Annotated in this window: 110 protein-coding genes and 3 pseudogenes; 74 read left to right on the forward strand and 39 right to left on the reverse strand. The window is 54.9% G+C overall.

From position 1 onward, the window contains the following. The 3 genes from E0L16_RS12925 to E0L16_RS12935 form a co-directional block, all read left to right on the forward strand. A partial coding sequence (locus E0L16_RS12925; RefSeq protein ID WP_131637072.1) for an Ig-like domain-containing protein occupies nt 1-7,210 on the forward strand: 7,210 nt, incomplete at its 5' end. 176 nt (nt 7,211-7,386) lie between these two features. Continuing rightward, the gene (locus E0L16_RS12930; RefSeq protein WP_131637073.1) at nt 7,387-9,552 is read left to right on the forward strand and encodes a type I secretion system permease/ATPase; all 2,166 of its coding nucleotides are present in this window, start codon (nt 7,387-7,389) and stop codon (nt 9,550-9,552) included. Further along, the gene (locus tag E0L16_RS12935; protein WP_107535320.1) at nt 9,549-10,724 is read left to right on the forward strand and encodes an HlyD family type I secretion periplasmic adaptor subunit; all 1,176 of its coding nucleotides are present in this window, start codon (nt 9,549-9,551) and stop codon (nt 10,722-10,724) included. The genes E0L16_RS12930 and E0L16_RS12935 overlap by 4 nt, the downstream gene beginning before the upstream one ends. A 33-nt stretch (nt 10,725-10,757) precedes the next feature. On the opposite strand, the pseudogene E0L16_RS12940 reads toward E0L16_RS12935, so the two are convergent. Continuing rightward, a pseudogene (locus tag E0L16_RS12940) lies at nt 10,758-11,641 on the reverse strand (MarR family transcriptional regulator). 285 nt (nt 11,642-11,926) lie between these two features. Here E0L16_RS12940 and E0L16_RS12945 point away from each other — a divergent pair. Next, on the forward strand, nt 11,927-13,384 hold the full coding sequence (locus tag E0L16_RS12945) for an EAL domain-containing protein (protein ID WP_131637074.1): 1,458 nt from the start codon (nt 11,927-11,929) through the stop codon (nt 13,382-13,384). Nucleotides 13,385-13,469: 85 nt separating this feature from the next. Here the strand turns inward: E0L16_RS12945 and E0L16_RS12950 are convergent, their stop codons facing one another. From E0L16_RS12950 to E0L16_RS12975, 6 genes are all read right to left on the reverse strand, one after another. Further along, nucleotides 13,470-13,748 carry a biofilm development regulator YmgB/AriR family protein gene (locus tag E0L16_RS12950; protein ID WP_074177737.1) on the reverse strand — a complete coding sequence of 93 codons (279 nt, stop codon included), beginning with the start codon at nt 13,746-13,748 and terminating at the stop codon, nt 13,470-13,472. A 23-nt stretch (nt 13,749-13,771) separates the two neighbouring features. Then, nucleotides 13,772-14,071 (reverse strand): hypothetical protein, encoded by a 300-nt coding sequence (locus E0L16_RS12955; protein ID WP_063866755.1) that lies wholly within the window; start codon nt 14,069-14,071, stop codon nt 13,772-13,774. 118 nt (nt 14,072-14,189) lie between these two features. After that, on the reverse strand, nt 14,190-14,429 hold the full coding sequence (ycgZ, locus tag E0L16_RS12960; protein WP_003857265.1) for a regulatory protein YcgZ: 240 nt from the start codon (nt 14,427-14,429) through the stop codon (nt 14,190-14,192). A 187-nt stretch (nt 14,430-14,616) separates the two neighbouring features. Beyond that, nucleotides 14,617-14,889: an ElaB/YgaM/YqjD family protein gene (locus tag E0L16_RS12965; RefSeq protein ID WP_003857263.1), complete on the reverse strand. Its 273-nt coding sequence runs from the start codon at nt 14,887-14,889 to the stop codon at nt 14,617-14,619. Nucleotides 14,890-15,077: 188 nt separating this feature from the next. Then, entirely contained in the window at nt 15,078-15,683 is a 606-nt protein-coding gene (locus tag E0L16_RS12970; protein ID WP_131637075.1) for a transporter, read from the reverse strand. A gap of 277 nt (nt 15,684-15,960) precedes the next feature. Then, complete coding sequence (locus E0L16_RS12975) at nt 15,961-16,728, reverse strand: site-specific integrase (protein ID WP_131637076.1); 768 nt, start codon at nt 16,726-16,728, stop codon at nt 15,961-15,963. Nucleotides 16,729-16,931: 203 nt separating this feature from the next. On the opposite strand from E0L16_RS12975, the gene E0L16_RS22225 reads away from it, so the two are divergent. The 8 genes from E0L16_RS22225 (at nt 16,932) to E0L16_RS13015 (ending at nt 21,627) form a co-directional block, all read left to right on the forward strand. Beyond that, complete coding sequence (locus E0L16_RS22225) at nt 16,932-17,126, forward strand: hypothetical protein (RefSeq protein ID WP_242672226.1); 195 nt, start codon at nt 16,932-16,934, stop codon at nt 17,124-17,126. A gap of 40 nt (nt 17,127-17,166) precedes the next feature. Next, nucleotides 17,167-17,976, forward strand: coding sequence for a helix-turn-helix domain-containing protein (locus tag E0L16_RS12985; RefSeq protein WP_131637077.1), 810 nt, complete (start codon nt 17,167-17,169; stop codon nt 17,974-17,976). Nucleotides 17,977-17,978: 2 nt separating this feature from the next. After that, entirely contained in the window at nt 17,979-18,698 is a 720-nt protein-coding gene (locus E0L16_RS12990) for an ATP-binding protein (protein ID WP_131637078.1), read from the forward strand. A gap of 218 nt (nt 18,699-18,916) precedes the next feature. Next, nucleotides 18,917-19,249, forward strand: a complete 333-nt coding sequence (locus E0L16_RS12995; protein WP_131637079.1) for a hypothetical protein — start codon at nt 18,917-18,919, stop codon at nt 19,247-19,249. Nucleotides 19,250-19,803: 554 nt separating this feature from the next. Beyond that, a complete protein-coding gene (locus tag E0L16_RS13000; protein WP_041909743.1) occupies nt 19,804-19,995 on the forward strand; it encodes a hypothetical protein in 192 nt (63 codons plus the stop codon). Nucleotides 19,996-20,066: 71 nt separating this feature from the next. After that, the gene (locus E0L16_RS13005) at nt 20,067-20,663 is read left to right on the forward strand and encodes a DUF1367 family protein (RefSeq protein ID WP_131637080.1); all 597 of its coding nucleotides are present in this window, start codon (nt 20,067-20,069) and stop codon (nt 20,661-20,663) included. Then, entirely contained in the window at nt 20,660-20,959 is a 300-nt protein-coding gene (locus E0L16_RS13010; RefSeq protein WP_131637081.1) for a DUF1364 domain-containing protein, read from the forward strand. The genes E0L16_RS13005 and E0L16_RS13010 overlap by 4 nt, the downstream gene beginning before the upstream one ends. Beyond that, nucleotides 20,956-21,627, forward strand: a complete 672-nt coding sequence (locus tag E0L16_RS13015; RefSeq protein WP_131637082.1) for a bacteriophage antitermination protein Q — start codon at nt 20,956-20,958, stop codon at nt 21,625-21,627. The genes E0L16_RS13010 and E0L16_RS13015 overlap by 4 nt, the downstream gene beginning before the upstream one ends. Nucleotides 21,628-22,055: 428 nt before the next feature. Here the strand turns inward: E0L16_RS13015 and E0L16_RS13020 are convergent, their stop codons facing one another. Together E0L16_RS13020 and E0L16_RS13025 are read right to left on the reverse strand one after the other, a co-directional pair. Next, the gene (locus E0L16_RS13020) at nt 22,056-22,913 is read right to left on the reverse strand and encodes a hypothetical protein (RefSeq protein ID WP_131637083.1); all 858 of its coding nucleotides are present in this window, start codon (nt 22,911-22,913) and stop codon (nt 22,056-22,058) included. Further along, a complete protein-coding gene (locus tag E0L16_RS13025) occupies nt 22,910-23,806 on the reverse strand; it encodes an MvdC/MvdD family ATP grasp protein (RefSeq protein ID WP_131637084.1) in 897 nt (298 codons plus the stop codon). The genes E0L16_RS13020 and E0L16_RS13025 overlap by 4 nt, the downstream gene beginning before the upstream one ends. 403 nt (nt 23,807-24,209) lie before the next feature. Between E0L16_RS13025 and E0L16_RS13030 the strand changes: the two genes are divergently transcribed. From E0L16_RS13030 to E0L16_RS13075, 10 genes are all read left to right on the forward strand, one after another. Beyond that, complete coding sequence (locus E0L16_RS13030) at nt 24,210-25,004, forward strand: hypothetical protein (RefSeq protein WP_131637085.1); 795 nt, start codon at nt 24,210-24,212, stop codon at nt 25,002-25,004. Nucleotides 25,005-25,067: 63 nt separating this feature from the next. Then, nucleotides 25,068-25,412 (forward strand): phage holin family protein, encoded by a 345-nt coding sequence (locus E0L16_RS13035; RefSeq protein ID WP_131637086.1) that lies wholly within the window; start codon nt 25,068-25,070, stop codon nt 25,410-25,412. Then, nucleotides 25,399-25,947, forward strand: a complete 549-nt coding sequence (locus tag E0L16_RS13040) for a glycoside hydrolase family 108 protein (protein ID WP_131637087.1) — start codon at nt 25,399-25,401, stop codon at nt 25,945-25,947. Before E0L16_RS13035 ends, E0L16_RS13040 begins: the two co-directional genes overlap by 14 nt. A gap of 221 nt (nt 25,948-26,168) precedes the next feature. Further along, complete coding sequence (locus tag E0L16_RS13045; protein WP_131637088.1) at nt 26,169-26,606, forward strand: hypothetical protein; 438 nt, start codon at nt 26,169-26,171, stop codon at nt 26,604-26,606. Between the two features lie 297 nt (nt 26,607-26,903). Further along, nucleotides 26,904-27,281, forward strand: coding sequence for a major capsid protein (locus tag E0L16_RS13050; RefSeq protein ID WP_345788984.1), 378 nt, complete (start codon nt 26,904-26,906; stop codon nt 27,279-27,281). A 2-nt stretch (nt 27,282-27,283) separates the two neighbouring features. Next, entirely contained in the window at nt 27,284-27,559 is a 276-nt protein-coding gene (locus E0L16_RS13055) for an Ig-like domain-containing protein (RefSeq protein ID WP_242672228.1), read from the forward strand. 39 nt (nt 27,560-27,598) lie between these two features. Further along, on the forward strand, nt 27,599-28,081 hold the full coding sequence (locus E0L16_RS13060) for a DnaT-like ssDNA-binding protein (protein ID WP_131637090.1): 483 nt from the start codon (nt 27,599-27,601) through the stop codon (nt 28,079-28,081). After that, nucleotides 28,081-28,476 carry a hypothetical protein gene (locus tag E0L16_RS13065; protein ID WP_242672227.1) on the forward strand — a complete coding sequence of 132 codons (396 nt, stop codon included), beginning with the start codon at nt 28,081-28,083 and terminating at the stop codon, nt 28,474-28,476. Before E0L16_RS13060 ends, E0L16_RS13065 begins: the two co-directional genes overlap by 1 nt. Nucleotides 28,477-28,981: 505 nt before the next feature. Next, entirely contained in the window at nt 28,982-29,401 is a 420-nt protein-coding gene (locus E0L16_RS13070) for a translesion error-prone DNA polymerase V autoproteolytic subunit (RefSeq protein ID WP_131637091.1), read from the forward strand. A 2-nt stretch (nt 29,402-29,403) separates the two neighbouring features. Then, nucleotides 29,404-30,672: a Y-family DNA polymerase gene (locus E0L16_RS13075; protein ID WP_131637092.1), complete on the forward strand. Its 1,269-nt coding sequence runs from the start codon at nt 29,404-29,406 to the stop codon at nt 30,670-30,672. A gap of 64 nt (nt 30,673-30,736) precedes the next feature. Here the strand turns inward: E0L16_RS13075 and E0L16_RS13080 are convergent, their stop codons facing one another. After that, nucleotides 30,737-31,681, reverse strand: a complete 945-nt coding sequence (locus E0L16_RS13080; RefSeq protein WP_131637093.1) for a hypothetical protein — start codon at nt 31,679-31,681, stop codon at nt 30,737-30,739. Nucleotides 31,682-31,822: 141 nt separating this feature from the next. Continuing rightward, nucleotides 31,823-32,476, reverse strand: coding sequence for an SOS response-associated peptidase (locus E0L16_RS13085; protein WP_131637094.1), 654 nt, complete (start codon nt 32,474-32,476; stop codon nt 31,823-31,825). Between the two features lie 344 nt (nt 32,477-32,820). Between E0L16_RS13085 and E0L16_RS13090 the strand changes: the two genes are divergently transcribed. The 3 genes from E0L16_RS13090 (at nt 32,821) to E0L16_RS13100 (ending at nt 36,098) form a co-directional block, all read left to right on the forward strand. Next, nucleotides 32,821-33,096, forward strand: coding sequence for a metal/formaldehyde-sensitive transcriptional repressor (locus tag E0L16_RS13090; RefSeq protein WP_003857256.1), 276 nt, complete (start codon nt 32,821-32,823; stop codon nt 33,094-33,096). A gap of 32 nt (nt 33,097-33,128) precedes the next feature. Then, nucleotides 33,129-34,247 (forward strand): S-(hydroxymethyl)glutathione dehydrogenase/class III alcohol dehydrogenase, encoded by a 1,119-nt coding sequence (locus tag E0L16_RS13095; RefSeq protein ID WP_063866753.1) that lies wholly within the window; start codon nt 33,129-33,131, stop codon nt 34,245-34,247. A 159-nt stretch (nt 34,248-34,406) separates the two neighbouring features. Further along, a complete protein-coding gene (locus tag E0L16_RS13100; RefSeq protein ID WP_131637095.1) occupies nt 34,407-36,098 on the forward strand; it encodes a methyl-accepting chemotaxis protein in 1,692 nt (563 codons plus the stop codon). Nucleotides 36,099-36,139: 41 nt separating this feature from the next. Here the strand turns inward: E0L16_RS13100 and E0L16_RS13105 are convergent, their stop codons facing one another. After that, nucleotides 36,140-37,063, reverse strand: coding sequence for a LysR substrate-binding domain-containing protein (locus E0L16_RS13105; protein WP_107535324.1), 924 nt, complete (start codon nt 37,061-37,063; stop codon nt 36,140-36,142). 227 nt (nt 37,064-37,290) lie between these two features. Between E0L16_RS13105 and hglS the strand changes: the two genes are divergently transcribed. Together hglS and E0L16_RS13115 are read left to right on the forward strand one after the other, a co-directional pair. Then, complete coding sequence (gene hglS, locus E0L16_RS13110; RefSeq protein ID WP_131637096.1) at nt 37,291-38,634, forward strand: 2-oxoadipate dioxygenase/decarboxylase HglS; 1,344 nt, start codon at nt 37,291-37,293, stop codon at nt 38,632-38,634. A gap of 42 nt (nt 38,635-38,676) precedes the next feature. After that, a complete protein-coding gene (locus tag E0L16_RS13115) occupies nt 38,677-40,182 on the forward strand; it encodes a carboxylesterase/lipase family protein (RefSeq protein ID WP_131637097.1) in 1,506 nt (501 codons plus the stop codon). On the opposite strand, the gene E0L16_RS13120 is transcribed toward E0L16_RS13115, so the two are convergent. Then, nucleotides 40,169-41,011, reverse strand: a complete 843-nt coding sequence (locus tag E0L16_RS13120) for a LysR family transcriptional regulator (RefSeq protein WP_063866749.1) — start codon at nt 41,009-41,011, stop codon at nt 40,169-40,171. The genes E0L16_RS13115 and E0L16_RS13120 overlap by 14 nt on opposite strands. Before the next feature lie 113 nt (nt 41,012-41,124). Between E0L16_RS13120 and E0L16_RS13125 the strand changes: the two genes are divergently transcribed. Both E0L16_RS13125 and E0L16_RS13130 read left to right on the forward strand, forming a co-directional pair. Continuing rightward, complete coding sequence (locus E0L16_RS13125) at nt 41,125-42,303, forward strand: pyridoxal phosphate-dependent aminotransferase (protein ID WP_131637098.1); 1,179 nt, start codon at nt 41,125-41,127, stop codon at nt 42,301-42,303. A gap of 1 nt (nt 42,304) precedes the next feature. After that, nucleotides 42,305-43,078, forward strand: a complete 774-nt coding sequence (locus E0L16_RS13130) for an ABC transporter substrate-binding protein (protein ID WP_107535328.1) — start codon at nt 42,305-42,307, stop codon at nt 43,076-43,078. 81 nt (nt 43,079-43,159) lie between these two features. On the opposite strand, the gene E0L16_RS13135 is transcribed toward E0L16_RS13130, so the two are convergent. Continuing rightward, the gene (locus E0L16_RS13135; protein WP_131637099.1) at nt 43,160-43,405 is read right to left on the reverse strand and encodes a hypothetical protein; all 246 of its coding nucleotides are present in this window, start codon (nt 43,403-43,405) and stop codon (nt 43,160-43,162) included. A 30-nt stretch (nt 43,406-43,435) separates the two neighbouring features. Between E0L16_RS13135 and E0L16_RS13140 the strand changes: the two genes are divergently transcribed. After that, entirely contained in the window at nt 43,436-45,091 is a 1,656-nt protein-coding gene (locus E0L16_RS13140) for a glucan biosynthesis protein D (protein ID WP_131637100.1), read from the forward strand. 59 nt (nt 45,092-45,150) lie between these two features. Beyond that, nucleotides 45,151-45,690 (forward strand): 50S ribosomal protein L7/L12-serine acetyltransferase, encoded by a 540-nt coding sequence (rimL, locus tag E0L16_RS13145; RefSeq protein WP_131637101.1) that lies wholly within the window; start codon nt 45,151-45,153, stop codon nt 45,688-45,690. Here rimL and ydcK read toward each other — a convergent pair. Continuing rightward, nucleotides 45,685-46,665, reverse strand: coding sequence for a YdcK family protein (ydcK, locus tag E0L16_RS13150; protein ID WP_131637102.1), 981 nt, complete (start codon nt 46,663-46,665; stop codon nt 45,685-45,687). The two genes, rimL and ydcK, sit on opposite strands and share 6 nt — an antisense overlap. A gap of 121 nt (nt 46,666-46,786) precedes the next feature. On the opposite strand from ydcK, the gene tehA reads away from it, so the two are divergent. Both tehA and tehB read left to right on the forward strand, forming a co-directional pair. Further along, nucleotides 46,787-47,785, forward strand: coding sequence for a dicarboxylate transporter/tellurite-resistance protein TehA (gene tehA, locus E0L16_RS13155; protein ID WP_131637103.1), 999 nt, complete (start codon nt 46,787-46,789; stop codon nt 47,783-47,785). Beyond that, complete coding sequence (gene tehB / locus E0L16_RS13160) at nt 47,782-48,375, forward strand: tellurite resistance methyltransferase TehB (protein ID WP_063866742.1); 594 nt, start codon at nt 47,782-47,784, stop codon at nt 48,373-48,375. The genes tehA and tehB overlap by 4 nt, the downstream gene beginning before the upstream one ends. Here the strand turns inward: tehB and pepT are convergent. Next, nucleotides 48,372-49,601 carry a peptidase T gene (gene pepT, locus E0L16_RS13165; RefSeq protein WP_131637104.1) on the reverse strand — a complete coding sequence of 410 codons (1,230 nt, stop codon included), beginning with the start codon at nt 49,599-49,601 and terminating at the stop codon, nt 48,372-48,374. The two genes, tehB and pepT, sit on opposite strands and share 4 nt — an antisense overlap. Before the next feature lie 111 nt (nt 49,602-49,712). Here pepT and E0L16_RS13170 point away from each other — a divergent pair. Both E0L16_RS13170 and E0L16_RS13175 read left to right on the forward strand, forming a co-directional pair. Beyond that, nucleotides 49,713-51,307 (forward strand): annotated as a pseudogene (locus tag E0L16_RS13170) (ABC transporter substrate-binding protein). Nucleotides 51,308-51,442: 135 nt separating this feature from the next. Next, nucleotides 51,443-52,117 (forward strand): DUF3313 domain-containing protein, encoded by a 675-nt coding sequence (locus E0L16_RS13175; protein WP_131637105.1) that lies wholly within the window; start codon nt 51,443-51,445, stop codon nt 52,115-52,117. A gap of 33 nt (nt 52,118-52,150) precedes the next feature. Here E0L16_RS13175 and E0L16_RS13180 read toward each other — a convergent pair whose 3' ends face one another. After that, nucleotides 52,151-53,047: a DMT family transporter gene (locus E0L16_RS13180; RefSeq protein ID WP_112792302.1), complete on the reverse strand. Its 897-nt coding sequence runs from the start codon at nt 53,045-53,047 to the stop codon at nt 52,151-52,153. A gap of 174 nt (nt 53,048-53,221) precedes the next feature. Between E0L16_RS13180 and E0L16_RS13185 the strand changes: the two genes are divergently transcribed. Then, a complete protein-coding gene (locus tag E0L16_RS13185) occupies nt 53,222-54,094 on the forward strand; it encodes a helix-turn-helix domain-containing protein (protein ID WP_107535337.1) in 873 nt (290 codons plus the stop codon). Here the strand turns inward: E0L16_RS13185 and E0L16_RS13190 are convergent. Further along, complete coding sequence (locus E0L16_RS13190; protein ID WP_131637106.1) at nt 54,074-55,240, reverse strand: benzoate/H(+) symporter BenE family transporter; 1,167 nt, start codon at nt 55,238-55,240, stop codon at nt 54,074-54,076. The genes E0L16_RS13185 and E0L16_RS13190 overlap by 21 nt on opposite strands. Before the next feature lie 91 nt (nt 55,241-55,331). On the opposite strand from E0L16_RS13190, the gene E0L16_RS13195 reads away from it, so the two are divergent. Together E0L16_RS13195 and E0L16_RS13200 are read left to right on the forward strand one after the other, a co-directional pair. After that, complete coding sequence (locus E0L16_RS13195; RefSeq protein ID WP_063866735.1) at nt 55,332-55,859, forward strand: helix-turn-helix domain-containing protein; 528 nt, start codon at nt 55,332-55,334, stop codon at nt 55,857-55,859. 80 nt (nt 55,860-55,939) lie between these two features. Further along, nucleotides 55,940-57,904: a peptidase U32 family protein gene (locus E0L16_RS13200; protein ID WP_131637107.1), complete on the forward strand. Its 1,965-nt coding sequence runs from the start codon at nt 55,940-55,942 to the stop codon at nt 57,902-57,904. Here E0L16_RS13200 and E0L16_RS13205 read toward each other — a convergent pair. Beyond that, nucleotides 57,901-58,134, reverse strand: coding sequence for a DUF2554 family protein (locus E0L16_RS13205; protein ID WP_131637108.1), 234 nt, complete (start codon nt 58,132-58,134; stop codon nt 57,901-57,903). The genes E0L16_RS13200 and E0L16_RS13205 overlap by 4 nt on opposite strands. 243 nt (nt 58,135-58,377) lie before the next feature. Here E0L16_RS13205 and E0L16_RS13210 point away from each other — a divergent pair, with 243 nt between their 5' ends. After that, complete coding sequence (locus tag E0L16_RS13210) at nt 58,378-58,740, forward strand: hypothetical protein (protein ID WP_015570547.1); 363 nt, start codon at nt 58,378-58,380, stop codon at nt 58,738-58,740. A gap of 147 nt (nt 58,741-58,887) precedes the next feature. Here the strand turns inward: E0L16_RS13210 and ftrA are convergent, their stop codons facing one another. Beyond that, nucleotides 58,888-59,886: a transcriptional regulator FtrA gene (ftrA, locus tag E0L16_RS13215; protein ID WP_131637109.1), complete on the reverse strand. Its 999-nt coding sequence runs from the start codon at nt 59,884-59,886 to the stop codon at nt 58,888-58,890. 73 nt (nt 59,887-59,959) lie between these two features. Here ftrA and E0L16_RS13220 point away from each other — a divergent pair, with 73 nt between their 5' ends. From E0L16_RS13220 to zinT, 8 genes are all read left to right on the forward strand, one after another. Beyond that, nucleotides 59,960-60,376, forward strand: a complete 417-nt coding sequence (locus E0L16_RS13220; RefSeq protein WP_131637110.1) for a rhodanese-like domain-containing protein — start codon at nt 59,960-59,962, stop codon at nt 60,374-60,376. Nucleotides 60,377-60,526: 150 nt separating this feature from the next. Beyond that, the gene (locus tag E0L16_RS13225) at nt 60,527-61,630 is read left to right on the forward strand and encodes a cobalamin-independent methionine synthase II family protein (protein ID WP_131637111.1); all 1,104 of its coding nucleotides are present in this window, start codon (nt 60,527-60,529) and stop codon (nt 61,628-61,630) included. Nucleotides 61,631-61,829: 199 nt separating this feature from the next. Then, nucleotides 61,830-63,101 carry an urea ABC transporter substrate-binding protein gene (gene urtA / locus E0L16_RS13230; RefSeq protein ID WP_063451344.1) on the forward strand — a complete coding sequence of 424 codons (1,272 nt, stop codon included), beginning with the start codon at nt 61,830-61,832 and terminating at the stop codon, nt 63,099-63,101. A gap of 23 nt (nt 63,102-63,124) precedes the next feature. Then, the gene (gene urtB / locus E0L16_RS13235; protein WP_131637112.1) at nt 63,125-64,699 is read left to right on the forward strand and encodes an urea ABC transporter permease subunit UrtB; all 1,575 of its coding nucleotides are present in this window, start codon (nt 63,125-63,127) and stop codon (nt 64,697-64,699) included. Beyond that, entirely contained in the window at nt 64,699-65,772 is a 1,074-nt protein-coding gene (gene urtC / locus E0L16_RS13240) for an urea ABC transporter permease subunit UrtC (RefSeq protein WP_107535347.1), read from the forward strand. Before urtB ends, urtC begins: the two co-directional genes overlap by 1 nt. Beyond that, entirely contained in the window at nt 65,772-66,569 is a 798-nt protein-coding gene (urtD, locus tag E0L16_RS13245) for an urea ABC transporter ATP-binding protein UrtD (protein WP_064910555.1), read from the forward strand. Before urtC ends, urtD begins: the two co-directional genes overlap by 1 nt. 9 nt (nt 66,570-66,578) lie before the next feature. Continuing rightward, nucleotides 66,579-67,277, forward strand: coding sequence for an urea ABC transporter ATP-binding subunit UrtE (gene urtE / locus E0L16_RS13250; protein WP_131637113.1), 699 nt, complete (start codon nt 66,579-66,581; stop codon nt 67,275-67,277). Nucleotides 67,278-67,329: 52 nt separating this feature from the next. Further along, entirely contained in the window at nt 67,330-67,968 is a 639-nt protein-coding gene (gene zinT, locus E0L16_RS13255; RefSeq protein ID WP_063867073.1) for a metal-binding protein ZinT, read from the forward strand. Between the two features lie 46 nt (nt 67,969-68,014). Here the strand turns inward: zinT and ydeE are convergent, their stop codons facing one another. After that, a complete protein-coding gene (gene ydeE / locus E0L16_RS13260; protein ID WP_102751203.1) occupies nt 68,015-69,232 on the reverse strand; it encodes an efflux MFS transporter YdeE in 1,218 nt (405 codons plus the stop codon). 193 nt (nt 69,233-69,425) lie between these two features. Between ydeE and eamA the strand changes: the two genes are divergently transcribed. After that, the gene (gene eamA / locus E0L16_RS13265) at nt 69,426-70,325 is read left to right on the forward strand and encodes an O-acetylserine/cysteine exporter (protein ID WP_063451338.1); all 900 of its coding nucleotides are present in this window, start codon (nt 69,426-69,428) and stop codon (nt 70,323-70,325) included. 38 nt (nt 70,326-70,363) lie between these two features. Here the strand turns inward: eamA and marB are convergent, their stop codons facing one another. Genes marB through marR form a run of 3 tightly spaced genes read right to left on the reverse strand, consistent with a single transcriptional unit; the run spans nt 70,364 to nt 71,447 of the window. Beyond that, nucleotides 70,364-70,579, reverse strand: coding sequence for a multiple antibiotic resistance protein MarB (gene marB / locus E0L16_RS13270; protein ID WP_063866723.1), 216 nt, complete (start codon nt 70,577-70,579; stop codon nt 70,364-70,366). A gap of 32 nt (nt 70,580-70,611) precedes the next feature. Then, nucleotides 70,612-70,992, reverse strand: coding sequence for an MDR efflux pump AcrAB transcriptional activator MarA (gene marA / locus E0L16_RS13275; protein ID WP_001303241.1), 381 nt, complete (start codon nt 70,990-70,992; stop codon nt 70,612-70,614). Nucleotides 70,993-71,012: 20 nt separating this feature from the next. Next, on the reverse strand, nt 71,013-71,447 hold the full coding sequence (marR, locus tag E0L16_RS13280) for a multiple antibiotic resistance transcriptional regulator MarR (RefSeq protein WP_003857182.1): 435 nt from the start codon (nt 71,445-71,447) through the stop codon (nt 71,013-71,015). A gap of 256 nt (nt 71,448-71,703) precedes the next feature. On the opposite strand from marR, the gene E0L16_RS13285 reads away from it, so the two are divergent. Next, complete coding sequence (locus E0L16_RS13285) at nt 71,704-72,369, forward strand: MarC family NAAT transporter (RefSeq protein WP_063866722.1); 666 nt, start codon at nt 71,704-71,706, stop codon at nt 72,367-72,369. A 45-nt stretch (nt 72,370-72,414) separates the two neighbouring features. On the opposite strand, the gene E0L16_RS13290 is transcribed toward E0L16_RS13285, so the two are convergent. Then, nucleotides 72,415-73,611, reverse strand: a complete 1,197-nt coding sequence (locus tag E0L16_RS13290) for a sugar transporter (protein WP_063866721.1) — start codon at nt 73,609-73,611, stop codon at nt 72,415-72,417. 176 nt (nt 73,612-73,787) lie between these two features. On the opposite strand from E0L16_RS13290, the gene E0L16_RS13295 reads away from it, so the two are divergent. Then, entirely contained in the window at nt 73,788-74,576 is a 789-nt protein-coding gene (locus E0L16_RS13295) for a PhzF family phenazine biosynthesis protein (RefSeq protein WP_131637167.1), read from the forward strand. A 24-nt stretch (nt 74,577-74,600) separates the two neighbouring features. Further along, the gene (locus tag E0L16_RS13300; protein WP_063866719.1) at nt 74,601-75,413 is read left to right on the forward strand and encodes a PhzF family phenazine biosynthesis protein; all 813 of its coding nucleotides are present in this window, start codon (nt 74,601-74,603) and stop codon (nt 75,411-75,413) included. Nucleotides 75,414-75,433: 20 nt separating this feature from the next. Here E0L16_RS13300 and ptrR read toward each other — a convergent pair whose 3' ends face one another. Continuing rightward, nucleotides 75,434-76,312 carry a putrescine utilization regulator PtrR gene (gene ptrR / locus E0L16_RS13305; RefSeq protein ID WP_131637115.1) on the reverse strand — a complete coding sequence of 293 codons (879 nt, stop codon included), beginning with the start codon at nt 76,310-76,312 and terminating at the stop codon, nt 75,434-75,436. Between the two features lie 99 nt (nt 76,313-76,411). Here ptrR and sad point away from each other — a divergent pair, with 99 nt between their 5' ends. From sad to E0L16_RS13345, 8 genes are all read left to right on the forward strand, one after another. Next, on the forward strand, nt 76,412-77,794 hold the full coding sequence (gene sad, locus E0L16_RS13310; protein WP_131637116.1) for a succinate-semialdehyde dehydrogenase: 1,383 nt from the start codon (nt 76,412-76,414) through the stop codon (nt 77,792-77,794). Between the two features lie 127 nt (nt 77,795-77,921). Beyond that, nucleotides 77,922-79,511: a methyl-accepting chemotaxis protein gene (locus E0L16_RS13315; RefSeq protein WP_063866716.1), complete on the forward strand. Its 1,590-nt coding sequence runs from the start codon at nt 77,922-77,924 to the stop codon at nt 79,509-79,511. Nucleotides 79,512-79,573: 62 nt separating this feature from the next. Then, a complete protein-coding gene (gene glsB / locus E0L16_RS13320; protein WP_063866715.1) occupies nt 79,574-80,500 on the forward strand; it encodes a glutaminase B in 927 nt (308 codons plus the stop codon). Beyond that, nucleotides 80,500-80,862 carry a DUF4186 domain-containing protein gene (locus tag E0L16_RS13325; RefSeq protein WP_063451328.1) on the forward strand — a complete coding sequence of 121 codons (363 nt, stop codon included), beginning with the start codon at nt 80,500-80,502 and terminating at the stop codon, nt 80,860-80,862. Before glsB ends, E0L16_RS13325 begins: the two co-directional genes overlap by 1 nt. A 58-nt stretch (nt 80,863-80,920) precedes the next feature. Beyond that, nucleotides 80,921-81,886, forward strand: a complete 966-nt coding sequence (locus E0L16_RS13330) for a GGDEF domain-containing protein (RefSeq protein ID WP_112792321.1) — start codon at nt 80,921-80,923, stop codon at nt 81,884-81,886. An 82-nt stretch (nt 81,887-81,968) separates the two neighbouring features. Then, complete coding sequence (locus E0L16_RS13335) at nt 81,969-82,496, forward strand: GNAT family N-acetyltransferase (RefSeq protein ID WP_131637117.1); 528 nt, start codon at nt 81,969-81,971, stop codon at nt 82,494-82,496. Nucleotides 82,497-82,613: 117 nt separating this feature from the next. Next, nucleotides 82,614-84,065, forward strand: a complete 1,452-nt coding sequence (locus tag E0L16_RS13340; RefSeq protein ID WP_131637118.1) for a tagaturonate reductase — start codon at nt 82,614-82,616, stop codon at nt 84,063-84,065. A 200-nt stretch (nt 84,066-84,265) separates the two neighbouring features. Continuing rightward, entirely contained in the window at nt 84,266-85,180 is a 915-nt protein-coding gene (locus E0L16_RS13345) for a bestrophin family protein (protein ID WP_131637119.1), read from the forward strand. Here the strand turns inward: E0L16_RS13345 and E0L16_RS13350 are convergent. Further along, nucleotides 85,168-85,716 carry a GNAT family N-acetyltransferase gene (locus tag E0L16_RS13350; RefSeq protein ID WP_131637120.1) on the reverse strand — a complete coding sequence of 183 codons (549 nt, stop codon included), beginning with the start codon at nt 85,714-85,716 and terminating at the stop codon, nt 85,168-85,170. The genes E0L16_RS13345 and E0L16_RS13350 overlap by 13 nt on opposite strands. A 104-nt stretch (nt 85,717-85,820) precedes the next feature. Here E0L16_RS13350 and E0L16_RS13355 point away from each other — a divergent pair, with 104 nt between their 5' ends. Then, nucleotides 85,821-86,285 (forward strand): hypothetical protein, encoded by a 465-nt coding sequence (locus E0L16_RS13355; protein ID WP_207388507.1) that lies wholly within the window; start codon nt 85,821-85,823, stop codon nt 86,283-86,285. A gap of 45 nt (nt 86,286-86,330) precedes the next feature. Continuing rightward, nucleotides 86,331-87,521 (forward strand): cytochrome c biogenesis protein/redoxin, encoded by a 1,191-nt coding sequence (locus E0L16_RS13360; protein WP_131637121.1) that lies wholly within the window; start codon nt 86,331-86,333, stop codon nt 87,519-87,521. Nucleotides 87,522-87,527: 6 nt separating this feature from the next. Here the strand turns inward: E0L16_RS13360 and tam are convergent, their stop codons facing one another. Continuing rightward, the gene (gene tam, locus E0L16_RS13365; protein ID WP_131637122.1) at nt 87,528-88,286 is read right to left on the reverse strand and encodes a trans-aconitate 2-methyltransferase; all 759 of its coding nucleotides are present in this window, start codon (nt 88,284-88,286) and stop codon (nt 87,528-87,530) included. An 84-nt stretch (nt 88,287-88,370) separates the two neighbouring features. Beyond that, nucleotides 88,371-88,955 (reverse strand): NUDIX hydrolase, encoded by a 585-nt coding sequence (locus tag E0L16_RS13370; RefSeq protein ID WP_131637123.1) that lies wholly within the window; start codon nt 88,953-88,955, stop codon nt 88,371-88,373. Between the two features lie 85 nt (nt 88,956-89,040). Between E0L16_RS13370 and E0L16_RS13375 the strand changes: the two genes are divergently transcribed. The 5 genes from E0L16_RS13375 (at nt 89,041) to E0L16_RS13395 (ending at nt 93,772) form a co-directional block, all read left to right on the forward strand. Continuing rightward, nucleotides 89,041-89,799 (forward strand): DeoR/GlpR family DNA-binding transcription regulator, encoded by a 759-nt coding sequence (locus tag E0L16_RS13375; protein ID WP_107535367.1) that lies wholly within the window; start codon nt 89,041-89,043, stop codon nt 89,797-89,799. A 104-nt stretch (nt 89,800-89,903) separates the two neighbouring features. Continuing rightward, entirely contained in the window at nt 89,904-91,196 is a 1,293-nt protein-coding gene (locus tag E0L16_RS13380; RefSeq protein WP_131637124.1) for a glycoside hydrolase family 28 protein, read from the forward strand. A gap of 91 nt (nt 91,197-91,287) precedes the next feature. Next, a complete protein-coding gene (locus E0L16_RS13385) occupies nt 91,288-91,950 on the forward strand; it encodes an epoxyqueuosine reductase QueH (protein WP_369750619.1) in 663 nt (220 codons plus the stop codon). A 271-nt stretch (nt 91,951-92,221) separates the two neighbouring features. Further along, complete coding sequence (gene ssp4, locus E0L16_RS13390) at nt 92,222-93,187, forward strand: Ssp4 family T6SS effector (RefSeq protein ID WP_112792331.1); 966 nt, start codon at nt 92,222-92,224, stop codon at nt 93,185-93,187. A gap of 15 nt (nt 93,188-93,202) precedes the next feature. Continuing rightward, nucleotides 93,203-93,772, forward strand: a complete 570-nt coding sequence (locus E0L16_RS13395) for a hypothetical protein (RefSeq protein ID WP_112792332.1) — start codon at nt 93,203-93,205, stop codon at nt 93,770-93,772. 81 nt (nt 93,773-93,853) lie between these two features. Here E0L16_RS13395 and E0L16_RS13400 read toward each other — a convergent pair whose 3' ends face one another. The 3 genes and pseudogenes from E0L16_RS13400 to E0L16_RS13410 all read right to left on the reverse strand — a co-directional run bounded on the left by E0L16_RS13400 (nt 93,854) and on the right by E0L16_RS13410 (nt 95,601). Further along, entirely contained in the window at nt 93,854-94,345 is a 492-nt protein-coding gene (locus E0L16_RS13400; protein WP_107535371.1) for a GNAT family N-acetyltransferase, read from the reverse strand. Further along, nucleotides 94,333-94,621: pseudogene (locus E0L16_RS13405) on the reverse strand (type II toxin-antitoxin system TacA family antitoxin). The gene E0L16_RS13400 and the pseudogene E0L16_RS13405 overlap by 13 nt, the downstream one beginning before the upstream one ends. A gap of 71 nt (nt 94,622-94,692) precedes the next feature. After that, nucleotides 94,693-95,601, reverse strand: coding sequence for a LysR family transcriptional regulator (locus E0L16_RS13410; RefSeq protein ID WP_131637125.1), 909 nt, complete (start codon nt 95,599-95,601; stop codon nt 94,693-94,695). Nucleotides 95,602-95,728: 127 nt separating this feature from the next. Here E0L16_RS13410 and E0L16_RS13415 point away from each other — a divergent pair, with 127 nt between their 5' ends. Beyond that, nucleotides 95,729-97,108 (forward strand): DHA2 family efflux MFS transporter permease subunit, encoded by a 1,380-nt coding sequence (locus E0L16_RS13415; RefSeq protein WP_112792364.1) that lies wholly within the window; start codon nt 95,729-95,731, stop codon nt 97,106-97,108. Between the two features lie 12 nt (nt 97,109-97,120). Here the strand turns inward: E0L16_RS13415 and E0L16_RS13420 are convergent, their stop codons facing one another. Genes E0L16_RS13420 through E0L16_RS13430 form a run of 3 tightly spaced genes read right to left on the reverse strand, consistent with a single transcriptional unit; the run spans nt 97,121 to nt 99,831 of the window. After that, nucleotides 97,121-98,116 (reverse strand): DUF2891 domain-containing protein, encoded by a 996-nt coding sequence (locus tag E0L16_RS13420; RefSeq protein WP_112792334.1) that lies wholly within the window; start codon nt 98,114-98,116, stop codon nt 97,121-97,123. Between the two features lie 9 nt (nt 98,117-98,125). Next, nucleotides 98,126-99,112 carry a DUF979 domain-containing protein gene (locus tag E0L16_RS13425; protein ID WP_063866697.1) on the reverse strand — a complete coding sequence of 329 codons (987 nt, stop codon included), beginning with the start codon at nt 99,110-99,112 and terminating at the stop codon, nt 98,126-98,128. Next, complete coding sequence (locus E0L16_RS13430; protein WP_063451294.1) at nt 99,109-99,831, reverse strand: DUF969 domain-containing protein; 723 nt, start codon at nt 99,829-99,831, stop codon at nt 99,109-99,111. The genes E0L16_RS13425 and E0L16_RS13430 overlap by 4 nt, the downstream gene beginning before the upstream one ends. A gap of 224 nt (nt 99,832-100,055) precedes the next feature. Here E0L16_RS13430 and E0L16_RS13435 point away from each other — a divergent pair, with 224 nt between their 5' ends. Continuing rightward, entirely contained in the window at nt 100,056-100,604 is a 549-nt protein-coding gene (locus E0L16_RS13435) for a winged helix DNA-binding protein (RefSeq protein ID WP_063866695.1), read from the forward strand. On the opposite strand, the gene glgX is transcribed toward E0L16_RS13435, so the two are convergent. Genes glgX through treZ form a run of 3 tightly spaced genes read right to left on the reverse strand, consistent with a single transcriptional unit; the run spans nt 100,601 to nt 106,944 of the window. Then, the gene (glgX, locus tag E0L16_RS13440; protein WP_112792335.1) at nt 100,601-102,676 is read right to left on the reverse strand and encodes a glycogen debranching protein GlgX; all 2,076 of its coding nucleotides are present in this window, start codon (nt 102,674-102,676) and stop codon (nt 100,601-100,603) included. The two genes, E0L16_RS13435 and glgX, sit on opposite strands and share 4 nt — an antisense overlap. Nucleotides 102,677-102,691: 15 nt before the next feature. Continuing rightward, nucleotides 102,692-105,160, reverse strand: coding sequence for a malto-oligosyltrehalose synthase (gene treY, locus E0L16_RS13445; RefSeq protein WP_112792336.1), 2,469 nt, complete (start codon nt 105,158-105,160; stop codon nt 102,692-102,694). Continuing rightward, nucleotides 105,157-106,944: a malto-oligosyltrehalose trehalohydrolase gene (gene treZ, locus E0L16_RS13450; protein WP_131637126.1), complete on the reverse strand. Its 1,788-nt coding sequence runs from the start codon at nt 106,942-106,944 to the stop codon at nt 105,157-105,159. Before treZ ends, treY begins: the two co-directional genes overlap by 4 nt. 131 nt (nt 106,945-107,075) lie before the next feature. Here treZ and E0L16_RS13455 point away from each other — a divergent pair, with 131 nt between their 5' ends. The 4 genes from E0L16_RS13455 to E0L16_RS13470 all read left to right on the forward strand — a co-directional run bounded on the left by E0L16_RS13455 (nt 107,076) and on the right by E0L16_RS13470 (nt 110,595). Further along, nucleotides 107,076-107,603 carry a GNAT family N-acetyltransferase gene (locus E0L16_RS13455; RefSeq protein WP_131637127.1) on the forward strand — a complete coding sequence of 176 codons (528 nt, stop codon included), beginning with the start codon at nt 107,076-107,078 and terminating at the stop codon, nt 107,601-107,603. A gap of 112 nt (nt 107,604-107,715) precedes the next feature. After that, nucleotides 107,716-108,600, forward strand: coding sequence for an SDR family oxidoreductase (locus E0L16_RS13460; RefSeq protein ID WP_063866691.1), 885 nt, complete (start codon nt 107,716-107,718; stop codon nt 108,598-108,600). A gap of 107 nt (nt 108,601-108,707) precedes the next feature. Then, entirely contained in the window at nt 108,708-109,685 is a 978-nt protein-coding gene (locus E0L16_RS13465) for an MBL fold metallo-hydrolase (protein ID WP_112792338.1), read from the forward strand. Between the two features lies 1 nt (nt 109,686). Beyond that, on the forward strand, nt 109,687-110,595 hold the full coding sequence (locus tag E0L16_RS13470; protein ID WP_112792339.1) for a LysR family transcriptional regulator: 909 nt from the start codon (nt 109,687-109,689) through the stop codon (nt 110,593-110,595). Here the strand turns inward: E0L16_RS13470 and E0L16_RS13475 are convergent. Beyond that, complete coding sequence (locus tag E0L16_RS13475) at nt 110,586-111,470, reverse strand: LysR substrate-binding domain-containing protein (RefSeq protein ID WP_131637128.1); 885 nt, start codon at nt 111,468-111,470, stop codon at nt 110,586-110,588. The genes E0L16_RS13470 and E0L16_RS13475 overlap by 10 nt on opposite strands. A 110-nt stretch (nt 111,471-111,580) precedes the next feature. Between E0L16_RS13475 and E0L16_RS13480 the strand changes: the two genes are divergently transcribed. Further along, nucleotides 111,581-113,062 carry a UbiD family decarboxylase gene (locus E0L16_RS13480; protein WP_131637129.1) on the forward strand — a complete coding sequence of 494 codons (1,482 nt, stop codon included), beginning with the start codon at nt 111,581-111,583 and terminating at the stop codon, nt 113,060-113,062. Nucleotides 113,063-113,187: 125 nt separating this feature from the next. Beyond that, nucleotides 113,188-113,475 (forward strand): VF530 family protein, encoded by a 288-nt coding sequence (locus tag E0L16_RS13485; RefSeq protein ID WP_063451283.1) that lies wholly within the window; start codon nt 113,188-113,190, stop codon nt 113,473-113,475. Nucleotides 113,476-113,480 lie beyond the last annotated feature (5 nt).

The following is a 113,480-nucleotide window of genomic DNA, read 5'->3' on the forward strand; positions in this document are numbered from 1 at the left end:
GGCGGCGGACGGCACCTGGAGCCTGACGGTTCCGGCTGCTGATCTTACAGGCCTGGGCGAAGCGAATTACATCCTTAACGCGACCGCCACCAACGGCGTGGGCAACAGCGTGAGCAGCGCAGCGAACCTGCTGGTCGACACCGCGCTGCCGACCGTCACCATCAGCACCGTGGCGGGCGATAACGTCATCAACGCGGCGGAAGTTGCCGCAGGCCAGACCATCACCGGTAAGGTGGCGAACGCGGAAGCCGGTAACACGGTGACGGTGAACATCGGCGGCAACAGCTACACCGCGACGGTGCAGAGCGACCTCACCTGGTCCGTCAGCGTGCCGGAGTCCGTCCTGACGGCGCTGGGCAACGGCGATTTGACCGTGTCAGCAACCGTCACCAACGGCCACGGTAATACCGGCACCGGGGAGCGCGATATCACTATCGACGCCAGCCTGCCGGGCTTGCGCGTGAATATCGTGGCGGGCGACGACGTGATTAACAGCATTGAGCATGGTCAAAATCTGATCGTCACCGGCACCAGCGACGGGCTGGCGGCGGGCACGACGCTCACCGTTTCCGTAAACGGCAAGACCTATGCCGCGTCGGTACTGGCAGACGGCTCATGGAGCGCGGCGATCCCGGCGGCGGACGTGGGCGCTCTGGCCGCAGGCACGGTGACAATCACCGTAGCCGGTCAGAGTAGCGCAGGTAACCCGGTCTCCATCAGTCACGACGTCAATGTCGATCTGGCGGCCGTGGCTATCAGCATCGATGCTATCGCCACCGACGACGTGATTAACGCGGCGGAGAAAGGGGCGGATCTGGTGCTGTCCGGCAGCACCTCCAACGTGGAAGAAAACCAGACCGTGACCATCACCTTTGGCGGCAAGTCTTACACCGCGAAAGTCGATGCCAACGGCAACTGGACGGCGACCGTGCCTTCCTCGGATCTTGCGGGCCTGAAGGACGGCGACGCCAGCGTGCAGGTGAGCGTAAGCAACGTACACGGTAACAGCGCGACGGCGGGCCGCGAGTACAGCGTGGACACGACGGCGCCGACCGTGACGATTGATACGGTAGCCGATGACAACGTGATCAACGGCAGCGAAGCGGCTGCGGGCGTGACCGTTTCCGGCACCACGACGGCTGAAGCCGGTCAGACGGTGACCGTATCTCTCGGCGGGAACAGCTACACCGCACAGGTTCAGCAGGGCGGCGTCTGGAGCGTTAACGTACCGGCGTCCGATCTGTCCGCACTGGCCGATAACGGCTACACCGTGCAGGTGAGCGTGAGCGATTCCGCGGGTAACCCGGGCAGCGCGGCGAAAGCGATTACGCTCGATACCACACCGCCGACCGTCAGCTTTAACGTCGTGGCGAACGATAACGTTATCAACAGCGTGGAGCATGGTCAGGCGCAGATCGTCAGCGGCACCGCAACCGGCGCCAGCGTGGGCGATAAGCTGGTCATCACCATCGGCTCGAACCAGTACACCACCACCGTGGACGCCAGCGGCAAATGGAGCGTGGGCGTGCCTGCCAGCGATATTTCTGCGCTCGCTGACGGCACCGTCACCCTCAGCGCGACCATCACCGACAGCGCGGGTAACAGCAGCACCCAGACCCACGACGTGGTGGTAAACACGGCCTCCGTGGCGCTGACCGTCAACACTATCAGCGGTGATGACGTGATCAATGCGGCAGAAGCGGGCGCTTCGCTGGTCATCAACGGCTCCAGCGCGCAGTTCGCCAGCGGCACGCAGGTCAACGTAACCCTGAACGGTAAAAACTACACGGCCACCATTCAGAGCGACGGCTCATGGCAGGCCACCGTACCGGCCGCCGACGTGGGCGCGCTGGCGGATGGCGTGAGCTATCAGGTTTCCGTGTCGGCGCATGACAGCGCGGGCAACAGCGCCTCGGCGACGCACACCCTCAGCGTGGACACCACCGCGCCGGTGATTAGCGTGAACGCGCTGTCAGGCGACGACGTTCTGAACGCGGCGGAAGCTCAGCAGCCGCTGACCGTACACGGCTCCTCCAGCGCTGAGGCGGGTCAGACCGTGACCGTCACGCTGGGCGGCAAAACCTACACCACAACCGTAGCAAACGACGGCACCTGGACGCTGGACGTTCCGGCGACAGACCTGTCCGCGCTGAGCCAGGGCGCGCTGACGGTCACCGCTTCCGTTACCGACAAAGCCGGTAACAGCGGTCAGACGACGCATACCTTAACGGTGGATACCGTCGCGCCGACCGTGACCATCAGCGTCGTGGCGGATGACGATATCGTCAATAACGCCGAGCAGCTGGCGGGCCAGACCATCCGCGGCACTACCACGGCGGAGCAGGGTCAGACGGTAACTGTGACCTTCAACGGTCACAGCTATCAGACGACCGTGGCGGCGGACGGTTCGTGGTCGGTCTTCGTGCCAGGGCGTGATTTCCTCGGCCTGAGCGACGGGCAGTACACCCTCACCGCCACGGTGAGCGATAAGGCGGGCAACCCGGGCAGCGCCACGCACGACGTGACGCTGAACGGTGATGTCCCGACGATCGCCATTAACACCTTTGCGCAGGATGACATTGTTAACGCTGCCGAGCATGGCACGCCGCTGGTCGTCAGCGGCACCACCGACGCGCCTGCGGGCCAGACGGTGACCATCACGCTGAACGGTAAAACCTATGCGGCGACCGTGCAGAATGACGGCACCTGGAGCTACACGGTGGGCAGCGCAGACGTTACCGCGCTGGCAGACGGCGGTTCGTACGTGATTAACGCGCAGGTCAGCAACGCCATCGGCAACAGCGCCAGCGACAATCACACCGTCACCGTCGATCTGACCGCGCCATCGATGGGGATCAGCATTGACTCGCTGCAAAACGATACCGGCCTGAGCGCGAGTGATTTCATCACCAACGACAGCAATATCGTGATCAACGGCTCCCTGACCGCGCAGCTCGGCAACAACGAGAAGGCGCAGATCAGCCTCGACGGCGGCACCACCTGGATTGACCTGACGGTGACCGGCACCACGTGGCGCTACGCCGATGGGCGCACTTTGACCGACGGTACGTATCTGTACCAGGTCCGCGTGATTGATAACGCGGGCAACGTGGGGGCAACGGACAGCCAGAACGTGGCGATCGATCTGACGAAGCCAGCGGCAGCGACCATTACCGTGGATTCCGTCACGCAGGATACCGGCCTGTCCGACAGCGACTTCATCACCAGCGACACGCAGATCAGCCTGAAGGGCACGCTCGGCGCGGCGCTGGGCAGCGGCGACCATGCGCAGATCAGCCTTGACGGCGGCGCGACCTGGACCGACGTGAGCGTCAGCGGCCTGACCTGGACCTATGTCGATGGACGTACGCTGGTCGACGGCGACTACAACTACCAGCTGCGGGTAATTGACGACGCGGGGAATATCAGCGCCACCGCCAGCCAGGTGGTGACCATTGATACCGTCGCGCCGGACGCCAGCAAAACGATCGCTATCGACAGCATCAGCGACGATACCGGCCTGAGCAGCAGCGACTTTATCACTAACGATACGTCCCTGACGCTGCACGGCTCGCTCGGCGCGACGCTGGCCGACGGTGAATATGTCCAGATCAGTATCGACGGCGGGGTCACCTGGCAGAACGTGATTGTCACCGGCAGCAGCTGGTATTACGTGGACGGACGTACGCTGGGTAACCAGACCTATGACTATTACGTTCGCGTAGTGGACGCGGCGGGCAACGTCGGTGCCAGCGCGCATCAGCAGGTGACCGTCGACACGGTTGCACCGGATGCCGCGATTACGGTGACCGTGGATAACATCACTGTCGATACTGGTTTTGATAGCAACGATTTCCTGACCAGTTCGACCTCGTACACGCTCAACGGGACGCTCGGCGCCGAGCTCGGCGCGGGCGAATATGTGCAGGTAAGCATGGACGGCGGCAGCACCTGGGTTTACGCCACGGTAAGCGGTACCCAGTGGCGCTATAACGACACGCGCACCCTGACCGACGGCGATTACAGCTATCAGGTGCGGGTAGTCGATCAGGCGGGCAACATCGGTGCCACCACTACGCAGACCGTGACGGTGGATACCCAGGCGCCGCAGTACGGCATCACCATCGATAGCATCAGCGATGATACCGGGCAGTCCGGGAGTGATTTCATCACCATGGACACCACCCTGACCCTCAACGGCTCGCTGGGCAGCGCGCTGGCGAGCGATGAGCGGGTGCAGATCAGCCTCGACGGCGGAAACACTTGGGTTGACGCCACGGTGACTAATCAGCGCTGGACCTACACTGATACCCGCGATCTGCCTGACGGGGATTACACCTACCAGGTGCGGATCATCGACCAGGCCGGTAACGTCGGCTCTACCTCATCGCAGGTGGTGATCGTCGATACCACGCCGCCGGCGACGGTGGGCACGGTGGTCAGCTATACCGATGGGGAAGGCGAGCGTCAGGGCACCTTTGGCAGCGCGGTGGCAACGGACGATAACTCGCCGCTCATCAACGGGACGCTTAACCGTGCGCCAGAAAATGGCGAGATTGTGCAGCTGTATCGTGACGGTGTGCTGCTGGGACAGGTGACGATGAACGGCGCTGCCAGCTGGTATTTCCAGGACAGCGGTCTGAACGACGGTAATCACACCTATACGCTGCGTGTGACCGATCTGGCAGGGAACTTCACCGATTCAAATGATTTCGTGCTGAAAGTGGATACGAGCATCCCGACCACGACGGTGAGCATTAACCCTCAGACTACGACGGATACCACCCCGATCCTGAGTGGTCTGGTATCGGCGGGACTGACCAACGGCGAGTACGTGGTTATCACCGTGAACAATAAGACCTATACCTCAGAGTCCGGCGGTGCGGTCGTAGTCGATCCGGATAATAACACATGGTATTTGCAGCTTCCGGACGGCGATGCCCTGAGCGCAACGAGCTACAGCGTCACGGCGCAGGTGAAGAGCAGTGCGGGGAACGGTAACACCGCCGGGTTGACCACCGGTAGCCTGGTCGTGGGCAGTGAAGAGTCGTTGACACCGGCCTGGTCATTTACCGCCGCGAACTACTCCTATTCATCCAGCTACATGCTGGATTCGGACGGGATGTGGACGATTATGGCTAACCAGCAGTTCGCATCGGCAAACGCCGATAGCCGTAATTCTTACACCGTGTCAGGTAATTTCTCTATGACGGGAAATTATACAACCGGTACTTATGCGGATATCAACCGCGACGGGCTGGCTGACGTGCTGGCGGAAGGAACAAGCTACTCGTACATGGTGCAGCTAACTAACAATGGAGATGGGACTTACACCTCCAAAACGCTGACCAATATGGGGGCTGCGGTGTGGTATGGCGCGGTGGTCGCCATTGACATTGAGGGCGATGGCTACACCGACTTTGTAATTGGCGATGCGGGTGGGCCGGATTCCAGCACCGTTATGCTCAATAACAACGGCACGCTGACGGGCAGTTCGAAGTCCGGGACGTACTCCAATTTTGTATCGGGCTCAACGGTAGGTAACTACAACAGCCTGATAGAAACGTCCGGCGTGGATTTGAACAACGACGGTAAAGTGGATATTGCCCAACATACGACCAACGGGAGCAACAACTATGCCCTGTCGACCATGTTTAACCAGGGCAATGGCACATTTACCTGGGGGCAAAACTTTACCAACACCATGTACAGCGGCTATGGCTCAGCCGCAGCGTCTAACGCCGTGAGTATGACCTGGGCCGACTTTAATGGTGATGGTTACATGGACCTGTATATGAGCATGTCACGCACCTCCAGTGGCACCAGCCAGGGCGGGGTGTTAATGCTGAACGACGGTACAGGTAACCTGCTTACCGGCACCGCGGTTGGAACCGCGACCACGGATAAGTTTGCGGGTAACGTCAGCGTGGCGGTGGACTGGAACCTCGACGGCAAGATGGACATCATCAAGCTGGCGAACAGCGGGCAGTCTTATCTTTATACCAATGATGGACTGGCGGGTACCGCAAGCTTTACCGCCTCAAAATTCAGCACCGCTACGTCGAACCAGGTATCCGGCGCGGCCCTGGTGGATTACGACTGGGATGGCGCACAGGATCTGCTGATTTTCCGTCAAAACGGTACGGTGCAGCTGGAGCGTAATACCAATACGGTCGCGCCAGGAACGGCACTGCATTTGAAGATTGTCGACAGCGAGGGGATCAACGCCTTCTTTGGCAACACGGTCCAGCTTTACAACTCGGCAGGTCAGCTGGTCGCCAGCGAAATCATCAATGCCCAGTCCGGCATCGGCATTAACGATTCTTCGTCGCTCATCAGTTTTTACGGCCTGGATCCCAGCGAAACTTACCATGCGGTGCTGGTACGTGCCGTTAACGGTGTGTCGAGCAATGAAACCTGGGAGGGACTGACGGCAGGAGACGGTAAAGAAAGTTATGCCCTGACGGCTGAAGCGGCTACGGGCGGTCATCAGGGAACCCTGACGGGTACCGGCTACAACGATACCTTTATCGCTGAGGCAGGGACCTATACCTACAACGGTGCTGGTGGCTGGACGACAACCTCTGAACACGATACATGGAGCAGTACAGGCGGTATGGATGTTGTGGATTACCGTAACGCCACTTCCGGCGTCACCGTGGATCTGGGGCGCTCAACGGCCCAGAGTACCGGGTTCGATACCGCGACGCTGGTGAATATAGAAGGCATTAACGGCTCGGACTTCGACGACGTCATTACCGGCAACAGCGGTGATAACCAGTTCGAAGGCCGCGGCGGAAACGACACCTTCAACATCGGCAGCGGCGGTCACGATACGCTGCTCTACAAGCTGATCAACGCCTCGGATGCCACGGGTGGCAACGGTCACGACGAGGTGAACGGCTTTACGGTCGGCACCTGGGAAGGGACGGCGGACACGGATCGTATTGACCTGCGCGATCTGCTTTCCGGCAGCGGCTATACCGGCACGGGCTCGGCGAGCTACGTGGACGGCGTGGCCACGCTGGACAGCGGCGCGGGCAACATCACCGACTACGTCCGCGTGGTGCAGAACGGCAGCAATACTGAGATCCATGTTGACCTGGACGGGGCGGGCGGTCAGTTCTCCTCAACCCCGCTGCTGACGCTGAACGGCGTGCAGACGGATCTGGCAACGCTGCTGGCTAATCATCAGCTGTTAATTGCGTAAAACACTGCCGCGGGGAGCGATCCTCGCGGCTTTTTGCGTTTCTTTACATCGCTAGCCATAACCCTATATTTCACAAGATTATTTTGCGGGTTCGTTTATAAAGCGTTCCGTTTTAAATCATTCTGTAAAGGTATCATTTCAGGACGAAATTACCGCCCTGAACAGGACGTAGCATTATGAAGACACATCCACAGTACGAACCCTGGTTACAGGGCATGCTTATCATCGCGAAGTATTATCGGCTGGATTTTTCAGCAGAGCATGTTCGGGTCACGATTAACCATGAAAGCCAGTCTCCGCGCCAGCTGGTGCTGGAAGAGATGGCGCGCCAGCTTGGGCTGGGGATGCGTTGGGTGGCGGCTGAAGCCGTATCGCTCGATCCGTGGCGCTTACCGCTGCTGGCCGAGTTCACCGGCGGGCAAATCGCGGTCATCAACCGTATGGACAACGAGGGGAACGTCAGCGTGCAGTTCAGCGGCGACGGCGGCCTGGAGACGACGCTGACGCGCGACGAGCTCAGTTCGCGCTTAAATGGGCTGATGGTATTGCGTCCGCTGGAGTCCACGCCGGACGCGCGGGTAGATGATTACATCAAACCCTATGAGAAAAACTGGTTCTGGCAGCTGGCGCTGAAAGACTGGCGACGTTACGGCGACATCATGCTGGTGGCGCTGGTCGCCAACGTGCTGGCGCTTTCCGGCATGGTCTTTTCCATGCAGGTGTATGACAGGGTGGTGCCGTCCCAGTCGGAAGCCACGCTGTGGGTGCTGTTTGGCGGCGTGATGATCGCCATCGTGTTTGAATTCATCATGCGGATGCTGCGCGTGCATATTTCGGACGTGGTGGGGAAGCGCGCCGACCTGCGTATTTCCGAGCGCGTGTTTGCCCACGCGCTGCGGATCAAAAACGGCGCGCGGTCGAAATCGACCGGATCGTTTATCGCCCAGATCCGCGAGCTGGAGTCGGTGCGTGAGCTGATTACCTCCACCACCATTGCGGCCATCTCCGATCTGCCGTTCTTCCTGCTGTTTGTTTTCATTCTGTGGATGATTGGCGGCCCGCTGGTTCTGGTCGTTCTGCTGGCCGTGCCGCTGCTGCTTATTCCCGGCCTGCTGGTGCAGCGCCCGCTGGGAAAACTTTCCAGCGAAGGGATGCGAGAATCTGCCATTCGTAACGCCACGCTGGTGGAAGCGGTGCAGGGCCTTGAAGACATCAAGCTGATGCGCGCCGAGCAGCGGTTCCAGAACCAGTGGAATAACACCAATGACGTGGCCGCGAGCGTCGGCATGAAACAGCGCTGGCTGACGGGGCTGCTGCTGACCTGGACCCAGGAGGTGCAGTCTATCGTCTACGCCGTGGTGCTGCTGGTGGGCTGTTACCTGGTCATCAGCGGCGACATGACCACCGGTGCGCTGGTGGGAACCTCGATTCTGGCGTCCCGCACCATCGCGCCCCTGTCGCAGATTTCTGGCGTGCTGTCGCGCTGGCAGTCGGCAAAGGTGGCCCGAAAGGGGCTGGACGACCTGATGCAGCGCCCGATTGACGATCCCCAGCACGGGAAGAAGGTGCACAAAGCCCACCTGCGCGGGGATTACCGGCTGGAAAATGTCAGCTTCTACTATGACGAAGAAGAGAAACTCACCGTGCTGAACATCAGCAAACTGCACATTCGCGCCGGTGAGCGCGTGGCGGTGCTCGGGCGTAATGGTTCGGGGAAAAGCACCTTGCTGCATTTGCTGGCCGGCATGCAGGAGCCGCAGCAGGGCAGCATATTGCTGGACGATATTGCCCTGAATCACCTTGACCCGGCTGACGTGCGCCGCGACATGCAACTGCTCAGCCAGCAGGCGCGGCTGTTCTTCGGCTCCGTGCGTGACAATATCCTGATGGGCAATCCTCTGGCGACAGACGAGGAAATCCATCAGGCGCTGGTCAACAGCGGCGCGCTGGAGTTTGTGCGTAAGCAGAAAATGGGGCTGAACTATATCATCAACGAAGGGGGAGCCGGGCTTTCAGGCGGACAGCGTCAGGCGCTGCTGCTGGCCCGCGCGCTGATCACCTCCCCGAACATTCTGCTGCTGGATGAACCCACCGCCTGGCTGGATGAGGTCAGCGAGAAGCAGTTTATTCAGCACCTGCACCAGTGGCTGGGCAAGCGTCGGACGCTGGTGGTGGCGACGCATCGTCTGCCGATCCTGGACCTGGTTGACCGCATCATCGTCCTGGAAAACGGCAGCGTGGTGATGGACGGACCACGTGATGCCATTTTGCGCCAGCACGGAATGGCCCCGCAGCGGGCGCCGCAGCGCACCGTCAAACTGAAAACGGAGGGCGTGGCATGAATGATTTCTCCCGCTTTAACAGCCGGCTGAAGGAACCCCGCCTGCCGCGTTCGTCGCTGGTGGCATGGACGCTGTTCGCGTTGCTTGCGGTATTTATCATCTGGGCCAGCCTGTTCGAGCTGGATGAGGTCACCACGGGCAGCGGCAAGGTGATACCGTCCTCCCACGAGCAGGTGATTCAGTCCCTGGAAGGCGGCATTATCCACAAACTGCTGGTTCGCGAAGGCGATATCGTCGAGCGCGGTCAGCAGCTTGCACAGCTCGACCGCACCAAAACCGAATCCAGCGTGCTGGAAAGTGAATCCCGGTTAAACGCCGCGCTGGCCACCGCCGCGCGCCTGAAGGCCGAAGTTAACGACACGGAGCTGACCTTCCCGGCGGAGCTGGATGATGACGTCGAACTGGTTAAGCAGGAAACGGCGCTTTATCAGTCACGCCGCGAGAGCCTGGAGAAAGGTCTGGCCGGTTTGCGTCAGGGAGCGGAGCTTGTGCAGCGCGAGCTGGCGTTGACCCGTCCGCTGGTGGTTCAGGGCGCAGCCAGCAAAGTGGAGGTGTTACGTCTCGAGCGCCAGAAGAACGAGCTTGAGAATAAAATTACCGAGATGAAAAACCAGTATTACGTCCGCGCGCGCGAAGAGCTGGCGAAGGCGAATGCGGAGATCGAAGCCCAGCGTTCCGTCATGAAAGGGCGCGAAGACTCGCTGACCCGCTTAACGTTCAATGCCCCGGTGCGCGGCATCGTAAAGGACATTGACGTCACGACGGTGGGCGGGGTGATCCCGCCGAACGGCAAGCTGATGAGCCTGGTGCCGCTTGACGATCGGATGGTCATCGAAGCGAAAATCTCGCCGCGCGACGTGGCGTTTATCCATCCTGGACAAAAAGCGCTGGTGAAAATTACCGCTTACGACTACTCGATCTACGGCGGGCTGGAAGGTCAGGTGACGATGATCTCCCCGGATACCCTTCAGGATGAGGTTAAACGGGATGTTTATTATTATCGCGTCTATATCCGTACAGACAGTAACCATCTGACGAACAAGCAGGGAAAAGCCTTTCCGGTTTTCCCGGGCATGATAGCCACGGTCGATATCAAAACCGGCAGTAAATCGGTCCTCGATTATCTGTTGAAACCGTTGAATAAGGCAAAAGAGGCGCTGCGCGAGAGATAAAAAAGGCGTTCAGTAAACCGAACGCCGGTCAGATTAGAGTGAAGGCGTCATGTTAAGAGCATGGCGCCGTTCTTTCGGTACCACGTTGATGTAATGCGTGACGTACGCAAAATAGAGTCCGGTATAATTTTCGACAAGCTCGATAAAGGCCGGATAAACCGACATCCGGCCATCGCCGCGATCTTAAGATAACCTGCCTCCTGCGCCGATTTGATAATCCGGTTAACATGAATACGCGAAACAAAAAATTCTTTTGCCAGCGTGCTGGCTGAATACGCTATCGTGGCGCCGTGTGCGGTTTTATTTTTAATGGCCTGCAAATAGAGATAAAGCATAATCATTCGGCCACCATCTTTATCGATGAACAAGCCTACCTCCGGAAGCACTTTTTTGAATGTCAATCCGCGGAAAAGATATTCTGCGGCGCGCCGGAAAAAGTTGTGCCTCAGAATGTCATTGTCCATCAGGTTAACATCAATATTAAATGCCGGGTAAAGAATGCTTACAGGGGTAAACGCTCCGGACATATAGCGCTTAAGCTCATCCAGCCCTTTTTCTGTAGGGGCGATTTTTGTTTTTCGCCGATCTTCGGTACAACGCCAGGTCTTAATTCGCCCGGTGGTTTTAAGTATGGTGATGATCGCAATAACGCTGTTAGGGCTGGCAATATTATAACGAGAGCATAGCGCCTTAATCTCGGAAACCGATTCAGCCTGATTACCAAAAACAAAGCAACACATTGACAGTATTATGTTGAACCGTGATTCCTGAAGCATCGTTTTGTAGAATAAGGGCTGTTTTTTATAAATGGCGTCATTGATTCTGTAGTGTTCTCTTATAGCTTCACTAAATCGCGGGTTGTTTTTAATGACATCCCGTCGATGTAGCAAAGCTCTGGATGAGATGTGATTATCCATAGCATTTTCTCTTTTATGTCTGAGCCGATGAGATGAAGTATCCGGTCTTCTTTTTCGGAATTTTCATTATACCTTGAGAAAGCCCTGGTTACTGTCGTTATATGCAAAGAAAGTAATATTTATGATGCATATGGATGAGTCGGTTGATTAACGCAAAGATGTTCCTGCGTATAACATTGATAACGGTTTATTAACCAAAGGGGGTGCGGTAACATTATTCAATGCGACAAAAAGATTAGCTTTCATCACATGCGGGAATGGTGTTTACATTCTCAGGAGCAGGTTATGTCTCAAACTTTACCTTTTATGCAGGGTGCTTGCTACAAGCAACGATTTGTTATTTCAGCCTGCGGTTTCACCTTCGAGGGGTATAGCTTGCTCCTTAAGACTTGTGGCGTAAACGTCACGCGACTTCATTTCGAAGAGGATGAAATATGTTCTGCGGACGTTGAAAAAATGATGGAAAATCAATCGCCTGAGATTTCCGTTTTTCTGGGTCGTGACGTTGCTGCCTTTCTGGAAAGCCTGAAACGGCTGGTGTCCGTTCTGAATGCACTGCCGGTTATTTGCAGTGTCACCCTGTATGGTGCAATACCTGAGCGATGGCTTTATGCAACGTTGAGAAGTCTTGTTAATAATACAAAAAAGCTTTCTACGATCCGGATAGCGAATATTACAGAAATAATGGGCTGTGTAAAAAATAATGCAGACGTGCGTGCCGACTCATTACGCTTGCTGCGTAACGTACCGGATAAAGAGGGTAAAGAAAATCTGCATGGTTTAACACATCGCGAGTTAACCGTATTGCTGAATTTTTATCGGGGCGTTTCGATAAAAGAGCAGTGTGAAAGGTTAGGGCTGTCAGATAAAACGATTTATACCCATCGGAAGGTGGGTTTAGGTAAACTGTATCTTATTCGGGTATGGTTTAGCGACGCGCGCGTATTCAGGAATGAAGTCTGTGCAGTAAAGAATAAATCACAGGCGTTTTCGGAAACGGAAATAGATGTATTACAGGCGTTACATAAACGGGAAATCTTTGCAGCTTATCAAATTATTACTGATGGTGATAAAAAAGGGGTTGGATTTGAAATCCTCTTGCGCTGGAATAAAAACGGTCAGATGCTGAAGCCCGCCCATTTTTTGGGAGGGATAAAAAACAGTGAAATATGGCTCAAGCTGACGGCGCTTGTTATCCATGCGGCTGTGTCGGGTATCAATAAATACAATGGGAAATATTATTTTTCGGTTAATATTCCTCCCCAGCTTGCTTCGGGAAATGCGCTGCCGGGGATGGCAAAAAAGGCCGTCGAAATGTTACTCAAACCGCAGTGGGCCGGGAAGCTGGTCTTTGAACTCGCTGAAACGATAGACGTGACAAAAGATAAAAATATTCCCGAAACCCTCCAGCGTTTACGCGCCGAGGGTTGTCGGCTTTTTCTGGATGACTGTTTTTCAAAATATCATGCAATGTTGCCCATCAGACAGATTAATGTCGATGGACTGAAGCTTGACCGCGATATTGTTGAGCACTTTATGGCTAACGACAAAGACTATAGCATTATAAAAGCGATACAGGTTTATAGCGACATGACGGGAACCGAATGCATTGCGGAAGGCGTCGATAGCGAGGAAAAATTTCAAAAACTTGTCGCGTTAGGCGTTAAGCGATTTCAGGGCTATTACCTTTCACGGGCAGTGAAAGAAGAGGAGCTGGATAGGATGGTACGGTTATTCAGTTAATCGCCTCACTATGCGGGTAGTACGACATACTTAAGTATTCGACCACCCGCAAAAAACAGGCACTCACCGCCGCAATAATGACTTCTCAGATATCATCGCGAGTAAAACCGACAACAATTTCAAGCGTGTTACGAATGACATCGCAGGCTTCAGGCTCTTCGGTAATTTCCAGGGCATGAATCAGTTGCAGAATAATCTCTTTATTCGAGAGATTGTCACCGGTAAGCAGAATACAGCGTATTGCTGAGCCCAACACTTCAGCCTCACCATTGAGATGCCTTCCGGCGTTAAGGAAATGTTCTGCCAGTCCTTTATCGTGCAGTGCTTCAAAATTATACGTCTGCTGCGTCATCGCTTTACTCATGGTGGTCACCGTGTCGGTTAAAATTAGTGTTTCTTGTCTGGTGTCAGAAGCGTAGTGTGGCTGAAGAGAGAGCGCATGCGACCAATTTCATAGTCGCCCATCACTCTTCCACGATCGTGCGATACGCCGGTTACCCGCTGGCGCACTTCATCTTCAGCAGCAATCAATGCATTTTTACGTTCATCATTTGATTCAACGTTAGCCATTGCCCGCAGGCGATTAGCAAGAGACGCAAAGGTAATGGGTCCGTTCTCTTTTATGATGGATAAAACGGCCTCACCGATAAGGTCATCCTTAAGTCGTTCAAATTTAGTTCTATGCATAGCTTCAATCTCAATCTGCTACACGCGCCAGGCTGTAGCATGGGGTTAGTCATCGCATCCAGAGTCTCTATTCTCACTCAGCATGACTAACTTAGTAAGTTAAAAAACAGTGTTCAGGTTAACGCTCGAAGAAGAGGGCAATCAGACCGTTATAGTGCGCTTTTTCAACGTCAGACGTTGATTCTTCGATTCTGCGCAGCAGCTTTGTACAAATTGTCATTCTGCTCAATTGTACATTTTCTTTGATGATCTCACTGACGATGGCGCCAAGGGTTTCCTGCTGTGTTGGCACGTTATCCTTGTTAAAATACAGAGTAATAGCGCTTTCTGCTGTTGAAGGAGCATGGTTGCGACGCATAATTTTCCACCGTTGACAAACAATTTTGTAACATCATTGGCATCGAATTTATACCATTCAGTTAAATCTGTACACATAAATTGTACAAGTTTTTCGTAAGGATCGGGCTTTCGCCATGAGAACTATCAAAATTAGGGGGGAGTAAGCGGTAAAAGAGGGGAAAAAGAAGGCCCCGGAGGGCCTGAAATTATTTACGTCCCAGCAGAAGTCCCAGAACGATACCTACCGCACCCGCAGCGATTAAGCCCGTTAACGGGTTGTTTCTGACGGCCTCAGTGACGTCCGAGACGGCGTCACTGGCCTGGGCAGCATATTTTTTCGCAGCACCCTTCACCTGGTGTTTAGGGGAATCAACGAATTCACCAAACTGCTGCTGTGCAGAGCCGGACAATTCATCAAGTTTGTTTTTGGCTTTATCGCCAGCGTATTGTGCATTTTTATCAGTGTCGAAATCAGACATTCTTACCTCCTTTTGTTGACAGTCTAAGGATAGCCGCTGTTTGCAAGAGTGAGAGGGAATTCACTAAAATCGGCATCCGATGACTCATTTTTAGGATATGTCTTTCTTACACGGCCACCATTACTCCCGAAGGGGAAAGATGATGGATATTTCCCTCGCCGTCTTTTTATACGCAGCGGGACGAGGGATTATTTCTGGCGTTCGTTAGCGCGAAAGGTAACGTAATAGCCAAGGGATGCAGCCAGGCACAGCATATAGCCGAACGATTCCGAACCTTCCTCTACGGCGTTTTTCACGACACGAATATAGCCATGCTCCAGGATGGTGTGCCACAGGGCCTGCATGCCAAAGAGTCGCGAGAAAACTAGCACGGCCAGCAAGCCGCTCAACAAAATGCCATACCAGGGGGACTGGGTGTATTTTGCCAGCTGTTCCAGGGTAGCGCGAATATGCATAACGGGACGAATTAAGGCCAGCAGAGCGGTAATGAGGGCGAACCATACCCAGCTCCCGTGAGCAAGAAGATCAAAAAGCGCATCAAGTTCCCGAATTAACATCGTCAGGAAAAATCCGCCCACCAGAATATTGCAGTAACGCATGGATTCGTCCATTTTTGCCAGACGAAAATGGAGAAAGACGATGGTCGCTAATACGGTTTCCTGCATAATTTCCGTCAGTGATAATTCCGGAATATCATGACCAACAAACCGCATATCAACCCAAAGACACAGTATAATAAGTGCGCAAGCTGCCGCCGCGCCAACGAAGAATAAAAAGCTTTTTAGTACAATCATTAACACCACCATTTTGTTTGTAGCAGGTATGTTAGGTGACGAGAATGTTATTTCTGTTCACATCGTGCCATATAAGTGTGGATTTTTAACATTACGAGCTAAATAGGTTTCGCAGCGGCAAAAGTAAACCGTAAATATCATTTGCACCGTTTAGGCTGTTTGCTTATTTCAACGTTTTTTTCTTGTGGTTTACAGAGCAATAGCATACGAGGTACCATACCCCCCTATAGTAGTGGGGTGTGGTTTTAAGCCATTGATATTATTGGTTTATTTTTGATTATTTTGTTTTCAGGGGCATATTGGGGGCAAACCCTAACCGCTCGTTTAACAGCTCCACTTGCTCACCGTCAAACTCCTTGATCCAGGCAGAATACACCCGATACACCATCTCAGCATCTTCGTGCCCGAGCTGGCTGGCGATGAACGAAGGGTTTGCTCCAGCCGCAAGTGACCAGCATGCGTAAGTGTGTCGTGACTCATACGGCGTGCGTCGGCGAATACCGGCCTTTTTCACCGAGGCATCCCAGCGATCGGTAATTGACTGCGTAGAAAAATAATTACCCGGATTTTTTGTCCCCAGGCGCGGCAGAAACACAAAACGCTTCCTCTGTACTTCAGACTTACCATACTCCCTGAAATGCTGAACGATCTCCGTGTCAGGCAAATGGCCAGTGAGGGTATATTGTGCACGCAGCGCATCAAGCGCAGGAGCGAGAAGGGTGATTATTCGATCCCCAGCCTTAGTCTTGGGCGGTACAAAATCACCCTGGCCCGTCAGGTTGCGCTGGATATGAACCTTTCCTGCATCAAGATCAACATCATCCCACGACAGTGCCGCAATCTCACCGTGACGGGGGCCGGCACCGATGGCGAACTGCCACATGTTTTTGTCCTGACCCGTCAGGGCCAGCATCATCGTGGCGTATTCATCACGCTGTAACGGATCCGGTTTCTTACGGTCCTTGTGCAGCTTTGTGATGTGCTCAAACGGTTTATCGGTGATGAATCGGCTACGGTGAACAAATATCCGCTGGCGTTGAGTCATGGGCGCATGAGGCTGGCTGGAAAACAGTAGGCGTTCGCTTCGCTGATGAATATCAACGCAGGGGGGGCGGCAAACTAATACCACCAGCGACGGACGAGCAGAGCATACGTAACGCTAAACAACGCGTAAAGCGCATCTTCGGCTTAGGTGGGCCTCGTTACGTCAAGATGGCGGCAGAGCTATCAGACGTCGCTTTGCGAGCCATGCCAACACGCAAGCGCTTAGAGCTGGAAAAACCTCATTCGCCTGAACTGGCTAAAGCGAAAGTCATGGAGTCGTTCGGTGCGGCTATGTCGGCTGTTTCGGTCAGATGCCCCACAGCAACAGTGAAGCTGAACAGGCTTATCGACGAACTTCAGGCGTTGATTCCAATAGCAGAATTACTGATGTCAGTTTAAGTGGCGGGATCACCCGTAATGATTTCGCAGGAGTAGCAGTATGAGTATGTCCTTGATGGTTCAGGCCATGAAAGCGAGGGTGGGAAATCCCCTCCGTAAGCTGGTGCTGATAAAGCTCGCAGATAACGCCAGTGATACGGGGGAATGTTGGCCGGCAGTGGCAACGATAGCGTATGAATGCGAGATATCTTCTCGCTCAGTTCAGACACATATCCGGCAGCTCGTGAAGGATGGATTTGTTCGAGTTGAAGAGCGAAGAGATTCAAGCGGCGTTAACCGATCCAATATCTATCACCTGACCTTTAACAATGAGGGTGAAAATCCTGCACCCTATCAGAAACAGGCTCAAAAGCAGGGTGCAGGAGCTGCACCCTATGGTGCAAATGGTGCAGGGTGGGAGGGTGAAGGAGCTGCACCCCCTGGTGCAAATGGTGCAGGGGGGGAGGGTGCAGGAGATTCACCCAGAATCAGTCAGTTATTAGATCCAGTCAAAGAACCTAAAACCCCCCTTAATCCCCCCAAGGGGAATTTGGCGAAAACTAAATTCGATCCTCTCGCGGTTGAACTTCCTGATTGGCTCTCCTGCGCGTTATGGGTTGAGTGGGTGGAGTATCGCAAGGCATTACGTAAGCCGATAAAAACCCCTCAGGGTGCTAAAGGCTCGATTAGGGAGCTGGAGAGATATCGAAGCCAGGGCATTCCGCCTGAGGTGGTCATTCGTCACAGCATCGCTCGGGAGTATCAGGGGTTATACCCGCCAAGCAATTTCAATATGGCTCAGACGAGCCGACCTGACATTACCAGCGTTTCAAAACCAGATAGCTCAATTCCTGACGGCTTTACGGGGTGAACATGCGTGATACGGCTGACGTGTTAAAACGGCTTCAGAAAATTGTCCCTGCCGGAGTACAGCCCAAGTTCTCCAGTGCTGAGGAGCTTATGGCATGGCACCAGGAAGAGGCGCGCAAGCACTCAGAAAAGCTGAACCAGGAGAACAGCCGTACCAGGTTAGAAAAGACACTCGGGCGCTCGGGCATTCGTGAACGTTATCAAAACTGCACGTTCAAAAATTATTCGGTAGTGAATGATGGCCAGCGCAAAGCGTTGTCTTTGGCTAAATCCTGGCTGAATAATTTCGGATCCGGCTGCGCATGTTTCGTTTTCAGTGGCAGCCCTGGGACGGGTAAAAACCATCTTGCTGCAGCGATAGGAAATGCTCTCCTGGCACAGCACAAAAGCGTTCTGATTATTACCGTTGCTGACCTCATGACCGAGTTCAAAGCGGGGTTCAGTAGTGGAAAATCAGAGGCCGAGCTGATGGAGCAGATGTCGCGCGTCGATTTGCTTGTTCTAGATGAAGTTGGCGTTCAGATGTACTCACAATACGAAAAGGTGATTTTGCATCAGGTCATTGATCGACGAACGGCAATGCTTAAACCCGTCGGGGTGCTGACCAATCTTAAGGAGGTAGAGTTAACGCAGACTATAGGGGAGAGGGCGCTTGATCGTCTTCGAATGGGTGGGGGGATGTGGGTGAATTTCGATTGGCCAAGCTATCGTGGCTGTCGCTGATAGTTTTTCCCAAAGTAAAATCATATAACGAACGTAATGATGTAATTTATTACCCCTCGGCAAAAACGATATTTTATTCAATATATTCTTTAAGAAAAGGGTAGAAAGAGTCTAAACTGTCTTAGAACCTTGAGTATGTTCATGCGCTTTAAGTTGCATTTTAGTATGTATTTATATTGTTGGACTCGTAAAAAATTTCGATTTGAATGGAGATCAAAGTGAGAATTAAAGCATTAGCTATTTTTTTAGCAGCAATCTGTTCAGTACCAGCGATTGCAAAGGAACCCGCCAGTTCAAAACCATTACCTAAACTTGAAAACGTCTATGCAGGGTTATTATGTGGTTACTTCGATGAAGAAGCTCCTAGCCCAGAACTTGTAAGCAAAGCGGAAGCAAGAATTAAATTAGCTACTAAGAGCAATAAGACCTACGTTGCGTCTTCAGCTAAACGTGTAGCAAAAGCATATGCCTATCGAGACAGAGATCGCGGTGGTGATTGCTGGGCTAATGTACAAGACGAATATTGGGAACCCAAAAATCAACCCAAATGAATTTTCGTTGATACCAGTAATGTCCAGTTGATGTGACAAATCAGCGCCCACTAGGCCGTCCTCATTAGATCGCGATAAGCTTTGTGGGCACTTCCACCAAATGTATATAAATTCACACCTTAGCAACTAATGACCTTAAGACCCATGCCACATGCCGTTGAAGCTTGATTTGACTCTCTGAGCCTCAATCATACTCCACTCGCTTGAGATACATAGCCTGCTATTAATTTTGTTTGGATTATTTATCACCTACCCAAAAAAGTAGGGACTCCCAAAGTTATGGTAACGCAATGAATAATATGGGTTTCTGAAAGAGGTTTGTTACTTTCCAATTATGGTGGTCGTTAATTAATCAATTAAATGAATTAGTTATCACCGGTCAAAAGTCTGTGTAAATGGGTGGAAATGACTACTGTATGCGTATGCAGTATTTTTATCTCGTGAGTTAAGAGCCGTATAGAGAACCGGCTTATAGGTCAGTGCTTACAGAAAATCACAAGTCAGGACGCGCGAGGAAGACAAAGAGACTACCTCTGAGAGAACAGGAGAAGCGGGTGTACATTCCAGATCATCTTATATTGGGTATACACGACAGCGACAGGTCGCTGGTTATTCGCAGAAATCGAGATGGTTCCTTCAAAGATGGGTTTGTAATGCGTCCTGACGAATTTGTTGCCAGCCTGGCGCTGATCGATGAGGCACGAAAACTTGTAGCCCCCGAAGAGCGTCAAGGAGATGACGACTGATACACTTATGATTTATAATAGTAATCGGGTCTGAACAACCCTGCTGAAACGCTGTGCCACCGGAGAGAACGATGGCACAGGCAATACAACTCTTTAAATCTTCACCTACCACCCTGACCACGGCTACGCCCGAGGCCAGTGATTTTTTGCAACGTATCAAAATCGGCGTGTGGCTTAACTGCGACGTTAAGCAAGCCCGAAACTACCTCTTCCATAAGCGCTTCTTCGCGCTGCTCAATCTTGGGTTCGAATACTGGACACCCACCGGAGGGGCGATAACCCCCGCTGAAAAAGAGTATCTACATGGGTACGTTCGTTACCTGATCTCGATGGCCGGCAATGACGATCTCCTTTTAGAAACTGAGAAGGTTTACAACGAAACCCACGGGCAGTGGCGAACGAAAGAGGCGGCAATTACCAAATCGTTCGAAGCCTTCAGAAAGTGGGCCGTTGTTGAGGCTGGTTTCTTCAATACCTTCATCCTCCCAGATAACACCATTCGCCGAGAGGCAAAATCGATCTCGTTTTCCAACATGACGGAGGCCGAATTTTTCCAGGTCTACAAAGCAGTTTTTAACGTCCTGTGGAACACCATTCTCTTTAAAAAATTCCGCAACTATCAGGAAGCCGACAACGTAGCCATGCAGCTGCTGGAGTTCGCAGCATGAAGAAAAAAGCGAACTTGCGAAAAGCGGCTGAGGGAAGGGAGTGCACAATTCGCATCCCAGGCATCTGCAACCACAACCCCGAAACCTCATGCCTGGCACATTACCGTCTCGCGGGTACGTGTGGTACAGGCTGCAAACCCGACGATGAACAGGGCGCTATTTCCTGCAACGCCTGTCATGACGTGATCGACGGTCGCGTAAAAACCAAAGAATACACCTACGAGGAACTTCGGCTTATGCATGCTGAAGGAATTCTTCGTACACAAAAAATCTGGCGGGATGAGGGGTTACGATGAACGCGCAGCAACTGGAATATGTACGCATTCAATTACGAGCTGCGCTGGTAGATGACTCAGGCGGCACCAAAGGGCAACTGGAAGCGTTCGCCGAACATCCACCAGCTGATAAGAACAGAAACCCGCGCCAACAAGTACACGTAGTGGAACTCGAGAACGGTCGCGGCGGTATTCGTCGAGTTAAAGCTGAGAATAGCGCTCTCTACGTCCTCGAAACGCGAAGCCGCCGCTGTCCTATGCCTCCCCTAAGAGATAAAGCGTTTTCTTCGTGTGCATGGCGTAGAGCCGTTCTAAAACTCGATGTTAGCCAACAGGCCTGGATCAGATACTGCTATGGGTTTGATCTTAACTTCCGGTATCAACGGGAGATTTGTCGATTTATATGGATAAATTATATGAAGCAACAGGGGGGGCATAAATTACAGAAACGTGTGGAAAAACGTTTGATTCAGCTTGTGTGGTTGGCCGTTCAGGAAATCGCTGCCCGCAATACAAATGAAACTTACAGAGACTATGCAGCGACAACATTAGCTGGTTTTTTGTCAATACATCGTGATACCTGGTATGAAACTTATGCGGAACCGTGGAGTGAATTCAAACGCTTATGCACCTTATTGGATTATAATTGCTTGAGCTGTATCCAAGAATATTGTTTACTAACGTCTTGAGCTTTGCAACGATGAAGAAACCTCTCGATGTGCTATAGAGGTTAATAAAGCAATATTCGCCCCATATTTGGGGCGATATTTTCGGGGTTAATTCAAAACAATGTAGTCATCGTCACTTGACTCTATTGTGTTTGTTCTTATTGTTGACAAGTATAAATAATCAGTGTCATCGTTTTCCAACGAGCGTGTGATTATCGTGCTTGTGTATTCTCCAAATGCAGAGCTAATCTGACATAAGTTGTTGGTAATAAAGTTATCATCTGTTGTTTCGATGGTTTCAGTTATGGTTGTCCAATCCTTCATGTTTAAGTAATCATCATCGTTAGTTTCAATAGAAAACGTTCTTGTTGTCGACTCGAGGATATTCTTACAAGAAGGAACAATATCTGTTGTCTCACTGTATAACATTATATATGGCTTCATTTTTTTTACCTGTTTTTATCTAAGGACGTATAGCTTTGCAAATACAAAAGTGGGCTGTCTTGTTTAGTTTCAATATGGTTGAATTTTATTGTGGTGCAAATTAGCAAGATAAAACCTATTAATATTACTCTAAAAGATCGCATTTCAGTATTTATTGTTAATCCAGCATAATACTGGACGTCATTACTACTGGCAACAAAATCGAAATACAAGGATTTAGTTAATGCATATTCTTCTTTGGATGTACGTAAACTTTTAAATGAAGATCGATGAAATCCAGAAACAGAAACTGAACGGCGCAATAATAATATTAAATCAAGTAAGTCGAGCATATTTATTAAGACAAGATAAAAAATCAACAAGGTAGTAATGTTTAACTGTAGCTCTATAAGCTTTGAGTATGCATATACCAATGCAGCTGAAAATGCCAGTATAACTGTCGTATAATAATTTGCTTTATCAAAAATATTGCTCAAGGAATCATTGTTTTCTGATATTCTTATTTTAAAAAACTCTTCTTGCCTTGATCTTTCATCAGGGTTCAAATTATTTAGGGTGTTTTTTTCATATTCTTCTGTTATGGTATTGATTTCATTGCAATTTTTTCGTTGTTGAATCTTGTCAAAGTCTAAAAGATAGAAAAAGTTAAAGCACCCGATTTTGCGAGCGATGGGGATTGCAGAAAACGTGAATATATATAATTTCAATGTGCCAAAATTCAATGCTACTAATGATAGTCGGAATCTGTTTTTGGTTGAAACATGAGAGCGCGTGACTGTGTCGAAATTATTATCGACAGAAAGGTGTAGCATCGGTGTAGAGTTAAAAAATTGCATAATACGAAAAATTATATTTTTATTCATTGTAAGTAATCCATTATTTTTTTGCTGATATCTAGACCTAATTCAATTTCAAGCCAAACCCATTGTCCGTTTGCATTCACCTCTAGATAATACCATTCCCCCTCGCTAACTATAAAGTCAAAACAACCAAACTTAAGGTCTAATTTGTTCATGAGAAGCAATGACTTTTCTTTGATGTGAGTAGGTATGTCAATGATGTCATAATCTATATGATTATTGCTTTTTCTCCAGTCTAATTTGTTTCTTGAAGCAATTTTTACAGGATAGAAATGTTCATCGATGATGGTAATACGGACTTCATAGTCCTTCTCTTGAAAATTTTGGAAATAGCAAGGTGAGTATTTTAACGTTTTAGTGCTTTTGCTAAAGTCAACGAAATTGGTTTGGACGAATTCTTTTTTATTTTCATGTTCAATTATACCAGATGATAATGGCTTTACTATCGGTGTAGTCAGTTCATCAATCACATTGTCTATGCAGTTTGTTATTAATGGTGTTGGGATTTTGAAGCCCAAACTTAATGCGGTACGTAACTGAAAAATTTTATTGTCAGCCTTTCGTAGGATTGATGGTTTTGTCAGGCATGTTCCACTAAATGCCTCGGTTATACCGTCTGTGAAAGCAAACACCTCTCTGTAAATATGTGGGTGGTACATTTTTTTAATAAAATCAGGCAGCGTCTCAGGAGTAGGTTTCCTATAGTAAATTGATGAGCAATTTTCCTCAGAAAGAGTTAATCCTTCATTATTTTTTAGGCTAAAGCCATTTTTACCATATGATATTTCATAATCTGAAAGATGATCAATGTTGAATCTATAGAATTCGTCGGGACCATGCTTCTGGGAAATATAGTCTATCGTTTTGTCAAAGCTAGAACTTATGGCCAGTATCATTCAAACCTCCCAATGTTTTGTTAATATTATAAAAGGCTAGTATAAGTTGCAAATCATTATCACTCTCCACACTACCGATACACTTTCTATATGTAGTGAGCATCATGATCTAAAGGGTGGTTGTAAAACGAGGGGTTGCAAAACCCGACACTTTATGCCATATTTAAGGCCAATTTTGATAAGTTGCCACAGTTATATAAGCCCGCCACCAGCGGGTTTTTTTTACAGCTAAAATTCAGGAAAGCACATTACGCCGTCCAACTAACCTGGGGTGGTTTGTTGGGTAGTGTGCTCTCCTGTTAGTTAGCAGTTTGATGGAAAAAATATGGCCCCATAAGCTAGCAAATCGATGGAAAGAGAACTGAAATGGCTGTTAAAATAACCTCTTAACATAGGAGGGTTTATGGCTTGGCATGGTATTCCTTTTCCATATTTATCAAATGCATCAGAACACTTATCAGTAGCACTTAGCTCAATACCAAAACTTATATTTGAAACCCCGACGGATTGGACTACTCCTCTTTTGACAGCAGCAGCAGCCGTTATAGGTGGTTGTATTCCTGCGACAATAGCTTGGCGCACATTCAAGCTGAGTTCAGCTCAATTACAGGCTGAACGCCAAGAGCAGCAACGATTTCTTAGAGAGGAAAGAATTGCTCAAAATGATTCGTTAGAAGCGGATAGGCAAATGCAGCTTTTGATAGCTGAAAAGAATTTCAATATGGAAGTTTTGTCTGTTAATAGACAGGCATGGATAAATAATGTTCGGGATCTTATTGCTGAATGTTGTGTAGTAGGCACAAAAATGTTTGATGAACGCTATGCTTTGAACAATAAAACTGAACAGTTCAATAATTTCATGGCGGAATACTACACGCCTGTAAATTTAACCTACAAAGAAGTTTTTGAACAGTTTAGTGATGAACTTGATTTGGCTCGTAAAAATTATAATAAAACACAAGAACATCTGGATTTTCTCTACTCTAAAATTCGTCTGATGTTGAATCCTGAGGAGGCGGAAAGTTCTTCTATAATCAATGTGCTTTTCAGACTCCGGTGTCGAGGCGCAGAGCTTACGGAACAAGGAAACACTTACGGGGCAGTATATGGAGAATTGAGAGGGGATATTAATGAACTAATTGATTTAACACATGCTTGCTTAAAAAAAGAATGGGTAAGAGTAAAAAGTGGGACCTGATTAATGATTTTATTTATAACCGCCTAACGGCGGTTTTTTTATGCCTGCAATTTGGGAGGAATCATGCAGAACTACACCCCGCCAGGTGGCTGGGGGCCGGTACTTCATTTTTTACATGAGCACCGCCTGTCAATTCAGGCAGCTCTTACGGCTTTCTGCATAGCCATAGCTTTTTCCTTATGGGATGGGCTGGCGTGGCGACGCGCAATAAATGCTGGCTTTATCTGTTTCTTTGTAGCTCTGGCCGTTTCAGCTTTTTTGGAACAGCTAGGGGTTTCAGACATCGACTGGTCTTTTGTTGTGGGGGTCGCTGTTGGTGGTGCGGGAGCTGACAGGTGCCGTTCTCTGATTAATGCGGCTGTGACGTTATTTGCAAGTAAGAAAGGTATCAACGATGACCAAAGATGAAATTATTAATGGTCTGCTGGAGCGTGAAGCGGGTTACGTAAACCATCCCTCTGATAAAGGCGGCCCCACTAATTGGGGGATCACTGCAAAGACTGCCCTGGCTCATGGCTACAGTGACGTCCGCTCCCTGACGAAAGAACAGGCTCGCGCTATTTACGAGGCTGATTACTGGTATGGGCCGCGGTTCGATCAGGTTGCGGAACTATCACCGAAAATCGCAGACGAGCTTTGCGATACTGGCGCGAATATGGGCCCGTCTGTCGCAAGCAAGTTTTTCCAGCGCTGGTTATCGGCTCTGAACCTGCGCGGCAAACTCTATCCTGACCTTGATCCCGATGGGCGAATCGGTCCGCGAACTATCACTGCGTTAAAAGCGCTTCTGCGGCATCGTGGAAAGGATGGTGAGACTGTCGTTCTTCGCGGTCTAAATTCAAGTCAGGGAGCCCGTTATCTGGAACTGGCTGAAGCCAGGGAAGCCAACGAGGACTTTATTTTTGGCTGGATGCTAAACCGTGTTGAAATCCCCTGTAAATAAGCGCCCTCACTGGACGCACAGACAGCCGCGGCGCGGCGCAAAGATGGCACTTGTTACCTTACTGGTGCCTTTTTTTATTGGTGGGGTGTGCGACGATGGAAAGAACCTGTGGCTGGATAAAAACAGCTTCAGAGGTTTGTGATGTGATAAATAAACGCAACAACTGCTGAAATTTGTACCTATGCCAAGTTACAATTATCTCCTAAATCAAGGAGGTTTCTATGTGGCAAACGGTTTCTCACTGGCCTTGGCCAACGATCTGGTCGGCAGTGTCTGCAATATTTACAGCCGCGGCGGTGTTAGTGGCTGGTTTTGCATTACGTGTTTGGAGGCAACAAGAAGCATTAAAGGCAAAAATGGCTTTAAAAATGGCTGTTGCTGATTATGCGAATGCTCTTTCTCAGTTGCCTGTAAATCTTGCGACACCACAAATTCGTATAGAAAAGAGATCAGATTTGCGGGATTTGCGCCATAAATTAAATGCTATCAATAATGCATTTTTGGTGTGCGAGCATATGTTAGAAAGTTACCCTCGTGTTATCAGTTGCTGCCGTTCTTTGCCTGAGACACACAAACAATACGTGAGAGGGTTAGATAACAATATTCAGGCGAAATATTATTGTCACCTTCTACTGTCTCAACAATTTGTTTTCAAATAAAAGTCGAGTTTTATCGGCTCTGCTTTATAACATCTCTAACATAGGTGTTGCGTGGCGGATTTACATCATCAATTCCCCAGCACTTTCCTAAATCATCGAGCAATCTTATTAGGCATTACAGAAGCTCCTCGTGAGGGGCTTCGATAATGTTTATCTAAAATAACGGATAAACGCGGCGATATACTTTGCTGAGGATATAAAGCTGCTGATGGTTCCCTACCGCGCACCCTGCGCACGACCGCCAGCGGCTTTCATCTAGTGAGAACGGAGCTGTATGAACGATAAACTGAAAATCGTATATCGCCCGTTAAAGGAACTAACGCCATATGCGCGAAATGCCCGAAGCCGGTTCTTGTCACTGACTCAATGGATGTTGATGCCATTCTGGGTCTGGTTCAGGGCGCGGTGTATGTCACCGAGTCACAGGTTCCGGGGTTCCGTTCCTACGACATCAACAATCAGGAAAACCTTGCAGTAGGCTTCCGCGCAGAAGGTACGGTGAATGTTGAGCTTCTCGGCTACAGCTGGGATGAATCGAAAGGCGATAAAAACCCGAGCCTGGAAAAAATCGGCACGGAAGGTAACTGGAAAAAACATTTCACCTCCAACAAATCCACTGCGGGCGTGCTGATCAAACTCACTGGCACCGAAACTGTAGAACAGCCCGTAAAGTAAGCCTGTCAGCGGATAAAACCTCCGTCACCGCTGACGGTACAGATTCCGTAACCTTCTCCGTCAAAGTCACCAAAGATGATGCGCCCGTTTCGGGTGCGGCTATCTCCTGGGTGACGTCTGGCGGGGTGCTCAGTTCGGAATCAACTTTGACGGGCTCTGCTGGTGGCTCAACGGTAAAACTGACCTCAGAAGAGGCCGGAGAATTTACCGTGACCGCCACGGTTGATGGCGTGGGCGTCACGTCAGAAAAAATTACCTTTGCACCAGCAGGTGCGTAATCAACAGGGGGCTTGTCCCCCTTAATTTTTTGGTGAGACATGATTGATACCAATATCACCTCTCCTAATTTCAACAGCTACGCCAGCGAAGCCGATTTACAGAAATATGCCAGCGCTCGAGATCTGATGTTGCTGGAAAATCTCCCCGCGATACTCCTCAAAGCAATGGATTATCTGGAAGGCCTTAGCTGGTACGGCATCCGCGCCAGCCCGTCACAGCCTCTGTGCTGGCCCCGTCTCGATATCGAATTTGACGGTCATCCGTTTCCGTCAGATCAGATTCCCCGTCAGGTTATTACCGCCCAGTGCATGCTGGCGGTTGAAGCGGTTGACGGTGAGCTGCTCGGTTCATCCCGTGAGGCTGCGGTGAAAACTGAGCGAGTGGAAGGGGCTGTGACGATGACTTACGCCGTAGCTGAAGGTGAGGCCTTCATTCCGTCTTATCCAGCCGTTGACGCGCTTCTGGCGGCGTTAATGGGCGGGCGTGGGTTTGCCATTAACACATTCTCGGAGCGTGGATAATGCCGATTAATTATCAGCGTATGCAGCAACGCTCTGACAGGCTGTTACGTCAGAACGGCGCAGAGTATCAGGTTACACGGAAAGGCAGTATTTCTGTCGTCGGAGGCGTTGAGTATCAGACCGACGACATGAGGTTTTCTGCGTGGGGCGTCAAAACCGAGTACAACCCTGATGAAATTGACGGAACGGTTATTCAGCGGGGCGACGTAAAAATCGTTTTCACGTCAGAAAAAGTTATTGAGGTTGGCGATCTGGTTAACGTGGACGGCAAACAACACAGGGTTATTAAACCTAATCCGGTTAGCCCTGTCATAGCTCTCCAGCGAACCACACAATGCCAGGCAGGCATCACGTCTGGATACGGGGTCATCCTTTCCAAATCCATCACAAAGTAGTTGAAGGACTGCAGCGCACATCGTCATATCGGCTTCCATGGCTTCCTTCCCTGGGCTTTCCGTGCCTAAGTGAAAATGTATGGAAGCATAACCATTCTAAATGAAAGGTTAATGGAAGGTTTAGCGGGGGCAAGTCTTATACATTAAGTGGGAAAACAAAATTATTTAAGCACAAATTAACGGTATGGTTTACCTTAAAGTATTGAAAAATCAATCACAAATATATCCGTGACAATCCCTTGTTTCGTACCTATAAAGAAAATACCCACCAAGGAAATGGTGCGTATTTTCAAGGTTTTTCCTCAGTTCTTACGGGGCTTGGCTGATGTCGGCAGGCTCCCGGATTTTTGCTTTGCAACCGCAAAAATTTACAAATCAAAATTTCCTACTGTGGCGCGATGTTATAAACGAAGCGGCGAAATACCAATCAAACAAAAAAGTATCGGCTTGATCTGTTCGCTTGCAAAAACTACTGTATATAAAAACAGTATTTGAGGTGTATGCAATGGAATTCATCAGGCCAACAGAACTGCGAGAAATTATCGCTCTTCCGCTTTTCAGCGACTTAGTACAGTGTGGTTTCCCGAGCCCAGCTGCTGACTACGTTGAACAGCGTATCGATCTCAATGAGTTACTAGTGTCCCACCCAAGCTCGACGTATTTCGTCAAGGCTGCAGGCGACTCGATGATTGAGGCAGGGATCAGCGACGGCGATCTGCTTGTGGTGGACAGCTCTCGGAATGCTGCGCATGGTGATATCGTTATCGCCGCGGTAGAAGGGGAGTTTACAGTTAAGCGCCTGCAGCTACGCCCGACCGTCCAGCTCATTCCAATGAATAGCGCGTACTCACCGATAATTGTCGGCAGCGAGGACACGCTCGACGTGTTCGGTGTTGTGACTTTTATCGTTAAATCGGCGAGTTGAGTATGTTTGCGCTCTGTGACGTGAATTCGTTCTACGCATCATGCGAGACGGTGTTTCGTCCCGATTTGAAAGGGCGGCCAGTGGTTGTTCTCTCGAATAACGATGGCTGTGTAATCGCACGAAGCGCCGAGGCCAAGGCCGCTGGAATTACAATGGGGGAGCCTTTCTTCAAGCAAAAGGATCTTTTCCGGCGCGCAGGCGTTGTTTGCTTCAGCAGCAACTACGAGCTTTATGCTGACATGTCGAACCGGGTCATGACCACGCTAGAGGAGATGAGTCCTCGCGTGGAAATTTATAGTATTGATGAAGCCTTTTGCGATCTTACAGGAGTACGTAACTGCCGGGACCTGACAGAGTTTGGCAAAGAGATCCGAGCGACAGTCCTGAAGCGCACACACCTTACAGTCGGGGTTGGAATTGCTCAGACAAAAACCCTCGCTAAGCTGGCAAATCACGCAGCCAAGAAATGGCAGAGACAGACGGGCGGAGTTGTTGATTTGTCCAATATCGATCGCCAGCGTCGGCTATTGGCTATCGTTCCTGTGGAGGATGTATGGGGCGTCGGCAGACGTATCAGTAAGAAGCTGAACGCCATGGGCATCAAAACTGCGCTGGACCTTTCGGAGCAGAGTACGTGGATAATTAGAAAGCACTTTAACGTGGTACTCGAGCGAACGGTCAGGGAGCTGCGCGGCGAGCCATGTCTCGATCTGGAAGAGTTTGCACCAGCAAAGCAGGAAATTGTCTGTAGCAGATCGTTCGGTGAACGCGTTACCGAGTACGAACAGATGCGCCAAGCCATCTGCAGCTATGCCGCCCGCGGCGCCGAGAAGCTACGCGGTGAACATCAATACTGCCGTTACATATCGGCGTTCGTGAAAACCTCTCCGTTTGCGCTTAACGAGCCATATTACGGGAACAGTGCGTCCATGAAGCTTCTTACCCCCACTCAGGACTCCCGAGACATCATTAACGCTGCAGTAACGTGCCTGGACAAAATCTGGAAGGACGGCCACCGCTATCAAAAGGCTGGAATCATGCTGGGAGATTTTTTCAGCCAAGGGGTCGCCCAGCTCAATTTGTTCGACGAGAACGCGCCGCGTGCCGGTAGCGAAAGGTTAATGGAAGTGCTCGATCACCTGAACGCGAAAGATGGGAAAGGCACGCTCTACTTTGCCGGACAGGGCATTCATCAGCAATGGCAGATGAAGCGTGAAATGCTTTCGCCGCGATATACAACTCGGTTTTCAGATATCCTCCGGGTTAGATAGAGGATTTGAAAATAAAATCCCCGTCGTAATATAAACTAATCTCGAAAATTAAAGCCCTATTTTGTTAAAATAAATTTATCTGTTCATTCCAAACTAATTTACCGCTATCAATTAAAGGGCATTGAAGTTCGTTAACTGTGAATGTAGGATATTGGACCGTTTTAAAGATGCTAGAAAAGTCTGACTGCATAGGGCTATTAAAGATTTCTTTCCCATACTGTGCTTCGAGCAATATATGTAAGGCTGAAACGGCATTTATTGCTGATTTAAGTGTCGCCTTGTGTTTATTAGCTCCACGATTGTGCTTGACTGCATTATATGAATCATACCATGCTAAGCTGGTGGTTGGTTTTGAAGGATCCCATTCTTTAAATGGGCTCCAGTTTTCTAAGTCTGGATAGAAAGATAATGTGGTTAAATATTTATTTAATTTTAATATGTCTAGTGTTTTAACATAGTCTTTTGTAGTGTATCTGTTATTGATGTTCTCGTAATTATTATCTACAAGGAGATTTTGCAAGAGGTATTCTACTTCAGTGCAGGCAAGAATCAATATTTCACGAATTTTACTACCATAGCAATTTAGGTTTTCAGTGTCAGGGTCAATGTAATTGAATAACTCATTTAATGAGTTGCAAATATTATTGAAGGTTATTATTTCGTCAAGTATTTGTTTGCCAATGGCTTGTTGTGAAAATAAGGCAGGCTCCCCTTTATTTATTCTTGAGAAGTACTCGCCCGGTTTGTTTTTTCTAGCTATGTTAATGACAACTGGTCGGAATTCACATCGGTCATAGATTTGGTGCCATGAAAAGTAACCTATAGCGTTAGCTATTTCTTCATTCTCTTGATGCTCGGGGAAATTTTCTTTATAGTTTTCCTGACCACGAACCCAATGACTCCAATTACAATAATGTATTTTCGAAAACATACCGCTATCTATATATATAGCAGTCTTCTTCATCTCTTTGAAAGAAACCAAATACATTTCCTTGAAGTTCAAAAACATAACTTTCCATATAGAATTCCTTTAAGCATTAAAATATCTAAATTTTTATGAGTTCTCAATCTAAATACAATATGTTAATTACTGTTTACACGCAATTCTCAGGTGGAAAGGTGTTATAATACTATGGTTTTACGTTTTCAATTATTTTTTTTCTTGGTTTTTCACATTACCCACGGCGCGCGACACAGCGTGCCAGATAAACTTTTCGACTGGTACAGCGCCGTCGGCCGCTATCTCATCAGCTTCTTTACCACCTATATCCTGTCGCATCCACTCACGGGCCGCTTCTGGTGACAAAACTAGTGGCCGGCGGTCGTGAATGTCGACTAAACCTTTGTCGGCAGCAGATGTCACGATTAGAAAACCTTCTGCTTCATCGCCGCGTTCGAACGGGGTACTGCCGATCGCCGCCATAAATATCGGCTGGCCGTCGGCACGGTGAATGAAGTAAGGCTGTTTCTTGTCGCCTTCCTTCTTCCATTCGAACCATCCGTCCGCAAAACAGATCCCCCGGCCATGCTGCCAGAGAAGCTTAAACATTCGGCTGGTGGCCGCGGTCTCTACGCGCGCGTTAATTAGTGGCGGCTTATCCCACCACCCGGGGGCATAGCCCCAGAACACCGGATCGAGGTGCAGTTGTTCGTCGCGTTCGCTCAACAGCAGAACTTTGGTGCCAGGCGCGACGTTGTACCGGCCAATTGGTTCCGGGTCGTATGCGATGTCGCGATCGGCTTCATCGGCCAGGTAAGCAAGATATTCTTCACGGGTTTGGGCTTGTGCAAAACGTCCACACATAGAAACCTCCAGTCAGTCAGACTGAAAGTATAGGGCAGGGAGAAAAGTAGCGCGCGCTGGTTAATTCTTACAAACGGATTCGGGGTGATTATGCTGATCAGCTTGAGATGCGTAAAGCGGCGTATTTCGAAACTGGAAGGAGCTACGCAAAAGCGTGAATTTTGGGGGCAAATTTGGGGGCAAAATACTTTCTGGGGGCAATTTGGGGGCAGTAGAAAGTCCTTTTATGTCCGATAGTGCCTTTTGAGCATATCGAGTAAATGTCTGAAAACCATATAAAAGTTAATGTTTACATAAAGTTGCTTTAAAAGATACAATACCCCCCTATAGTATCAGGAGGGCGTATGCCGCATTCACCCGAAGATAAAAAACGTATTCTGACCCGCGTCCGCCGCATTCGAGGCCAGGTTGATGCCCTTGAGCGTGCGCTGGAGTCGGGCGATCCCTGTCTCGCCATTTTGCAGCAAATCGCCGCCGTGCGCGGTGCTGCCAATGGCCTGATGGGGGAGATGGTCGAAATTCACCTCAAAGATGAGCTGGTGACGGGGGAGACTACCCCGGACCAGCGGGCAGTACGGATGGCGGAAGTCGGCCATTTGCTGCGCTCTTATCTAAAATAAACCCACACACCTCACAACAAGGGAAAGACATCATGAAATCTCGCGCAGCCGTCGCGTTCGGCCCAGGCCAGCCGCTGAAAATCGTTGAAATTGATGTTGCTCCGCCGAAGAAAGGCGAAGTGCTGATCAAAATTACCCACACCGGCGTCTGCCATACCGACGCGTTTACCCTGTCCGGTGACGATCCGGAAGGCGTATTCCCGGCGGTGCTTGGCCACGAAGGGGGCGGTGTGGTGGTGGAAGTGGGTGAAGGCGTCACCAGCCTGAAGCCCGGCGACCACGTGATCCCGCTGTACACCGCAGAGTGCGGCGAGTGTAAGTTCTGCAAGTCCGGCAAAACCAACCTCTGTCAGGCCGTACGCGCCACGCAGGGCAAGGGGCTTATGCCGGACGGCACCACCCGTTTCTCCTACAACGGTGAGCCTGTTTATCACTACATGGGTACCAGCACATTCAGCGAATACACGGTGTGCGCCGAGATCTCGCTGGCGAAAGTTAACCCGCAGGCCCCGCTGGATAAAGTCTGTCTGCTCGGCTGCGGCGTCACTACCGGTATCGGTGCGGTGCATAACACGGCGAAAGTGAAAGAGGGCGACACCGTGGCGGTGTTCGGCCTGGGCGGGATCGGCCTGGCGGTCATCCAGGGCGCGGTACAGGCAAAAGCCGGTCGTATCATTGCTGTGGATACCAACCCGGAGAAATTTACGCTCGCAGGTGAAATGGGGGCGACCGATTTCATCAATCCGAAAGACTACGATAAGCCGGTTCAGGACGTGATCGTTGAGCTGACCGACGGCGGCGTGGACTTCAGTTTTGAATGTATCGGCAACGTCAACGTGATGCGCTCAGCGCTGGAGTGCTGCCATAAGGGCTGGGGCGAAAGCATTATTATCGGTGTGGCCGGCGCGGGTCAGGAGATCAAAACCCGTCCGTTCCAGCTGGTGACGGGGCGCGTATGGCGCGGTTCGGCATTTGGCGGCGTGAAGGGCCGTACTCAGCTGCCTGGCATGGTAGAAGATGCGATGGTCGGCAAAATTCAGCTCGACCCGTTCATTACGCACCGCCTGCCGCTGGATCAGATCAACGAAGCCTTTGATCTGATGCACGAAGGAAAATCCATTCGTACCGTTATCCATTTCGGCGACAACTGATTATTCTGCCAGCGGTTTTTGCCGCTGGCATTTCTTCCCCAATCTTTTCTAAAGTGTGACCTGTCTGGCGCTTTTAGGCGTAATTTTATCCCCGTCCGTGCCGATGACTCTTTTACAGGCGTGTTTTTACGCATCTTACCTATAAGAGAGTCGACGGTCATGGACAACACAACATCGATGCAGACGCAGCACAAGCTTGGTTTCTTGCATCACATCCGGCTGGTTCCGCTGTTTTCCTCCATTCTCGGTGGCATTATTCTCCTGTTTGCATTGAGCTCGGGTCTGGCAGGGTATTTCCTGCTCCAGGCCGATAACGATCAGCAGGATGTCACGGCGGAAATCCAGGTGCGCACCGGGCTGTCAAACAGTTCGAACCATCTACGTACGGCCCGTATCAACATGATCCACGCGGGGGCCGCGAGCCGTATTGCCGAAATGGAGGCGATGAAGCAAAACATCGCTGAGGCCGAAACCCGCCTCAAACAGTCGCAGGATGGATTTGCTTCCTATATGAAGCGCTCCGTTCGCACCCCGGCTGATGAAGCGCTGGATGGCGATCTGAAAGCCCGCTACGACGCCTACATTGCCGGCATGCAGCCGATGCTGAAATATGCCAAAAACGGCATGTTTGAAGCCATAATCAACCACGAAAATGAGACCGCGCGTCCGCTGGACGATGCCTATAACGCGGTGCTGCTGAAGGCGATTAAAATCCGCACCGAACGCGCGAACGCGCTAACGGCACAGGCTCACACCCGCACCCGGCTGGGACTGATATTTATGTTCGGCGCTTTCGGCCTGGCGCTGGCACTGGCCGTCATCACCTTCGTGGTGCTGCGCCGCACGGTGATTAGCCCGCTCCAGCGCGCCGCTGCGCGTATCGAAAATATCGCAAAAGGTGATTTGACCTTGCCGGACGAACCGACCGGGCGCAGCGAAATTGGCCGCCTGACGCGCGATCTGCAAACAATGCAGCACGCGCTGGTTACCACCGTGGGCACCGTGCGGCAGGGGGCGGAGGAAATCTACCGGGGAACCAGCGAGATTTCTGCGGGTAACACCGATCTCTCATCCCGTACCGAGCAGCAGGCGGCGGCCATTGAACAGACGGCGGCCAGCATGGAGCAGCTCACTGCGACGGTGAAACAGAATGCCGATAACGCGCATCATGCCAGCAAGCTTGCGGAAGATGCCTCCGGTAAGGCCAGCCGCGGGGGGCAAATGGTTTCCGGCGTGGTGAAAACCATGGGTAATATTTCCACCAGCTCGAAGAAGATCTCCGAAATTACCGCCGTGATTAACAGCATCGCGTTCCAGACCAATATACTGGCGCTCAACGCGGCGGTCGAGGCGGCGCGTGCGGGTGAACAGGGGCGGGGCTTTGCGGTAGTGGCGAGCGAAGTCCGCACGCTGGCAAGCCGCAGCGCGAACGCGGCAAAAGAGATTGAAAGCCTGATTAATGAATCGGTGTCGCTTATCGATCAGGGCTCCGGGGAAGTGGTTGCAGCGGGCAATACCATGAATGAGATCGTCGAGGCGGTGAAACGCGTCACCGATATCATGCTGGAGATTGCGGCGGCGTCCGATGAGCAGAGCCGCGGTATTGTTCAGGTGAGCCAGGCGATTTCCGAGATGGATAAAGTGACGCAGCAAAATGCCTCGCTGGTGGAAGAAGCCTCGGCGGCGGCGGCCTCGCTGGAAGAGCAGGGCGCACGCCTGACGGAAGCCGTTGGTGCGTTTCGTCTCAACGGGGCGCGCGCAGGACGGACCACCGCGGCTGCATCCGCAGTCAAGCCCGCGCCCTTGACCCCGGCGGCGGCCGTTTCAGGTGATCACTGGGAAACGTTCTGAATAAAACAGACCCGCCCTCGTGGCGGGTCCTGCGTTTACGGTCAGAGAGGCATTGATTTACGAATGGCGCTGAGCAGCGCCTGGGCGCCTTCAGAGAGCGGAGCATCTATCCGCGTAAGTATCCCAATCGGTTCACCCGCCCCGGGCGATGTGACCGGCAGCGCCGTGAGCACGCCGCGTCGCAGATCGTCCTTCACCGCGCCGGACGGCACAAACCACACGTAGTCATAATCCACCGTCAGCTGGCGCGAAAGCGACGCAGAAAGCGTTTCAATACATCCTGACGGCAGCGTGCAGCCCTGCATTTGCAGCAATGCTTCCGCATTCTGACGGGGAACGGTTCCTTTCGGTGAAACCACCACCGGCCACTCCATTACGCGGCTCAGGGTGACGGTATCCTGCAACAGGGGATGATTCGGACGCACCACCAGCTTCAGTGATTCCAGGAACAACAGTTCGTAATTAAGACCGCTCATCAGTTCCGGATCGGACATTCGACCAATGCCCAGATCCAGCTCCCCTGACTTCAGGCCCGCCAGCAGCATGGTGTTGTTCATGGTCGCAACCTGAAGCGTGGCGTGCTTTTGCTGGCGGTGGAACTGGCCGATCGCCGCAGGCAGAATACCCAGCGCCGCCGTCGGCAGCGCGCCCACGCGAACGATATCGCTGGCCGGCTCCTCTTTACGATTTAACGCCTGACCAGCGGTATTGAGCGCATCAAGAACTTTAACGGCGTGCGTCAGGAACTGTTCACCCACCAGGGTAAGCTGAGCGCCCAGACGGCCACGATCGAACAGGCGCGTTCCGGTAAGCTGTTCCAGTTCGTTCAGCGTTTTGGAGAGTGCGGGCTGACTGAGGTTAAGGGTTTCAGCCGCTCGCCCCAGCGTTCCCTGTTGAGCGACGGCCACAAAAGTATGCAAATGGCGCAAGCGTATGCGCTGACTGAACAGACCATTTTTTTCCATAGGCGATGTTAAAAACAGAGCGACGCGGGTGACAAGTTAAGATGTTTGAATTTGATAACCTGATAGCAAAATATTTTTAACATTTGATTTGTTTGAGTTACAACTGTTTTTCGAAAACGTCCACGCCTTGACCACTCGTCTGCCTGGATCACAATTTCTAAATTCTTCCCAACGAAAGGAACGGGCTTCTCTACACTCCAGGTAGTATTCACTGGAGGCATGACATCATGGCGAACACCATCACGGCTGATGATATTCGGGAACACTTTTCGCAGGCTATGTCGGCGATGTACCAGCAGGAAGTTCCGCAGTACGGCACCTTGCTGGAACTGGTGGCGGACGTTAACCTGGCGGTTCTGGAAAATAACCCCCTTTTACACGAACAACTGGCAAACGCAGACGAACTGGCGCGCCTGAATGTTGAACGTCATGGTGCGATCCGCGTTGGCACCGCGCAGGAGCTTTCCACCCTGCGCCGGATCTTCGCCATTATGGGCATGCACCCGGTCAGCTATTACGATCTCTCCCAGGCGGGCGTGCCCGTCCACTCGACGGCGTTTCGTCCCACGGACGATGCGGCACTCTGCCGCAATCCGTTTCGCATTTTTACCTCGCTGCTGCGCCTGGAGCTGATAGAAAACGTTGCGCTGCGCGAAAAGGCGGCGGAGATCCTCTCCCGACGCAATATCTTTACGCCGCGCTGCCTTGAACTGATCGACCTGCATGATGCGCAGGGACACTTTACCGGGGCGCAGGCGCGTGAATTTGTGCAGGAAGCCTTAGAAACCTTCCGCTGGCATCGCCATGCCAGGGTGGATCGGGAAACCTATCTGGCGCTGAGCAACGAACATCGCCTGATCGCCGACGTGGTCTGTTTCCCGGGGTGCCATATTAACCATCTTACGCCGCGCACGCTGGATATCGACCGGGTGCAGGAGCTGATGCCGAAGTACGGCATTGAGCCAAAAATTCTGATTGAAGGCCCACCGCGTCGCGAGGTGCCGATCCTCCTGCGCCAGACCAGCTTCAAGGCGCTGGAAGAGCCGGTGCTTTTCGCGGGAGAAGACCAGGGCACCCATACCGCGCGTTTCGGTGAAATTGAGCAGCGCGGCGTGGCGCTTACGCCAAAAGGACGCGAGCTGTACGACAGCCTGCTAAACCAGGCCGGGACCGGTAAAGACAACCTGACCCACCAGCTTCATCTGCGCGAGATCTTCAGCGCCTTCCCGGATAGCGAAATGTTCCTGCGTCGTCAGGAGCTGGCCTATTTCCGCTACCGTCTGACCCCGACAGGGGAGGCGCATCGCCACGCGTTTCGTCCGGGCGACGATCCGCAGCCGCTGATCGAGCGCGGCTGGGTTGTGGCGCAGCCGATCACCTATGAAGATTTTCTGCCCGTCAGCGCGGCGGGGATATTCCAGTCAAATCTCGGCAATGAAACGCAGGCGCGCAGCCACGGCAATGCCAGCCGCCAGGCCTTCGAAGCCGCGCTCGGCTGTGCGGTACACGACGAGTTTTCCCTTTACCACGAGGCAGAAGTGCGCAGCAAACAGCGTTGCGGTTTGCTCTGAAACCGTTACTCTGCTGGGGTGTGATGGAAAAAGAAGGTTGTTATGGAAAATCCCTCCGCCCCTGTGGTTGAAACGCGCCAGGGCGCACTGATTGGTTTTACTGAAGACGATACGCACGTGTGGTGCGGCATTCCCTATGCGGCCCCGCCGGTAGGTTCCTTGCGCTGGCGCTCCCCTCGTCCTCCCGCTCGCTGGGACGGCGTGCGCCCGGCGACGGCGTTCTCCGCCTCCAGCTGGCAGAGCGGCGAAAGCTGCCAGGAGCTGGGCGGCGGCGATCCCGGCCAGTTCTCTGAAGATTGCCTGTACCTTAACGTCTGGTCGCCGATCGCGCGCGCCGCGCCGCTTCCGGTGATGGTCTGGCTGCACGGCGGGGGATTTACCCTCGGTGCTGGCGGTCTGCCTCCCTATAACGGCAGGGCGCTGGCGAAGCGCGGCGCGGTGGTGGTGACGATAAATTACCGTCTTGGACACCTCGGTTTTTTTGCCCATCCGGCGCTGGAGGGTGAAGAAGAGCGCGTAGTGCATAACTTTGCGTTGCTCGATCAAATCCAGGCCCTGGAATGGGTTCGCGATAATATTGCCGCGTTCGGCGGCGATCCCGATAACATCACGGTATTTGGCGAGTCGGCCGGGGCGCGCAGCGTACTCTCGCTGATGGCGTCCCCGCTTGCGGGAGGGCTGTTCCATAAAGCCATTGTGCAAAGCGGGTACACGCTGCCGGACACCCCGCGCGAGCAGGCCATGCGTAAAGGCGAAGCAATTGCCGCGCATTTCGGCCTGGAAAACGCCACCGCAGAACAGCTTCGCGCGATCCCGCCGGAGGCGTTCTGGCCGCTGACCTCGCCGCTAAATATCGCGCCTGCGCCCATTGTGGGCGACTGCGTTTTGCCTGAAGCCATGCTCGACGTCTTCTTCGCGGCCCGTCAACATCCTGTGCCGGTGATGATTGGGTCGAACAGCGACGAAGCCAGCGTGATGTCGGTGTTCGGCGTCGATCTGGCCGGGCAGATCCAGAAGCTCCGCCGCGAGCGGCGCTTTGGTCTGGGGCTGATCAAGCTGCTTTATCCGGGCGTGAAGGGCGATGAGGAGCTCGGCAGGCAGGTGTGCCGCGACATGGCGTTTACCACCATGGGCTACGTGGTGATGCAGGCGCAGCAGCGAGCGGGTGGCCTGTGCTGGCGATACTGGTTTGATTATGTGGCCGAAGCCGAGCACGCGACGTACATCAACGGCGCATGGCACGGCAACGAAGTGCCTTACGTGTTCGATACCCTCGGGCAGGTCGAGCCCTCGCGACAGTACGTGAACGAACGCGATCTGACCTTCGCGGCTCGGGTGGCGGACTACTGGGTGAGCTTCGCTCGGGACGCGGGGAAACGTGACAGCCTGCCGGGGCCGACGCGCTGGCCCGCCTGCCGGAAAGGGCGGGACGTGCTGTTACGCATTGGTGTGAATAAACATGCTGGTTTTCGGCTTGAAAACCGCTTCATGCGTGCCCGTATGAGCCTCTTCAAACGGGTGATGAAACACCACGTCAGCCTCGACTGAGCAGACAGGCACGAAACGCATCCAGCCCGTTCTCCGGGCCGGGGGCGTCGCGGAATACCAGCCGGTAGCTCGCCCCGGTTCTTATGCTCGTATCGTAAGGCCGCATCAGCCGTCCGGCGCGCACGTCCTCCTCCACCAGCGTTTCATCCGCTATGGCGATGCCCAACCCCTGAATAGCGGCGGTAATAGCCAAATCCATCGTTTCGAAGTGTTGATTTTTGAGCATAGCTGGCGTCGGGCGCGGCTGTTTCGCCAGCCACAGCGTCCAGTCCGTTTTGTCCCGCGTCGGGTGCAGGAAGGTGAGTGTTTCCAGCGCAGAACCGGCCCGCAGCGGGCTCATTACCGGCGTTAAGGCCTCTTCGAACAGCAGATCGCCGGCGCTCATGTGTGTCCCGAACACAATCGCCGCATCATAGGATTCGGTTTTGAAATTGACGTTATGATCGGTGGTGGTGGTCAGCGCAATTTGCAGATCCGGCTGTTCACGCTCCACCTGTAGCAGCCGCGGCACCAGCCAGCGCATCGCGCAGGTTGGCGCTTTCAGGCGGATCACGGTCTGGTGCGTCCGCGCCTGCTCGGCAACGTTCAGCAGATGCTCAAACGCAGATTGCAGCTCCGGCAGCAGGGCGCTTCCCTGTGATGAGAGACGCAGGCCGCGCGCGTGGCGTTCGAACAGCGGGAAGCCGAACCAGCTTTCCAGCGCGGCGATTTTACGGCTTACCGCCCCCTGCGTCAGACAAAGCTCCTTCGCGGCATGGGTCAGATTCAGGTGACGCGCGGTCACTAAAAAAGTCTCTACGGCATTAAGCGGAAATGAACGACGCGACATATCTCACCTTAGCTATGCGTTTTTTTCATGGCTATTATGACAACAATTCGATTGTCCCGACAGCGAAGTTGTTGTTTGAATAGTTATGCATTCACCATGAGAAGGGACAGAGGATGACTTTGAAAACGCCGGTGCAGACACGCTCCAAATTGCCGGATGTGGGAACCACCATTTTTACCGTTATCGGCCAGCTTTCTGCCCAGCATAACGCGATCAACCTTTCTCAGGGTGCGCCGAATTTTTCCTGCGACCCAAAACTGATTTCCGGCGTGACCCGCGCCATGGAGGCAGGGCATAACCAGTACGCGTCCATGACCGGGCTACAGCCGCTTAAGGCGCGCATCGCGGACAAAATTGCCACACTTTACGGCACGCACTATGACCCGGCCAGTGAGGTGCTGGTGACCGCCAGCGCCAGCGAAGGGCTTTACTCGGCCATCAGCGGGCTGGTTCATCCTGGCGATGAGGTGATCTATTTCGAGCCCTCCTTTGACAGCTATGCGCCGATTGTCCGTCTGCAAGGGGCGAAGCCGATCGCCATTAAGCTGACGGTACCGGATTTTGCCGTAAACTGGGACGACGTGCGGGCGGCCATCACCCCGCGCACGCGGATGATCATCGTCAACACGCCGCACAACCCGAGCGGACAGGTATTTTCGGCCGCCGATCTGCACCAGCTGGCGGCGCTGACGCGCCACACCGACATCATCATTTTGTCTGACGAAGTGTATGAGCACGTCGTTTTTGACGGCGAGCCACACCACGGGATGGCGACGCACCCGCAGCTGGCGGAGCGCAGCGTGATAATTTCTTCCTTCGGAAAAACCTATCACGTGACCGGCTGGCGCGTGGGTTATTGTGTGGCGCCCGCGGAGCTGATGGATGAGATATGTAAGGTCCATCAATTTTTAATGTTCTCTGCCGATACGCCAATGCAGTACGCGTTTGCAGAACATATGGCAGATCCGCAAACCTGGCTGTCGCTGGCGGCGTTTTATCAGCGCAAGCGCGATCTGCTGCAAAGCCTGCTGGCCGACTCGCCGTTTACGCTGCTGCCGAGCAAAGGATCGTTTTTCCTGCTGGCTGATTACAGCGGCTTCAGCGACGAGCGCGACAGCGAGATGGTGAAAAGGCTGATTGTCGAGTGCGGGGTTGCCACTATTCCGCTGTCGGCGTTTTATGCTGATGGCACGGACAATAAACTGATTCGTCTCTCTTTTGCGAAAGATGAGGCGACGTTACGGGCAGGTGCCCAGGCCCTGTGTCGGATCACACCACGTTCAGGAGTTTAAGATGAAATTACGCGCGTTAGTTGTCGGCATGGGGCTGCTGTGTTCATTTTCGTCAATCGCCGCCACCGAGTTGCGATACGGTCTGGAGGCGGAATATCCGCCGTTTGAAAGCCGCAATGCGTCAGGGGAGCTGGAGGGCTTTGACGTAGAGCTGGGAAATGCCATCTGCAAAGCCGCCGCGCTGAAGTGCAGCTGGGTGGAAACCTCGTTTGATGCGCTGATCCCCGGTCTGGTGGCGAAAAAGTTCGACGCGATTAACTCGGCGATGAACATCACCGAGCAGCGTCGCAAGAGCATTGACTTTACTCAGCCCATCTATCGCATTCCCTCCCAGCTGGTGGGCAAAGCCGGCTCTGCGGTAGAGGCCACGCCGGAAGGGCTGAAGGGCAAAACCATCGGCGTTCTCCAGGGTTCGATTCAGGAAACCTACGCCAAAGAGCACTGGGAAAAGCACGGTGTCACCGTGGTGTCTTATAAAGATCAGAATATGGCGTGGGGAGACTTGCTGAATGGCCGCATCGACGCCTCGCTGGTGATGTCAGCGGCCGGGCAGGCGGGTTTCCTCAGCAAGCCGCAGGGTAAAGGGTTTGGCTTTATCGGCAAACCGGTGTCAGACGACACGATCCTCGGCAGTGGTATCGGCTTTGGGCTGCGTAAGGGGGATGAGGCCACCAAAAAGCAGCTTGATGCCGCCATTGATAAAGTACGTGCCGATGGCACGATCGCTAAACTGGCTGATAAGTACTTCCCGGGTATCGATGTCAGCGTAAAATAACCGCCTCGTTGGTCCCGGCTGTCGATGTCCAGCCGGGACACTTTTAAATACACTTCATCCTTCAGGCTGCCTCTGCGTTGGCTACGTCTGTTCACCCCAGTCACTTACTTGAGTAAGCTCCTGGGGATTCTCAGACTTGCCGCCTTGATCCAGCATGAATGATTTCGTGTATTTACTGTTTTTTACACCACTTTCAGGCCGTTCTGGTCGACAGAAAATATTTCCTGGTTTGTTCAGATAATCACCCGCCAACAATTGGATTCTTAACCGTTTTTGTTTAGGCTGTGCGTTCTTTCTTGCCGTCATTTCGCTGCGCGCGAAACTCATTCACACGACCATAAGGACGTTTTCTCAGGCATGAATCGCAGACGTTTTCTCAAAGGTTCCCTGGCAATGGCTGCCCTGAGCGGCACTTCTGGCCTTGCTTCTCTGTTTTCCCAGGCGGCGTATGCTGCTGATTCCGATATTGCCGACGGTCAGAGCCGCCGCTTTGACTTCTCCGTTCTGCAATCCATGGCGCACGATCTGGCGAAAACCCCGTGGGGCGGCGCGCCGCGTCCGCTGCCGGAAACGCTGGCCACCATGACGCCGCAGGCGTACAACGCCATTCGTTACGATGAGAAGCAGTCGCTGTGGAATAACATTGAAGGTCGTCAGCTGGACGCCCAGTTCTTCCATATGGGGATGGGGTTCCGCCGCCGCGTGCGCATGTTCTCGCTGGATCAAACCACCTCTCAGGCGCGCGAAATCCACTTCCGACCTGAACTGTTCAGCTACGGCGATACGGGCGTGGATACCCGCCAGCTGGAAGGGCAGAGCGACCTCGGGTTTGCCGGATTCCGCGTATTTAAAGCGCCGGAGCTGGCGCGACGCGATATCGTTTCGTTCCTGGGCGCGAGCTACTTCCGCGCGGTGGATGATACCTACCAGTACGGCCTTTCCGCGCGTGGCCTGGCGGTGGATACCTTTACCGACACCCCGGAAGAATTCCCGGACTTCACCTCTTTCTGGTTTGAAACCGTTAAGCCGGGTGATACCACCTTTACCGTCTACGCGCTGCTGGACAGCCCGAGCATTACCGGTGCCTATAAGTTCGTGATCCATTGTGAGAAGAGCCAGGTGATCATGGACGTCGAAAACCACCTCTACGCGCGCAAAGAGATCAAGCAGCTCGGCATCGCGCCGATGACCAGCATGTTTAGCTGCGGCAACAACGAGCGCCGCATGTGCGACACCATTCATCCGCAGATCCACGACTCAGACCGTCTGGCGATGTGGCGCGGCAACGGGGAGTGGATCTGCCGACCGCTGAACAACCCGCAAAAGCTGCAATTTAACGCATTTCAGGATAAGAACCCGAAAGGCTTTGGTTTGTTGCAGCTTGACCGTGACTTCTCGCATTATCAGGACGTCATGGGCTGGTATAACAAGCGACCAAGCCTGTGGGTCGAGCCGCGCAATAACTGGGGCAAAGGCTCCATTGCCCTGATGGAGATCCCGACAACCGGCGAGACGCTCGATAACGTGGTCTGCTTCTGGCAGCCGGAGAAGCCGGTGCAGGCGGGCGACGAACTGGACTTCAAATACCGTCTTTACTGGAGCGCGCAGCCACCGGTGCGTTCGCCGCTGGCAAACGTCTACGCGACCCGTACCGGTATGGGCGGTTTCCCGGAGGGCTGGGCGCCGGGCGAAAATTACCCGAAAGTGTGGGCCCGTCGCTTTGCCATTGACTTCGTCGGGGGCGATTTGAAGGCCGCCGCACCGAAGGGCATTGAGCCGGTGATCACGCTGTCCAGCGGTGAAGCGAAGCAGGTGGAGATCCTCTACGTCGAGCCGTTCGACGGGTATCGCATCTTGTTTGACTGGTATCCAACCTCTGACTCTACCGAGCCGGTCGATATGCGCCTGTTCCTGCGCTGTCAGGGCGACGCCATCAGCGAGACCTGGCTGTATCAGTACTTCCCGCCAGCGCCGGACAAACGTAACTACGTTGACGACCGGATTATGCGCTAGTCATTTTGGGATTGTGCCGGGTAAGCGTTAGCGCCACCCGGCAATTAATAAGAGGCACTATGTCTTCAGAAATTATCCCCGTTAACCAGGATATTGAGCTTCGAGCCGTCGAAGAACGTTATACCGCCGATCTGCATAACCTCGTGATTAAAAACAAAACCTGGCTGCAAACCGCCTTCGACTGGGCGCAGCATGTCGGCAGCGAAGAGGACACGCGACGCAACGTGCAGAGCAACCAGATGCTGCACGAGCGCGGTTACGCCAAAATGTTCCTGATTTTCATGAACGACGCGCTGGTGGGCGTGCTCTCCTTTAACGCTATCGAGCCTGCGAACAAGGCCGGGTACATTGGCTACTGGCTCGACGAAGCGCATCAGGGGCAGGGCATTCTCTCTCAGGCGCTCCAGGCGTTTATGCGCTATTACGTTGAGCGCGACGAGATCCGCCGCTTTGTCATTAAATGTCGCGTAGATAACCAGAACAGTAACCGTGTGGCTCAGCGCAACGGTTTTGCGCTGGAAGGATGCCTGCGGGAAGCGGAAAAGCTCAATGGCCGCTACGATGACGTGAATCTTTACGCCAGGCTTTTCCCGCTATAGTGCCCCCAGCAGCGGCGTTCGGGTGATCCGCGTGTCGCCGTTGATCACTTTAGATCCCCGGACGTGAATGCTTTCACCCTCAAGCGCCTCAATAACTGCATCGTCTGAAATTTCCACCTGATGCTCAATCAGAACATCGCCACTGATACGCGCCCGGCCCTGAATCACGACGTGGTCGTCAATCAGGATCGGCCCGCCGCGCAACCACGCCTCGCCGCCTATCAGCACGTGATGTTTAATAACGCAGTTGCCTTCGACGAGGGCGTTTTCCGCGACCTGTGAGCTGTACCGCAACGTCGGGATTGCATCGTCCTCTGAACCGGCCAGCAGGCGGGCATTGCCGTACACTTTGGCGCAGTCGCACACCCAGACGTTATTAAGCGCGTTGCCCTCAATAATGGCGCGATCGAACACCTCCGCGCGGTGCTCTACAAAGGCCCAGGTCACCATGGCATCGCCGTAAATTTGCGCCTGATGCACAATACGCGACTGGCTGACCGTTGCGCTGTCGTAGATTTGCAGGATCTGCTCGCGGTCGGGCGTAAGCCCTTTGGCTGCGATCACTATGCTGTTATGCAGCACCCGCGCATCACCTGCGATGCGGCATTCCCCGCGCACCGTAGAGTGCTGAATAGTGACGTTGTCACTTATTATCGCACCGTGACTCACCTCGGCGGCGTCCAGCCAGCTGTTGCCGCTAACGTGTGCGCGGTGGCTTACGATGCAGGGCTGGGTAAGGCGGGCATTACCGGATACCCGGGCACCGGCAAAGACCACGCTGTTTTCATCGTAAATCCAGCAATCCCCGTCCTGTGCGAGGGCGTTCTCATCCTCAACCCAACCGCCTTTTGTCCCGCGGGCAACATCGTTAAAATCGTCCACGGCAACAATCTGTCTGAGGGACGTTGTGCACGGCGTGGTCCCGTCCTGCCAGCGCCACAGACGGGTTTCATTGCTAAGCCGATATTTTGTCATCGTCTGATCCCTGAAAAGCCTTTCACTAAACGTAGCAAACTTTTGGCTTGTCGAAGTGCTGGCGTCCACACGGGAAACCCCTTAAAATGGCATTTCAAATACATTTTAAAGTTTAAAAAAAATGCATAATGAAAACCAACGCGTTCTTAACTTGCCCGCCGGGTACTTTGGCATGGTATTGGGTACCATTGGCATGGGGTTCGCCTGGCGTTATGCCAGCACTGTATGGCCGGTTACGCGCTGGCCGGGAGAGATCCTGGTGGCGCTGGCGGTGACGATCTGGTTCTTTTTGAGCGTAGCGTTTCTCACCCGTGCGGTACGGTTTCCACGCAGCGTGCTGGCAGAGATGCGACATCCGGTAATGAGCAGTTTTGTCAGCCTGTTTCCCGCCACAACGATGCTGGTGGCCATCGGCTTCGTGCCGTGGTACCGCCCGATGTCGCTGGTGTTATTTAGTGTGGGCGTGGTGATCCAGCTTGCGTATGCCGCCTGGCAAAGCGCCGGGCTGTGGCGCGGTAAGCACCCGGGAGAGGCGACAACGCCGGGCCTCTATCTGCCGACGGTGGCGAACAATTTTATTAGCGCGATGGCCTGCGGCGCGCTGGGTTTCCACGATGCCGGACTGGTGTTTCTTGGCGCCGGCGTCTTTTCCTGGCTGAGCCTGGAGCCGGTCATTTTGCAGCGCCTGCGCAGCGCCGGCGAACTGCCCGCAGCGCTTCGTACCTCGCTTGGGATCCAGCTTGCGCCAGCCCTGGTGGCCTGTAGCGCCTGGCTTAGCGTCAACGGTGGCGAAGCGGACACCTTTGCCAAAATGCTGTTTGGCTATGGCCTGTTGCAGCTGCTGTTTATGCTGCGTCTGATGCCGTGGTATCTGTCGCAGCCGTTCAACGCGTCGTTCTGGAGCTTCTCATTCGGGGTCTCGGCGCTGGCAACCACCGGTTTGCATCTTGGGCAAAGTAGCCCGTCAGGGTTCTTTCACGCCCTTGCTGTTCCACTGTTTATTTTCACCAACGTCATCATCGCGATGCTGCTGGTCCGTACTTTTATCTTGCTGATGCAGGGCAAACTTCTGGTGCGCGCTGATAAGGCACTGCTTATGCAATCTGAGGAAAAACAATGACTGTCGATGAAAACTACTTTACCGAGAAATATGGTCTGACCCGTACGCACTCAGAGGTGCTACATAGCGCGAATATTGTTAAGCCGGGTAAAACGCTCGATCTCGGTTGCGGAAATGGCCGTAACAGCCTTTACCTGGCGGCCAACGGCTATGACGTGACGGCGTGGGATAAAAACCCGATGAGCATCGATAACATCGAGCGCATTAAGGCGGCGGAAGGGATTACGAATCTGCACACGGCGATTCAGGATCTGAACAGCCTGACCTTTGACGGCGAATATGACTTTATTCTTTCTACCGTCGTACTGATGTTCCTTGAGGCGAAAACCATCCCTGGTCTTATCGCCAATATGCAGCGCTGCACCAGGCCGGGCGGCTATAACCTGATCGTTGCGGCGATGGATACCGAGGATTATCCGTGTACCGTTGGCTTCCCGTTTGCGTTCAAAACCGGTGAGCTGAGCAATTATTACCAAGGCTGGGAGCTGCTCAAGTACAACGAAGAGGTGGGGGAACTCCACCGTACCGATGCCAACGGGAACCGTATCAAGCTGCGCTTCGCCACCCTGCTTGCACGCAAGCCCGCTTAACGCGCGGCCAGCAGACAGAGTTGCAGGGCGGTGCGGTAGGACGCCTCGAACGACGACAGCGGTAAAAACTCAAACTTTGAATGGAAGTTATGGGCGCCGGTGAAGAAGTTCGGGGTGAGCAAGCCTTTGGCTGACAGCGCTGCGCCGTCCGTGCCGCCGCGCATCGGCGTTGGCTTGGGCGCGATACCGAGCGATTCCATTGCCTCGAACATCAGGTCGATGGCGCGGCGATCTTCACCAATCGCGTTACTGATATTGCTGTAGGTGTCCTCAATGCGGACGTCCACATTTGCCGTAGGGTGCTGCGCGGCTATTTGTGCCGCCACATCGGTAATTTGCTGCTTGCGGGCGGCAAAACCCTCTTTGTCGAAATCACGGATGTTGGCTTTCAGCACCGCTTCGTTTTGTCCGGCCTGGATGCCGTTAAACCAGATGTAGCCCTCGCGCCCTTCGGTGCATTCCGGAGTTTGCTGGCGATCAAACTGGCTGATGAAGTCCGTGGCCATCAGGAGCGGGTTGACCAGCACCCCTTTGGCGGACATCGGGTGGGCCGTTACGCCGGTAAAGCGAATGTCAGCCGCTGCCGCGTTGAAGTTCTCATAAACAATTTCCCCCAGTTCGCAGCAGTCGATGGTCCAGGCAAAATCGACGTCGAAGCGCTTCAAATCCAGCGCTTTCGCACCGCACAGGCCAATCTCCTCGTCAGGCACAAACGCCACCACAATATCGCCATGCTTATGCTCGATCGTCAGGTTTTCCAGTACCGTCATAACCACGGTGACGGCCGCTTTATTATCTGCGCCTAATACGCTGGTTCCGTCGCTGAAAATAATCTCTTCATTAGGGTAAGCCAGAATTTCCGGGTGCTCTTTGACGCGCAGCCAGATCCCTTTCTCTTTATTCAGGCAGAGATCTTCACCCCTAAACGTTAATATTTGCGGATGAATATCCGGAGATAAACCGACGTCCACCGTGTCGATATGAGTAATAAAACCAATGCGCGGCGCACCCGCGACATTGCCTTTTTTCACGGCGGTAACGGTAGCGAATTCATCTATCACAATGTCGTCCAACCCCAGCTTTTCCAGCTCGTTCGCCAGTTCCCGCGCCATGTCGTGCTGGCCCGGCGTGGAGGGCAACGTTTTCACTTTTGGATCGCTCTGGCTGGTAATGGCGAGATAACGAAAAAAGCGACGGGTAAATTGCCTGGAGAGTTCAGAGCCCATAGTGTTTCCTTCTGTATTTATTTTTCATGTGTTTGCGCCATCACTTTAATGTTATTTATGGAACGGCAAAAGAAGTAATTAGCCGTCGAATTAAAAAGACAGGAAATAATGATGAAAAGCACATTCACAACGATAACGCTGGCGCTGGCTGCGCTGACGGTCAGTTCCACCGTCGCGGCAAAAACGCTGGTGTATTGCTCTGAAGGATCGCCGGAAAACTTCAATCCTCAGCTATACACCTCGGGAACCAGCGTGGATGCCAGCGCCGTACCGGTTTATAACCGTCTGGTCGATTTCACGCCCGGCACCACCGAGCTGGTGCCGAGCCTGGCCGAAAGCTGGGAGGTGAGCGAGGATGGCAAGATCTACACCTTCCACCTGCGCAAAGGGGTGAAATTCCACAGTAATAAGCTGTTTACGCCGACGCGCGACTTCAACGCGGATGACGTGATTTTCTCGTTTATGCGCCAGAAGGATGTGAATCATCCGTACCATAACGTTTCAAACGGCAGCTATTCCAACTTTGAAAGCCTGGAGTTTGGCAGCCTGATAACGGCCATCGACAAGGTTGACGAGCACACCGTGCGCTTCACCCTGGCGCACCCGGAAGCGCCGTTTGTGGCTGACCTGGCATGGTATTTTGCCTCCATCCTGTCGGCGGAATATGCCGATGCCATGCTGAAAGCGGGCACGCCAGAAAAGGTCGATATGCAGCCGATTGGCACCGGTCCGTTTAAGCTGGCGCAGTACCAGAAGGATTCCCGCATCCTCTTTACCGCCTTCCCGCAATACTGGCAGGGGAAATCGAAGCTGGATCGTCTGGTGTTCACCATCACGCCGGACGCCTCGGTGCGTTTTGCCAAAGTTGAGAAGAACGAGTGCCAGGTGATGCCGTTTCCGAATCCGGCGGATCTGCCGCGCATGAAGGCCAGCAAAGACATCAATCTGATGAGCAAGGCCGGCCTGAATACCGGTTTCCTGGCGTTTAACACGCAAAAGCCGCCGCTGGATAACCTGAAGGTGCGCCAGGCGCTGGCGATGGCAATCAACAAACCCGCCATCATTGACGCGGTGTTCCACGGAACCGGCACGGCGGCGAAAAACCTGCTGCCGCCTGGCGTCTGGAGTGCCGACAGCGCGCTGAAAGACTACGATTACGATCCTGAAAAAGCGAAGGCGCTGCTAAAGGCTGCGGGATTTGCCAACGGCGTCAGCATCGAACTGTGGGCCATGCCGGTGCAGCGGCCCTATAACCCGAACGCGAAACGGATGGCTGAAATGATCCAGGCGGACTGGGCGAAAGTAGGCGTACAGACCAAGATCGTGACCTATGAATGGGGCGAATACCTGAAGCGCGTGAAAGGAGGGGAACATCAGGCCGCGCTGATGGGCTGGACAACGGCGACAGGCGATCCGGATAACTTCTTCGGGCCGCTGTTTACCTGTACGTCCGCCAACGGCGGGTCGAACTCGGCAAAATGGTGTTATAAGCCCTTTGATAACCTGATTGCCGAAGCTAAATCGATAACCGATCGCGAAAAACGCGTGGCGCTGTACAAGCAGGCGCAGCAGATGATGCACGATCAAATGCCGGCGGTGATGATTGCCCACTCGACCATTTTGAGCCGGTCCGTAAAGAGGTCACGGGCTATGAAATCGATCCCTTCGGCAAGCACCTGTTCTGGCAAGTGGATCTGAAAGAGTAATAGTTATACTGCCCGGTTTCAGCCGGGCACTATTTTCGCTATTTGTGCTGTCTTCGTCATTTTTTGCAACACCACGTTCCCTCCTTTTTTGTTATAACTTCAAGTGCATACTTGCAGATAACATGGAATACCATCATGCGTACTCAGACTTTTTTTAAAGTTGCAGTGCTTTCTGGCCTGTTGGCCCTTTCAGGCTGCGCGTCAAAAGTCGCAGCCCCCGAGCAGTATTCGGGCTTTTTAAAAGATTACTCAGGCTTGCAGGAGATGACATCTGCAACCGGGAAGCCAACCCTGCGTTGGGTTGATCCTTCCTACAATGAGGCGAATTACGACAGCATTATCTGGACGCCGATTACCTATTATCCGGCGCCAAAACCGACCACTCAGCTTGGGCAAAAAACGCTTGATGAGGTGTTGAGTTATACCAATACCAAACTGAAAACCGCGATTGGCCAGCGTAAGCCGATTGTCACGACGCCAGGCAAACATAGCCTGATTTTCCGTGGCGCCATCACCGGTGTGAGCTCGGACAAAGAAGGTTTGCAGTTCTATGAAGTGGTTCCTGTCGCGCTGCTGGTTGCGGGAACGCAGATGGCAACTGGCCATCGCACCATGGATACGCATCTGTTCTTTGAAGGCGAGCTGATCGATGCGGCCACCAACAAGCCGGTAATTAAAGTTGTTCGTAAAGGTGAAGGTGAAGAGCTGGCAAATGAAAATACGCCGATAGGCTTCGCCACGCTGAAACAGGTTGTGGATGACATGGCGACAGATGCCTCCATGTTTGATGTTCATCAGACTGCAAAATAATCAACACGGCCTGCACTTTCGCAGGCCGTTTTTTTATGCTGTCCGCAGGCGTCGGAACCAGGTCTCCGGTTTGGTAAACATCACCATATTTCCCCCCAGAATCAGCAGCAGGCCTGCGATCCCGTTGAGATGCCACACGTAGCCCTCGTAGATTGTTGAAATTGATAGGGCCACCAGCGGGAACAGCAGGGTGCTGTACGCGGCTTTACCGGGACCAATGCGGCCCACCAGGGTAAAGTAAGCCCCGAAGGCAATCACCGAGCCAAACAGCGCAAGATACAGCAGCGCCCCCATATAGCTCACCGTCCATTCCGGCATAAAGCTATCACCCCTGAAGAGGGCGATAAGGCCCATCACGACGGTGCCATACAGCATCGCCCAGGCATTGGTGGTCATCGTTTCCAGCCCGTTGCGCTGATGACGCATGCTGATCATATTCCCCAGCGAGAAGCCGTAGGTGCCGAGGGCGGAAAGCCCAATACCGGTGAGCAACGACGCGCTCCAGCCGCTGGCGAGCAGATCGTTCCAGAACAGGGTGATGATCCCGATAAGCCCCAGCGCTGCCGCCGTCCAGAAGCGTGCGGGCGGGCGCTGGCCGAAGAAGATAAAGCTGTTGATGGCGTTATACAGCACGGCCATCGAGAAGATCACCGACTCAAGGCCGGTATTGATATGGGCGGCGGCGGTGTAAAAGCACCAGAAGTTAAAGCAGAATACGCAGCAGCCCTGAAGCAGGCAGTAGAGGTGATCCCGCAGCGCCAGCCTGCGCAGGCGGCGAAGGGCGAGGAGGACAATCATCATCGTGGCGCTGGCCACGGCAAAGCGCCAGAAAATGGAAACCGGGGCGGGAACCGGCCCCTGTTGCAGAAAAATAGCGATCCAGGTCGTACCCCAGATAACAACGACCAGCCCATAGAGTAATGCGTTCATGGTTTCTCTCTTCTCATACCGCGAAAAACACCAGTGTGACGAAAGCGCGGGCGGGCGGCTTTCATCGGCTTGCGCCGGACTTGCACATTCTTGCGCTTTTTTCTCACGCGAACGCTGGTAACAGGCTGCAACACTTCATAGACTGACAGTCTGATTAATCACCTGTTTACGGCCATGTCTCTCGTTTACGACACCTTTGAAACGTTACGCCAACAAAATGCGGTGCTGCGGGAAACCGTCGCGCTCAATTCTGGCATTCAACTGGCGGCGTGGTACAACAAGCACGATACGATCACCGTAAAAAGCAACCACCATACGCTCAGCCTGTACGTGGCGGATGGCTATGAAAGCTATCAAAAAACCCCCGGTGGCTGGAAAAATGGCGGCGGGCCGGATCGTTTTTGCCTGATGCCCGAAGAGAGCGAATCCACGTGGGATATTCGTGACGACCTGTCGTTCGTCCACCTTTACTGCACCGATGAACATCTGCGGGACGTGGGGGAGAAAATCTGGGATAAACGTCCGCTATCACTGACGCTGGATGAAAAAATCTTTGGCAGCGATCCGAAAATCACCGCCCTCTATCGTCAGTTTTTGCTGGGCTGCGACTGGCAGCAAAACGCCAATCAGCTCACCCTGAGCACCGCGTCGACCTTACTGCTGACGCATTTAGTCCAGCATTATTCCAGCGTACAGTGGAAGTTACCGGTGGTCACCGGCGGGTTATCGCCGTTTGTGCTGCGTAACGTAGTGGCCTTTATCGAAGAAAATCTGGCGCAACCCTTAACGCTGGCGGAGCTGGCGGGTCAGGCCGCACTCAGCGAGTATCACTTCGCCAGAATGTTCCGCCAGTCGATGGGGCTGGCGCCGCATCAGTACGTCATGCAGCGCCGCATGGAGAAGGCCAAAGCGCTGGTGCAGCACACCACCACGCCGCTCACCGACATCGCGCTGGCCTGCGGATTCAACTCCGCCAGCCATTTCAGTAACCGTTTTCGCAGCATGACGGGGATGACGCCGTCCCAGTTACGCGCGACGAAGGCGTGAAAAGACCGCGTAACATAACCCACCCAGCACCAGCCCCCAGAAGGCGGAGCCAATCCCCAGGATCGTGACGCCGCTGGCGGTCATCAGGAAGGTGACGATCGCCGCGTCGCGCTCCGCTTCATGATTCAGCGCCTGATACAGACTGCCGCTAATCGTACCGAGAAGTGCCAGACCGGCCAGCGTCTGGATCCCGCTCAGCGGCAGGGCGGCCATCAGCCCGGAAATCGAGCCGCCGAAAACCCCCGCCAGCAGATAAAACCCGCCTGCCGCCGCCGCGGCCAGCCAGCGTTTAGCGGCATCCGGGTGGGCGTCGGGGCTCTGGCAAATGGCGGCGGTGATAGCGGCGATGCAGATGGAATAGACGCCGAAGGGGGATAACACCAGCGCCAGCCCGCCGGTCGCAACGATAAGCGGTGAGACCGCCAGCGGATAGCCCGAAGCCTGCATGGTGGCGAAGCCGGGCGCATTCTGCGACGCCATGGTCACCAGAAAGAAGGGCAAGCCGATGCTTATCAGGCTGGTGAACGTGAACGCAGGGGCAATAAATTCAGGCATGATAACCGATAACGTCATTTTATCCGTGACAACGTCACTTCCGGCCCAGGCCGCGAGAATGCCCACCAGCAGCGTGACGACAATGGCGTAACGGGGAGCCACGGCTTTGGCCACCAGCCAGGCGGCCAGCATACTGCCGCAAAGAAAAAGGTGCCCCTCAAGGTTGCTGAATGCCTTCAGGCCGAACTGTAACAGCACGCCCGCGAGCATAGCGGCGGCAAGCGAGTGCGGGATCAGCTTCATCAGCCGGGCAAACAGGCCGGTCACGCCGCACAGCAGGATCAGCGCATTTGCAAACATAAATACCCCGATGGTTTCCGCCAGCGTGACGCCATGCAGGCTGGTGGCGAGCAGCGCCGCGCCGGGCGTTGACCAGGCGGTCAGCACCGGCGCCTTGTACCACCACGATAACGCAAGCGTGCTGATCCCCATCCCGAGGCCCAGCGCGGTCATCCATCCGCCGATTTGCTGTGGGGTTGCGCCTGCCGCCGCGGCGGCCTGCCAGATAATGGCGGCAGAGCTGGCATAGCCCACCAGGACGGCAACAAAACCGGCCAGTACGGCAGGAAAGAGAGGGGCAGTCGATCGCATGGGAACTCCGTTGTGCGTTATAACGTCCGGCGTAAGGTATCACTGTGCGCTATAGCGTACAAGTGGTATGCTTCGCACAACGGGAGGAACCATGGATATTACGCAACACCTTGCCACTACACTGAAAGCGCTGCGTCAGGCGCGGGGCTGGAGCCTGTCGAAGCTGGCCGAAGAGACGGGCGTGTCGAAAGCGATGCTTGGGCAAATCGAACGCAACGAGTCCAGCCCGACGGTCTCCACCCTGTGGAAAATCGCCACCGGGCTGAACGTGCCTTTTTCGGCGTTTATTACCCCAGAGAGCGACCCGCAGGCGGTATTTGATCCGCAGCAGCAGGCGATGGTGGTGAAGCCGCTTTTCCCCTGGGACGACCAGCTCAGGTTTGACCATTTCTCCATCACGCTGTCGCCCGGCGCGTTGAGCGAGTCCACCCCGCACGAAGCCGGGGTGATTGAACACGTGGTGGTGATAAGCGGTGAACTGGAGATGCAGATCGACGGCATCTGGCGGACTATTTATGCTGATTCTGGGGTGCGTTTTGCCGGCGACAAACCGCACGCGTACCGCAACAGCAGCGCCCGGACGGTCCATTTTCACTCTCTGATCCATTATCCCCGCTAAAGCGTCGCAAAACGGTTTCACTGACACAGACTTCTGACTACAATAGCCGCCATTTTGACCATAACGGATAACGACGAAGTATGCGCCTGCACTCCCATCATCTTGAACTGCTCAGCCCGGCCCGCGACGCCGCCATTGCTCGTGAAGCCATTCTTCACGGTGCGGATGCCGTCTACATTGGCGGCCCAGGCTTCGGTGCCCGTCATAACGCCAGCAATAGCCTGCGCGATATTGCCGACCTGGTGCCGTTCGCCCACCGTTTCGGGGCGAAGGTGTTCGTGACCCTGAACACCATTCTTCATGATGATGAGCTCGAGCCCGCGCAGCGTCTGATTACCGATCTCTACCAGACCGGCGTTGACGCGCTGATCGTTCAGGATATGGGCGTGCTGGAACTGGATATCCCGCCGATTGAGCTGCACGCCAGCACCCAGTGCGATATCCGCACCGTTGAGAAGGCAAAGTTCCTTTCGGACGTTGGGTTCACACAGATTGTTCTGGCGCGCGAGCTGAACCTGAACCAGATCCGCGATATTCACCAGGCGACCGACGCCACTATTGAATTCTTTATCCACGGTGCGCTGTGCGTGGCGTATTCCGGGCAGTGTAATATCTCTCACGCCCAGACGGGGCGCAGCGCTAACCGGGGCGACTGCTCTCAGGCCTGCCGTCTGCCGTATACCCTGAAAGACGATCAGGGCCGCGTGGTGGCATTCGAAAAACACCTGCTGTCGATGAAAGATAACGATCAGACGGCGAACCTCGGCGCGCTGATCGACGCCGGCGTGCGCTCCTTCAAAATTGAAGGGCGCTACAAGGACATGAGCTACGTGAAAAATATCACCGCCCATTATCGTCAGATGCTGGATGCCATCATCGACGATCGCGGTGATCTGGCCCGCGTCTCTGCCGGACGTACGGAGCATTTCTTTATTCCGTCTACGGACAAAACCTTCCACCGCGGCAGCACGGATTACTTTGTGAATGCGCGCAAAGGGGACATCGGCGCGTTTGACTCACCAAAGTTTATCGGCCTGCCGGTGGGTGAAGTGCTGAAGGTGGCGAAGGACCATCTCGACGTTCAGGTTACAGAGCCGCTGGCAAACGGCGACGGTCTCAACGTGATGATTAAACGTGAAGTGGTCGGTTTCCGCGCCAACACCGTGGAGAAAACCGGCGAAAACCGCTATCGCGTCTGGCCGAACGAAATGCCTGCCGATCTCTACAAAGCCCGTCCCAACGCGGCGCTGAACCGTAACCTGGACCACAACTGGCAGCAGGCGTTGCTCAAGACCTCCAGCGAGCGCCGCATTGCGGTGGATATCGCGCTGGGGGGCTGGGAAGAGCAGCTGATCCTGACCATGACCTGTGAAGACGGTATCAGCGTGACGCATACACTCGACGGTATGTTCGAGGTAGCGAACAACGCAGAGAAAGCGCTGAACAGCCTGAAGGACGGCGTGGCGAAGCTGGGTCAGACCATTTATTACGCGCGTAATATTGAGGTGAATCTGCCGGATGCGCTGTTCGTGCCGAACAGCCTGCTGAATCAGTTCCGTCGTGAAACGGCTGAGATGCTGGATGACGCGCGCCTGGCAAACTATCCGCGCGGCAGCCGTAAGGCCGAAGCGGTGCCTGCGCCGGTTTATCCGGACACGCATCTCTCCTTCCTGGCGAACGTTTATAACCACAAAGCGCGTGCGTTTTATCATCGTCACGGCGTACAGCTGATTGACGCCGCGTATGAAGCGCATGAAGAGAAGGGCGACGTGCCGGTGATGATCACCAAACACTGCCTGCGGTTTGCCTTTAACCTCTGCCCGAAGCAGGCGAAAGGCAATATCAAAAGCTGGAAAGCAACGCCGATGCAGCTGGTGAATGGCGACGAAGTGTTGACGCTGAAATTCGACTGCCGTCCGTGTGAAATGCACGTTATCGGTAAGATGAAGAATCACATCTTCAAAATGCCGTCGCCTGGCAGCATTGTGGCCTCCGTCAGCCCTGACGACTTGATGAAAACCCTGCCGAAGCGTAAAGGCAGCTAACCCGGAAAGTGGGTATCGGGTTTGCGCGATTTCTGCCAGGCATGGCGCTCGCGCAACCCCTCCGCAGATTCCTCTGCCTCGCTGCGTAACGCGTCGCTGTCAGCTTCATGACGAAGCTGATGGTCGGCGTTTTTCACATACAAAAATACATGTCCTTTGTGCTCCGCCATAATCTGCCCTGAGAACAGGGCGCTTATCAGCAGCAGTAGTGACAATCCTTTTCTGAACATCCTTCATCCCCCGAAAATACGCCAGGGTTATCGTAGGGATAATTTCATAGAGTAATTATTTGACTGTTCAAATTTGAGAAAACAGACTGTCAAAATTTGTGATCGCAATACAGCGCATCTGAGACTATTCTTAAAAGCATTCTTGTCTTTGTAAACTCCCATTTCTGGTATGAAAAGAGCAGCTAGATTTATGGGGAAATCATTTACAATAAGATTTTTCTGGCTAAGGATTGGATCTAATAAATGAAAAAAATAATCGTGCTATCACTTCTGGGCGTAGTGGTTGCTGTGGGTGCTGCTGCCAGCATCTATTCAAACGAAGAACCAGAATATATTCAGTCAGCGAAAAGCCGCGTCGGATCGTATTTAACCAGTGATTACGGCCGCGTCGAATGTAATAGCACCCAGGTAAGTGAAGATCGCTGGGAGCTGGGCTGCACCAACAAGGCGAGGGGGAAAACCTTTCAGTTTGCCGTTTACCCATCCGAGCAGGCACCGTACGGAGTCTCTCGCGCGTTTTATCTCGAAGCGATTAATGATGATGCCCGCCAGAGCGCCGAGCAGGGGCTGATGCGTTATCTGCAAATTAATACCAAAGCGGGTTAATCGATTCGTTTATGCTTCGTTGAGGCTCACGGTGGTAGATTGCAGGTGATCCACATCCCGGTATGGAATACCGGAGCGTAGATACCAAAATACAAATCTATCCATGCAAGCATTTACCGCCAGAATATGGCGGTTTTTTTTGCCTTTTTATCGGGTCGGCTGCAAAAACTGCTTTCGATATTGCGTCGGGGAAAGGGCATATTGCTGGCGGAAATGGTGGCGCAGCGTGGCGCTGAGTCCAAAACCGGTTTGTTCTGCAATATTGTCGATGCTGAGTCGGCTATTTTCGAGATAATCCTTCGCCCGCTGCAATCTCGCCGTCAATAACCAGCGCGCGGGCGTGGTTCCGGTCGCGTCCTGGAAACGGCGCAGAAAGGTACGCTGACTCATGCCAACCCGCAGGGCCAGCGACCCGACGGTATGTGGCACGGCAAGATGCTGATGAAGATAATCAAACAGCTGACCCAGGCGCTGACTTTCCCGCAGTTGAGCCACCGGCCGGCTTAGCTGCTGGGTTTGCGAGCCATCTCTGTGGGGCGGGATCACCAGCCGACGCGCCACGCGGTTTGCCGCCTCCATACCGTAATCCCGGCGCACCACGTGCAGGCACAGATCGATCCCCGCCGCGCTGCCGGCGGAAGTAAGAATATCCCCCTCGTCCTGATACAGCACATCCTCAACCACGGTGACGGCGGGAAAACGTGATTTCAGCGCGTGCGTGTAACGCCAGTGGGTGGTTGCCTTCCGTCCGTTGAGCAGGCCCGTGGCTGCCAGCACAAAAACGCCAGAACAGATTGAGAGCAACTGACAGCCGCGGGCGTGCGCCGCGCGTAACGCCTGACAGAGCGCCTCGGGTACGGGTTCGTCCAGCCCTCGCCAGCCGGGTACGACTACCAGATCCGCCGTCTCCAGCAGGTGCAGATCGCCATCGGCCAGAATGCGTATCCCGCCCGTTGCCCGGAGTTCGCCTTCATCCACGCTCGCCACGGCGAACCGATACCAGTCGTCGCCCATCTCCGGGCGCGGCAAGCCAAAGACTTCTACCGCCACGCCAAACTCAAAGGTGCACAAACCGTCATACGCCAGCACGACCGCGCGCGGAGGAGTGTGTCTTAAGTTTGTCATCTTTTTGCTGTTTTCTGGCATAGGCGGAGGCATTCATGGGCTGTATTAAGGGATAGAGTAGTGTTAACACAAACACCACAAATGAGGAAGATTCATGAGCTATGTTACTGAATTTCCGGCTTCCGAGCCGCAGGAAGCCGTGGGGCATTTTCTGCGACGCTTAAGCGTAGAGACGGACTGCGCCGATGTGCAACACGCTATATCCAGCGGTGAGCAGGACTTCGCTCTGCTGCACGTGGTCGGGAAGCCCGAGCATTTTGCCCGGCGTCATCTGCCCGGCGCGCAGCATTTACCCTGGAGCCAGATTACCGCAGAGCGGATGAACGCGTGGCCGGCGGGCACGCTATTTGTCGTCTATTGTGCAGGCCCGCACTGCAACGGCGCGGACAGGGCGGCGCTGAAGCTGGCGCGTCTGGGTCTGCCGGTCAAGATTATGCTCGGGGGCATGACCGGCTGGGAGGATGAGCAGTTCGCGTTTGCAGGATCGTCATCATCCGGTTCTGGAACATGAATTTTTTTCAACACCGATGAAATTTTCTCGTTTGTCGTGAGGCAGGGGGTGTGACATCTTTTAAGGACGTTTAGACATCCAGAAGTCTAAAGATTCAAGAGATGAATTATCACTGTGGGCAATTAACGCCGACAGACAAAGGAGATTTCCATGCAGCGACACCACGCCCCGTTCCGCGCCGATGTAGTCGGCAGCTTTTTACGCCCGGATTCCATTAAACAGGCGCGCCTGCAATTTGCCAGCGGTGAGATCGATGCCGGGCAGCTTCGCGCGGTCGAGGACGAGGCCATTCGCCGCGTTGTTGAGCAGCAGTGCGCCTGCGGCCTGCACGTGGTGACGGACGGTGAGTTCCGCCGCGCCTGGTGGCACTTCGACTTCTTTGACGGGCTTCAGGGCGTGGAGCGTTATGACGCTCAGCAGGGCATTCAGTTCAACGGGGTGCAGACCAAAGCCCACGGCGTGCGCGTCACGGGCAAGCTGGGCTTCGGCGATCATCCTATGCTGGAAGACTTCCGCTACCTTAAAAGCATCAGCGGCAACGCGCAGCCGAAAATGACCATTCCGAGCCCGAGCGTGCTGCATTTCCGCGGTGGCCGCAAGGATATTGATGCCACGGTCTATCCAGACCTGAACGACTACTTTGACGATCTGGCGACCACCTGGCGCGACGCCATTCGGGCATTCTACGACGCGGGCTGCCGCTATCTGCAACTGGACGACACCGTATGGGCCTATCTCTGTTCGGAAGATCAGCGCCGCCAGATCCGGGAGCGGGGGGATGACGCCGACGAACTGGCCCGCATCTATGCCAACGTGCTGAACAAAGCGCTGGAAGGCAAGCCGGACGACCTGACCGTCGGGCTGCACGTCTGCCGCGGCAATTTCCGCTCAACGTGGATTTCAGAGGGCGGCTATGAGCCGGTGGCAGAGGTGCTGTTCGGCACGGTTAACGTCGACGCATTCTTCCTGGAGTACGACAACGATCGTAGCGGCGACTTCGCGCCACTGCGTTTTGTGCGCCCGGGCAAACAGCAGGTGGTTCTGGGGCTCATTACCACCAAGCACGGCGAACTGGAGAACCCTGAAGGGGTGAAAGCGCGTCTGGAAGAAGCTGCGCAGTACGTCGCGAAAGAGCAGATTTGCCTCAGCCCGCAGTGCGGATTTGCCTCCACGGAAGAGGGTAACAGCCTGAGCGAAGCCCAGCAGTGGGATAAAGTTCGCCTGGTGACGCAAATCGCCAGCGACGTCTGGTAACACCCTCCACAGCGCTGCATTAATACAGTGCAGCGCTGTACCATTCTGAGTCGTTTCCCGTCATCCTTCTCTCGCATCCCTTTAAAATCTAGCCTCTGCAACCTGGCACTCTTTTTGCTCTCCTGAAACTGACGTTACTTTTCTGCGTCCAGGCGGTAACGGACGTCTTCGCACAGCTTTCTTTTTCAGGAGTGAAAATATGCACCGTCGTACCCTTATTAAAGCGTTCGCCTTGTCCGCATCCGTCGTCGCCATGGGCATGAGCTTTGGCGTCCAGGCCGCAGACACCATCAAAGTTGGGATTATGCACTCTCTGTCCGGCACGATGGCCATCTCAGAAACACCCCTGAAAGATGTCGCCCTGATGACCATCGATGAAATCAACGCCAAAGGCGGCGTGCTGGGGAAAAAGCTGGAACCGGTGGTGGTCGATCCGGCATCCAACTGGCCGCTGTTTGCCGAAAAGGCTCGCCAGCTTCTGAGTCAGGATAAGGTCGCCGTGGTGTTTGGCTGCTGGACGTCGGTTTCGCGTAAATCGGTTCTGCCGGTCTTTGAAGAGCTGAACGGTTTGCTGTTCTATCCGGTGCAGTACGAAGGTGAAGAGATGTCGCCTAACGTCTTCTATACCGGCGCGGCACCCAATCAGCAGGCGATCCCTGCGGTGGAGTACCTGATGAGCGAAGACGGCGGCAGCGCGAAGCGCTTCTTCCTGCTGGGTACGGACTACGTTTACCCGCGCACGACTAACAAGATCCTGCGTGCCTTCCTGCACTCGAAGGGCGTGGAAGATAAAGATATTGAAGAGGTCTACACCCCGTTTGGTCACAGCGATTACCAGACCATCGTTGCCAACATCAAGAAATTCTCCGCGGGCGGCAAAACGGCGGTGGTCTCCACCATTAACGGTGATTCCAACGTGCCTTTCTACAAAGAGCTGGCGAACCAGGGGCTGAAAGCCACTGACGTGCCGGTGGTGGCGTTCTCGGTTGGCGAGGAGGAGCTGCGCGGTATTGATACCAAACCGCTGGTGGGTAACCTGGCGGCGTGGAACTACTTTGAATCCGTTGATAACCCGACCAACCAGACCTTCGTCGCGGCCTACAAAGCCTACGCGAAAGCGCACAAGCTGCCGAATGCCGACACCGTGGTCACCAACGATCCGATGGAAGCGACCTACGTTGGCCTCCATATGTGGGCGCAGGCGGTTGAGAAAGCCGGTACGACCGACGTGGATAAAGTGCGCGCGGCAATGGCGGGCCAGTCCTTCAGCGCGCCGTCCGGCTTTACGCTGACCATGGATGCCACCAACCACCACCTGCATAAGCCCGTCATGATTGGCGAAATCGAAGGTAACGGCCAGTTCAACGTCGTCTGGCAGACCGAACAGCCGGTACGCGCTCAGCCGTGGAGCCCGTTTATCGCCGGGAACGACAAAAAGCCTGACCAGCCGATGAAAACCGCCAGCAACTAAGCCAACACCCAGGGAGAGACGTCATGAACGCCATGCGCATCATTATTGCGATTGTGTGGCTTACCGGACTGCTGCCAGGGATGGCGCAGGCATCGGATGCCGATGATTTCGTTGCCGCCACCCGGAGCCAGCAGACCGCTATGCTGACCCGGTGGGCGGCCGCGCCGGAACCTGCACGTTTGCCGCTGCTTAAGGCGCTGCAAACCGAGAATCTTTATACCGACAGCCAGAAGCATGCTTTTACCCGCATCGACGGCGGCATGGTTGCACTGGGGGCATCAAAAACCGCCGAAGGGGCAACCAAAGCCGTGCGCCTCACCAACCGGCTGCGCGTATTGACCCTCACGGCGTTGGCGACCCATCAGCTTGTCAGTGACAGTGTCACGGAAAGGCGTCATGCCGCGCGGCAGCTTCAGCGTGATGCCCAGCCGGAGATGCTCGGCTTCCTGCAACAGCGAGCCAGTCGCGAAACGGACGATGTCACCCGGCAGTCGCTGATGCTGGCGCTGGCAAACCTTCAGCTGACGAGCCCACAGGCTGAAATACGGCTGAAGGCGGTTGAGCTGCTGGGACAGTCTGACGATCCGGACGTGCAGGCCACGCTGGCACCGCTCACCCAGGCGCAAACCGAACCGGATGCACGCGTACGTGCCGCAGCTACCGAAAGCCTGGACCGTATCCAGCACCGTCTGATGTGGGGCGAACTGCTGGGGCAGGCCTTTATGGGCCTGTCGTTGGGATCGGTGCTGCTGCTGGCCGCCCTCGGGCTGGCTATCACCTATGGTCTGCTGGGCGTGATCAACATGGCGCACGGCGAGATGCTGATGCTCGGGGCGTATGCCACCTGGATGGTGCAGCAGATGATGGCGCAGTGGATGCCTCAGTGGCTGGCGCTCTATCCGGTGATAGCGCTGCCGGTGGCGTTTTGCCTGACGGCTGGTATCGGCATGGTGCTGGAGCGCACGGTGATCCGCCATCTGTATGGCCGCCCGCTGGAAACGCTGCTCGCCACCTGGGGGATCAGCCTGATGCTCATCCAGCTGGTGCGCATGACCTTTGGCGCACAGAACCTTGAGGTCGCGAACCCGGCCTGGCTGTCCGGCGGCGTGCAGGTTTTCGCCAACCTGACGCTACCGTGGAACCGCATTGTGGTGCTCGGCTTTGTGCTGCTGGTGCTGTTTTTCACCTGGCTGATTCTGAACAAAACGCGTCTGGGTCTTAACGTGCGGGCGGTGACGCAAAACCGCAGCATGGCGGCCTGCTGCGGCGTGCCGACCGGACGGGTTGATATGCTGGCGTTTGGCCTCGGGTCCGGCATCGCCGGGCTGGGCGGCGTGGCATTGTCCCAGTTGGGGAACGTGGGGCCGGAGCTGGGTCAGGGGTACATCATCGATTCGTTCCTGGTGGTGGTGCTGGGCGGCGTCGGTCAGCTGGCCGGTAGCGTGGCGGCGGCCTTTGGACTTGGCATCTTCAATAAAATTCTTGAACCGCAGATGGGCGCGGTACTGGGCAAGATCCTGATTCTGGTGGCGATTATTCTCTTTATCCAGAAGCGTCCACAGGGGTTATTCGCATTGAAAGGGAGGGTGACAGACTGATGAGCCAGCCAATGACCTTAACACTGGCGCGCAGCGCACCGCGTACCACGCAGATTGTCGGCAGCCTGCTGATTGCGGCGCTGCTGGTGCTGCCTTTTCTCGCGCTGTTGCCTTCCACGCATCCGCTGGCTGTTTCCACGTGGATGCTGACGCTCGTCGGCAAAATCCTCTGCTACGCGGTTGTCGCCGTGGCCCTCGATCTGGTGTGGGGCTATGCAGGCATGCTCTCGCTTGGGCACGGCATATTCTTCGCCCTGGGCGGGTATGCGATGGGCATGTACCTGATGCGCCAGGCGGCTGGCGACGGCCTGCCCGCGTTTATGTCGTTTCTGTCGTGGAGCGAACTGCCGTGGTTCTGGTGGGGGACGCAGCATTTCGCCTGGGCGCTGGTTTTAATCGTGACGATCCCCGGCCTGCTGGCGCTGGTCTTCGGCTGGTTTGCTTTCCGCTCGAAGATCAAAGGGGTCTATTTCTCCATTATGACCCAGGCGCTGACCTATGCGGGGATGCTGCTTTTCTTTCGCAATGAAACCGGCTTCGGCGGCAATAACGGCTTTACCGGCTTTACCACGCTGCTCGGGTTTTCCGTCACGGCGACCACGACGCGGATCGCGCTGTTTATCGCGACCGTAATGCTGCTGCTTCTGGCTCTGGGCACAGGCTACGCGCTGGCGAAGAGTAAGTTTGGCCGCATTTTGACGGCGGTACGCGATGCGGAAAACCGCCTGACGTTTTGCGGCTACGATCCGCGCGGCTTCAAGCTGCTGGTCTGGACGCTCTCTGCCGTGCTGTGCGGCCTGGCGGGGGCGCTGTACGTTCCGCAGGTGGGCATTATCAACCCGGGCGAGATGTCGCCAACCAACTCCATTGAAGCGGCCATCTGGGTCGCACTGGGGGGCCGCGGCACGCTGGTGGGCCCGGTGATTGGCGCGGCGCTGGTCAACGGTGCGAAGAGCTTTTTCACCGTGGCGATGCCGGAGTACTGGCAGCTGTTTCTGGGGCTGATTTTCATTGCCGTCACGCTGTTTTTACCGCGTGGCGTGTTCGGTCTGTTGCGTAAGGGAGAGAAATAATGCAGCCCTCTGAAGGACTCTTTACCCGCCAGCTGCCGGGCGATCGTTACCGCGAGCAGACCGATCCGGTATTGCAGCTTGAGGCCATTAACGTCAGCTTCGACGGCTTTAAAGCGTTGACCGATCTCTCGCTGAATATCGGCGTCGGGGAGCTGCGCTGCATCATTGGGCCTAACGGTGCGGGCAAAACCACGCTGATGGACGTGATCACCGGCAAAACCCGGCCAAAAAGTGGTAAAGCCATTTACGATCAGTCCATCGATCTGACAACCCTTGAACCGGCTGCCATTGCCCGGCAGGGGATTGGGCGTAAGTTCCAGAAGCCGACGGTGTTTGAAGCGCTGACCGTATGGGAAAACCTCGAAATCGCCATGAAGGCCGACAGGTCCGTCTGGGCGAGCCTGCGGGCCACGCTCAGCGGCGAACAGCGCGACCGCATTGACGAAATGCTGTTATTGCTGCGGCTTGGCAGCGAGCGCGATCGCCGCGCCGGGCTGCTTTCCCACGGGCAGAAGCAGTTTCTGGAGATTGGCATGCTACTCGTGCAGGACCCGCATCTGCTGCTGCTGGACGAACCCGCCGCCGGCATGACCGACGCCGAGACGGAATACACCGCCGAACTGTTCCGCACCCTGGCAGGTAAACATTCGCTGATGGTGGTTGAGCACGACATGGGCTTCGTCGAGACCATCGCCGACCACGTCACGGTGCTGCATCAGGGGCGCGTGCTGGCAGAAGGCTCGCTTCGCGAGGTACAGGCCAATGAACAGGTGATTGACGTCTATCTGGGACGCTAAGGAGAACGCATGTTGCAGGTTAACGAGCTGAATCAGTACTACGGCGGAAGCCATATTCTGCGCGGGGTGAACTTTGAAGCGGCCGTCGGGGAAGTCACCTGCCTTTTGGGGCGCAACGGGGTGGGCAAAACCACCCTGCTGAAGTGCCTGATGGGGCTGATCCCGGTGAAAACTGGGGAAGTGGTCTGGCAGGGGAAAACCATCACCCACAGTAAGCCGCACCAGCGGGTGCAGTCCGGCGTGGCGTATGTTCCGCAGGGGCGCGAGATTTTTCCCCGTCTCACCGTTGAGGAAAATCTGCTGATGGGGCTGTCGCGCTTTTCCGCGCGCAGTGCAAAAGGCGTACCGGAGGAGATATGGCAGCTTTTCCCGGTGCTGAAAGAGATGAAGCACCGTCGCGGAGGCGATCTTTCCGGTGGTCAGCAGCAGCAGCTGGCGATTGGGCGGGCGCTGGCGAGCCGTCCACGGTTGCTGATCCTGGATGAGCCTACGGAAGGTATTCAGCCGTCGGTGATTAAAGAGATCGGCCAGGTGATTCGCAGCCTGGCAAAACGGGGGGATATGGCGATCCTGCTGGTGGAGCAGTTTTACGATTTTGCAGCGGAGCTGGCCGACAGCTATCTGGTGATGTCGCGCGGCAGTATTGTCCAGCACGGGCGCGGGGAAAATATGGAGCAGGAGGGCGTTCGCGGACTGGTTGCGATCTGAGATGTTATACTATAACATCCTCATTCTTATAACACGGAATGAGGGTTTTGCTTTGGCTGCACATGCTGGAAAAATTGCGCTGACTCTGGGAACGCTGCTGGTAAGCGGCTCGCTTTTTGCCCATTCGCACGGTCATCAGATGACGGAGGCGGAACAGAAGGCGGCGAACGGCGTCTTTGAGGATAAAGACGTCAGGGACAGAAAATTGTCTGACTGGGACGGGACCTGGCAGTCTGTTTATCCGTTCCTCCTTGATGGTTCACTGGATCCGGTTTTCCAAAAGAAAGCAGAGAAGGGTGACAAATCCGCTGACGAGGTGAAAGCTTACTACCGCAAGGGTTACGCCACGGACGTGGACGCCATTGGTATTGAAAACAACGTGATGGCGTTCCACCGAGGCAAGACGGTGAGCAGCTGCCGCTACGACTATAGCGGCTACAAAATTTTGACCTATGCTTCGGGGAAAAAGGGCGTTCGCTACCTGTTTGAGTGTAAAGATAACGCGAGCCAGGCGCCAAAATTTGTGCAGTTCAGCGACCATACCATCGGGCCGAAAGCCTCTTCACACTTCCATATCTTCATGGGCAACACCTCCCACGAGGCGCTGCTGAAGGAGATGGATAACTGGCCGACCTATTACCCGAATGAGATGTACAAAGAGCAGGTGGTGGAAGAGATGTTGCACCACTAGGCTGTTGGTTTTGCCGGGTGGCGGCTTCGCCTTACCCGGCCTACGATTAGGGTTTTCCAGGTCGGGTAAGCGCAGCGCCACCCGACACGCTATCTTCACTTTTCACGCGCATTCCGCGCAAAATCATCAGCCACGCCGCAACGATGGCGGCCATCATAATAATAAATAACGACCAGTGCGGCAGATGCGTCAGGATCAGCCCGGTGATCATCGGGTTCGCCGCCGCCCCCAGCCAGCCCAGCGCCTGCGCGGAGAAGTAGCTCGCCTTCATGCCCGGCGGGGCGATATTGTCGATCAGCATGTATTCGCCCGGCGCATAGATAATTTCACCCAGGGTGAAAATCGCCGCCGCAATCCCCCAGTAAATCAGGTTCTCGCCGGAGAGCATAAACCCACCCAGCCCGAGGATGAAAAACAGCGTCGCGGCAGTCATTAGCGGGCGGATGTTGCTGGCGGAGATCTTGCGGCCAAGGGCGTATTGCAGGGTGACCACCACCACCGCGTTGACGGGCAACACAACGGCCACCACCTTTTCTGCGAAATCGCTGTCCGCATACGCGGCGAGGACATACTGGGAAATGCAGGTGGCGAACGATCCGCCCACGTAGGACGCCAGCAGGCCGGAGAGCGTGTACCAGAACAGCGCCCGGTCCTTCAGCAGCACCGAGGGCTGCCACGGCGCTTTTTCCTCCACGCTGTCAGACGCTACGCTTTTCTGCACAAAGAAATGGATAAACCCGAGCGGCAGTGCGGCGCAGAAGGCCGCCAGCCAGAACGGCAGTTGCAGGCTGTACATCACCAGCAGGGTGCCCATCGGCGGCCCGATGGTCCAGCCGATATTCAGAAAACTGTAGTTGAGCGAGAACACGCGCGCCTTTTCGCTGGTGGTCAGCACGTCGGCAAACCACGCTTTCAGCACCGTTGAGAATACGGAGTAGGCGCAGTTAATCAGAGCAAAGAACAGCACCACCAGCGTAACGTTATTCACCAACGGAATGGCCACAAACCCGGCAATAAAGGCCACGATGGCAATCAGCATATAGCGTTTTTTGTCGAACTTATCCGCCAGAATGCCAAACCCCAGGCTAAACACCACGCCTATGGTCAACGCCACGGTAAGGGCGTAGCCAATATTCTCCACGCTCATGTTGTACACGCGCGTGAGATAAATGGTCATAAAGGGCAGCGTTGCCCCGCGGCCAATTGTTAATAACAATGACGACGCCAGCAGCGCTGCGGTTGAGCGCCTGAGAGATGGTTTCATTTTCCTGCCCGACAAATGCTTATGCTTTTTTTGTTGTGTTATTACAGGATTATCATGGGATCGGCAGCTTGTATAGCACCCAATTTATCCGCAAGTGCTTCGCCGCTGTACCAGAATTAATGATCTTCTCGCGGGGCTATTTTTTCTGTTACCTTGAAGTGTTTACAAAAATTTAATAATTCAGGGGCGGAAGATGACGCGTAAAGACGGGCTGTTGGCGTTGCTGGTTGTGGTGGTGTGGGGACTCAATTTTGTGGTCATCAAAATGGGGTTGCACAACATGCCTCCGCTGATGCTGGCAGGTCTGCGCTTCCTGCTGGTGGCGTTCCCGGCGCTGCTGTTCGTTGCCCGTCCGAAAATTCCCCTCAAGCTTCTGCTGGGCTACGGCCTGACCATCAGTTTTGGTCAGTTTGCGTTTCTCTTTTGCGCCATTAAATTCGGTATGCCTGCGGGTCTGGCTTCGCTGGTGCTCCAGGTGCAGGCGTTCTTTACCATTATTCTCGGCGCGTTTGTCTTTGGCGAGCGCTTGCAGGGCAAACAGCTGGCGGGCATTAGCCTTGCGGTCTTTGGCGTGCTGGTGCTGATAGAAGGCAGCCTTAACGGTCAGCATGTCGCCCTGCTGGGCTTTATGCTGACCCTGGCGGCGGGGCTAAGCTGGGCGTGCGGCAACATCTTCAACAAGCTGATAATGCAGCACGAGGCGCGTCCGGCGGTGATGTCGCTGGTGGTCTGGAGCGCGTTGATCCCCATTGTGCCGTTTATGGCCGCGTCGTTTATTCTGGATGGCCCGCAGGTGATGCTGAAAAGCCTGGTGGAGATCGACCTGACGACCATTTTGTCGCTGGTCTATCTGGCGTTAGTCGCCTCAATCATTGGCTACGGCATCTGGGGATCGCTGCTCGGGCGCTATGAAACCTGGCGCGTGGCGCCGTTATCGCTGCTGGTGCCGGTGGTCGGGCTTGCCAGCTCCGCACTTTTACTGGACGAAACGCTCAGCGCGCTGCAACTGTCTGGTGCGGGGTTGATTATGGCCGGGCTGTATATCAACGTCTTTGGCTTACGGGTGCGTCGGGCGACGCGAGTGCGGAGTTAAGGCAGAAAAAAGCCCCGCCATAGCGGGGCAAAAACGAATTACAGGTCGTGGTTGTAATACGGCACGCCTAATTCGTCGGATTTGTCGCTGCCAGCGCCCATGTGATTGAAGTCATAGGGAGACTGGCTTTGCGTGGACGGCATAATCATAGTGTCACGATTATTTTGCTGTCCCGCACTGGGGGTTTGCTCCGCGAAACTCTGGCCGGAAACCAGCACCAGCAAGGTGAGGGCGGCGGAGACGATAAATTTCATGATTTCCTCGGTTACGTCTTAACAGGCGATGATTAACTGCAATGTTTTAGCGGATACAGATAACGGGACTCACCCGGCATACTGGTAATACGGTACTTATGAGGCGGCACGTCAAAGTAGTTCTTGAACGTACGCGTCAGGGTTTGCTGCGATTCAAAACCATAACGCTCCGCCAGATAAAGGATCGGCTCATTGCTTTCTTTCAGCTTCTGGGCAATCTCCGTCAGCTTGCGGCTGCGAATATATTGACCTAATGAATGACCGGTCTCTTTTTTGAACATCCGTTGCAGGTGCCATTTTGAGTAACCTGAACGCTCAGACACTTTTTCAAGAGAGAGCGGAGATTCCAGGTTATCTTCGATCCAGTCCAAAATGCTATGAATGGTGATAGCGTCAGTATTGCGTCTGGACATCGTCATACCTCTTTTTCTGTTTACGGCAGGATTTTCTTGAGTAAAAGCTCAAGCGTTGCCACTTCATCTGCCGTTAAGTTTTTTGTTAGTTCCTGGTGCAGTGTTTGTCCTACTAATTGATGACATTGCTCACACATGGCCGCGCCATCGCTGGTCAGTTTCACCAGTACGCCACGTTTGTCATTCGGGTTAGGGCTTCGTTCGACCCATCCTTTACAGACGAGACGATCCAGCATGCGGGTTAACGCACCCAGATCGACAGAGAGCACCTTTTTCAGCTCAACCGGCGTGATACACACTTCGCAGCGAATGGAACACAGCACTTTGAACTGTGTTGCGGTGATATCCAGCGGTGACAGGTAGTCATTGAGCAGGCGATCTTTTTTCTGGTTAACCATATGAATAAGACGACCCAGTGGGATTATGTCGTTAAAGAGGTCACTGGTGCTTTTCACAATGGTTGCCCTGGCAAGTAGTTTAGTCACGGCAGATATTATTGCTCAGGCAAGTATAAGTCAACTGAATGAATCAGCCGATGCCACGAATTGCTAAAACGCTTCAGGAACTATTTCAGTACGCTTTTAAATCAGTTACATAATCTGAGGTTATTGGTTGCGCGGGACAATGAGAGTTACGTTACGCGGATGGCTCAGGACGAGGGTTTCCCCCTATAATTGCGGTGTTGAATAAGGATAAGGACTGCGGTGCACTATGTTGGATTTGATTAAGGCAGTGGGGCTTGGGCTGGTGGTGTTGCTGCCGCTGGCGAACCCGTTAACGACGGTAGCACTCTTTCTGGGGCTGGCGGGGAACATGAACAGCGCGGAGCGCAATCAGCAGTCGATGATGGCCTCCGTATACGTTTTTGCCATCATGATGGTGGCTTATTATGCCGGGCAGCTGGTGATGAATACCTTCGGCATCTCCATTCCGGGCCTGCGTATTGCCGGCGGGCTGATCGTGGCCTTTATTGGTTTCCGGATGCTGTTCCCGGCGCAAAAAGCGCACGAATCGCCGGAAGCGAAAAGCAAATCGGAGGAGCTTGAAAGCGAACCGAGCGCCAATATCGCCTTTGTGCCGTTAGCCATGCCGAGCACGGCGGGGCCGGGGACAATTGCGATGATCATCAGTTCCGCCTCAACGGTGCGTGATGGTTCGACTTTCCCGGACTGGGTTATCACCGTTGCGCCGCCGCTCATTTTTGGGCTTATCGCCCTTATCGTCTGGGGATCGTTACGCAGTTCCGGGGCGATTATGCGCTGGGTAGGCAAGGGGGGGATTGAAGCTATCTCCCGTCTGATGGGCTTCCTGCTGGTCTGTATGGGCGTGCAGTTTATTATTAACGGCGTGCTGGAGATTGTGAAGACGTACCATTGAGAACAGTGCCGGGTGGCGGCTTCGCCTTACCCGGCAAACTTATCGTCAACCGTGGCTGGTCTGTTCTTCCATCGCGACCGGCCATTTACGGAAGATCAGCACCGACCAGATCAGTGCGATCAACGCCGGAACAGCCCCGAGATAGCCAATGGCCGACATCGACACATGCAGGCTGATCTGATTTCCCACCAGCGCGCCGGCCCCAATTCCCAGATTAAAAATTCCGGAGAAGAGCGACATCGCTACGTCCGTGGCATCCGGTGCCAGCGCCAGCACTTTGACCTGCATTCCCAGACCGATAATCATGATCGCCACGCCCCAGAACAGGCTGAGGATCGCCAGATGGCTTTCGCTACCCGCCGCAGGCATCAGTAACAGCAGGCACGCCAGCAGCAGGCCAATCGCACCGCTTACAAGCGCGGACGCGTGTCGATTGCCCAGCTTTCCGAACAGGACACTGCCGATAATCCCCGCGCCGCCCAGGATCAGCAGCAGAACGGTGGCGAAGTTGGCGCTGAAGCCCGCGACAACCTGTACGAACGGCTCGATATAGCTATAGGCCGTGTAGTGGGCAGTCACCACAATCACGGTCAGCAGATAGATGCTCATCAGCGCCGGACGACGCACCAGCAGCGGCAGACTTTTCAGCGAGCCGGAGTGTTCGCTCGGCAGTTTTGGCAGCAGTTTAACCAGACACACCAGCGTGATCAGCGCGCCCATGCCGATGGCAAAGAAGGTGGTGCGCCAGCCGAAGTATTGGCCCACGATACGCCCGATGGGCAAGCCTAACACCATCGCCAGCGCCGTTCCGGTGGCAATCAGGCTCAGCGCCTGGGCGCGTTTCCCCGCGGGCGCCAGACGAATGGCGAGCGACGCGGTAATCGACCAGAAAACGGCATGGGCAAACGCGATACCCGTGCGGCTGATGACCAGCACCGTAAAGTTCCATGCCATAAACGACAGCACATGGCTGGCAATGAACACCACAAACAGCCCAATCAGCAGCTTACGGCGTTCCATCTGGCTGGTCAGCAGCATAAACGGCAGCGACATCAGCGCCACGACCCATGCATAGATGGTCAGCATGATGCCTGCCTGTGCCGTCTCCATGTTGAAGCTGGCTGCGATGTCAGACAGCAGTCCAACCGGAACAAACTCCGTGGTGTTGAAAATAAACGCTGCGATGGCGAGCGTGACCACGCGTAGCCACGCGACCCTGCGGGAAACCGTGTGTGTTGTCATAGGGATATCTGGGATTCGTTGCCTGAAAGATGAGGTGACGATCTTAAAGCGTTAAACGGCGAAAACTCAACCGTTATGTGACGTGAATCACAAAATTTACCTTCATGCAGCGGTAGCGAGCGAGGGGGATTTCATTGAAGATAGAGAACAACACAACAAAAACGGGCGGTAACTCGATGCAGGAGATTGATTTTTATCTGGTAGATGCGTTCAGCGCGTCCTCCTTTGGCGGCAACCCGGCGGCGGTATGCCCGCTGAAAGCGTGGCTGCCGGATGAGACGTTACTGCGTATGGCGCAACAGCATAACCAGTCGGAAACCGCGTTTTTTGTCTGCACCGAAGGGGGGATTGAGCTGCGCTGGTTCACCACGCTTACCGAGGTCAATCTCTGCGGTCACGCAACCCTGGCCGCAGCGTATGTTCTGTTCAACGAACTGGACTATCCGGACTCGCGCATTCATTTTGATACCGCTTCCGGCCGCCTGACCGTCAGCCGGGAGGGTGACTGGATGACGCTGGATTTCCCCGCCTGCCCGACGCAGGTGCAGATGCCGCCACCGGAGATGCTCTCCGCGCTCGGTATCAGCCGCTATGTCGACGCCCGCATAGGCCGTGCCTGGGTGCTGGTGCTGGAAAACCGCAAGCAGGTGGAAGCCGTTACGCCGGACTTCTCCGCGATGTTGCCGGGCGTTCATAAGGTGGCTGTGACCGCCCGGGATGAGGGGGAGTATGACTTTGTCAGCCGTTTCTTTTCGCCGGGCGTGGCCGTGCCGGAAGATCCGGTCACCGGCTCCGCACACACCATGCTGATCCCATACTGGAGTGAGAAACTCGGTAAAACAAAGATGTTTGCGCGTCAGGTTTCTGCCCGCGGCGGGGACGTCCGCTGCGAACTTAAGGGCGACCGCGTGCTGATGGGCGGGCAGGCGTCACTGTATCTCAAGGGCTCAGTTTTTCTGCGCTGACTAAATGGATAAGAGGAATAAACGATGCAGGAAATTGATTTTTATCTGGTAGATGCCTTCAGCGACAGGGCGTTCGGCGGCAACGCAGCGGCAGTGTGTCCGCTGGAGTCCTGGCTTGCGGACGAGACGTTGCTCAACATGGCGAAACAGCATAACCAGTCGGAGACGGCGTTCTTCGTGCGCACGGACGAAGGCTTTGAGCTGCGCTGGTTTACCACGCAGGATGAAATTAACCTGTGCGGCCACGCGACCCTGGCCGCCGCGCACGTTATTTTTGAATACCTGGACTATCCGCACACGGAGATTACCTTTAGCACGCGCTTCGTGGGGGATCTGACGGTAACTCGCAGCGGCGACTGGCTGACGCTGAATTTCCCGGCCTGGTCAACCGAGGCCGTCGACAACCCGCCGCCGGCGCTGTTCAGCGCGCTGGGTATTAGCACGGCGAAAGAGGTGCGCGTCGGTCGTGACTATATGGTCGTGCTCGACAGCCAGCAGCAGGTGGAGGCCCTGACGCCGGACATCGCGGCGATGACCCCGCTGGGGAAAATGGTCTGCATCACGGCGCCAGGGGACGCGTATGATTTCGTCAGCCGCTTCTTCTGTCCGGGTGAAGGGGTGCCGGAAGATCCGGTCACGGGCTCAACCCACAGCATGCTGATCCCGTACTGGAGCGAAAAGCTCGGTAAAACGCAGATGGTTGCCCGCCAGGTGTCCCGGCGCGGCGGCGATTTGCGCTGCGCGCTGAAGGGCGACCGCGTATTGATTGGCGGGCAGGCCACGCTGTATATGAAGGGGAAAGTTTACCTTCGCCTCCAGGATTACGGACAACGTTAATTGCCCGTACGCTGATGCTGTTATGCAGAAGTCGCCGATGGCTGACGTTCGTTCAGCAACGCGATAAATGCCTCGAGCTGGCGCGTCATCGCCCCGCGTCGCCACACCAGCCAGGTGGTGAGCCAGCGCCAGTTCTCCGCCAGCGGCCACGCCGCTACCTGGTGGTGTCCCGGCATGCTCTCCAGCATGGAGCGGGGCATCAGCGCAATGCCTGCCCCCGCGATCACGCAGGCGAGCATCCCGTGATAGGACTCCATCTCATGGATCCGTCCCGGCGTGACGCGGTCAGCATGAAACCAGCTTTCCAGATGACGCCGGTACGAGCAGTTGGCGCGAAAGGCGTAAACGTCGCTGCCGCTCACCTGCGCGGCTTTTGATACTTCCGCGTGCCCCGCAGGGGTGACCAGCATCATCTCTTCCTGGTAAACCGGCATGCCTTCCAGCTCCGGGTGCGAGAGCGGCCCGTCGACAAAGGCCGCGCTGAGCGTGCCCTCAAGCACGCCGTCAATCATCGTGCCGGAAGGCCCGGTAGACAGCGCAAACTGAATGCGCGGATAGCGCTGGTTAAACAGCGCCAGGCTTTCCGGAATGCGCACGGCGGCGGTACTTTCCAGCGCGCCAAGTGAGAATAATCCCTGCGGTTCATCCCCGGCGACCACCATTCGGGCTTCGTCGACCAGCGCCAGGATCTGCTTGCTGTAACGTAAAAAATTGTGCCCGGCGGGGGAAAGCCGCAGGCGCTGATTCTCGCGAATAAACAGCTCCACGCCCAGATCTGCCTCAAGCTGACGGATGCGGGTGGTGAGGTTTGAAGGCACCCGGTGCACCTTCTGCGCCGCCTGGGTAATGCTGCCGGTCAGCGCGACGGCGTTAAACATCTCAAGCTGTGTTAAGTCCATACCATTCTCGATTCGTGAATAAGGTGGTGAGTATTATTCATTTTTAAGAAATACCAGAGTGGGCCACAATGAATCAACCGTTATTACGTGGAGAACATCATGACCTATTCATCTGCAACCCATGCTCTCTCTGTCAACCCGGCGACCGGCGAAACGCTGTCCGCCTGGCCGTGGGCAACGTCTCAGGACGTGGAGCGAGCCATTGCGCTGGCCGATGCCGGTTTTCGCCAGTGGCGACGCGAAGGCATAGCGCACCGGGCACAAAAACTTCGCGATCTGGGTACGGCGCTGCGCAGCCGTGCGGAAGAGATGGCGCAGACTATCTCCCGCGAGATGGGCAAGCCCATTGTCCAGGCGCGTGCGGAAGTGGCGAAATCAGCCAGCCTTTGCGACTGGTACGCCGAACACGGCCCGGCGATGATGCGCGCGGAATCCACCCAGGTCGAAAATGCGGTCATTGAGTATCGTCCGCTGGGGCCGATCCTGGCGGTGATGCCATGGAACTTCCCGCTCTGGCAAGTGCTGCGCGGTGCGGTGCCGATCCTGCTGGCGGGGAACAGCTATCTGCTTAAGCATGCGCCAAACGTGCTCGGCTCGGCGGACCTGATTGGGCAGGTGTTCGCGGATGCCGGCTTCCCGGAGGGTGTCTTTGGCTGGGTAAACGCGACGAATGACGGCGTCAGCCAGGCGATTAACGATCGTCGTATTGCGGCGGTGACGGTGACCGGCAGCGTTCGGGCAGGTGCGGCGATTGGCGCGCAGGCAGGTGCGGCGCTGAAGAAATGCGTGCTGGAGCTGGGTGGCTCCGATCCGTTTATCGTCCTGAACGATGCCGATCTGGATCTGGCCGTCAGCGCGGCCGTGGCCGGGCGTTATCAGAATACCGGACAGGTTTGTGCGGCGGCGAAACGCTTTATCGTGGAAGCGGGCGTGGCGGAAGCCTTTACCCAACGCTTTGTAGACGCGGTTGCGGCGCTGAAGATGGGCGCACCGGATGAAGAAGAGCACTACATTGGCCCGATGGCGCGATTTGACCTTCGCGATGAACTGCATCAGCAGGTGCAGGCTACGCTGGCGGAAGGGGCGACCCTGCTGCTGGGCGGAGAGAAGATGTCCGGGACCGGTAACTATTACGCACCAACCGTACTCGGCGGCGTCACCCCGGAGATGACGGCCTTCCGTCAGGAGCTGTTTGGTCCGGTAGCGGCAATTACCGTTGCGAACGATGCGGCGCATGCCTTGCAGCTGGCTAACGACAGCGACTTTGGCTTATCTGCGACGGTCTTTACCGCGAACGACGCGCAGGCTGAAACCTTCTCTCGCGAACTGGAGTGCGGCGGCGTGTTTATCAACGGCTACAGCGCCAGCGATGCGCGTGTCGCCTTTGGCGGCGTGAAGAAGAGCGGCTTCGGGCGAGAGCTTTCTCATTTCGGTCTGCACGAGTTCTGTAACGTTCAGACGGTCTGGAAGGATCGCGTGTAATGTTGTTGCCGGGTGGGGCAAGGCCGCTACCCGGCAGTTCATGTTTCCTGTCATTATTCTGCAATGGTTCTGTCATTTTCGTTTCGTAGACTCGCTCGCGTCTAACGTATTGTTACAGAAGAAAATTATGAACCTAACGCAAATTTTTCGCCGTCTTGCGCAGCGCATTATTCCCCGTCAGTTTGGCCTGCTGACCGGCATCTTTTGTATTATTGGCCTTTTCTCCGCTCTGCAACTCTCTTCCTCCTTCCTGCTGACCGCCTCCCTCAATGAAGCCCAGCGTAACGAACAGCGCAATCAGCTGGCCTGGCAGCAGCAGAGTAAGCTGGATCAGGCGCGCGTTTCCCTGCTGGCCGCCAGCGATCTGCTCAACCGCTCCGGCGTTTACTTTATGCAGGATAAAGAGACCGGCTCTGAAGGAAGCTGGCATAGCCTGATGGACGAGGCGCAAAAATCCCTGGCGGCGTCTCAGCAGGCATGGCAAGCCTGGCTTGCGCTTAATCCGCCGAAAGACGAGGGGCTGGTTAACAGCTATCAGCTTTTCTTCGGCGCCATCAGAGAGCAGGCGGAAGGGCTGGTGAAAACCAACAGTATCGATCTCTTTTTTGCCGTACCTGCCCAGGCGTTTCAGACCGATTTTAATGACAACTTTGCGCGCTATCAGCAACGGAGCGAGAAGCAGGCGATACAGGGGCGTCAGTCGTTAATGGAACAACTCTCAGGCCTGCAACGGCTGTTCCTGTTTGCGCCGCTGGTGCTGCTCGCCATTGCCATTGCCGTCTGGTTCGGAATGGCGAAATGGGTGATATCTCCGCTACGCCGTCTGATTGCCCATATCAACCAGCTTGCGGCAGGGGACCTGTCGGGCACGCCGCCTGACGTTATGCGCTTTAACCGGGAAATCAGCCAGCTCAGCAACAGTATTACCGCCATGCAGCGCGGGCTACAGCAGCTGGTGACTCAGGTCAGCGAGGCCACCACCTCCATGGTTGAGAATATCGGGTCACTTGCGCAGGGAAATCAGAAGCTGTATCAGCAGTCTACGCGTCAGGCAAAAGAGCTTGAGGAGGTAACGGCACATATTGCCGACCTCGAAACCCACGTTGAGGGCAATACGGGTTATGCAAAGCTCGCCCGCTCGCGTGCCGATGAGGCACGACAGGCTGCCGCCGGCGGGGAGCAAATGATGTCTGCGGTTAATGGCTCAATGCAGACGATCGTCGACCGATCCTCAGAAATGCGCGGGATCGTCGCAATGATCGACAGCGTGGCGTTTCAGACCAACATTCTGGCCCTTAACGCCGCCATTGAAGCCGCTCATGCGGGGGAACAGGGGCGCGGGTTTGCGGTGGTCGCCCGGGAAGTGGGGCTGCTGGCCCGAAAAAGCAGTCACTCCACGCAAACCATCCAGGCGCTGATCAACCACTCGCTTCAGGGCATTGAGGAAGGTTCTCAGGTGGTCAACCGTCTGGAGGATAATCTGCAACAGGTCACCGGGCTGGTGGCGAATCTGAGCAGCCTGCTGAACGATATTTCGCTGGCTACCCTGAATCAGGGGGAAAGTATCCATCAGATGACCCGTCAGCTTCAGGCGCTGAATCAGGTATCGCGTCAGACGGACGTGCTGGTCAGCGAAGCGTCGAATGCCTCTGAACGCCTGCATCAGGCGTCCGATCTTTTGATGCAGGCCGTCTCGCGTTTTCGTCTCCCTGCCTGACGTGACGTATCAGCCTCTGTTATACTCGCAGCCCGTTTTAGCCTGAGGGCAAGGAGCAAAGTGTGGCTGCGGTCATCCATAATGAGATGCTGGACGAGATTCTGGCGCAGGTTCGTCCGTTACTGGGGCAGGGTAACGTTGCCGATTACATTCCCGCGCTGGCTTCAGTCAGCGGGAATAAGCTCGGCATCGCCATTTGTACTATCGACGGTCAGCGCTTTCAGGCGGGAGACGCGCTGGAGCGCTTTTCCATTCAGTCGATCTCAAAAGTGCTTAGCCTGGTTGCCGCCATGCGCCAGTATGACGAGCAGGAGATCTGGCAGCGGGTGGGCAAAGATCCGTCCGGTCAGCCGTTCAACTCCCTTCTTCAGCTCGAAATAGAGCAGGGTAAGCCGCGTAACCCGTTTATTAATGCCGGAGCGCTGGTGGTGTGCGATATGCTGCAAAGCCGGCTGAGCGCGCCGCGGCAAAGAATGCTGGAAATTGTGCGTCAGCTTTCCGGCGTACAGGACATTGCCTACGATCCGGTGGTGGCGCGGTCCGAATTTGAACACTCCGCCCGTAACGCCGCCATTGCCTGGCTGATGAAGTCCTTCGGCAATTTTCATAATGACGTCGCTACGGTGCTGCAAAACTATTTCCATTACTGCGCGCTGAAAATGAACTGTGTCGAACTGGCGCAGACTTTCCTTTTTCTGGCGCATCAGGGCCATGCCCCGCATCTGGCCGAGGACGTTGTCTCTCCGATGCAGGCCCGGCAAATTAACGCCTTAATGGCAACCAGCGGCATGTATCAGAACGCCGGGGAGTTTGCCTGGCGCGTGGGGCTGCCAGCTAAATCCGGCGTTGGCGGTGGGGTTGTGGCAATTGTCCCCCACGAGATGGCGATTGCCGTCTGGAGCCCGGAACTGGACGAGACCGGCAATTCACTGGCGGGCGTGGCGGCGCTGGAACAGCTGACCAAACGTCTGGGACGGTCCGTTTACTGATGTCTACGCTCGATCCTTTATTTGCGCGCCTGGCTCGCTCTACGTTCCGTTCGCGTTTTCGTTTAGGTACCAAAGAGCGGCAATACTGCTGGGATAAGGGCGTGGAGACTATCGATCGGCATGCGGCCGATTTTGTATCCGCACGGTTGGCACCTGCACACCCCGTGAATGACGGTAAGCAGACGCCGATGCGCGGCCATCCCGTCTTTATCGCCCAGCATGCCACGGCAACCTGCTGTCGGGGCTGTCTGGCTAAGTGGCACGCTATCCCGCAGGGCGTGCCGCTCAATGCGCAGCAACAACAGTATATCGTCAACGTGATCCATCATTGGCTGGTCATTGAGGTAAATCGTGCCTCCTGAACTGACAATGTCTCTGTTTAAGCTACGCTTTTACTAATGCTCAGCGTCAGGAGACGTTATGAAAGCACCTTTAGTTCCCGTTAATGAAGCGGAGCGCCTGATTGCTCTGCGCGAGTCCGGTCTGCTCGAGATCGACAATAATCCCGCGTTTGATCGTCTGACACGGCTGGCATCACGCTTTTTCAGGGTGCCGCTGGCGATGATCACGCTGGTGGATGACAACGCCGTCATCGTGAAGTCTGCCGAGGGCAAAGTGCCCGTCAGCCAGCCTCGCGATCTCTCGTTCTGTGGCCATACGATTCTGGGTGATGCCCCGCTGGTGGTGAGTGACACGCTGCTGGACGAACGCTTTGCGGATAATCCGCAGGTGGTGGTAGAGGGCGGCATACGCTTTTATGCCGGTTTTCCGCTGCGTTTACGCGACGGGGCGTGCGTAGGATCGCTGTGCATTATTGATTACGTACCGCGCGAGTTTACGGCGGCGGATTCCGCCGTGCTGGCCGATCTTAGCGCGCTGGCAGAAGATGAATTTGCCGCAGTCAGCGCGGCCACGACCGATGAGCTTACGGGGTTGTTCAACCGTCGCGGGTTTAATCAGTTTGCGCATTTTGCCCTGTCGGTTGCGCGGCGTCGGGCAGAGCCGTTAACGCTTGGCTGGCTGGATCTGGACCATTTCAAAACCATTAACGATCGCTTCGGCCATCAGGAGGGCGACAAAGCCCTGAAAGCGATGGCTAACCTGATGCGTTCGTCGTTTCGCGAGGCCGATCTGCTGGTACGTTTCGGCGGCGATGAGTTCGCGGTGCTGTTTGCGGACACCGATGAGCCAGGCGCCTGGATCGCTATGCAGTATCTCGTCGAACAAACGGAAAAGTACAACGCGCGCCAGCTGCATCCCTGGTCGTTACAGTTCTCCTGGGGGCTGAGCGAGTTCGATCATCACCGGAACGATATGCAGGCGTGGTTAAAACAGGCGGATACGCAGATGTACGCCATGAAGCAGCAACATCACCGCGAAAAATGACATAACGAAATCCTATGTCATCGCCTGTTGCGTTACAAAAATGTTAATAGCAAAGTGGAGAGATTCAACCTAAGGACGCGCTATGAACTCTCCCATGCTGATTAAACCTCTTTCCCGGCAGGACATTCTTACCCACCTCGATGACCTGATCGATATTCTTGTCAACTGCGTTAACGGCGGTGCCTCCGTCAGTTTTATGCTGCCTTTTACTGCTGAGAAGGCGCGTACGTTCTGGCTCGGCGTTGCGGACAGCGCCGGGCGCGGCGAACGAACCCTCCTGGGCTGTTTCGATGAAGAGCAGGGCATAATAGGAACGGTACAGCTCATCACCGATCAGCCTGAAAACCAGCCGCACCGCGCAGATGTCGCAAAACTTCTGGTTCACGAGAAGGCGCGTCGTAAAGGGGTAGCCATGGCGCTGATGGAAGCGCTGGAGGCGGTTGCGCGTGAAAAAGCGCTTACGGTGCTGGTGCTTGATACTACGACCGGCAGCGGCGCGGAGACGTTTTACCAGCGTGCAGGGTGGCAAAAGGTGGGGGAGATCCCACGCTACGCGTTGATGCCGAACGGCGATATGGCGGCGACCTCGGTGTTCTATAAATTTTTGTGATTATTTCCCGCCATTGCGTCATGAGTTGATCCAGACAGGGGTTCTGGTTGTGAAGTTTTGATAAGTTATTACACCAATCTTATCAGGCTGTATGACTAATCATAAAGGATCTCCATTGTGAACACACTCAACCGTCGTGATTTCCCCGGTGCGCGCTACCCTGAACGTATCATCCAGTTTGGCGAAGGTAACTTCCTGCGCGCGTTCGTTGACTGGCAAATCGACCTTTTGAACGAGCATACCGATCTCAACTCAGGTGTGGTGATTGTTCGGCCGATCCAGAGCGATTTTCCTCCGTCGCTGAGTACTCAGGATGGTCTGTATACCACGATTATTCGGGGTCTGAACGAGCAGGGAGAAGCGGTAAGCGATGCGCGTCTTATTCGCTCTGTGAACCGTGAAATCAGCGTCTACAGCCAATACGATGAATTTCTGGCGCTCGCCCATAATCCGGACATGCGGTTTGTCTTCTCCAACACCACGGAAGCGGGCATCAGCTATCACGCGGGCGATAAGTTTGACGATGCGCCTGCTGCCAGCTATCCGGCCAAGCTGACGCGTCTGCTGTTCGAACGCTTTACCCACTTCAACGGGGCTGCGGATAAAGGCTGGATCATCATTCCTTGCGAACTCATTGACTACAACGGCGAAGCCCTGCGTGAACTGGTGCTGCGTTATGCGCAGGAGTGGGCGCTGCCGGCGGCGTTCATTGCCTGGCTGAACGACGCGAACACATTCTGCTCGACGCTGGTTGACCGCATTGTTACCGGCTACCCGCGTGATGAGGTGGCAGAGCTGGAAGCCGGGCTGGGCTATCACGACGGTTTCCTGGACACTGCTGAACATTTCTATCTGTTTGTTATTCAGGGGCCAAAATCGCTTGCAGCCGAACTGCGCCTGGATAAATACCCGCTCAACGTCCTGATTGTTGAAGATATTAAACCGTATAAAGAGCGTAAGGTGGCGATCCTCAACGGCGCGCACACGGCGCTGGTGCCGGTTGCTTATCAGGCCGGACTGGATACGGTAGGGGAAGCCATGAACGACGCGGAGATTTGCGCGTTCGTTGAAAAAGCTATCTATGAAGAGATTATTCCGGTACTGGATCTGCCGCGCGACGAGCTGCAATCCTTCGCCCGTGCCGTAACGGGGCGTTTCCGTAATCCGTACATTAAGCACCAGCTGCTGTCGATTGCCTTAAACGGGATGACGAAATACCGCACCCGCATTCTGCCGCAGCTGCTGGCAGGGCAGACGACGACCGGCAAACTGCCCGCACGACTCACATTTGCCCTGGCGGCGCTGATTGCCTTCTACCGTGCCGAACGCAACGGTGAGCGTTATCCGGTGCAGGACGATGCGCACTGGCTGGAACGTTATCAGCAGCTGTGGACGCAGCATCACGACAAGCAGATTACTACGCACGATCTGGTGTCGTCGGTGTTAAGCGTGAGCGAGCACTGGGAGCAGGACCTGACACAGGTGAATGGACTGGTTGAACAGGTTGCGCAGGATCTGGATGCGATTTTAAGCAAAGGGATGCGCGATGCGGTGAAACCGCTCTGCTAATCAGACTGCCCGGCGTTTGCCGGGTTTTTTTAGCAACTCTTTTTAGTTACAACATACTATAGGTTCTTTTTTTAAATCACATGCAGCACCGTGCGGTTTAGGCTAATCAGGTGAGAAAATGCAATGAGTTGTTAACATGCTTGCAACCGTGACGGGGATCACGTTTAATAGCCGCGCTCTTTACTTTTCTGAAGCTGATTATGATTGTTCGTCCTCAACAGCACTGGCTGCAACTGATTTTTGTCTGGCATGGTTCGGTACTACCCAAAATTTATACCCGACTGCTGCTTAACTTCCTGCTTTCCATCGCCGTGATTGTCATGCTGCCGTGGTATACCTCGCTGGGCATCCGGTTTACCGTCGCGCCATTCAGCATTCTGGGCGTGGCTATCGCTATCTTCCTTGGCTTTCGGAACAACGCCTGCTATTCGCGCTACGTTGAGGCGCGTCTGCTTTGGGGGCAGTTGATGATAGCGGCGCGCTCGCTGTTTCGCGAGGTAAAAAACACCTTACCGGATGATAAACATCTCGGAGAGTTTGTCCGCCTGCAAATCGCTTTTGCTAACTGTCTGCGCATGACTCTGCGCAAAGAAATCAATGCCGATCGGCTTTCTCGCTATCTGTCTCCGGACGATTTACGTAAGGTGATGGACGCCAACTCTCCGGCGAACCGTATCCTGCTGATTATGGGGGAGTGGCTGGCCGTACGTCGGCGTAACGGGCATCTCTCAGACATCCTGTTTCACAGCCTGAACAACCGCCTGAACGATATGTCCATCGTGCTGGCCGGCTGCGAGCGCATCGCCAATACGCCCGTCCCGTTTGCCTATACGCTGATCCTGCACCGGACGGTGTATCTGTTCTGCATCATGCTGCCGTTTGCGCTGGTTGTTGATCTGCATTACATGACGCCGTTCGTCTCCGCGCTGATTTCGTACACCTTTATCTCGCTGGATACCCTGGCGGAAGAGCTGGAAGATCCGTTTGGGACAGAAGATAACGACCTGCCGCTGGACGCCATCTGCAACATGATGGAGCGCGATCTGTTACAGATGAACGATGAAGAGAACATCCCTGAAAGGCTGATGCCGGATAAGCATTATCAGCTGACCTGACGGGCATTCCACTCGTCGCGGGTGATTTCCCACAGTTCGGAGTCCAGCATGCCGCTGACGTAGGCTTTTTTTTCTGTCCTGAGGAGCCGCATGCCGCTGCTGTCTGAAATACGTCGGGAGCGGCTATTGGCAGCCGCTTTCGGCGCACGTAGCACCGGTTTGTTAAGCGTATTGAACCAATAATCCGTGGCCGCAATACTCGCCTCCCGCATATATCCCTGACCCTGAAATTCCGGCGAGAGCCAGAAGCCCCGGTTGTTGTCTTCCACGTCGTACAGGCAAATTAACCCCATCAGTTCATCAGGCGCTTCGCGACGGCGAATCGTCCAGAACCACGCTTTACCTTTGGCCATATCGGGCAGCGCTACGTTGTTGACATAGCTTTCAGCACCGTCGTCCGGATAGGGCCAGGGTACGGAAGCCACCATATAGCGAACAATTTCCCAGCGTGGATAACGCTGCTGGATCTGAACAGCATCGGCGGCAACGAGGGGTTTAAGCAATAGGCGTGCTGTCGTCAGCGTGGGTATCGTCATCCGGTGATCTCCATATTTGAGCGTTATGCTTTTGTTTGGGTTCTGGTATTTTCAGTTCCGTTCTACTGTACTTTAAATGCTATCCAGTCACTGGCGGTTTTTTGATGAAAATTTTGCCTTTGTTAACCGGACACGTTTCTTATGAACTCCTGCAACACGGGAAACGGATTGAGGACGCTATCGCCCGTCATGACGATGTGTTATTAGACCATTCTACGCCTGAACTGGAGCGCTATTTCTCACGCCCGCTTAGTGAGCTGCCACGTCAAAATGCTTATCCAGTTGCGATATTATTACCACTGTTTCTGATTATTTTTGCGTTTAACTTGCTGCCATTTCTCCGGTTGGTATCAAGTATTTCGCCATCGCTACATGCACTCAGTTTTTTTGTCCCATCGTTAACCATACTTATCTTCCTGATGCTCGCCAGTACACGCCTCGCTCGCGGATACACTTCAGGACTAAAAGGATTTTTAGCGCTTTTCATTCTCCTGTTCACATTAACGGTTCTGCAATGGGCAGACGAAATGCCGCTTTTAGCACACAGCCTGAACACATTCTTACGGTGAAATGACCTCACTGCACCTTCGCAGCAACGGTATTGTGAGGTCCTTATGTTTCTGATAATTGCTTTTTTGGGCGGCATGATTAGTCTGCTCAGCCCGTGTACGCTTCCCGTCATTCCTCTGCTGTTCGCCGGCTTCCAGGGGCAGCGCAAACACATTCTGGCGCTACTCGGGGGGATGATTGTGATGTTTACGTTGGTGGCGATGGTGGTCACGGTTGCCAGCGAGTGGATCGCCGACGCTACCGTTATCGCCCGCTGGATTGCGCTTCTGGTGCTGGGCATCGCCGCACTGGCTCTCATTTTCCCCCAGTTCGCACAACGGATTGCCAGCCCTGCGGTCAGCGTCGGGAACGTGCTGAACACCCGCAGCGCACAGACGCGCGGCATGTTGTCGGCATTTCTGGCAGGGCTGTCCGTAGGGCTCCTGTGGTCTCCCTGTGCCGGACCGATTCTCGGAGCGATCTTCAGCATCAATATTGCGGGTCACTCGGCCATTGCAACCGGCGCGCTGTTAGCCGCTTACGGCGGAGGATGCGCGCTGATGCTGGGGCTACTTGTCATCGGAGGGCGTAAGCTGATCACCCCTCTGAGGGCAAAATCCACGTTGATGGCGCGTCTGCGTCAGGGCGCAGGGGTAATGATGTTAGCCGCCGTGGCCTTTAACGCCTCCGGAATGACTTCGTCGCTGAAAGGAGCCAACGGCATTGCCGACCGTCTGGAAAACGCCCTGTTAAGGCTTGCGCAACCAGCCTCCACGCAGGTGAAACTGCAACCTGTGGCTGACGCGGTGCCGAACAGCCAGCTGCCGTCGCTGGACGGCGGCACGGGCTGGATAAACGGTGACCCTGTCACGTCTGCATCCCTGCGAGGAAAGGTGGTGCTTATTGATTTCTGGACGTGGGACTGCATTAACTGCCAGCACACGCTCCCGCACGTACGTGACTGGGCGAAGAAATACCAGTCTGAAGGCCTGGTGGTGATTGGCGTCCACACCCCGGAATATCCATGGGAAAAGCCGTTATCATCGGTGAAAAACGCGGTCAACAAATGGCAGCTGCCGTACCGCGTCGTGACGGATAATAACTATAAAATCTGGAGCGCGTTCGGAAACCAGTACTGGCCGGCGCATTACTTTTTCGATGCGAAAGGGCAACTGCGTTACACCTCGTTCGGCGAAGGTCACTACGACAAGCAGGAGGCCGTTATACAACAGCTGCTCAAGGAGGCGCGTTCCTGATCCGGCTCAGGGTGCCCGCTGAGCAACCATAAACAGGCGTGGAAAGGCCAGCAGTATCTGCCCGTTCTCCTGGAGCGGATACTGCTCAACCAGCCGTTCATGATAGCGTTTCAGAAAGTTTTTCTGCTCGCTCTCGTTGAGATCCTGCAACCACGGCCTTAACCCCGTTGCGCTGACCCAGTCAATGATCGCCTGATGAGAGCTCATCTGATGGAAGTAGGTGGTGCGCCAGATATCCACGTCGCATCCCGCTTCCGTCAAAATATCGTAGTAGGCATGGATGCCCGGCAACGGCTCGCGGCCACGATCGGGGTAGCCCTGTTCCCCGGCGACTTCACGCATCAGGGCGTGCGTCGGCTCAAGCCAGTTGTCGGGCATTTGCACCGCCAGCACGCCGTTTAGCTGAAGCAGTGAAACCAGATGTGGCAGAAGGTGATAATGGTCCGGGATCCATTGCAGGGAGGCGTTGGCGTAGATCAGGCTAAGAGGCTGTTCAGGTTTGTAGTGACGAATATCCGCTTCAATAAACTGACAGTCTGGCAGAGCCTGTCGGGCTTCGTCCAGCATGGCCGGGGAGTTATCCACGCCGGCGATCTGTGCTGTAGGCCAACGCTGTTTCAGCAGCGCCGTGCTGTTACCCGGCCCGCAGCCCAAATCCACGGCAGACGTTACGTCAGCAAGCGGCACCCGGGCGAGTAACTCAGCGGCGGGACGCGTGCGCTCTGCGCTGTACTGAAGATAAAGAGAGGGATCCCAGTCGGCCATTTTCGCATCTCCATGTTGAGGTGTTCAGCAAGAATAGCACAGGCAGAAACCTGAGCCGTGGCAGGTATCTGGATAACCGTGAGATTATAAAATGCCTTTCAGGGCTACGTGATAAAGCAGCATGATGGTTTTACCGTCGACAATCTGGCCGTTCTCAATGCCCCGTAGCGCGTCGTCCAGCGTCATTTCCAGCACGTCGATATCTTCCCCCTCGGCCTTAACGCCGCCGCCCGCGCTGACCCGATCCTGCGGATGATATTCCGCCAGATAGAAATAGAGCTTTTCGGTAACGGAGCCCGGGCTCATGTAGGCCTCAAAAACTTTCTCAACGCGCGTCACCTTAAACCCGGTTTCTTCTTCTGCTTCGGCCTTAATCCGGCTTTCAGGATCCAGGTTATCAAGCAACCCCGCGGCTGCCTCAATGAGATCCTCTTCGTGACCATTGATAAACACCGGGAAACGGAACTGACGCGTCAGAATGACGGTTTTGCTGTCGCGATTATAGAGCAGGATCGTCGCGCCATTCCCGCGGTCATATACTTCGCGCTCTTGCCGCTGCCAGTCACCATCGCTGCGCTGGAGGTCAAAAGTGTATTTTTTCAGGTTATACCAGTTATCGGACAACGTTTCGCTAGTGATAATGCGTATATCTGCACGTTTTGATTGCACGTTTAGCTCTCCTCTCGTAGAGTAAACATCATAAGCAGCACTATCGTGCAAAAACAAGCTATATCGTGCAATATCGGGAATAAAAATGCTCACCAGTCAGCGTAAACAGTTAATCCTTGAAAAGCTGGAGGCGGAAGGCCAGGTTCAGTCTACTGCGCTTAGCCACTTATTTTCGGTGTCTGAGGACACTATTCGCCGAGATTTACGCGAACTGGCGGCAGAAGGGCGTTTGCAGCGTGTCCACGGCGGCGCGCTTCCGGCATCTTCAGCGATTGCGCCTTTTGCCGAGCGCCAGTCCGTTAAAATGGATGCCAAGAAACGCGTGGCCCGTCGGGGCGCGCAGCTCATTTCGCCGGGGCAGGTGGTAATTGTCGATGGCGGGACAACCACCTCAGAACTGATCACGTTTTTACCGCCAGATCTACGGATTACCGTGGTGACGCACAGCCCGGGTATCGCATTGGGGCTGGTCGACCATCCGAGCATAGAAGTGATTCTGATTGGCGGCCGATTGTATAAACATTCCATCGTCACGGTCGGCGCGGCCGCTATTGAAGGCATCAACAATATTCATGCAGATCTGTTCTTCATGGGCGTCACCGGCGTTCATCCCGAGGCCGGGCTGACTACAGGAGATTATGAGGAAGCGTGCATCAAACGTGCATTTTCCGGCAGAGCGGCGGAAACGGTAGTACTGGCCTCGCCGGAAAAGATCAATACGGCCTCGGCGTTTGTGATTGGCGATTTGTCGCTGGTCAATACGCTGGTCGTTGAGGACACAACGGATGAACGCTGGGTCAACGCCATGAAAGAAAAGGGCATTGCGGTGATCGCAAGCCAGTAAATATCCGTTTTTTTGCCAGCCTGACTGCGGGGCTGTCAAACAGACAAAGGTTATGCGTCACGCTGATTCTTAGACTAACGCTTTCATTCGTTTAAGGACAACCCATGAAAGCGATCTCCATTCTGGCCTTCGGCGCGGACCCAACCGCGCAACGCCTGTCAACTTCCGCCATTCAGCAAGCCATCAATACCGCGCAACGCAACGACGTCATCGTTATCCCGCAAGGCCGTTTTCTGACCGGAGCACTGTTCCTGAAAAGTGGAGTATCGCTTCGTCTGGACGCCGGCGCTCGGCTTATGGGAAGCCAGAATTTAGCAGATTACCCGCTGATTGATACCCGGGTAGCCGGCATTGAAATGCGCTGGCCGGCAGGCATCATTAATATTATCAACTGTGAAAACGTCAGCATTACCGGTACGGGCACGATAGACGGGCAGGGTGCAGTCTGGTGGCAACGCTTCTGGGGCGAGGACGAGCACAGCGGAATGGTCGGTGACTACAGCGCCAGAGGGTTGCGCTGGGTGGTTGATTACGACTGTCAGCGCCCGCGCAATGTTCTGGTTTATGAAAGCCAGACCATTTTGCTGCGTGACTTCACCAGTCGGGAATCCGGATTCTGGAACATGCACCTCTGTTATTCGCGCCATATCGCGGTTGAGGGCGTGCAGATTAGCAATTCTGCGGGGCCGAGCACCGACGGAATTGACATCGACTCATGTGAACAGGTGCGGGTTGAAGGCTGCATCGTTTCCTGCAATGACGACAATATCTGCATCAAATCAGGACGGGGTCGCGAAGCGGCGCAAAAAGCACGTCCCGCGCGGGATATAGTCATTCGCGGCTGTACGCTGAATAAGGGGTCCGGGATCACTCTGGGGAGCGAAACCTCAGGCGGCATTGAACGCGTTCTGATCGAAGATAATGCGTTTAACGGTACGGGCGTTGGATTTCGCATTAAGTCTGCCCGCAACCGAGGCGGGTTCATTCGGGATATTACCGTACAGAATTTGCGACTTACGGACGTACGCTTTCCTGTTCTGATCCAGCTGAACTGGTTTCCGCAGTACAGCTATGGTGATCAGGACAATTTATCGGAAAAACCAGAACACTGGCGCAAGCTGGCTGAGGGCGTCGAGGGAGAAGCCGGGCTTACTGCGGTCAGCCGCCTGACGCTTAAAAACATTGTGGCCCGGCGATCCGCCAATACCATTTTTTCACGCGCGTTTTTCATTGAAGGGTATCCGGAGCGTCCGGTATCCGGGCTCGTGCTGGAAGATATTGCGATTGATGCCACCGAGTTCGGGAAGATTTCGGGCGTTGACGGGCTGCACTTTAATGATGTCCATGTCACGGCAAGGGAGGCCACGCGGGACAGCAATGATGTTTATGAGCGTTGAGAGCACAACACTCATCGCATTTTTTAAAGCAATCTTTTCAATGCTACACTGTCCGCAACCATAAATTTCCTGAATCAAATGACTGATGGCTATGACTAATTTTGAACGTCCGAAACTACAGCTTCCAAACGGCGCAGATAAACTGTTGTTGCACTCGTGTTGCGCCCCTTGTTCCGGTGAGGTCATGGAGGCCATTCAGGCGTCGGGCATTGATTACACCATCTTCTTTTACAATCCGAACATTCATCCGCAGAAAGAGTATCTCATCCGAAAGGAGGAGAATATTCGTTTCGCTGAGAAACATGGCGTGCCATTTGTCGATGCAGATTACGATACCGATAACTGGTTTGAGCGCGCCAAAGGTATGGAGTGGGAGCCTGAGCGCGGCGTTCGGTGCACCATGTGCTTTGATATGCGCTTTGAGCGCACAGCGCTGTATGCCGCTGAAAATGGGTTCAGCGTGATCAGCAGCTCGCTCGGAATTTCCCGCTGGAAAAATATGCAGCAGATAAACGACTGCGGACAGCGCGCCGCCGCGCATTATCCGGGAATGGTGTACTGGGATTACAACTGGCGTAAACAGGGAGGATCGTCGCGCATGATTGAGATCAGCAAGCGCGAACAGTTTTATCAGCAGGAGTACTGTGGCTGCGTTTATTCATTGCGTGATACTAACATGCACCGTAAATCACAAGGCAGGCCGCTGATTAAACTCGGTAAACTTTACTATGGTAAGGAAGATGAAGGTCAATAGTATGAGAGACGCCTGGAACCGCACCAGATTTTGCGCCGTGGTGTAACTTTCGTGGATTGGGGATTGGCCTGAGACGGACGCTAGAATTTAGCTTCTTTAACCTTAGTGCGCATAATGTATATTATGTTAAATCACTTATTGCGATAATTTGTTTACGATTTGATCGCTGAGTTAACGCTGCTATTATCTAAGTCTAAAAGTTGGAATCATAAATTTTTTCAATAAATTACCCTGCTAATTCACAGTCCTCACGGAATGAAGGAGCTCTCCGATGAATTTACCCAGTCAGCAGTCGCCTGACAGCACCCTTCCCTCTTATGATCTCTCGCGCAGCCTTGGCTTACTGGCCGGTACTGATATCGACTTTAAAAAGCTGGCTGCGCAGCTCGACTGCACACGTAACTTTTACAATGTCGGCATCATTTTCGATGATGGCAAGCAACGCTGGCTGGTTCGCCCGTCACGACGCATTGCTGATGTGAATCAGAGCACCGTCAGCCATGTGGTCATAAGTAGAATTCCAGATGCTAAGGAAACCAGTGCGGAAAAAGCCGTGGTGGCAACGTTAACCACGCCAGCACTTGCGACAGAAATCACCTCAACCGGTTTCGCCTGTGGCGCGATGATTGTTACGCTTGTCATGGCGTTTGGTGCCGGTGCGGCCGTGCCTTTAACCGCTGGCGGATCCGGCGTGATTGCGGCGATTAGCCTGTCCGGCACGCTGGCTACGGGAGCACAATGCATGATTGGCGTGGGCCGTCTGCTGGCTATCCATAACGACCATGGTTCCGATGTTGCCTGGCTCGACAGTCAGGACTGGTACGTTGCCACCACGACGGTTCTGGACGTTATTTCGCTGACTGCGGCAGGAACCGCGCTACGAGGTACTTTAGAAACGTACAAGCTGATGAAAGCGGCATCTTCAAGTAAAGTTACCGCCTGGTTCCAGAGCCTGAGCCGTGCCGAGCGTAAGCGCATCACGGAAGAAATTATTAAAGCGCAGAATCCAGGCATCTCCAGTGCTGGCGTAAAGGCCGCGATCCGTGCAGGTGTTTATCCGAAACGTTTCCCCAGCGAATCGTTACAAAAATCACTGCAACGCGAGCTAATGAGTGCGGTCAATAACGCATCTGCCTTTGTGGGGAGTTCACTCACAGGGACTATCCGCAATCCACAAAATACCGTCCAGTCAGGACGTTATGTGGTTGGTGTGTTGCAGTCTTTTTTACCTAACTAAACGCTGAGTATTAAAATGTTTAAAGTTTTAACCCGTCGCCTGCAATATTGTAACGAGGTGTCCTCCAGCATAAAAAATGCCGCCCCGACACAGTTGCAGCAGCTGAAGACGCAGTTGGCTGAAGATATGGGTAAGCCTGTGGGGCTACATACTATGGGCATTCCGGCGGCGGTCAGTACGCTCGGGGTGATTGTCAGTTTCGCCATTCCTCAACTGTGGCTGGGGTATGGCGTACTCGCTGCACTCGGTCAGCCAGCAGAGCGCGTATTCGTGTGGGTTGTGCTGATCGCCCTGCTCTTCGCCGGCATCAACGGAGTGACGATGTTTATGATTGGCAAAGGTAGCATGCGCGCCGTGCGGTTACATCTTATGTTAGCTGTGCTAAGCCTGGTATTAATGGCAGCCTATCTGCTGACCGCGCTGAGCGGTAGTTCTTCTCCTGGCGTCAGCCTGAACGCGGCGCTGGTAAGTATTGTCATGCTTGGGCTTAGCGGAAGCTGTATCCTTTCTACCGCTTTTTATAAGATGCTGCTATTTACTTTGCATAACAGAGTCTGGCGCAAGCTTATCAGCCAGACGCGCTAAACATTCATTCCATAAAGAAATCCCGCCGCTACCGGCGGGATTTCTTTATGGCTTTTATACCGAGAGGTGCTAAACAATCAATCATCGAGTAAGAGGAAGTCTCAGAAACAGTGTCCGTTCCTGAGTCTGCGATGCCCTGAAACCATGGTGAATATAAAAAGCCTTGGCTTCCTCAGTCAGTGCGTGAACCATGATCGCCCGCACGCCGATGTTTTCTGCCACCCGATAACAGCGTAAAACCGCATCATGGAGCAAATCGGCTCCCAACCCCTTTCCACGCAATGAGACATCGACTGCCAGACGGGCAAGTACAATCACGGGAATGGGATCCGGCATGTTACGCCGTAGATTACCGGTCGCTTCCGTATGGTTAACGCTGCCGGTAGCCAGTGAGTAAAAACCCGCTACCTGCTTCGTGCCCGTTTTACAAACAACGAACGTTCGGGCTGCGCCGAGCGCCTGGTTTTTCAGACCTCTTTGTTTTAGCCATTCATCAAGCACGGCTTCCCCACTGACGAACTCCGCCAGTTGATGGACGCTGGTTAAAGGCTCTGGTGCGGTTACACGTCCCACTGGGGTTTCCTTGCCAGCAGTTTTTCTAAGGCAGGATCGTCCGCCACCGGGGCATCGAGCATATCAATGAACTCGGCATACTGTTCATCGTTAAAATTGAATACACGCCGATCGAGGATCACATTCTCGGCCGCCTGGCATGCCATCTCCAGAATGAAGTCCGTACGTGATTTATGAAGGATCTCTGCGGCGGCATCGATAAGCGCCCGCTGAGATTCTTTGGCTCTAAGATTGAGCTGAACATCTGATTTCATGGGAACACCTCTTGTATAGCATTTGCTTTACAAGCATAGCACAGGCATTGTGTATAGCAATCTCTATACAAATTCATACGGAAGCCGTTAACGTTAAGACCTGCCCTCACCACATATCGCAAGAATTTTGTCTCTCAGCCAGCGGTGACCAGGGTCGCGCTCCATTCGCGGGTGCCACATCTGCGACACCGTAATACGCCGGCTTTTGAACGGCAGTTCGAAAACGTGTATCTGGTCCGTTACCTGCTGATTAAGTAAATAGAGCGCGGGTATCATGGCGATAAGATCTGATTCCAGCGCCACGGACAGTGCCGTCGGAAATCCCGGTACGACGCTTGCGATTTTACGCTTCATCCCTATCCCGGCCAGCGCATCGTCCACGGATCCGTGCAATGCACCCTCAGGTGACGCCACCACATGGCCCCAGGAGACATAGTCGTCCACGCGTATGTCTGCCAGGGCAGCCAGCGGGTGTTCTTTACGCACCACGCCCACAAACCGATCCTCAAACAGCCGTTGCAAACGGATTTCAGGCCCCATATTGCTCTGGACGCCAATCTCCAGATCGACCAGTCCTTCCCGTAGATAGCGCGACGTTTTTTCCGGCTTGGGCGCAAAGCGTATACAGACGCCCGGAGCGGCGTTGGCCACAGCCGCTATAAGCGCAGGCCCAAACGCCACCACAAAACCGTCGTTTGCCCGGATGGTGAAAAGGCGCTCCAGAGTTTCCACGTTGAACGTTTCGGTTGAGGGCTGCAATACCGCCTTCGCCTCGTGCACCGCGCGCCGGGCGCGATCCCGCGTTGCTTCGGCCCACGGGGTCAGGACCATATTTCGTCCGGCGCGTACCAGAATCGGATCGCCTGTGACGTCGCGTAACCTGCTCAGCGTGCGGCTCATGGCCGAGGTGCTGAGGTTCAAACGACGTGCCGCGCCTGCCACGCTCGCTTCGCTCAGCAAGATGTCGAGCGCTATCAGCAAATTAAAATCCGGATCGGACATTTCCCCTTCTCCCTGCAAATTCGGATAAGGCGTTTCATGCAACGATAAAGTGCAAATGGTGCGCCTTCCGCCCGGTAAAAGCCATCTTTATAGTTTTGTCATCCATAATCTTTCAGAGGACAACATGATGACGCTCTTTTCCAGTCAACCCGGCGACGAAGGACTGCCTGGCCTGGCGCGCGCACGGGTGATGGCCGCAGTCATGACCACCACGTTAATGGGCGTATTTGATGGCACCATGATCAATATTGCCCTGCCGTCTATGGCTCAGGAGATGCAGGTATCTGCCAGTTTTGCCGTCTGGTTCGCCAACGGATATTTACTGGCGGCTGCGATGTCGCTGGCGATATTTGCGGCGCTTGCGGCCCGCCTGGGTTACCGCCCCGTATTTCTCGCAGGCCTGACGACCTTCACCCTGACGTCACTGGGCTGCACGCTGGTGAATACCCCGGAAGCGCTCGTCGGCATGCGTGTGCTTCAGGGGATCGGTGGCGCAGCGACGCTGAGTATTGCCCCCGCGATATTGCGGTCCGTGTTTCCCGGACGATTGCTGGGCCGCGTTCTTGGGCTGCACGCCCTGCTCATCGCCTTCAGCTCCGCTATCGGGCCGGTATTGGGCGGTACAATTCTTCATATGCTGAGCTGGCAATGGCTCTTTGCGATAAACATTATACCGGGCGCTCTCGCCTTGTATCTGGCTGTCAGAGCGCTGCCGCATGACGCGGTTCGAAATCAGGCGCCCTTCGATACACCGGGGGCAATATTGTCGGCGCTGCTGTTGGGCTCAACGATCGTGGCGGCGAACAGTTTCCAGAATGCAGAACATCACATCACCAGCCTCTGCTGGTCGGCGGTCGCCGCGCTAAGCGGCATCGCCTTTGTCTGGCAGATCCGCCGCTCGGCTAACCCATTATTGCCGCCTGCCATCTTCAAAAATGAACGTTTTACCCTCGCGGCCCTTACGTCGATGATGGCGTTCGTCAGCCAGGGGATCGCCTTCATTGCCCTGCCGTTCCTGCTTCAAAGCGTCTATGGATTTAGCCCGCTCGTCTCTGCCCTGCTGTTTACGCCGTGGCCGCTGGGGATCGTGCTGATTGCACCGCATGCAGGCCGGTGGGCGGACACGATTTCGGCTCCGCCGATCTCCACTCTCGGGCTGATGATTTTCGCTGTGGGGTTGGGGCTACTGGCGACGCTGCCTGCCAGCCCAGCCATGTGGGACATCTGCCTGCGGTGCCTGGTGTGCGGTATGGGGTTTGGCTGTTTCCAGAGCCCCAATAACCGGGAGATGCTCTCAAACGTTACGCGTGACCATGCGAGCTTTGCTTCAGGCGTTTTGTCCATCATGCGGACGTTCGGACAGTGTCTCGGTGCAGCGGTTGTAGGGGTAATGCTGACAGCAGATGGAGGGCCCGTTCATGCTGCGCTGTGGATCGCCACGGCAGCCTCAGCGATATCCGTATTGGTTAGCGTAAGCCGGTTACGTTCGCTGAGGCTGATAAAATGAGGCCAGGCTGGGCTACTCCAGCGCCAGTAGCGCAAAGCTCGCCAGCCAGTGTCCGCCGCTGTAGTGGCTGCCGACGACATGCTCCACGCTTGCCGAAAGATGGCGCGCAACGGCATCGCGTAATGCCTGCCGGGCGCGATGATTCTCCGGCAAGGCACGGGCAATGTGCTTCATGCACCACGCGCGGCTGAGGTTAAGCCCGTCCAGGTGCGCAATTTTCGGATCGGTGCGGTCGCTCACCTCTGCCGGATGCATCAGCGCAGAAACGGACGCGATTTCGGGCAGAAACGCATCGAACCAGGCCGGGAAATCCTCCGCCATCTTGCTCATCAGCAGGGCCTCGGTCAGTGCCCCAGAGATATACTCGTCGCCGCCCGGCTCATAATGTGCCGGATAATGCGTATCCGCGAGATAAAACCGCGTCGATGCGTCCAGGATGGCGTGCTCAAGCGTGTCGTCGTTTACCGCGCGGGCATAGTCCAGCCCCAGCGCGAGGGCAAACGCCGTGTTGTAGTGCGTCCCGACGCGGATCGGATAGGTAAGCTTGCTGAGGTAATCCACCAGCCGATGGCGAATGTCCAGGGTTAACGGTTGCAGCGTCTGGTACCAGCGCTCCGCCTGCGGCAGCGTCGATTGTTGCAGCTCCTGCGCCAGCGCCAGCAGCCAGCCGTAGCCATAGGGCCGTTCAAACGACGCGCGGAACGGCGCGGTAAAATAGGCCAGCTCCTTCGCCACCTTCTCATCGGTCAGGTGTTCGTCGAACAGGGCGATAATCTCCTCCCGACATGGCAGTTCGGGATAGAGACGCAGGCAGCGCAGCAGTAACCAGTAGCCATGTACAGCCGAATGCCAGTCGAAGCAGCCGTAAAATATCGGATGCAGCTCGCGAGGCGGCAATACGTCACCGTCATCGTTGAGCAGGTGCATAATGTGGTTCGGGTATTCCTGACGTAAATAGGTCAACGGCATTCTGGCGAAGGCGTCAGCCTGATGTTGCGTTAATTCCATAGCGGCTCCTTAGCGAAACACGAGGAAATACATTAAGAACACGTTCACCACCAGCAGGGTTAACGCGGTCGGGATCTGGATCTTGATGACCTGATATTTGTCTTTTAGCTCCAGCAGTGCGGCGGGCACGATGTTGAAGTTAGCGGCCATAGGCGTCATCAGCGTGCCGCAGTAGCCCGCGTACATGCCGATAGCCAGTAGCGGCGCCGGGTTGCCGTGATGAACGTTAATCAGGAACGGCAAGGCAATACCAGCGCTCAGCACCGGGAACGCCGCAAAAGCGTTACCCATGATCATGGTAAACAGCGCCATCCCCACGCAGTAAATCACCACCAGCATGAAGCGGCTGTCCGGGTTCACAAACAGGCTGACCACCTTCTGCACCGATTCACCGGTATTGGCCACCACAAACACCCCACCGAGCATGGCGAGCATCTGCGGCAGGATCACCGCCCAGCCGATGGTGTCGACCAGCCGACGAGACTGACGAATCGCGTGCAGCGGTGTGCCTTTCGTCAGCCACCAGCCCGTGAGGATCGCCGCCACGCAGGCCACGCACAGCGCCGCCAGGGTGAGCTGTTTCTGGTCGAGCAGGTAAACGCCGCCGATCGAGACGCCCTTCAGGAACAGCGTCCCGATCACCGTCACCACCGGGATCATCAGCGCGGGTAAAAACAGCCAGTTTTTGAGCCGGTTCGACGAGGCAACGCGCTCCTCCTCGGTAGCCATTTTATAGTGCCCCTTCCCGACCAGCCCGAAACCGGCCAGCAGCGCAATCACGATCACGGCGCCGCCAATAATGCGATACGCCAGCGACCTGCCCAGCTCCTGCACCATCAGATCGCCAAACAGGAAGATCCCGCCGAAGAGGAACCAGAACAGCGCGGTCGTAAAGCGTTTCGGGTTGGCGCGATCGCGTAGGGTCATGACAACCAGCAGCATCACGACGAAGCCAATCAGGTAGTACACGCGGTTAATGGTGATGAGCGTCATCATGATGCGATCTCCTGCGTGCCCTGCTCTGCTTTCCAGGCCATCACGTCGCGACGAATGCTGGCGTCGAGACGCAGCAGGCGCGTCATATGGATAATCAGGGCCGCAATGGCGGTCGGAATGGCCCACAAGCCGATATGCAGCGGCTCGATCCCCTCGATCCCGTTCTCCTTGAGGAAGGCGTCAATCAGCAGTACCGCGCCGAAGGCAATAAAGATATCTTCCCCGAAGAAAACCGCGATATTGTCGCAGGCGGCGGCATGGGCTTTGATTTTGTCGCGAATGTGCTGCGGCAGGTCGCCGTATTCATTCAGCGCGGCCCCTTCCGCCATCGGCGCCAGCAGCGGACGCACCGTCTGCGCGTGGCCGCCCAGCGACATCAGCCCGAGCGCAGCCGTCCCTTCGCGGGCGACAAAGTAGAGCATCAGGATACGCGCCGAGGTGGCGCTGGCGATCTTCGCCACCCAGGCCTGGGCGCGCTCTTTCAGCCCGTAATACTCCAGCAGGCCAATCACCGGCAGGATCAGGATGAAGGTGGCAAGCGATCGGCTATTCACAAACTTTTCGCCAAAGGTTTCCAGCAGCATGCCGAAATCCATGCCAACCAGCAGGCCCGTCGCCAGCCCCGCCACCACGACAACCAGCAGCGGGTTGAAACGCAGTGCAAAACCAATAACCACCACCGGAATCCCGATAAGCGGCAACAGTGTAGAACTGTCCATAAACGTTACCCTATCCAAAGTGAGCGTTGCGCGCCGACGGCTATTTTTTATACTTCGCAGCAGAGCGAAGCCGGTGCATTACGGCGCGCGATGTTGTGTTTTGCGTCAGGCTCCGCAGAACCTGCACTAAAAAGCTATATCTGAACGTCAAAAACATGTAAACAATTTATCAATAAAATGTTCTTATTTTATCGACGGGTTTACATTCTGGAGAAAGGATCGGTATGACGACTAAGAAAACGAAGGCAGCGTTAAACCACGACGATATTGCGGACGGGCGTATCGTCTCCTCCCGTCATCTGGTCTCAGAGCGGTGCGCCGAATTATCAGAGCTGGAATACGCTCTGATCATGACCAGCAACGCGTTCAACAAGTGGATGGTGCGCTGCATGACCGCAGCAGGTGAACCGGATATGGGAGCCTTTGACGTTTCGCTTCTGCACCACGTGAATCACCGCAACCGCAAGAAGAAGCTGGCCGACATCTGCTTTGTGCTGAACGTGGAAGATACCCACGTGGTGACGTATGCGCTGAAAAAGCTGGTGAAGGCGGGCTACGTCACCAGCGAGAAAGCGGGGAAAGAGCTTTTTTTCTCTACGACCGAGGACGGGAAAGCGCTGTGCATGAAGTACCGTGAGGTGCGGGAAGCCTGCCTGATCAACATTCATGCGGAAAGTGGCATTCCGGGAACGTCAATTGGCGAGACCGCGCAGCTGCTGCGCGCGATCTCGTCCCTGTACGATACCGCCGCACGCGCGGCGGCCTCGCTTTAAGGGCGGCGGAACAGGGTGATACTCCGCCCGGCCAGCTCGTAATCGACAGATTCAGTGATGATTTCCCCCGTGGGGGCATCCTCCGCCGTCGAGAGTTCGAGCACCCATCCCCCTTCACCAAACTGCGGGATCTGGAAAGGCACGGTGCCTTCAAACGGATTGAACAGCATCAGCACGTCGTGCCAGACGCCCTCTTCCTGCTGAAGGTCCGGACGGCTGATGGAGAGACCAAGGGTGGAGCCCTCGTCCCACTGTTCCGACTGCTGCGGGCCGCCGCCGGCGTTAAACCAGCGGATCTCCAGCCCGTCGCGCCAGTTCTCCCGGCGCAGCAGCGGTTGCTCCGCGCGCAGGGCGATCAGCCGACGGGTAAACTCGCGCAGCGCCTCGTCGTTTTCTGACAGCCCTTCCCAGTTTATCCAGGAGATCTCGCTGTCCTGACAGTATCCGTTGTTGTTGCCCTTTTGCGTCCGGCCAAACTCATCTCCCGCCAGCAGCATCGGCGTGCCGTGGGAGAAGAAAAGCGTGGTGAGGAAATTACGCTTCTGCCGCTCGCGGGTGGCGATGATATCCGGGTTTTCCGTCGGCCCTTCCTCGCCGTAGTTATACGAACGGTTATCGTTATGTCCGTCGTTATTATCTTCCCCGTTATCGGCGTTATGTTTCTCGTTGTACGACACCAGGTCGTTGAGCGTAAAGCCGTCATGCGCGGTGATAAAATTGACGCTGGCCCACGGACGACGACCGCGCAGGTCATACAGATCGCCGGACCCCAGGAGGCGGGCGGCAAAATCGTTAGAGACGTTATCCCCCTTCCAGTATTCACGTACCGTATCGCGGTATTTATCGTTCCACTCGCCCCAGCCTGGCGGGAAGCCCCCAACCTGATATCCACCCGGGCCGATATCCCACGGCTCACCAATGAGCTTCAGCTTCGACAGCACCGGGTCCTGGGTCACGGCATCGAAGAAGCCGCCGCGCGGATCGAATCCCTCCGGCTCGCGTCCGAGTATGGTTCCGAGATCAAAGCGGAAGCCGTCAATCTGCATCGATTCCGCCCAGTAACGCAGGGAGTCCATGACCATCTGCAACACGCGCGGGTGCGACGTGTTAACGGTGTTCCCGGTGCCGGTGTCGTTGATGTAATACCGATGCTGATCCGGCATGGTGCGGTAATAACAGAAGTTATCAATCCCTTTGAACGACAGGGTTGGCCCCAGCTCGTTGCCCTCCGCCGTGTGGTTATAGACCACGTCGAGGATCACCTCGATGCCCGCATCATGATACGCGCGCACCATGTCGCGGAAACCCTGGATACCCGCCGGACCGTAATAGCGGGACGCTGGCGCAAAGAAAGCCAGCGAGTTATAGCCCCAGAAATTTTTAAGACCGCGATCCAGCAGGTGCTGATCGTCCGGGAACCAGTGAACCGGCAGCAGCTCCACCGAGGTGATGCCCAGGCTTTTGATGTAATCCACGGAGGCTTTGTGCCCCATCCCTTCAAACGTACCGCGCAGCTCGGGCGGAATGGCCGGATTAAGCTGGGTAAAGCCTTTCACATGGCTTTCATAGGCCACAGTGTGCGGCCACGGCACGTCAGGCCGACGCGAGTCCTGCCAGTCGACGGCGTTCGGGTCGATGACCTTACATTTCGGCGTAAACGGCGCGCTGTCCCGCGTATCAAAGCTGAGATCGAGCTCGTCATGCCCCAGCTCATAGCCGAAGTGGGCATCGTTCCACGCAATGTCGCCCACCAGTTCGCGGGCATACGGATCGATGAGCAGCTTGTTGGGGTTAAAACGATGGCCGTTCTCCGGATCGTAGGGTCCGTAAACGCGATAGCCGTAGAGCGCGCCCGGCTTCAGGTCGGGCACATAGCCGTGCCACACCTCATGGGTATATTCCGGCAGCTCCAGTCGGGCGATTTCGGTTTTCCCGGAAGGGTCAAACAGACAGAGCTCTACCCGCTCCGCGTGGGCGGAAAACAGGGCGAAGTTTACCCCCTTTCCGTCATAATTTGCGCCAAGCTGCTGGCCATGGCCGGCCCGAATTTCAAACGTTGTATCCTTTGGCATTTTTGTTCTCCTCGATTATTCGCAGGTAAGCAGAACCAACAAACATCCCTTTTCAGACGTTAAATCCAGCGTCTCTGGCAGAAGGCGACGCTCTCCGGTAAACAAATCCCGATAGTGCTTTCCGGCCAGCTCCTGGGGTATGGCCACGGTGGTATTGGCCCACAGGGCCGCATTGTCGGTGACGTCAAACACCAGGCGCGGCACGGCAACGATAAGCGCCTCTTCCTCGTGAAGGCGCGCATACACGATCAGGTTCTCCTCGCGCTCGCCGGTCACCTTCAGCGGCAGCCAGTCGCCGTAGCGGAAAAGCGCTGGGTAATGCGGCCGGATCCGTAACAGCGTGGCGGTGACATACTGCTTCACGCTGCCGTCGCGCCAGCGTTGCGCATCGTTAAAGATGTTGCCATCCGCCGCGCCCAGGTTCTCCGCCAGCGCGGTGAAATCCGGTTCGCGTCGGTTATCCGGGTCGACCAGGCTAAAGTTAAGCCCTTCGCTACCCTGATAGATGTCCGGTACGCCGGGGGCAGTCAGCTTGATTACCGTCTGGCTCAGGCTGTTCATTAATCCCGCCCGAATAAACGGCTGTAGTGCGGCACTGAAATCACGCAGGAACAGGGTGTTATCCGGGGAGAGCAGATGCCGCACGTAGTCCAGCACCACGCTCTCGTAATCTTCGTTGCTGTCGATCCAGTCGGTCCGCTGCTTGGCCTCGCGCAGGGCTTTTTCGATAAAGCCGAGGAAACGCTCTTCCAGTGACTTAAGCCCGTCGCGATCGTCAGGCGAGAGCGTAGCAGGCCAGACGCCCGCCAGCGCCTGGTAGATCATCCAGGTATCGGCGGCGTTCGGCGCGGTGCCATCGTTCAGGAACCGGACCTGCGTCTGGTTCATCTGCCGCCAGCGCGCCAGGTTTTCTCCCCACAGATCCGGTGCTTCCGTCAGCGTGTACAGACGCGCTCGCGCATCCTCGCCGCGTTTGGTGTCGTGGGTAGAGGTCCCCAGCAGCGCGTCGGGCTGGCGGGCAAGACGAATGCGCATCTCCTGGTGAAAACGGGAAAGTGAAAACGCGCGCGGCGTCGGGTCGGCGCCCACTTCGTTCAGCGCCAGCTCCAGATTGTGGCGGAAGAACAGCGTATCCTCTACCGATTTCGCCATCAGCGGCCCGGTCAGCTGCTGAAAACGGGTGCGGAAAAGGGATGCCTGCGCGTGGTCATGCTCCGGCAGATCGCCGGTAAGAATACGGACGATCAGGCTCAGGGCGGGTTCGGACGTGTTCACGCTGGCGACCACCCGGCTAAGCAGCGCCACGTCCGAGGGCGTCAGCCCCTCTGCGGTGCCGTAGGTGCGATACACCGGAAAGGCGATAAGCAGCTCGCGCAGGGCGTGGCGAATATCGTCGTGCTGCACCGCCACGTCGTTGTGCCGGGCCAGCTCGCTGGCGATGGTCAGCAGCGTAGTAAATTCGCCTTCAAAGTTACGATCGGTCATCAGACCTTTGGCCTTGCGCAGCTCCGTATGCCTGTCCACGGTCGTGCCCAGCGTCTCGTCGTGCAGCGTCTCCAGCCGCGAGAGGTTGTTATCGTCCACCAGCACTTCCGCCAGCGAGGCAATAAACTCATAGCCCGTAGTACCCGAGACGGGCCACTCCGCAGGAAGCTGTTCCCCTTTCGCGAGGATCTTCTCCACCGTGATGTAGCAATCCGGCCCGGTCGCCGCCCGCAGGCGCTGCAAATAGCCCAGCGGATCGGCAAGCCCGTCCACATGGTCAATGCGCAGGCCGTCGACGACGCCAGCGTGAACAAGCTCAAGGATCAGGCGGTGCGTGTCTGCAAATACTGCCTCATCCTCCACCCGCACGCCCACCAGCCCGGTAATTTCAAAAAAGCGTCGCCAAGAAAGCTGTTTCGGCGCTTCCCGCCAGGACATGAGGCGCCAGCTTTGCGCCTCGTGGATCTCAGCGATGCTTTTGTCCTCAGCAAACGTGCCAGGATTAAGCGGATAAGCGGTGTCGTAGTAAACCAGTTCCGCCTTATTAGTGACAATGTCACGTTTTACGGTGATAGCCCCGCGCTCCAGCTCGGCTTCGAAGGTGTCGCCAAGAAACGGCAGCGTTAGCGGTCTGGACCAGTCGATATCAAAATAGGTCGCGTAGCGGCTCTGCCTGCCGTGCTCTATCACATCGCGCCACCAGCGGTTCTCCAGGGAGGTGGACATGTGGTTCGGCACAATATCCAGAATCAGTCCCATCTCCGCCTGTTTAAGCGCCGCCGCCATTCGGTCAAACCCTTCCCGCCCGCCAATCGCCGGGTCGATTTCGTTGGGGTCTGTCACGTCATAGCCGTGAGTGGAATCCGTGGTTGCCGTGAAAACAGGTGACGCGTAAAGATGGCTGATACCGAGATCTTTCATATACGGTATCAGGGCCACCACGCGGTCAAAGGTCATGCCGTTGCGAAACTGAATGCGATAGGTTGAGGACGGGATCATAGCGTTGCTTCTCCTTCAGCAAAGCGAACAACAATGCTGTTCGGCGGCAGGTTTTCGATTGCCTCCGGCCAGCTAAAGATCGGTTTTCCGGGCAGGTCCGGCAAGGTGAGCGGCTTTTTACCGATATTCAGCGCCAGCGACAGCGTACCGGACGGAAAACGCCAGCTCACGGCAACCATGCCGAGCGTTGTTTGCAGGACGTTACCCTCAACCGCGCCGTGCTGCTTCAGTAACGGGACGACATAGCGCTGACGCAGCGCAATCAGTTCGCGCGTCAGGTGCAGCCACGCCCTGCCTTCCTCCGTCTCCACCCTGTTCCAGTCCAGCTTCGAACGCATAAAGGTATTCAGGTCGTTGGGATCCGGTACGGTTTCATCGTGCCCGGCATGGCCGGTAAACTCTTTCGCGCGCCCTTCCCGCACCGCTTTCGCCAGATCGCCGTGGAAGTCGGTGAAAAAGAGGAATGGTTGCGTTTCGCCATACTCCTCGCCCATAAACAGCAGCGGTATATGAGGCGACAGGAGCAGCGCCGCGAACAGCACCCGCGTTTTATCCGCGCCAGCCAGAGAGATGAGCCTCTCACCCTGGGCACGGTTGCCGACCTGATCGTGGTTCTGAATAAAATCGACAAAAAACTGCGGAGGCTGCTCGCGACACTCTACTCCGCGCGATTTTCCGGTCTGAAGCGAGATTTCACCCTGGTAGACAAAGCCTTCGGCCAGCGCTCGCGCCAGCTTTTTCTCCGGCTCGTAGGCGAAATCCTGGTAATAGGCGTGAGATTCCCCGGTCGCGAAGACATGCGCGGCGTTGTGAAAATCATCATTCCATTCGGCGGTGAAAAGCGGCGTCTGACCATGCTCATCGCGCGGATGCAGGAAAATGACGTTGCGACTGTCTTCGGTGGTGAGATGGATATGACGATCCGGAAATGCGTCGCGGATCCGTTGCGCAATGTGGGGAAGAATATGGGTCTCTGCGTCGTCATGGATCTGGTCGATGGCGTCGAAGCGCAGACCGTCAAGATGATACTCCGACAGCCAGAATAACGGCGCCTCGGCAATGTATTGCCGGACCGCGTCAACCTCATAGGCAATCCCGTTGCCCCACGGGGTCATCCGATCCTGATGGAAAAACGCCGGCGAGAGTAACGGCAGGTAGTTCCCTTCCGGGCCAAAGTGATTGAGTACGATATCGAGCACCACGGAAAGCCCAAGCGCGTGGGCGGCGTCGATAAAGGCATGAAAATCTTCCGGCGTGCCATAAGCCGAGTGCGGGGCATACAGCAATACGCCGTCATACCCCCAGCCGCGTTGTCCCCCAAACTGGGAAACGGGCATCACTTCCAGCTGCGTGATGCCCAGTTCGGCCAGATAAGGCAGTTTTTCGATGGCCGCCCTGAAGGTTCCTTCCTCGGTGAAGGTCCCGATATGCAGTTCGTAAATTACCGTCTCTTCCCACGGCCGCCCTTTCCATTCTGGTTGCGCGGGCGGATTGCGACGCGGGTCGATCACCACCGACGGGCCGTTGACGTCATTCTGCTGGGCCCGTGAGGCCGGATCCGGCACTGCCAACCCGTCCTGTAAAACAAACTGATACGTCGTACCGTGTCTGACGCCGGGAACGTCAATCTGAAACCAGCCGTCGCCCACCGCCGCCATCGGAATGTCGGTGTCGGTTAAACGCAACGTGAGATCTTTCTGCCCTTCAGCCCAGACGCGAAAACGTACAACGTCATCGGAAATAAACTCGGCACCCCAGTGCCTGCGACATGTTCTGAATTCCATTCACTGTCCTCGAATGACCACATTCTACGCGGAACGAAATACAAGCTTAGACCAGGATCAACAGAGTGTTATGCCAGCAGGGTATGCCGCTTCGTCTATTATCTATTTATAACTCCCACTTAAGGAATACCATGCATATTCGAAAAGGATTAAGTACCGATCTCGCCCGTCTTGAATGCTGTGATTTTTCTTTCACGGTTGATGAGATTGCCAGAGAGCCCTTTCTCAATGGCGATTTGCATATTGAAGCGTTAACAGAGCCTTATCTTAAAACGTATGAACTTGATCTCCAGACGCTGGAAAACCATTGCGTTAATCCGGATTCAATATTTCTGATCGCCGAAACGGATGACGGAGAAATCGCCGGTTTTATTACTGCATCCTGTAACTGGAATAAATTTATCTCGGTGGATTACATTGCCGTGGAGCGTTCAAAGCGCCGGACGGGCGCGGCGCATAGGCTGATGTCTGCCACCCACGTCTGGGCGCGAAGCCTCAATGCGCCCGGCTTACGGCTGGAGACGCAGAACGTCAACGTTTCAGCCTGTCTGTTCTATCGTCACTATGGATTTATTCTGGGCGGTTACGATCGCTATCTTTACAACGCCCTGCCGGAAAAAGATGAGGTCGCCCTTTTCTGGTATTACATGCTGGCTTAAGAAAATATTTTACATCCGGCAATGGAATATAGATTTGTCTGAATTTGTCAATTTTGCCCGCTTGCGTCTAATTAACGACTAATCTTGGAATTCACTATTTAAGGAGGCCGGTATGTCTACAGGAAATAATCACACGCTGCATTACCCTCGTCCACCGTTTGCTGAACAACCGCAAATGGCTCCCGGGCTGGCATCGGAAATGAAGCCAATACCGGATCATGGTGAAACAAGTTATATCGGGTCGGGAAAACTGGCAGGAAAAAAAGCGCTGATCACCGGCGGTGATTCCGGCATTGGTCGCGCGGTCGCCATCGCCTATGCCCGTGAAGGGGCAGATGTTGCTATCGGCTATCTGCCTGAAGAGGAATCCGATGCCGCATCGGTCATTGCGCTGATTAAGGCCGAAGGCCGTAAAGCGGTCGCTATTCCCGGCGACATTCGCGTAGAGTCGTTCTGCGATACGCTGGTGGAAAAAGCCGTCGCCGAACTGGGCGGCCTGGATATTCTGGTGAATAACGCCGGGCGCCAGCAGTTCTGCGAATCGATCGACGATCTCACTACCGCTGATTTTGACGCGACGTTCAAAACCAACGTCTATGCGCCCTTCTGGATCACGAAAGCCGCGCTGCGCCATTTGCAGGAAGGCGCCGTGATCATCAACACCACTTCCGTTCAGGCATTTAAGCCGAGCGCGATCCTGGTGGACTATGCGCAGACTAAAGCCTGTAACGTGGCCTTTACCAAGTCTCTGGCGCAGCAGCTGGGACCGCGCGGCATTCGTGTGAACGCTGTCGCGCCGGGTCCGTACTGGACGCCTCTTCAGTCCAGCGGCGGCCAGCCTCAATCCAAGGTCCAGAAGTTCGGGGAAGATACTCCGCTGGGCAGACCGGGCCAGCCGGTTGAAATCGCACCGCTGTACGTGCTGTTTGCCTCCGATACCTGCTCATACGCCTCCGGACAGGTCTGGTGTTCTGACGGCGGTACCGGCGTTCTGTAAAAACTTCTCTCAGACCTATCCATTTCATGGATAGGTCACATTCACCCCCCTTCCGTTCTCAAAAATCTCAGTTGAACTATGATGAACTTACTATTGAGGAGCCCATCATGTTTACTGTGAAAAAACTTGCTTTATCAACCCTGTTTACCGGTTCTGTCCTTTTCTTACCCGCGATCCACGCGGTGGCCAGCGTTCCCCAGCACGTGGTGAAACAGCAGGCTGGCGGCTATAGCGTTCAGGTTGGCGATACGATTGTCACCGCCTTTACGGACGGCAGCGTACCGCAGGATCTGCACGCCCTGTTGCGCCGTACAACGGCGGAAAATACTGATGCGTTACTGGCAAAAAATTTCCAGGCCAACCCGGTTGAAGCATCGATTAATGCGTTTTATATCGCGCTGCCCGGCCACAAAATCCTGGTGGACACCGGATCAGGCCAACTCTTTGGGCCCGGCAAAGGCGGCCGACTGATTGAAAGCCTGGCGACGCAGGGCATCAAACCCGAAGATATTACCGATATTCTCATCACCCATGCTCACTCCGATCACGCCGGTGGCCTGGTGAAAGACGGCCAGCGTGTGTTTACTCATGCGCAGGTCTATGTCGGGAAACCGGATATCGAATTTTTCTTTAACGACGAGAACCAGAAAAAATCTGGTTATGACCAGAACTACTTCGACGTTGCGCGCAAAACATTAAAGCCTTATCTGGACGCCGGAAAAGTGAAGACCTTCTCCGGGACGGAACAGCTTCTGCCGGGCATCCGCGGAACGGTACATCCGGGCCATACCCCAGGTTCGGCGTTCTATACGCTGGAGAGCAAAGGTGAAAAAATCACCTTTGTCGGCGACATTATTCACGTCGCTGCGGTACAGTTCCCGCAGCCGAATGTGACGATTGCTTACGATGAGGATCAGGACGGCGCCGCCAGGGTGCGTAACGCGGCGTTCGCGGCGTTTGTGAAAAACAAAGATCTCATTGCGGCTCCGCACCTGCCTTTCCCCGGTATCGGTTATGTCACGCAGGGCGAGCGGCAAGGCTACGCGTGGGTCCCGGTGACCTATACCAACCGTGACGCAAAATAAGATGCCACCTTCCGATATGGATATAGATCTGCTCCTGACGCTGGATGCCCTGCTCAGGGAGCAGAATATCACCCGTGCGGCCGCGCGGCTGGGCATCAGCCAGCCGGCAATGTCTGCCCGCCTTGCGCGTCTGCGTCTCCTGTTCGGTGAGCCGCTGTTTGTCCCTTCCCCACACGGACGTGGGGTGTTACCTACGCCGCGCGCCGAGGCGTTAAGGCCGCAGGTCACGACGGTTTTACAGGGCATTTCGTCAATGCTTGAACCCACCACGTTCAACGCGCAAAACAGCAACCGCACCTTTGCGATTGCCCTGCATGAGAACCCGGCGCTGATGCTCGGGGCGGAGTTGCAGAATCAGATTAGCGCTGCGGCACCGGGCATCCGGCTGCGTTTTGCGCTCCCCGAAACCCAGCTGCTGGCGGCGCAGATGGAAAATGGCGAGGTGGATATTTATGTCGGCATTAACGCGGGCGCGCACGATGCATGGGTCAGACGAAAACTGTTTGACGATGAATATGCCACCGCCCAGCGTAAAGGCCATCCGCGCGGTACGGGGCCGATGGATCTGAAAAGCTATTGCGCCCTTTCCCACCTGGTGGTTTCGTCCGAGGGGGACCCTTTCTCAGGCTTTGTCGATCGGCATCTGGCGGGGCTTGGCCACCAGCGTAACGTGGTGATGTCGACGCAAAGCTACGCGATGGCGCCTGCGATTGTTGGCGGTACCGATTTGCTCTGCACCCTACCCAGACGCATGCTGCAACGCTTCGCGCAAACGCTTGATATTTTTCCGCCGCCGCTGGATCTGCCGCCGATCGTTATTGGTATGTACTGGCACCCGAAAAACGGTCAGGACCCGGCTAACCGCTGGCTGCGGGACCAGCTTCTACAGGCCGCCGGGCGTCAGGTATGATCGAGAATGTTCATCAATTTTTTCAGAACCTCAGAGCGAATCACCCGATGGCAAACCAGCGTCAGCTCACTCTCCCGGAGTCGGTCAAGAATATCCACAAAGACCACGTTCTGTACGCGTATCGCCTTCGCTGAGGCCGGCAGCATGGCGATGCCAAACCCCGCGGCGACAAGGCTTATCACCGTGGGGACATCGGTGGCATTTTGCACGACGTTAGGCTGTATACCCGCGCTGTGGCAGGCGTCATAGAAGTATTGCTCCAGTCCCATACCCTGCGGATCGCGCAGGGTAATCCACTTTTCCTCCTTCACAGACGAAAGCGTCAGCGCGGAGGATCCCGCCAGGCTATGGTGATGCGGTAACGCCAGCACGACTTTTTCCGTGGTGAAAGGACGGCTTTGCAGATCGTCAGGCAGCAGCGGTAGCGGCGCACGGATGATGGCCACATCCAGTTGGTTGCTTTGCACGCCGGTGTAAAGGGTTTGCACGTTCCCCGTCATCATAGAAAGGGTGATGGCCGGCCATTTCTCATGAAGAAGCCGCAGCGCGGTGGGCAGTTTACTGTCGAATATCGCGCTTGAAACACATCCGAGATTCAGCACGCCCTGCTCCCCCCTGGCCGTTTGCCTGGCGTCCAGAATCGCCTGATCGGTCATAAAAATCGCGATTCTGGCTTTATGGAGAAACGCCTCTCCGGCTGGCGTCAGCGTTAAGCGACGATTCGCCCGGCTGAACAGCGTGACCCCCAGGCGATCTTCAAGGGTTTTAATCTGCTGGCTCAGCGCGGGCTGCGCCATATTCAGTCGCTCTGCCGCCCGGTGCATGTGGAGCTCTTCGGCCACCACAATAAAATTGCGCATCAGTCGAAACTGCAAATCGTGCCTCCGTCATTGATATTAATTTTGTTATCAAAATAGCATAAATGATGCAATTGATAGCATTGTTCGTCCGGTTAAGAATGGAAGCATTCAACCAAGGAGGTAATATGGAAAACCACATTAACGATCTCAGAAGTGCCATCGAACTGCTCCAGCGCCACGAAGGCCAGTACATTGAAACTGACCATCCGGTCGATCCGAATGCTGAGCTGGCGGGCGTTTACCGGCACATCGGCGCTGGCGGTACGGTCAAACGTCCGACGCGCATCGGCCCGGCTATGATGTTCAATAACGTGAAGGGTTATCCGGATTCCCGCATCCTGGTGGGCATGCACGCCAGCCGCGAACGGGCGGCGCTGCTGTTGGGGTGCGAGCCCTCTGAACTGGCAAAACACGTCGGCCAGGCGGTGAAAAACCCGGTTGCGCCCGTTGTCGTTCCGGCGGCGCAGGCGCCGTGCCAGGAGCAGGTGTTTTACGCCGACGATCCGAACTTCGATCTGCGTAAGCTGCTTCCGGCCCCGACCAATACGCCGATAGATGCCGGCCCGTTCTTCTGCCTGGGGCTGGTGCTGGCGAGCGATCCGGAAGACGCGTCGCTGACCGACGTCACCATTCACCGTCTCTGCGTTCAGGAGCGCGACGAGCTCTCCATGTTCCTTGCCGCGGGCCGTCACATCGAAGTGTTCCGTAAGAAAGCCGAAGAGGCGGGAAAACCGCTGCCGGTCACCATCAACATGGGTCTTGATCCGGCTATCTACATTGGCGCTTGCTTCGAAGCGCCGACCACGCCCTTCGGCTATAACGAGCTGGGCGTCGCCGGTGCCCTGCGTCAACGCCCGGTTGAGCTGGTGCAGGGCGTGGCCGTAAATGAAAAAGCGATTGCGCGTGCGGAAATTATCATTGAAGGCGAACTGCTGCCGGGCGTGCGCGTCGAAGAAGATCAGCATACCCATACCGGGCATGCGATGCCGGAATTCCCCGGCTACTGCGGGGAGGCGAACCCTTCGCTGCCGGTGATCAAGGTGAAGGCCGTCACGATGCGCCATCAGGCGATCCTGCAAACGCTGGTCGGTCCGGGCGAAGAGCACACCACGCTTGCCGGTTTACCCACCGAGGCCAGCATCCGCAATGCGGTGGAAGAAGCCATCCCCGGTTTCCTGCAAAACGTTTACGCGCATACCGCTGGTGGCGGCAAATTCCTCGGCATCTTGCAGGTGAAAAAACGCCAGCCCTCTGACGAAGGGCGTCAGGGTCAGGCGGCTCTTATCGCGCTAGCCACCTATTCCGAGCTGAAAAACATTATTCTCGTCGATGAAGACGTGGATATCTTCGACAGCGACGACATTTTGTGGGCGATGACCACCCGCATGCAGGGCGACGTCAGCATCACCCATTTGCCGGGGCTCCGCGGTCATCAGCTCGATCCTTCCCAGTCGCCGGACTACAGCCCCTCCATTCGTGGAAACGGGATAACCTGCAAGACGATTTTTGACTGTACGGTACCCTGGGCGCTGAAGTCTCGCTTTGAGCGCGCGCCGTTTATGGAAGTAGACCCAACGCCGTGGGCGCCTGAACTGTTTAAAAAATAGTAATCCCCTCTTCTTCACCCTCTCAAGGGTGAAGAACCTCACGCTGAAATTGCCGCGTCCCCTGCTTTCTTGTAACCTTTGAGCGTTTATCACATCCCCATAAAAATTGAGACTACCGGACGCCTATGACTGCACATACTTCCAACGATCCTTTGCATGGCGTAACGCTCGAAATGCAGGTTAACGCGCTGGTTGCGCGATATGGCTGGAATGAACTGGGCAACCGAATCAAAATCAACTGTTTTCGCAAGGACCCGAGTGTTAAATCGAGTCTGAAATTTCTGCGCCGTACCCCATGGGCGCGGGCGGAAGTCGAAGCCCTTTACCTCGAATCCCTTCACGATGACGGTCCCGGGGAACAGGACGAACCGGCCTTTAATCCCTGGACGGAAAGCCGGACACCCAGGAGCTAAAACGC

The sequence above is a fragment of the Enterobacter quasihormaechei genome, from assembly GCF_004331385.1.
Taxonomy (GTDB): domain Bacteria; phylum Pseudomonadota; class Gammaproteobacteria; order Enterobacterales; family Enterobacteriaceae; genus Enterobacter; species Enterobacter quasihormaechei.

What these genes read in the sequence shown, in the direction of transcription:
- E0L16_RS12930 (WP_131637073.1), top strand. Translation starts at nt 7,387, where the DNA reads ATGAAGACACATCCACAGTACGAACCCTGGTTACAGGGCATGCTTATC.
- E0L16_RS12935 (WP_107535320.1), top strand. Translation starts at nt 9,549, where the DNA reads ATGAATGATTTCTCCCGCTTTAACAGCCGGCTGAAGGAACCCCGCCTG.
- E0L16_RS12945 (WP_131637074.1), top strand. Translation starts at nt 11,927, where the DNA reads ATGTCTCAAACTTTACCTTTTATGCAGGGTGCTTGCTACAAGCAACGA.
- E0L16_RS12950 (WP_074177737.1), bottom strand. Translation starts at nt 13,748, where the DNA reads ATGAGTAAAGCGATGACGCAGCAGACGTATAATTTTGAAGCACTGCAC.
- E0L16_RS12955 (WP_063866755.1), bottom strand. Translation starts at nt 14,071, where the DNA reads ATGCATAGAACTAAATTTGAACGACTTAAGGATGACCTTATCGGTGAG.
- ycgZ (WP_003857265.1), bottom strand. Translation starts at nt 14,429, where the DNA reads ATGCGTCGCAACCATGCTCCTTCAACAGCAGAAAGCGCTATTACTCTG.
- E0L16_RS12965 (WP_003857263.1), bottom strand. Translation starts at nt 14,889, where the DNA reads ATGTCTGATTTCGACACTGATAAAAATGCACAATACGCTGGCGATAAA.
- E0L16_RS12970 (WP_131637075.1), bottom strand. Translation starts at nt 15,683, where the DNA reads ATGATTGTACTAAAAAGCTTTTTATTCTTCGTTGGCGCGGCGGCAGCT.
- E0L16_RS12975 (WP_131637076.1), bottom strand. Translation starts at nt 16,728, where the DNA reads ATGACTCAACGCCAGCGGATATTTGTTCACCGTAGCCGATTCATCACC.
- E0L16_RS22225 (WP_242672226.1), top strand. Translation starts at nt 16,932, where the DNA reads ATGCCAACACGCAAGCGCTTAGAGCTGGAAAAACCTCATTCGCCTGAA.
- E0L16_RS12985 (WP_131637077.1), top strand. Translation starts at nt 17,167, where the DNA reads ATGAGTATGTCCTTGATGGTTCAGGCCATGAAAGCGAGGGTGGGAAAT.
- E0L16_RS12990 (WP_131637078.1), top strand. Translation starts at nt 17,979, where the DNA reads ATGCGTGATACGGCTGACGTGTTAAAACGGCTTCAGAAAATTGTCCCT.
- E0L16_RS13005 (WP_131637080.1), top strand. Translation starts at nt 20,067, where the DNA reads ATGGCACAGGCAATACAACTCTTTAAATCTTCACCTACCACCCTGACC.
- E0L16_RS13010 (WP_131637081.1), top strand. Translation starts at nt 20,660, where the DNA reads ATGAAGAAAAAAGCGAACTTGCGAAAAGCGGCTGAGGGAAGGGAGTGC.
- E0L16_RS13015 (WP_131637082.1), top strand. Translation starts at nt 20,956, where the DNA reads ATGAACGCGCAGCAACTGGAATATGTACGCATTCAATTACGAGCTGCG.
- E0L16_RS13020 (WP_131637083.1), bottom strand. Translation starts at nt 22,913, where the DNA reads ATGAATAAAAATATAATTTTTCGTATTATGCAATTTTTTAACTCTACA.
- E0L16_RS13025 (WP_131637084.1), bottom strand. Translation starts at nt 23,806, where the DNA reads ATGATACTGGCCATAAGTTCTAGCTTTGACAAAACGATAGACTATATT.
- E0L16_RS13030 (WP_131637085.1), top strand. Translation starts at nt 24,210, where the DNA reads ATGGCTTGGCATGGTATTCCTTTTCCATATTTATCAAATGCATCAGAA.
- E0L16_RS13035 (WP_131637086.1), top strand. Translation starts at nt 25,068, where the DNA reads ATGCAGAACTACACCCCGCCAGGTGGCTGGGGGCCGGTACTTCATTTT.
- E0L16_RS13040 (WP_131637087.1), top strand. Translation starts at nt 25,399, where the DNA reads ATGACCAAAGATGAAATTATTAATGGTCTGCTGGAGCGTGAAGCGGGT.
- E0L16_RS13045 (WP_131637088.1), top strand. Translation starts at nt 26,169, where the DNA reads ATGTGGCAAACGGTTTCTCACTGGCCTTGGCCAACGATCTGGTCGGCA.
- E0L16_RS13060 (WP_131637090.1), top strand. Translation starts at nt 27,599, where the DNA reads ATGATTGATACCAATATCACCTCTCCTAATTTCAACAGCTACGCCAGC.
- E0L16_RS13065 (WP_242672227.1), top strand. Translation starts at nt 28,081, where the DNA reads ATGCCGATTAATTATCAGCGTATGCAGCAACGCTCTGACAGGCTGTTA.
- E0L16_RS13070 (WP_131637091.1), top strand. Translation starts at nt 28,982, where the DNA reads ATGGAATTCATCAGGCCAACAGAACTGCGAGAAATTATCGCTCTTCCG.
- E0L16_RS13075 (WP_131637092.1), top strand. Translation starts at nt 29,404, where the DNA reads ATGTTTGCGCTCTGTGACGTGAATTCGTTCTACGCATCATGCGAGACG.
- E0L16_RS13080 (WP_131637093.1), bottom strand. Translation starts at nt 31,681, where the DNA reads ATGTTTTTGAACTTCAAGGAAATGTATTTGGTTTCTTTCAAAGAGATG.
- E0L16_RS13085 (WP_131637094.1), bottom strand. Translation starts at nt 32,476, where the DNA reads ATGTGTGGACGTTTTGCACAAGCCCAAACCCGTGAAGAATATCTTGCT.
- E0L16_RS13090 (WP_003857256.1), top strand. Translation starts at nt 32,821, where the DNA reads ATGCCGCATTCACCCGAAGATAAAAAACGTATTCTGACCCGCGTCCGC.
- E0L16_RS13095 (WP_063866753.1), top strand. Translation starts at nt 33,129, where the DNA reads ATGAAATCTCGCGCAGCCGTCGCGTTCGGCCCAGGCCAGCCGCTGAAA.
- E0L16_RS13100 (WP_131637095.1), top strand. Translation starts at nt 34,407, where the DNA reads ATGGACAACACAACATCGATGCAGACGCAGCACAAGCTTGGTTTCTTG.
- E0L16_RS13105 (WP_107535324.1), bottom strand. Translation starts at nt 37,063, where the DNA reads ATGGAAAAAAATGGTCTGTTCAGTCAGCGCATACGCTTGCGCCATTTG.
- hglS (WP_131637096.1), top strand. Translation starts at nt 37,291, where the DNA reads ATGGCGAACACCATCACGGCTGATGATATTCGGGAACACTTTTCGCAG.
- E0L16_RS13115 (WP_131637097.1), top strand. Translation starts at nt 38,677, where the DNA reads ATGGAAAATCCCTCCGCCCCTGTGGTTGAAACGCGCCAGGGCGCACTG.
- E0L16_RS13120 (WP_063866749.1), bottom strand. Translation starts at nt 41,011, where the DNA reads ATGTCGCGTCGTTCATTTCCGCTTAATGCCGTAGAGACTTTTTTAGTG.
- E0L16_RS13125 (WP_131637098.1), top strand. Translation starts at nt 41,125, where the DNA reads ATGACTTTGAAAACGCCGGTGCAGACACGCTCCAAATTGCCGGATGTG.
- E0L16_RS13130 (WP_107535328.1), top strand. Translation starts at nt 42,305, where the DNA reads ATGAAATTACGCGCGTTAGTTGTCGGCATGGGGCTGCTGTGTTCATTT.
- E0L16_RS13135 (WP_131637099.1), bottom strand. Translation starts at nt 43,405, where the DNA reads ATGAGTTTCGCGCGCAGCGAAATGACGGCAAGAAAGAACGCACAGCCT.
- E0L16_RS13140 (WP_131637100.1), top strand. Translation starts at nt 43,436, where the DNA reads ATGAATCGCAGACGTTTTCTCAAAGGTTCCCTGGCAATGGCTGCCCTG.
- rimL (WP_131637101.1), top strand. Translation starts at nt 45,151, where the DNA reads ATGTCTTCAGAAATTATCCCCGTTAACCAGGATATTGAGCTTCGAGCC.
- ydcK (WP_131637102.1), bottom strand. Translation starts at nt 46,665, where the DNA reads ATGACAAAATATCGGCTTAGCAATGAAACCCGTCTGTGGCGCTGGCAG.
- tehA (WP_131637103.1), top strand. Translation starts at nt 46,787, where the DNA reads ATGCATAATGAAAACCAACGCGTTCTTAACTTGCCCGCCGGGTACTTT.
- tehB (WP_063866742.1), top strand. Translation starts at nt 47,782, where the DNA reads ATGACTGTCGATGAAAACTACTTTACCGAGAAATATGGTCTGACCCGT.
- pepT (WP_131637104.1), bottom strand. Translation starts at nt 49,601, where the DNA reads ATGGGCTCTGAACTCTCCAGGCAATTTACCCGTCGCTTTTTTCGTTAT.
- E0L16_RS13175 (WP_131637105.1), top strand. Translation starts at nt 51,443, where the DNA reads ATGCGTACTCAGACTTTTTTTAAAGTTGCAGTGCTTTCTGGCCTGTTG.
- E0L16_RS13180 (WP_112792302.1), bottom strand. Translation starts at nt 53,047, where the DNA reads ATGAACGCATTACTCTATGGGCTGGTCGTTGTTATCTGGGGTACGACC.
- E0L16_RS13185 (WP_107535337.1), top strand. Translation starts at nt 53,222, where the DNA reads ATGTCTCTCGTTTACGACACCTTTGAAACGTTACGCCAACAAAATGCG.
- E0L16_RS13190 (WP_131637106.1), bottom strand. Translation starts at nt 55,240, where the DNA reads ATGCGATCGACTGCCCCTCTCTTTCCTGCCGTACTGGCCGGTTTTGTT.
- E0L16_RS13195 (WP_063866735.1), top strand. Translation starts at nt 55,332, where the DNA reads ATGGATATTACGCAACACCTTGCCACTACACTGAAAGCGCTGCGTCAG.
- E0L16_RS13200 (WP_131637107.1), top strand. Translation starts at nt 55,940, where the DNA reads ATGCGCCTGCACTCCCATCATCTTGAACTGCTCAGCCCGGCCCGCGAC.
- E0L16_RS13205 (WP_131637108.1), bottom strand. Translation starts at nt 58,134, where the DNA reads ATGTTCAGAAAAGGATTGTCACTACTGCTGCTGATAAGCGCCCTGTTC.
- E0L16_RS13210 (WP_015570547.1), top strand. Translation starts at nt 58,378, where the DNA reads ATGAAAAAAATAATCGTGCTATCACTTCTGGGCGTAGTGGTTGCTGTG.
- ftrA (WP_131637109.1), bottom strand. Translation starts at nt 59,886, where the DNA reads ATGCCAGAAAACAGCAAAAAGATGACAAACTTAAGACACACTCCTCCG.
- E0L16_RS13220 (WP_131637110.1), top strand. Translation starts at nt 59,960, where the DNA reads ATGAGCTATGTTACTGAATTTCCGGCTTCCGAGCCGCAGGAAGCCGTG.
- E0L16_RS13225 (WP_131637111.1), top strand. Translation starts at nt 60,527, where the DNA reads ATGCAGCGACACCACGCCCCGTTCCGCGCCGATGTAGTCGGCAGCTTT.
- urtA (WP_063451344.1), top strand. Translation starts at nt 61,830, where the DNA reads ATGCACCGTCGTACCCTTATTAAAGCGTTCGCCTTGTCCGCATCCGTC.
- urtB (WP_131637112.1), top strand. Translation starts at nt 63,125, where the DNA reads ATGAACGCCATGCGCATCATTATTGCGATTGTGTGGCTTACCGGACTG.
- urtC (WP_107535347.1), top strand. Translation starts at nt 64,699, where the DNA reads ATGAGCCAGCCAATGACCTTAACACTGGCGCGCAGCGCACCGCGTACC.
- urtD (WP_064910555.1), top strand. Translation starts at nt 65,772, where the DNA reads ATGCAGCCCTCTGAAGGACTCTTTACCCGCCAGCTGCCGGGCGATCGT.
- urtE (WP_131637113.1), top strand. Translation starts at nt 66,579, where the DNA reads ATGTTGCAGGTTAACGAGCTGAATCAGTACTACGGCGGAAGCCATATT.
- ydeE (WP_102751203.1), bottom strand. Translation starts at nt 69,232, where the DNA reads ATGAAACCATCTCTCAGGCGCTCAACCGCAGCGCTGCTGGCGTCGTCA.
- eamA (WP_063451338.1), top strand. Translation starts at nt 69,426, where the DNA reads ATGACGCGTAAAGACGGGCTGTTGGCGTTGCTGGTTGTGGTGGTGTGG.
- marB (WP_063866723.1), bottom strand. Translation starts at nt 70,579, where the DNA reads ATGAAATTTATCGTCTCCGCCGCCCTCACCTTGCTGGTGCTGGTTTCC.
- marA (WP_001303241.1), bottom strand. Translation starts at nt 70,992, where the DNA reads ATGTCCAGACGCAATACTGACGCTATCACCATTCATAGCATTTTGGAC.
- E0L16_RS13285 (WP_063866722.1), top strand. Translation starts at nt 71,704, where the DNA reads ATGTTGGATTTGATTAAGGCAGTGGGGCTTGGGCTGGTGGTGTTGCTG.
- E0L16_RS13290 (WP_063866721.1), bottom strand. Translation starts at nt 73,611, where the DNA reads ATGACAACACACACGGTTTCCCGCAGGGTCGCGTGGCTACGCGTGGTC.
- E0L16_RS13295 (WP_131637167.1), top strand. Translation starts at nt 73,788, where the DNA reads ATGCAGGAGATTGATTTTTATCTGGTAGATGCGTTCAGCGCGTCCTCC.
- E0L16_RS13300 (WP_063866719.1), top strand. Translation starts at nt 74,601, where the DNA reads ATGCAGGAAATTGATTTTTATCTGGTAGATGCCTTCAGCGACAGGGCG.
- ptrR (WP_131637115.1), bottom strand. Translation starts at nt 76,312, where the DNA reads ATGGACTTAACACAGCTTGAGATGTTTAACGCCGTCGCGCTGACCGGC.
- sad (WP_131637116.1), top strand. Translation starts at nt 76,412, where the DNA reads ATGACCTATTCATCTGCAACCCATGCTCTCTCTGTCAACCCGGCGACC.
- E0L16_RS13315 (WP_063866716.1), top strand. Translation starts at nt 77,922, where the DNA reads ATGAACCTAACGCAAATTTTTCGCCGTCTTGCGCAGCGCATTATTCCC.
- E0L16_RS13325 (WP_063451328.1), top strand. Translation starts at nt 80,500, where the DNA reads ATGTCTACGCTCGATCCTTTATTTGCGCGCCTGGCTCGCTCTACGTTC.
- E0L16_RS13330 (WP_112792321.1), top strand. Translation starts at nt 80,921, where the DNA reads ATGAAAGCACCTTTAGTTCCCGTTAATGAAGCGGAGCGCCTGATTGCT.
- E0L16_RS13335 (WP_131637117.1), top strand. Translation starts at nt 81,969, where the DNA reads ATGAACTCTCCCATGCTGATTAAACCTCTTTCCCGGCAGGACATTCTT.
- E0L16_RS13345 (WP_131637119.1), top strand. Translation starts at nt 84,266, where the DNA reads ATGATTGTTCGTCCTCAACAGCACTGGCTGCAACTGATTTTTGTCTGG.
- E0L16_RS13350 (WP_131637120.1), bottom strand. Translation starts at nt 85,716, where the DNA reads ATGACGATACCCACGCTGACGACAGCACGCCTATTGCTTAAACCCCTC.
- E0L16_RS13355 (WP_207388507.1), top strand. Translation starts at nt 85,821, where the DNA reads ATGAAAATTTTGCCTTTGTTAACCGGACACGTTTCTTATGAACTCCTG.
- E0L16_RS13360 (WP_131637121.1), top strand. Translation starts at nt 86,331, where the DNA reads ATGTTTCTGATAATTGCTTTTTTGGGCGGCATGATTAGTCTGCTCAGC.
- tam (WP_131637122.1), bottom strand. Translation starts at nt 88,286, where the DNA reads ATGGCCGACTGGGATCCCTCTCTTTATCTTCAGTACAGCGCAGAGCGC.
- E0L16_RS13375 (WP_107535367.1), top strand. Translation starts at nt 89,041, where the DNA reads ATGCTCACCAGTCAGCGTAAACAGTTAATCCTTGAAAAGCTGGAGGCG.
- E0L16_RS13380 (WP_131637124.1), top strand. Translation starts at nt 89,904, where the DNA reads ATGAAAGCGATCTCCATTCTGGCCTTCGGCGCGGACCCAACCGCGCAA.
- E0L16_RS13385 (WP_369750619.1), top strand. Translation starts at nt 91,288, where the DNA reads ATGACTAATTTTGAACGTCCGAAACTACAGCTTCCAAACGGCGCAGAT.
- ssp4 (WP_112792331.1), top strand. Translation starts at nt 92,222, where the DNA reads ATGAATTTACCCAGTCAGCAGTCGCCTGACAGCACCCTTCCCTCTTAT.
- E0L16_RS13395 (WP_112792332.1), top strand. Translation starts at nt 93,203, where the DNA reads ATGTTTAAAGTTTTAACCCGTCGCCTGCAATATTGTAACGAGGTGTCC.
- E0L16_RS13410 (WP_131637125.1), bottom strand. Translation starts at nt 95,601, where the DNA reads ATGTCCGATCCGGATTTTAATTTGCTGATAGCGCTCGACATCTTGCTG.
- E0L16_RS13415 (WP_112792364.1), top strand. Translation starts at nt 95,729, where the DNA reads ATGACGCTCTTTTCCAGTCAACCCGGCGACGAAGGACTGCCTGGCCTG.
- E0L16_RS13420 (WP_112792334.1), bottom strand. Translation starts at nt 98,116, where the DNA reads ATGGAATTAACGCAACATCAGGCTGACGCCTTCGCCAGAATGCCGTTG.
- E0L16_RS13425 (WP_063866697.1), bottom strand. Translation starts at nt 99,112, where the DNA reads ATGATGACGCTCATCACCATTAACCGCGTGTACTACCTGATTGGCTTC.
- E0L16_RS13430 (WP_063451294.1), bottom strand. Translation starts at nt 99,831, where the DNA reads ATGGACAGTTCTACACTGTTGCCGCTTATCGGGATTCCGGTGGTGGTT.
- E0L16_RS13435 (WP_063866695.1), top strand. Translation starts at nt 100,056, where the DNA reads ATGACGACTAAGAAAACGAAGGCAGCGTTAAACCACGACGATATTGCG.
- glgX (WP_112792335.1), bottom strand. Translation starts at nt 102,676, where the DNA reads ATGCCAAAGGATACAACGTTTGAAATTCGGGCCGGCCATGGCCAGCAG.
- treY (WP_112792336.1), bottom strand. Translation starts at nt 105,160, where the DNA reads ATGATCCCGTCCTCAACCTATCGCATTCAGTTTCGCAACGGCATGACC.
- treZ (WP_131637126.1), bottom strand. Translation starts at nt 106,944, where the DNA reads ATGGAATTCAGAACATGTCGCAGGCACTGGGGTGCCGAGTTTATTTCC.
- E0L16_RS13455 (WP_131637127.1), top strand. Translation starts at nt 107,076, where the DNA reads ATGCATATTCGAAAAGGATTAAGTACCGATCTCGCCCGTCTTGAATGC.
- E0L16_RS13460 (WP_063866691.1), top strand. Translation starts at nt 107,716, where the DNA reads ATGTCTACAGGAAATAATCACACGCTGCATTACCCTCGTCCACCGTTT.
- E0L16_RS13465 (WP_112792338.1), top strand. Translation starts at nt 108,708, where the DNA reads ATGTTTACTGTGAAAAAACTTGCTTTATCAACCCTGTTTACCGGTTCT.
- E0L16_RS13470 (WP_112792339.1), top strand. Translation starts at nt 109,687, where the DNA reads ATGCCACCTTCCGATATGGATATAGATCTGCTCCTGACGCTGGATGCC.
- E0L16_RS13480 (WP_131637129.1), top strand. Translation starts at nt 111,581, where the DNA reads ATGGAAAACCACATTAACGATCTCAGAAGTGCCATCGAACTGCTCCAG.
- E0L16_RS13485 (WP_063451283.1), top strand. Translation starts at nt 113,188, where the DNA reads ATGACTGCACATACTTCCAACGATCCTTTGCATGGCGTAACGCTCGAA.